The 115,343-nt window shown below is 54.7% G+C and carries 76 protein-coding genes (2 of these 76 cut by a window edge); 31 read left to right on the forward strand and 45 right to left on the reverse strand.

Annotation, left to right across the window (positions count from 1 at the left end):
• The 4 genes from P1X16_RS26370 to P1X16_RS26385 all read left to right on the forward strand — a co-directional run.
• Positions 1 to 2,861, forward strand: the 3' portion of a protein-coding gene (locus P1X16_RS26370) for a DUF5107 domain-containing protein (RefSeq protein WP_277235392.1). It extends 475 nt beyond the left edge of the window; the window shows 2,861 of its 3,336 coding nt (coding positions 476-3,336); the start codon falls outside the window, past its left edge; it ends in the stop codon at positions 2,859 to 2,861.
• Positions 2,862 to 2,871: 10 nt separating this feature from the next.
• Positions 2,872 to 5,394, forward strand: coding sequence for a beta-galactosidase (locus tag P1X16_RS26375; RefSeq protein WP_277235394.1), 2,523 nt, complete (start codon positions 2,872 to 2,874; stop codon positions 5,392 to 5,394).
• Between the two features lie 24 nt (positions 5,395 to 5,418).
• Entirely contained in the window at positions 5,419 to 8,319 is a 2,901-nt protein-coding gene (locus P1X16_RS26380) for a sugar-binding domain-containing protein (RefSeq protein ID WP_277235395.1), read from the forward strand.
• A gap of 101 nt (positions 8,320 to 8,420) precedes the next feature.
• Positions 8,421 to 9,293 carry an AraC family transcriptional regulator gene (locus P1X16_RS26385; protein ID WP_277235396.1) on the forward strand — a complete coding sequence of 291 codons (873 nt, stop codon included), beginning with the start codon at positions 8,421 to 8,423 and terminating at the stop codon, positions 9,291 to 9,293.
• Positions 9,294 to 9,539: 246 nt separating this feature from the next.
• Here the strand turns inward: P1X16_RS26385 and P1X16_RS26390 are convergent, their stop codons facing one another.
• The 5 genes from P1X16_RS26390 to P1X16_RS26410 all read right to left on the reverse strand — a co-directional run bounded on the left by P1X16_RS26390 (position 9,540) and on the right by P1X16_RS26410 (position 15,181).
• A complete protein-coding gene (locus tag P1X16_RS26390; protein WP_277235398.1) occupies positions 9,540 to 9,791 on the reverse strand; it encodes a hypothetical protein in 252 nt (83 codons plus the stop codon).
• Positions 9,763 to 10,035: a hypothetical protein gene (locus P1X16_RS26395; protein ID WP_277235400.1), complete on the reverse strand. Its 273-nt coding sequence runs from the start codon at positions 10,033 to 10,035 to the stop codon at positions 9,763 to 9,765. The genes P1X16_RS26390 and P1X16_RS26395 overlap by 29 nt, the downstream gene beginning before the upstream one ends.
• A 382-nt stretch (positions 10,036 to 10,417) precedes the next feature.
• Positions 10,418 to 12,835, reverse strand: a complete 2,418-nt coding sequence (locus P1X16_RS26400; RefSeq protein WP_277235402.1) for a T9SS type A sorting domain-containing protein — start codon at positions 12,833 to 12,835, stop codon at positions 10,418 to 10,420.
• Between the two features lie 459 nt (positions 12,836 to 13,294).
• Positions 13,295 to 14,815 carry a M4 family metallopeptidase gene (locus tag P1X16_RS26405; RefSeq protein ID WP_277235404.1) on the reverse strand — a complete coding sequence of 507 codons (1,521 nt, stop codon included), beginning with the start codon at positions 14,813 to 14,815 and terminating at the stop codon, positions 13,295 to 13,297.
• A gap of 51 nt (positions 14,816 to 14,866) precedes the next feature.
• The gene (locus P1X16_RS26410; RefSeq protein ID WP_277235406.1) at positions 14,867 to 15,181 is read right to left on the reverse strand and encodes a protealysin inhibitor emfourin; all 315 of its coding nucleotides are present in this window, start codon (positions 15,179 to 15,181) and stop codon (positions 14,867 to 14,869) included.
• A 1,259-nt stretch (positions 15,182 to 16,440) separates the two neighbouring features.
• On the opposite strand from P1X16_RS26410, the gene P1X16_RS26415 reads away from it, so the two are divergent.
• The 7 genes from P1X16_RS26415 (at position 16,441) to P1X16_RS26445 (ending at position 23,381) form a co-directional block, all read left to right on the forward strand.
• The gene (locus P1X16_RS26415) at positions 16,441 to 16,920 is read left to right on the forward strand and encodes a DUF892 family protein (protein WP_277235407.1); all 480 of its coding nucleotides are present in this window, start codon (positions 16,441 to 16,443) and stop codon (positions 16,918 to 16,920) included.
• A 262-nt stretch (positions 16,921 to 17,182) separates the two neighbouring features.
• Positions 17,183 to 18,211, forward strand: a complete 1,029-nt coding sequence (locus P1X16_RS26420; RefSeq protein WP_277235409.1) for a T9SS type A sorting domain-containing protein — start codon at positions 17,183 to 17,185, stop codon at positions 18,209 to 18,211.
• A 101-nt stretch (positions 18,212 to 18,312) separates the two neighbouring features.
• Complete coding sequence (locus P1X16_RS26425; protein ID WP_277235411.1) at positions 18,313 to 19,014, forward strand: porin family protein; 702 nt, start codon at positions 18,313 to 18,315, stop codon at positions 19,012 to 19,014.
• A gap of 363 nt (positions 19,015 to 19,377) precedes the next feature.
• Positions 19,378 to 19,983: a GrpB family protein gene (locus P1X16_RS26430; RefSeq protein WP_277235413.1), complete on the forward strand. Its 606-nt coding sequence runs from the start codon at positions 19,378 to 19,380 to the stop codon at positions 19,981 to 19,983.
• A gap of 876 nt (positions 19,984 to 20,859) precedes the next feature.
• Positions 20,860 to 21,246 carry a hypothetical protein gene (locus tag P1X16_RS26435; RefSeq protein ID WP_277235415.1) on the forward strand — a complete coding sequence of 129 codons (387 nt, stop codon included), beginning with the start codon at positions 20,860 to 20,862 and terminating at the stop codon, positions 21,244 to 21,246.
• A gap of 638 nt (positions 21,247 to 21,884) precedes the next feature.
• Positions 21,885 to 22,481: a phosphatase PAP2 family protein gene (locus P1X16_RS26440; protein ID WP_277235417.1), complete on the forward strand. Its 597-nt coding sequence runs from the start codon at positions 21,885 to 21,887 to the stop codon at positions 22,479 to 22,481.
• A gap of 267 nt (positions 22,482 to 22,748) precedes the next feature.
• Positions 22,749 to 23,381, forward strand: coding sequence for a sigma-70 family RNA polymerase sigma factor (locus P1X16_RS26445; protein WP_277235419.1), 633 nt, complete (start codon positions 22,749 to 22,751; stop codon positions 23,379 to 23,381).
• A 95-nt stretch (positions 23,382 to 23,476) separates the two neighbouring features.
• Here the strand turns inward: P1X16_RS26445 and P1X16_RS26450 are convergent, their stop codons facing one another.
• The 7 genes from P1X16_RS26450 to P1X16_RS26480 all read right to left on the reverse strand — a co-directional run bounded on the left by P1X16_RS26450 (position 23,477) and on the right by P1X16_RS26480 (position 32,764).
• Complete coding sequence (locus tag P1X16_RS26450) at positions 23,477 to 24,514, reverse strand: replication initiation protein (RefSeq protein ID WP_277235420.1); 1,038 nt, start codon at positions 24,512 to 24,514, stop codon at positions 23,477 to 23,479.
• Between the two features lie 1,054 nt (positions 24,515 to 25,568).
• Positions 25,569 to 25,955, reverse strand: coding sequence for a hypothetical protein (locus P1X16_RS26455; protein ID WP_277235422.1), 387 nt, complete (start codon positions 25,953 to 25,955; stop codon positions 25,569 to 25,571).
• Positions 25,952 to 26,716 (reverse strand): ParA family protein, encoded by a 765-nt coding sequence (locus P1X16_RS26460; protein WP_277235424.1) that lies wholly within the window; start codon positions 26,714 to 26,716, stop codon positions 25,952 to 25,954. Before P1X16_RS26460 ends, P1X16_RS26455 begins: the two co-directional genes overlap by 4 nt.
• Positions 26,717 to 28,389: 1,673 nt before the next feature.
• Positions 28,390 to 29,304, reverse strand: coding sequence for a bestrophin family ion channel (locus P1X16_RS26465; protein WP_277235426.1), 915 nt, complete (start codon positions 29,302 to 29,304; stop codon positions 28,390 to 28,392).
• 47 nt (positions 29,305 to 29,351) lie between these two features.
• Positions 29,352 to 30,158 carry a universal stress protein gene (locus P1X16_RS26470; protein ID WP_277235428.1) on the reverse strand — a complete coding sequence of 269 codons (807 nt, stop codon included), beginning with the start codon at positions 30,156 to 30,158 and terminating at the stop codon, positions 29,352 to 29,354.
• A 425-nt stretch (positions 30,159 to 30,583) separates the two neighbouring features.
• Complete coding sequence (locus P1X16_RS26475) at positions 30,584 to 31,585, reverse strand: ScyD/ScyE family protein (RefSeq protein WP_277235430.1); 1,002 nt, start codon at positions 31,583 to 31,585, stop codon at positions 30,584 to 30,586.
• A gap of 165 nt (positions 31,586 to 31,750) precedes the next feature.
• Complete coding sequence (locus P1X16_RS26480; protein ID WP_277235431.1) at positions 31,751 to 32,764, reverse strand: glycoside hydrolase family 43 protein; 1,014 nt, start codon at positions 32,762 to 32,764, stop codon at positions 31,751 to 31,753.
• 417 nt (positions 32,765 to 33,181) lie between these two features.
• Between P1X16_RS26480 and P1X16_RS26485 the strand changes: the two genes are divergently transcribed.
• Positions 33,182 to 33,592 (forward strand): hypothetical protein, encoded by a 411-nt coding sequence (locus P1X16_RS26485; RefSeq protein WP_277235432.1) that lies wholly within the window; start codon positions 33,182 to 33,184, stop codon positions 33,590 to 33,592.
• A 78-nt stretch (positions 33,593 to 33,670) separates the two neighbouring features.
• Here the strand turns inward: P1X16_RS26485 and P1X16_RS26490 are convergent, their stop codons facing one another.
• The 4 genes from P1X16_RS26490 to P1X16_RS26505 all read right to left on the reverse strand — a co-directional run bounded on the left by P1X16_RS26490 (position 33,671) and on the right by P1X16_RS26505 (position 37,253).
• Positions 33,671 to 33,913 (reverse strand): hypothetical protein, encoded by a 243-nt coding sequence (locus P1X16_RS26490; RefSeq protein ID WP_277235434.1) that lies wholly within the window; start codon positions 33,911 to 33,913, stop codon positions 33,671 to 33,673.
• Between the two features lie 171 nt (positions 33,914 to 34,084).
• Positions 34,085 to 35,203, reverse strand: a complete 1,119-nt coding sequence (locus tag P1X16_RS26495; RefSeq protein WP_277235436.1) for an alpha/beta hydrolase — start codon at positions 35,201 to 35,203, stop codon at positions 34,085 to 34,087.
• Between the two features lie 176 nt (positions 35,204 to 35,379).
• Positions 35,380 to 36,174 (reverse strand): LytTR family DNA-binding domain-containing protein, encoded by a 795-nt coding sequence (locus P1X16_RS26500; protein ID WP_277235438.1) that lies wholly within the window; start codon positions 36,172 to 36,174, stop codon positions 35,380 to 35,382.
• A gap of 17 nt (positions 36,175 to 36,191) precedes the next feature.
• Positions 36,192 to 37,253 carry a sensor histidine kinase gene (locus P1X16_RS26505; protein ID WP_277235440.1) on the reverse strand — a complete coding sequence of 354 codons (1,062 nt, stop codon included), beginning with the start codon at positions 37,251 to 37,253 and terminating at the stop codon, positions 36,192 to 36,194.
• An 84-nt stretch (positions 37,254 to 37,337) separates the two neighbouring features.
• Between P1X16_RS26505 and P1X16_RS26510 the strand changes: the two genes are divergently transcribed.
• Positions 37,338 to 37,472: a hypothetical protein gene (locus P1X16_RS26510; RefSeq protein ID WP_277235442.1), complete on the forward strand. Its 135-nt coding sequence runs from the start codon at positions 37,338 to 37,340 to the stop codon at positions 37,470 to 37,472.
• Positions 37,473 to 37,647: 175 nt separating this feature from the next.
• Here the strand turns inward: P1X16_RS26510 and P1X16_RS26515 are convergent, their stop codons facing one another.
• From P1X16_RS26515 to P1X16_RS26545, 7 genes are all read right to left on the reverse strand, one after another.
• The gene (locus P1X16_RS26515) at positions 37,648 to 39,321 is read right to left on the reverse strand and encodes a S41 family peptidase (RefSeq protein ID WP_277235444.1); all 1,674 of its coding nucleotides are present in this window, start codon (positions 39,319 to 39,321) and stop codon (positions 37,648 to 37,650) included.
• A gap of 447 nt (positions 39,322 to 39,768) precedes the next feature.
• The gene (locus P1X16_RS26520) at positions 39,769 to 41,967 is read right to left on the reverse strand and encodes a GH92 family glycosyl hydrolase (protein ID WP_277235446.1); all 2,199 of its coding nucleotides are present in this window, start codon (positions 41,965 to 41,967) and stop codon (positions 39,769 to 39,771) included.
• 127 nt (positions 41,968 to 42,094) lie between these two features.
• Positions 42,095 to 43,273 (reverse strand): glycoside hydrolase family 76 protein, encoded by a 1,179-nt coding sequence (locus tag P1X16_RS26525; RefSeq protein ID WP_277235448.1) that lies wholly within the window; start codon positions 43,271 to 43,273, stop codon positions 42,095 to 42,097.
• A gap of 1 nt (position 43,274) precedes the next feature.
• Positions 43,275 to 44,417, reverse strand: a complete 1,143-nt coding sequence (locus P1X16_RS26530; RefSeq protein WP_277235449.1) for a SusE domain-containing protein — start codon at positions 44,415 to 44,417, stop codon at positions 43,275 to 43,277.
• A gap of 50 nt (positions 44,418 to 44,467) precedes the next feature.
• The gene (locus P1X16_RS26535) at positions 44,468 to 46,078 is read right to left on the reverse strand and encodes a RagB/SusD family nutrient uptake outer membrane protein (RefSeq protein ID WP_277235451.1); all 1,611 of its coding nucleotides are present in this window, start codon (positions 46,076 to 46,078) and stop codon (positions 44,468 to 44,470) included.
• 18 nt (positions 46,079 to 46,096) lie between these two features.
• Entirely contained in the window at positions 46,097 to 49,522 is a 3,426-nt protein-coding gene (locus P1X16_RS26540; protein WP_277235452.1) for a TonB-dependent receptor, read from the reverse strand.
• Positions 49,519 to 50,553, reverse strand: coding sequence for a FecR domain-containing protein (locus tag P1X16_RS26545; RefSeq protein WP_277235454.1), 1,035 nt, complete (start codon positions 50,551 to 50,553; stop codon positions 49,519 to 49,521). Before P1X16_RS26545 ends, P1X16_RS26540 begins: the two co-directional genes overlap by 4 nt.
• Positions 50,554 to 50,852: 299 nt before the next feature.
• Between P1X16_RS26545 and P1X16_RS26550 the strand changes: the two genes are divergently transcribed.
• Positions 50,853 to 51,437 (forward strand): RNA polymerase sigma-70 factor, encoded by a 585-nt coding sequence (locus tag P1X16_RS26550; protein ID WP_277235456.1) that lies wholly within the window; start codon positions 50,853 to 50,855, stop codon positions 51,435 to 51,437.
• Between the two features lie 138 nt (positions 51,438 to 51,575).
• Here P1X16_RS26550 and P1X16_RS26555 read toward each other — a convergent pair whose 3' ends face one another.
• The 7 genes from P1X16_RS26555 to P1X16_RS26585 form a co-directional block, all read right to left on the reverse strand.
• The gene (locus P1X16_RS26555) at positions 51,576 to 52,244 is read right to left on the reverse strand and encodes a DUF1080 domain-containing protein (RefSeq protein ID WP_277235458.1); all 669 of its coding nucleotides are present in this window, start codon (positions 52,242 to 52,244) and stop codon (positions 51,576 to 51,578) included.
• A gap of 135 nt (positions 52,245 to 52,379) precedes the next feature.
• Positions 52,380 to 53,420: a glycoside hydrolase family 43 protein gene (locus P1X16_RS26560; protein WP_277235460.1), complete on the reverse strand. Its 1,041-nt coding sequence runs from the start codon at positions 53,418 to 53,420 to the stop codon at positions 52,380 to 52,382.
• A 98-nt stretch (positions 53,421 to 53,518) separates the two neighbouring features.
• Complete coding sequence (locus P1X16_RS26565) at positions 53,519 to 54,937, reverse strand: glycoside hydrolase family 125 protein (RefSeq protein ID WP_277235462.1); 1,419 nt, start codon at positions 54,935 to 54,937, stop codon at positions 53,519 to 53,521.
• Between the two features lie 90 nt (positions 54,938 to 55,027).
• Positions 55,028 to 57,319, reverse strand: coding sequence for a GH92 family glycosyl hydrolase (locus P1X16_RS26570; RefSeq protein WP_277235464.1), 2,292 nt, complete (start codon positions 57,317 to 57,319; stop codon positions 55,028 to 55,030).
• A gap of 165 nt (positions 57,320 to 57,484) precedes the next feature.
• On the reverse strand, positions 57,485 to 58,018 hold the full coding sequence (locus P1X16_RS26575) for a basic secretory protein-like protein (RefSeq protein WP_277235466.1): 534 nt from the start codon (positions 58,016 to 58,018) through the stop codon (positions 57,485 to 57,487).
• A 484-nt stretch (positions 58,019 to 58,502) separates the two neighbouring features.
• A complete protein-coding gene (locus tag P1X16_RS26580; RefSeq protein ID WP_277235468.1) occupies positions 58,503 to 60,026 on the reverse strand; it encodes a RagB/SusD family nutrient uptake outer membrane protein in 1,524 nt (507 codons plus the stop codon).
• 126 nt (positions 60,027 to 60,152) lie between these two features.
• On the reverse strand, positions 60,153 to 63,305 hold the full coding sequence (locus tag P1X16_RS26585) for a TonB-dependent receptor (RefSeq protein WP_277235470.1): 3,153 nt from the start codon (positions 63,303 to 63,305) through the stop codon (positions 60,153 to 60,155).
• A gap of 493 nt (positions 63,306 to 63,798) precedes the next feature.
• Here P1X16_RS26585 and P1X16_RS26590 point away from each other — a divergent pair, with 493 nt between their 5' ends.
• The 11 genes from P1X16_RS26590 (at position 63,799) to P1X16_RS26640 (ending at position 84,860) form a co-directional block, all read left to right on the forward strand.
• Positions 63,799 to 66,087: a GH92 family glycosyl hydrolase gene (locus P1X16_RS26590; RefSeq protein ID WP_277235472.1), complete on the forward strand. Its 2,289-nt coding sequence runs from the start codon at positions 63,799 to 63,801 to the stop codon at positions 66,085 to 66,087.
• A gap of 45 nt (positions 66,088 to 66,132) precedes the next feature.
• On the forward strand, positions 66,133 to 67,179 hold the full coding sequence (locus P1X16_RS26595) for a LacI family DNA-binding transcriptional regulator (protein ID WP_277235474.1): 1,047 nt from the start codon (positions 66,133 to 66,135) through the stop codon (positions 67,177 to 67,179).
• A 174-nt stretch (positions 67,180 to 67,353) separates the two neighbouring features.
• Positions 67,354 to 69,096, forward strand: coding sequence for a GMC family oxidoreductase (locus P1X16_RS26600; RefSeq protein WP_277235476.1), 1,743 nt, complete (start codon positions 67,354 to 67,356; stop codon positions 69,094 to 69,096).
• A 20-nt stretch (positions 69,097 to 69,116) separates the two neighbouring features.
• On the forward strand, positions 69,117 to 69,743 hold the full coding sequence (locus P1X16_RS26605; RefSeq protein WP_277235477.1) for a gluconate 2-dehydrogenase subunit 3 family protein: 627 nt from the start codon (positions 69,117 to 69,119) through the stop codon (positions 69,741 to 69,743).
• A 346-nt stretch (positions 69,744 to 70,089) separates the two neighbouring features.
• Positions 70,090 to 71,118 (forward strand): LacI family DNA-binding transcriptional regulator, encoded by a 1,029-nt coding sequence (locus P1X16_RS26610; RefSeq protein ID WP_277235479.1) that lies wholly within the window; start codon positions 70,090 to 70,092, stop codon positions 71,116 to 71,118.
• A gap of 735 nt (positions 71,119 to 71,853) precedes the next feature.
• Positions 71,854 to 75,099 carry a TonB-dependent receptor gene (locus P1X16_RS26615; protein ID WP_277235481.1) on the forward strand — a complete coding sequence of 1,082 codons (3,246 nt, stop codon included), beginning with the start codon at positions 71,854 to 71,856 and terminating at the stop codon, positions 75,097 to 75,099.
• Positions 75,100 to 75,114: 15 nt separating this feature from the next.
• A complete protein-coding gene (locus P1X16_RS26620; protein ID WP_277235483.1) occupies positions 75,115 to 76,983 on the forward strand; it encodes a RagB/SusD family nutrient uptake outer membrane protein in 1,869 nt (622 codons plus the stop codon).
• A 9-nt stretch (positions 76,984 to 76,992) separates the two neighbouring features.
• Positions 76,993 to 77,676 carry a DUF3823 domain-containing protein gene (locus tag P1X16_RS26625; protein WP_277235485.1) on the forward strand — a complete coding sequence of 228 codons (684 nt, stop codon included), beginning with the start codon at positions 76,993 to 76,995 and terminating at the stop codon, positions 77,674 to 77,676.
• Positions 77,677 to 77,986: 310 nt separating this feature from the next.
• Positions 77,987 to 79,927, forward strand: a complete 1,941-nt coding sequence (locus P1X16_RS26630) for a sugar-binding domain-containing protein (protein WP_277235487.1) — start codon at positions 77,987 to 77,989, stop codon at positions 79,925 to 79,927.
• A gap of 263 nt (positions 79,928 to 80,190) precedes the next feature.
• A complete protein-coding gene (locus P1X16_RS26635) occupies positions 80,191 to 82,662 on the forward strand; it encodes a glutaminase family protein (RefSeq protein ID WP_277235490.1) in 2,472 nt (823 codons plus the stop codon).
• Positions 82,663 to 82,844: 182 nt separating this feature from the next.
• Positions 82,845 to 84,860 carry a beta-L-arabinofuranosidase domain-containing protein gene (locus tag P1X16_RS26640; RefSeq protein ID WP_277235492.1) on the forward strand — a complete coding sequence of 672 codons (2,016 nt, stop codon included), beginning with the start codon at positions 82,845 to 82,847 and terminating at the stop codon, positions 84,858 to 84,860.
• Between the two features lie 247 nt (positions 84,861 to 85,107).
• Here P1X16_RS26640 and P1X16_RS26645 read toward each other — a convergent pair whose 3' ends face one another.
• From P1X16_RS26645 to P1X16_RS26665, 5 genes are all read right to left on the reverse strand, one after another.
• The gene (locus P1X16_RS26645) at positions 85,108 to 86,076 is read right to left on the reverse strand and encodes a type IX secretion system membrane protein PorP/SprF (RefSeq protein WP_277235494.1); all 969 of its coding nucleotides are present in this window, start codon (positions 86,074 to 86,076) and stop codon (positions 85,108 to 85,110) included.
• A gap of 72 nt (positions 86,077 to 86,148) precedes the next feature.
• Positions 86,149 to 90,027: a gliding motility-associated C-terminal domain-containing protein gene (locus P1X16_RS26650; protein WP_277235496.1), complete on the reverse strand. Its 3,879-nt coding sequence runs from the start codon at positions 90,025 to 90,027 to the stop codon at positions 86,149 to 86,151.
• A 697-nt stretch (positions 90,028 to 90,724) separates the two neighbouring features.
• On the reverse strand, positions 90,725 to 92,674 hold the full coding sequence (locus P1X16_RS26655; protein ID WP_277235498.1) for a glycoside hydrolase family 97 protein: 1,950 nt from the start codon (positions 92,672 to 92,674) through the stop codon (positions 90,725 to 90,727).
• Positions 92,675 to 92,820: 146 nt separating this feature from the next.
• A complete protein-coding gene (locus tag P1X16_RS26660; RefSeq protein WP_277235501.1) occupies positions 92,821 to 95,196 on the reverse strand; it encodes a GH92 family glycosyl hydrolase in 2,376 nt (791 codons plus the stop codon).
• Positions 95,197 to 95,254: 58 nt separating this feature from the next.
• Positions 95,255 to 97,336 carry a hypothetical protein gene (locus P1X16_RS26665; RefSeq protein WP_277235503.1) on the reverse strand — a complete coding sequence of 694 codons (2,082 nt, stop codon included), beginning with the start codon at positions 97,334 to 97,336 and terminating at the stop codon, positions 95,255 to 95,257.
• A 517-nt stretch (positions 97,337 to 97,853) separates the two neighbouring features.
• Between P1X16_RS26665 and P1X16_RS26670 the strand changes: the two genes are divergently transcribed.
• Both P1X16_RS26670 and P1X16_RS26675 read left to right on the forward strand, forming a co-directional pair.
• Entirely contained in the window at positions 97,854 to 98,744 is an 891-nt protein-coding gene (locus P1X16_RS26670) for a helix-turn-helix transcriptional regulator (protein WP_277235505.1), read from the forward strand.
• 76 nt (positions 98,745 to 98,820) lie between these two features.
• Entirely contained in the window at positions 98,821 to 99,558 is a 738-nt protein-coding gene (locus P1X16_RS26675; RefSeq protein ID WP_277235506.1) for an SDR family oxidoreductase, read from the forward strand.
• Positions 99,559 to 99,775: 217 nt separating this feature from the next.
• Here the strand turns inward: P1X16_RS26675 and P1X16_RS26680 are convergent, their stop codons facing one another.
• Positions 99,776 to 100,147: a helix-turn-helix domain-containing protein gene (locus tag P1X16_RS26680; RefSeq protein ID WP_277235507.1), complete on the reverse strand. Its 372-nt coding sequence runs from the start codon at positions 100,145 to 100,147 to the stop codon at positions 99,776 to 99,778.
• 182 nt (positions 100,148 to 100,329) lie between these two features.
• Between P1X16_RS26680 and P1X16_RS26685 the strand changes: the two genes are divergently transcribed.
• Positions 100,330 to 101,298, forward strand: coding sequence for an alpha/beta hydrolase (locus P1X16_RS26685; protein WP_277235509.1), 969 nt, complete (start codon positions 100,330 to 100,332; stop codon positions 101,296 to 101,298).
• Positions 101,299 to 101,400: 102 nt separating this feature from the next.
• On the opposite strand, the gene P1X16_RS26690 is transcribed toward P1X16_RS26685, so the two are convergent.
• A complete protein-coding gene (locus P1X16_RS26690) occupies positions 101,401 to 101,736 on the reverse strand; it encodes a Dabb family protein (RefSeq protein WP_277235510.1) in 336 nt (111 codons plus the stop codon).
• Positions 101,737 to 102,073: 337 nt separating this feature from the next.
• Between P1X16_RS26690 and P1X16_RS26695 the strand changes: the two genes are divergently transcribed.
• The gene (locus tag P1X16_RS26695; protein ID WP_277235512.1) at positions 102,074 to 102,355 is read left to right on the forward strand and encodes a barstar family protein; all 282 of its coding nucleotides are present in this window, start codon (positions 102,074 to 102,076) and stop codon (positions 102,353 to 102,355) included.
• 158 nt (positions 102,356 to 102,513) lie between these two features.
• Positions 102,514 to 103,758: a cysteine desulfurase-like protein gene (locus P1X16_RS26700; protein WP_277235514.1), complete on the forward strand. Its 1,245-nt coding sequence runs from the start codon at positions 102,514 to 102,516 to the stop codon at positions 103,756 to 103,758.
• A 353-nt stretch (positions 103,759 to 104,111) separates the two neighbouring features.
• Here the strand turns inward: P1X16_RS26700 and P1X16_RS26705 are convergent, their stop codons facing one another.
• Positions 104,112 to 106,160: a UvrD-helicase domain-containing protein gene (locus P1X16_RS26705; protein ID WP_277235516.1), complete on the reverse strand. Its 2,049-nt coding sequence runs from the start codon at positions 106,158 to 106,160 to the stop codon at positions 104,112 to 104,114.
• Positions 106,161 to 106,371: 211 nt separating this feature from the next.
• Here P1X16_RS26705 and P1X16_RS26710 point away from each other — a divergent pair, with 211 nt between their 5' ends.
• Complete coding sequence (locus P1X16_RS26710; RefSeq protein WP_277235518.1) at positions 106,372 to 107,340, forward strand: tyrosine-type recombinase/integrase; 969 nt, start codon at positions 106,372 to 106,374, stop codon at positions 107,338 to 107,340.
• A gap of 403 nt (positions 107,341 to 107,743) precedes the next feature.
• Here the strand turns inward: P1X16_RS26710 and P1X16_RS26715 are convergent, their stop codons facing one another.
• The 7 genes from P1X16_RS26715 to P1X16_RS26745 form a co-directional block, all read right to left on the reverse strand.
• Positions 107,744 to 108,277: a DinB family protein gene (locus P1X16_RS26715; RefSeq protein ID WP_277235520.1), complete on the reverse strand. Its 534-nt coding sequence runs from the start codon at positions 108,275 to 108,277 to the stop codon at positions 107,744 to 107,746.
• Between the two features lie 77 nt (positions 108,278 to 108,354).
• Positions 108,355 to 108,666, reverse strand: a complete 312-nt coding sequence (locus P1X16_RS26720) for a hypothetical protein (protein WP_277235522.1) — start codon at positions 108,664 to 108,666, stop codon at positions 108,355 to 108,357.
• Between the two features lie 249 nt (positions 108,667 to 108,915).
• Entirely contained in the window at positions 108,916 to 110,133 is a 1,218-nt protein-coding gene (locus tag P1X16_RS26725) for an FISUMP domain-containing protein (RefSeq protein WP_277235524.1), read from the reverse strand.
• 56 nt (positions 110,134 to 110,189) lie between these two features.
• On the reverse strand, positions 110,190 to 110,738 hold the full coding sequence (locus P1X16_RS26730) for a hypothetical protein (protein WP_277235526.1): 549 nt from the start codon (positions 110,736 to 110,738) through the stop codon (positions 110,190 to 110,192).
• 325 nt (positions 110,739 to 111,063) lie between these two features.
• Positions 111,064 to 112,059 (reverse strand): AraC family transcriptional regulator, encoded by a 996-nt coding sequence (locus P1X16_RS26735; RefSeq protein WP_277235527.1) that lies wholly within the window; start codon positions 112,057 to 112,059, stop codon positions 111,064 to 111,066.
• 203 nt (positions 112,060 to 112,262) lie between these two features.
• On the reverse strand, positions 112,263 to 112,916 hold the full coding sequence (locus tag P1X16_RS26740; RefSeq protein ID WP_277235528.1) for a response regulator transcription factor: 654 nt from the start codon (positions 112,914 to 112,916) through the stop codon (positions 112,263 to 112,265).
• A gap of 6 nt (positions 112,917 to 112,922) precedes the next feature.
• Positions 112,923 to 115,343 carry the 3' portion of a sensor histidine kinase gene (locus tag P1X16_RS26745; protein WP_277235530.1) on the reverse strand. 627 nt of this gene lie beyond the right edge of the window, so the window shows 2,421 of its 3,048 coding nt (coding positions 628-3,048); the start codon falls outside the window, past its right edge — the gene reads right to left on this strand; the stop codon is at positions 112,923 to 112,925.

The following is a 115,343-nucleotide window of genomic DNA, read 5'->3' on the forward strand; positions in this document are numbered from 1 at the left end:
AAGGGCTAGTGGGTTTTACGCTGCACCCAAACAAGGCCTACCTTGAAATCAAGGCTCAACTGTACAACCGCACGCCCCTGCCCCAAACGTTTCTGTGGTGGGCCAACCCGGCGGTGCACGTCAATGATGAGTACCAATCCGTGTTTCCGCCCGACGTGCACGCCGTGTTCGACCACGGCAAGCGCGACGTGTCGGCGTTTCCCATTGCCACCGGCACCTACTACAAGGTGAACTACGCGCCGGGCACCGACATTTCGCGCTACCGCAACATTCCGGTGCCCACGTCCTACATGGCCATTCAGTCGGCCTACGACTTTGTGGGCGGCTACGAGCACGACACGCAAGCCGGCTTGCTGCACGTGGCCGACCACCACGTGTCGCCGGGCAAAAAGCAGTGGACGTGGGGCCACGGCGACTTCGGCCGGGCGTGGGACCGAAACCTCACCGACGAGGATGGTCCCTACATCGAGCTAATGACGGGGGTATTCACCGATAACCAGCCCGATTTTACGTGGCTGATGCCCTACGAGGAAAAGACCTTCACCCAATATTTCCTGCCCTACCGCGAGGTGGGCGTGGTTAAGAACGCCACCAAAGACGTGCTGGTGGGAGTGGAAGTGCAAGATGCCGAGGTAGTTGTCAAGGCATTTGCCACTTCCGAGCTAGCCGACTGCCAGATTCAATTGCGGCTGGCCGGGCAGGTGCTCCTCCAAGAGGTGCGCACGTTGTCGCCCGAACAGGTTTTCGAGCGACACGTGCCGCTGCCGGTCGGCAACACAGCGGGTGACCTGCAATTGCGTATCTGCGACGCTCGGGGGCAAGAGCTGCTTCGCTACGAATCGGCAACCAAGCAGGCGGCTGATTTGCCCGAAGCGGCAAAGCCCGCCCTAGCGCCGGCTGAGGTCGAAAACAACGAACAGCTATTTCTGACGGGGCAGCACCTGGAGCAGTACCGCCATGCTACTTACAGTCCGGTACCCTACTACGAGGAAGCCCTGCGCCGCGACCCTAAGGATGCGCGCAGCAACAACGCCTTGGGGCTCTGGTGGCTGCGCCGGGGGCAGTTTGCTCGTAGCGAAGCGTATTTCCGCCGGGCCGTAGCTACCCTCACGCAGCGCAATCCTAATCCCTACGACGGCGAAGCATACTACAACCTAGGTCTGTGCTTGAGGTACCTAGGTCGGGTCGATGAAGCGTACGATGCCTTTGCCAAAGCCGCCTGGAGCAGCGCTTGGCAGGACAGTGCATACTTCTCAGTAGCGCAATTGGATATGCTGCGGGGCCAACCCGCCCGGGCCTTAGAACACCTAGGGTGGGCCATTGACCGCAACGCCCGCAACGGCAAAGCCTACGTGCTCAAAGCCGCTGCGCTGCGCCAGTTGGGGCAAGTGGATGAGGCGTTGGCCGTGTGCGCCACGGCGTTGCAGCGCGACGGGTTTAACCTAGGCGCATTAGCTGAACAAGCGGCCCTGTACCGCGCCGTTGGCCAACCAGAAGCTGCCGAACAGCGCCTAGCCCGTTTGCACGAGCTAGCCCGTGGTGATGCGCATAACTACTTAGAATACGCCCTCGACTACGCCGCCGCGGGCTTGTACGCGGAGGCTACCGACCTGCTCACGGCGGCGCTGCCCGTCGTGGCGCCTGACCCGCTGCTGCACTACTACCTAGCTTACTACGGACAGCAAACCGGCAACGAAACCAAGGCGCAGGAACACCTACACGCGGCCGCCACGGCACCGCTACCAACGTTCTTTCCAAACCGGCTGGAAGACCTAGCCATCTTGCAATTCGCCCAACAGCACAATCCCGCTGATGCACAGGCGTCTTACCTGCTCGGCAACGTATGGTACGACAAGCGGCAGTACGACGAAGCCATTACCGCTTGGGAAACGGCGGTAGCCCGCAATACGCAGCTACCCACGGCATGGCGCAACCTAGGTCTGGCGTACTTCAACAAACGCCACGAGCCGGACCGGGCACTGCGCTGCTTCGAAACCGCTTTCAACCTGAACCCCACCGACGCCCGCGTTTTTATGGAGCTAGACCAGCTCTACAAGCGCCTGAACCACAATCCGGCGGAGCGGCTGGCCCGGCTGGAAGCGCACTTGGACGTAGTGGAGTTCCGAGATGACGTGGCTTTGGAACGAGTGACCTTGTATAACCTGATAGGCCAGCCTGAGCGCGCCTACAAGTTGCTAATGGCCCGGCAGTTTCACCCGTGGGAAGGCGGCGAAGGCCGAGTTTCGGGGCAGTATGTGGCGAGCTTGTTGGCCTTGGCGAAGGTTGATCTTGAGCAGGAGCAATATGCCACGGCGCTTGGCCGGCTACTCGAAGCCGAGCACTATCCGATTAATTTGGGCGAGGGCAAGCTGCCTGGCATGCAGGAAAATGATCGGTACTATTTCCTTGGCTGCGCTTACCACGGGCTAGCCAACCATGAGTTGGCGCAACAGGCTTGGCAACAAGCTGCTAGTGGCAACGCAGAGCCCGCTACGGCCATCTTCTACAACGACCAGCAGCCTGACCAGATATTCTACCAAGGCCTAGCCTGCCAGAAGCTAGGTCAGTCGGAACGAGCCCAAGAGCTATTCGCCAAGCTACTCAACTTCGGCCAGCAGCACCTGCACGACGAGGTGAAGCTGGACTACTTCGCCGTTTCGCTGCCCGACCTGCTCATCTTCGACGACGACCTGAACAAGCGCAACACCCTGCTCTGCCGCTACCTGATGGGCCTTGGGTACCTAGGCCTAGGGCAGCTAACCCAAGCAGAAGAGGCGCTACGTGCCGTACTTGCGCAAGAGGCTACGCACCTAGGTGCTACCATTCACCTGCGCCTACTTGCCAAGGAGCGTATAGCGTAGCACTTCGTTTATGCACATCTTCAGTCGATTAGCGCGCAGTCAAACTTCTGCTTTTCACAACTTTAAGCCGTTTCTAATTACGGGCTTAGCGGCATTTCTCGGATCTTACGCGGGAGTCGCGCAATCGGTGCCGCTGGTGGTCGACGCCACCGACGCTAGTCCAACGCCCGAAACCGGCTACTTGCGTTTAGGCACGGCTACGTCGCCTACCGGGCACACGTTGGGCGCCAACAGTCAGTACCTGACCCGCGACGGCCAACCTTGGCTGCCGGTGATGGGCGAGTTTCACTTCACCCGTTTCCCGCGGGCCCGTTGGGAAGAGCAGTTGTTGAAGATGAAAGCGGCCGGCGTGCAGATTGTGGCCACGTACGTGTTCTGGATTTTCCACGAGGAGGAGCAGGGTAAATTCGACTTCCGCGGCGACCGGGATTTGCGCGCGTTCGTGCAGCTCTGCGCCAAACACAACCTGTACGTGGTAGCTCGCCTTGGCCCCTGGAACCACGCCGAACTGCGCAACGGCGGCCTTCCCGACTGGCTGGTACAGCAGATTCCGGCCGCCGCTCTCCGCAGCAACGACCCCGCCTACCTCGCCGCCGTGCGCCCCTACTGGCACCAGCTGCGCGAGCAAACCCGCGGGCTGCTCTGGAAGGAAGGCGGCCCGATCATCGGCATCCAGCTCGAAAACGAGTACAACCGCGGCAAAACTGGCCAAGGAGCTATCCACATTGCCGAGCTAAAGAAAATGGCGTTGGCGGAAGGCTTCGACGTGCCGCTGTACACCGTAACGGGATGGCAGGGTGCGCGCTACCCCGAGCAGGAGGTCATACCCGTGTTCGGGGGCTACCCCGACGAGCCGTGGGGCCGAAACCCGACGAAAATGCCGCCCGTCGAGGTGTATAATTTTCGTTTCCGCAGCCGCGAGGGGGGCAACCTAGGTATTCAGGGTGGCGAAACGGCAGCTCGCAATTCGCCCGCGCAGCTTGCGCATTATCCGTTTTTGAGCGCTGAGTTTGGGGGCGGCATCCCGGTGATGTACCGACGCCGTCCGCTGCTCACCCCCGACGATGTGGCCGCCATGCTGCCCGTGCAGCTCGGCTCGGGCGTGAACCTGTACGGCTACTACATGTTTCACGGCGGCCGCAACCCGCGCGGCAAACGTACTTTTTTGCAGGAATCAACGCGCACCAACAGCTACAACGACCTGCCTCGCTTCGGCTATGATTTTCAGGCCCCGCTCGGCGAAACGGGCGCGGAAAGTCCGCTGTTCGGCCGCCTGAAGCTGGTGCACTACTTCCTCAACGAATTCGGCCCGTTGCTGGCCCCCATGACGCCGCACGCGCCCACGGTGCAGCCCACTAGCGCCAGCGACCTAGGTCCGGCCCGTTGGGCGGTGCGCAGCCACGGCCGCAGCGGGTTTGTGTTCTTCAACAACTACGTGCGCACTTATCCCACGCCCGAACGGCCCGGCGTGCAGTTTACCGTTCAGTTGCCGGGTGAAACGCTCACCTTCCCCCAAGCACCTATCACAGTGCCCGCCGGCAGCTACTTCATCTGGCCGTTCAACCTCGACCTCGGTGGCGCGCAGCTGAAATACGCCACTGCGCAGCTATTTACGAAGCTGATGGTCAAACAGGAACCGTATTACGTGTTCTTTGCGCAGCCTGGTATTCCGGTCGAGCTAGCTTTTGATGCGGCTACGGTGCAAGCTGTTTCTACTCCGGCCGGAGCGGTTGCGGCCCACGACGGGCAGTTTCGGGTAGCCGATGTGCAGCCCGGCCCCAACGTCGCCCTGACGGTGCAGCCGCGCACGGGGCCGCCGGTGCGCGTGCTGGTGCTAAGCGAAGCGCAGGCTGCGCAAACGTGGAAAGCCACGCTGGCCGGCACCGAGCGACTGGTGCAAACCCCGAACGAAGTTTTCTTCGACCAAAACCAAATCTGCCTGCAAAGCGAGGGGCAGCCGACCTTCCAGCTCGGCATCTTCCCGGCTTTAGATAAACAGCCGCAGGGTAGCCTGAAGCTGCGGCAAGGCCCGGCTGATGACTTGTTCCAAACCTATTTCGCTACCGCGCCAACGCAGACCATCAACCTGACCGCCCAACCGATCAAGCCCGCCGGGGTGGTGCCACCCATCCGCCTAGGTGGTCCGGCGAAGGGAGCCGTGGAACCTAGCGACAGTACCTACGAGCAGTCGGCGCGGTGGCGGCTTTCCCTGTCGAATGCGAAGCTCAAGGGGCTGGACGATATTATTTTGCGCTTCACGTACGCTGGCGACGCCATCCGCCTCAACGCGGGCGACCAGCTACTTGACGATGACTTCTACAACGGCGCCCCATGGCGGGTTAGCTACCGCAACCTAGCTCCCGAGGTACAAGGCAAAGCTTTGGAGCTTAGCGTTCTGCCGTTGCGCAAGGATGCGCCCATCTACTTGGAAGAGGGGCGCTGGCCCACGTTTCCCGCCAATGGGCAAATAAGTGAACTGCGGCAAGCTGAGGCTATTCCGCGCTACCGACTGGTGGTAAAAACCGATAAATAAATTCACCCTATTCTGCACCTAATCATGCGTTTGCGGCTTCTTACCCGTCTTTTCCTGTTGCTGCTGTTGTGCGGATTTCAGCTGCCCGCGGTGGGAGCGGAGGTGCTGCCGCTCGCCGGAGAATGGCGCTTTCGCACTGATCCGCAGGATGCCGGCGTAACGGCCCGTTGGTTTGCTACCGCCTTGCCCGAAACGGTACGCCTACCTGGCTCCATGGCCGAGAACGGTAAAGGCGACCCGGTGTCGTTGCAAACCAAATGGACGGCTACCATCTACGACAGTTCGTGGTTTTTCAACCCGCGCATGGCCAAGTACCGGCAGCCTGACAACTACAAGGTGCCGTTCTGGCTGACACCTGCGGCCTACTACGTGGGCCCCGCCTGGTACCAGAAAACCGTAACCATTCCGCCCTCGTGGCGCGGTCAGCGGGTGGTGCTGTTGCTGGAGCGCGCCCACTACGAGACGCGGGTGTGGGTCGATGACAAGGAAGTAGGGCAACAGACCTCCTTCGTAGCCCCGCACGAATACGACCTTACGCCGCTGCTCGCCCCCGGCGCCCACACCCTGACGGTGCGCGTCGATAATCGCATCAAGGAGCTGAACGTCGGGCCCGATTCGCACAGTATCGCCGACCACATTCAGGGCAACTGGAACGGGTTGATTGGCCGCTTGGAGCTGCTAGCTAGGCCGCCCGTTTTCCTGCAAAGCCTACGGGTTTACCCCGATGTAGCGCACCGCACCGCTCGCGTGCAACTAGTGGTCAGCAATACTTCCGGCAAAACCGTGAAAGGCTCTGCGCGGGTGGCAGCGCAGGCGTTCAACACCGCTACGGCGCACCAAGTAGCCCCTAGCCAAGTGGCGTTTACGGCTAAGCCCGGCACTACTAATCTTGACCTGACCCTAGCGATGGGGGAGGCCGTGCAGCTCTGGGACGAGTTTCATCCGGCGCTCTACCAGCTCACGGCCACGCTGCAACCCAAGAAGGGCCCGGCCGATGAGCAACAAGCGTCGTTTGGGATGCGGGAAATCAAGGTAGCGGGGCGGCGGATTGTGGTGAACGGCCGGCCAGTGTTCTTGCGCGGCGACCTGCACAACGGCGAGTTTCCGCTCACTGGCTACCCCGCCATGGACGTGCCCGCCTGGACGCGCGTGCTACAGGTGCTCAAGGACCACGGCTTCAACCACATTCGCTTTCACTCCTGGTGCCCGCCGGAAGCCGCCTTTGCCGCCGCCGACCTGCTCGGGTTTTACTTGCAGCCCGAAGGACCTAGCTGGCCCAACCACGGCACCTCGCTCGGCGACGGCCGGCCCATCGATAAGTTCATCTACGACGAGACCGAGCGCATGGCCGCCGCCTACGGCAACCATGCGTCGTACTGCATGCTGGCCGCCGGCAACGAGCCGGCCGGCCGTAACCAAGCCAAGTACCTAGGTGAGTTTGTGAAATACTGGCAGGCCCGCGACGCCCGCCGAATCTACACCGGCGCTTCGGTGGCCATGAGTTGGCCGCTGGTGCCCGAAAACGAGTACATGATCAAGTCGGGGGCGCGGGGGCTGCCTTGGGACAAAGCGCAGCCCAACAGCACCTTCGATTACCGCGCCGCCATCGAGAAGTTTCCCATGCCCTACGTCACTCACGAAATGGGGCAGTGGTGCGTGTTTCCCGACTTCAAGGAAATCAGCCAGTACACCGGCGTGTACAAGGCGCGCAACCTGGAAATGTTCCAGCAAGATTTAATTGACCGCGGCATGGGCGAGCAGGCCGAAGCGTTTCTGCAAGCCTCGGGCAAGTTGCAGGCCTTGTGCTACAAAAACGAAATTGAAGCCACACTGCGCACGCCCGAGCTAGCCGGGTTTCAGCTGCTTGGTTTGCAAGATTTTCCCGGCCAGGGTACCGCCTTGGTCGGAGTACTTAACCCGTTCTTCCGCGAGAAAGGTTACCTCACGGCAGCGCAGTTTCGCCGGTTCTGCCAACCCATCGTTCCGTTGGCCCGGCTTCCTAAGTTCGTGTTTACCAACAATGAAACCTTCGAAGCTAGCGCTGAGCTCTACCACTACGGTTCTCAAAACCTACCCGCCACGAGCCTGACCTGGACGATTAAGAACGGCGCTTCGGTAGTGGCCCAAGGCAGCTTCGCGCCCGCCACCATTCCCACGGGTACGAACACGCCGCTCGGAACGGTGCGCTTGCCTTTAGCTGCTGTCACAAAGCCAACCAAGCTCACGCTCGAAATTGCGCTGCCCGGCACCGAAGTCGCCAACGACTGGAGCTTTTGGGTGTACCCGGCCCAACTGCCTACGCTGCCTGCCAGCGACGTGTACTACTGCACCAGCCTCGATGCCAAGGCACAGCAGGTGCTGGCGCGGGGCGGGCGGGTGTTGCTGAACGCGGCGGGCCATGTCGTGAAGGGTAAGGAAATCAGCATGAATTTCAAGCCAGTGTTTTGGAATACCTCGTGGTTTAAGATGAAGCCGCCGCACGTAACCGGCTTTGTGGTAAACGCTGCGCACCCGGCCCTAGCCGACTTCCCCACCGACACGCATAGCGACCTGCAATGGTGGGAAATCGTCAACCAAGCACAGGTAATGCACCTGGAAGATTTCCCGGCGGGCTTTCGGCCCATCGTGCAGCCCATCGACACGTGGTTTCTGAACCGTCGGCTCGCCTTGGTGCTGGAGGCGCGGGTAGGGAAGGGGCGCTTGCTGGTTTCGAGCGCCAACCTTTCGCCCAACGAAGACGCGCAACGCCCGGCGGCGCGGCAGCTGTTTTACAGCTTGCTCCGCTACGCCCAATCCGCACAGTTTCAGCCCGCCGCAGCCGTCGACCTAGCCGTGGTGCGCGACTTGTTTGAAACCCCTTCACGGGAGCAGTTCAGCACCTTCACCAAGAACAGCCCCGACGAGCTAAAGCCGCAGCAGAAGTAGCGACCTATGTTGGCGTTAGCTACCACGAGCCGGTGGTAGTTCCCTTTAAAAGAGATGAATAAACAGCCCTGTTTACTGCTATAACGTAATTCCCCGGCCAGATGAAAGAAGGATTTCAGGGGCAGCGTTCGTATAGCCTGCCAGTCCCCCTGATGCAGCAGGTGTTACAGCATCCGCTCTGCCAGGGCCTGTATATCACCGATATTGGCTTTTACCCCTATGCGCGCTTTCATCGGCGCAAACGCAGAGTGGGCTCGGCCCAATACATCCTGCTGTACTGCGTGCACGGGGAGGGCTGGTACCAGATTGGCTGCGGCACGCGCCGGGCACTAAAGGCCAATCAGTGGGTGATTCTGCCCGCGGAAGTAGCCCACAAATACGGCTCCCACGACGTCACGCCTTGGACTATCTATTGGCTGCACTTTGCGGGGCAGCAGGCCGCAGCCTTGTACGCCTACCTGAGCAAAGGCGCTGAGGATGAACCGTTGACCGTGCTCTTTACTGAGGAAAGAATTCGGCTGTTTGAAGCGCTATTCTCGCAACTTACGCTGCTGCCCACATCCGATGGCATCGTGCAGGCCTCGCTGAGTTTGCCGCATTTTCTGGCTACACTTTCCCTGAGCGAAGTTAGTCCGGTGCTCCAGCCCTCCACTACCAACGTGGTGGCTGCCTCCATCGACTACATGCGCGAACACCTGGAGCGTACCGTGACGGTGCAGGAGCTAGCGCAGCAAGCTAGGTTGTCGCCCTCACACTTCTCGGCCCTCTTCCGCACGCAAACCGGCCGGCCGCCTATCGTGTACTTCAACTCGCTGAAAGTACAAAGGGCCTGCCAGCAGCTCATCAATACGGCATTACCAATCAAAGAGATAGCCCGGCAGCTAGGTGCGGAAGATGCCTATTACTTCTCCCGGCTCTTCACCAAAGTAATGGGCGTTTCGCCCCGGCAATTCCGCAAACTCAACGCGACGTAACGCCTGCTACCGATGTGTGGTTGTGTCTGTGAATTTCAGCGGGCAACATAAAAGCGTTGGTTCACTAATACTTGCAAGGGGCCACCTCTCAAAGGAGTGAAGCGTTACGGTTCGTCTTCTTAGGGTGCCAGCTTAGCATTCTCCGGCGCACCGAATAGGGTAGCATACCGAAAAAACTTAGGCATACGTGCGGAGTAGAACGGTAAAGTGAGCAGCCTGCGAGGGGCTGGCTAGTAAGCTACATGGCTAGGGTTGACGGGGCTGCCTCGGGGGCCGGGGCGGCGAGTCATTGGCAATCACCGCTTCCAAGGTGTGCATCGGCGGCTCAACGGTGGCCGGAATGGGCATATGGCTAAATTGCTGGAAATAGAGCAAGCAAGCGTCTTTCCACAGCACGGCATTACCGCTTTGGGAGCGGAGCTTGTTCTGCACCGCCGCGAAGCGTTCGGCATCCACGTAGGGCTGCGCTTTATCCCACACCTGCTGAAATTGGCGCACCTGCTGCACGCCCAGGGTGCACCCGCGCAAGCAGCCCTGGCAACTCGTCGTTGACCTGCGCGCAGTGGCCGAGCAGCACCCGCTCGTAGGCCGGGTTGACATACGTGACCCGCAGCTCCGCCATGTGGTAGACAAAGAATATGTAGGGCGCAGCGTGCAGAAAGTCTTCGAGGAAAAGAACGGGAAAAGGCATTAGAACCAGCTTGATGGTGCAGGACAAGATAGTCAGAGTAGCGGTGGGCATACAAGCACGGCAGGTTTGCCACAACAGGTTCGCTGGCCTACGCTGCCGAGCAAGTTAAGCTAAGAGAAAAGAGGGCATCCTTAGTGGCAGAAAGTATCGAACAGAGTAGATAGGTAGCTATGCACCCCGTGCACCTACGTATAGCATGACTAATACCATGCTTGCTGAAAACCCATGAATAGGTTCGATAGACTTGCTATGCTCATTCAATTGTAAGCCTAGCGCGTAGTAAGCGGCCCGGCCTTGGCGCTGCAGTTTAAAGTGAGTTTGCACACGGCCTACCCTGACTTGCGCAGCCTGGAGATAGCTGGGGTCGAGCATGGATTCGGCAATTTCCTGCCACGAAAAAGCCCCGCTGTAGCGGGGCTTTTTTGTTGCGTAATTACTGGATGAGTATGCGCTCTGTTTTGGTTGTATCACCTTTAAAACGAAGTAAGTAAACGCCCGGTTTGAGCTTCTCGCTGGAAATACTAAGCGTGGCCTGCTTGCCTACGTTCACCTGCGACATCACTCTACCCACAACATCAACAACTTCGATGCTCGTTATATGCGACGGGTCAGCTCCTAACTTGATGTTGATTTGCTCTTGGGCAGGATTTGGATAAACTTCAATGCCATTATTTGCGGAGGCACTCGAATTGCTCGCAACAACGCCGCAATTGGTAGCGGGCGAGCCTAAGTTGCTGATGGAAGCCATAGAGGTGGCCAGCACAAGTTTATCGAGTTTTGCCCCGCCGCCTGCGTTATAGGCAATAGTTAAGGTATGCGGACCTACCGGTAAGACTATATCCCGTAGTTTCAACCACCCCCAACCGCCGCTGGTATTCACTTCCTTGACGCTCACATCATCAATGTAGTAGGTGTTGGCCACCTGCCCCATGTCGAACAAGAAGGTGGTGGAAGCCAGGGAGGCCGTTATGGTCCAGGAAACCTGCTGCCACTCCGTTCCGATGGTTTGATCTGCTTGGTACTGCGGGCTGCTAGGCCCGGTGGAAAGCCGGATGGAACCACCCGCTGCAGCGGCTCTTACCCAATAAGAAATCACGTATTGTTTGCTAACAGTAGTCGGGAATGCCGCACTCGACACTTGTACCCGCCACTGGTTGCCGGGCTGGGCAGTCGGGTTCACTACCTTTAGCGAGCCACTGCCCGTATGAGCTTCCGTAGCAACGGTATTGGCCGTGACAGTCGCACCGGTTGTGTTAACCGTCGTCCAGCCCGTTAGGCCGCTTTCAAATCCGTTGTTTGCGATTAGCTGACTGGCTGCCGTTTGAAAAGCACCGTTATCAACCTGCAGCCAGTACCCGTACTCTTCCCCGGCGGGGACGTTTTGCCGCACCACCAGGTTGTAAGTAGCGGCGCTGTCAATAGTGAAGGGCATTACCAGCTGGGACGCGGCCCCAGTAGGCGGAGCGGACGGGCTACTCAACCCGCTTTTCACCCGCACATACTTGCCATTGGAAGCTTCCGTATCGTTCACCATATCCCAGCTCGACCCTACGGTTGCGCATTCGGCTTCCAGCCATATGCGTTTGCCCAGCGGTTCAGCGGGTAACACGGGGTTTGCGGTTCCCCACCACTTATACCAGCGCTGATAATCCAGCGCCGGGTACGGGTGCGTAGTAATATTGGTGTTGACGCTGGTGTTGCCGAGCAGAAACTTATCCACGAAGGCTTCCATGGCAGGCTGCTGAGTAGCGGGCACGGCGCAGTGGTTGTGGGCTCCGTCTATATAGAAGCCGAATCGGTCGCCGATGCCCAGCGTCTTCCACACCTCGTGCGCGGCCCGCGCCGAGACATAGGCCGCAGGATTTGCTAGCCACTCGAAATCGGTGTTACCCGTGACTAGTAAGGCCCGTGGGGCAATCATGGCCATCAGTTCGTGGTGGTCGTGCGGCAGCTTGGCCACATTCGTACTCTCAAACCGTTTCATATCGTCCTTGAACCAGCGGTAATCCGTGGCACCTAGTTTTTCCACCGCGCCCAACGTTTCGGAAACGCGCCAAGCCGGGGCACCGCCGCCGCCCGATTCTTGGGCTATGGTCAGCGCAATACGCTCATCCAAGGCTCCCGAAAACAAGGCCATCTTGCCCGCGTACGAGCAACCCGTCACGCCGAGGTGCTTCAGGTCGATGGGTAAACTTGCTTGTACTAGTTCTAAGCCATCGATAAGGCGGCTCACTCCCCAGCTCCAGGCCGCGTACTGGCCCGAATTCTCGAGGTTTTGATCGGGATAGAGTTGGAAGTAAGGGTCCGTTAGTTGCGGGTTGCCGTACGTGGTGACGTTGTTGTGGTTATACTGAATGCGGGCAATGTTGCGGCTGGTGAATACGGCCGCTGGCACGCTCCCCGACAAACTATTCATGCCAATGATGGCCGGAAACGGCCCGGGGCCAGTTGGCAAGCTCACTTGCGAAGTCAGCGTCAGCGTTTTGCCGTTGACCGTGACGTTGACGGTGAGCGTTCCATTGCCTGTGCCCGTGCCAGGCGCGTAGCTGGCCGTGATGGTTTGCGGCCGCTCGGGCTTACGTCCTATTTCATAGTTCTCAATCTCGGCCTTGATTTCATTGCGGCGGCATTCCCAATCGCTGAAATTGGTGGAGCGTCCCCGGCCATCCGACCACATAAAAGGATCGGTTAACGGTTCTATAGCCGGCAGCTGATTGAACGCGGGTAATGGAGGAGCTACACAGCTTCCTCCCGTATTCTCAACTGTATACACGAGCGGCGGCGCTTGGGCAAATACTTCCAGACTCAGGAAGTACAGCAAGAGCATAAGCGAAGTAAGTTTTGCTTTCATTGTTGGGATTTTAATGGGTAGTGTGGATAGACTTCTAGAGGAAGATAAAAGCGATAAAAAAGAAAAGCCCTTCTTTATCTTAGAAGGGTGCAAAAAAAGGTACCGCAAACGCTTCTGCAAACGATTGCGGTTCTATAACAACCAAATGTTGTAATCCTAACTGTGTTAGTGATTCTCGCTGTTGTGGTTAATAACCAGCTCCTAGCTTATGCACAGCCTCGGTTAGTTACCTCCCACCTACTTAATGCAAAGCGTTCCGGCATGGCCACAACAGAGCCACACCGGAACGCTTTGCATTGGATAATAAATTGGTACAGCCAGCTGGGAGAGCTGCTGCCTTTCATATTGAATCACCGCTTTTTGCGGCCTTCAATTAATTTAAATGCTCCTGGAATTTAGCAATTTATGCTCTCCATCAACGTGGGGCAGCAAGCTTGGCGTCGGCACCCTTGGTCAAAATCAGCTGGTCATGGCTACCTCGTTTTTTACTTGTTCCAGGTTCTGCGGCTGGTTGAACGAGAGTCCAGCTGCGGAACTGCTAGCAACCACCTGGGGCTGCTTTTCCTTTGATATACCCTTGTTGGTTCCTGATGCTGGTTTGCCGAGTGTTTGCCAACTGCTCCAGTTGTCGGCGCCGGCCGCCTGTTGCCAGATACGGGAAAAGGCGCCCTCCTTTCCTATGCAGAACACTTCCAATCTGCCATCTTGGTTTTGCGAAACCGAGAATTGCTTTACCTCTCCTCCCAACGACTTCCAGCCGCTCCAATTGCCCCCTTCACCGGCAGCTATTTGGTAGGTATGCCATAGGGCCTTATCGGTCCCGATGCAAAACAGCTCCCACCGCCCGTCCTTGGTGCTTGCCACTGTGAAGGGGACGGTAGGTTGCTCGGGAATTACGATGTTGATGCCTACGGTCTTCCAAGCTTTCGCCACGGCAGCCTGGATGGTATCGCCGTATAGCTGGCCGGCTTTTTCAACGGTAAGTTCCGCGAAATCCTGAAACTGAGCCGTAGGGGAAAGCCTTGAATCAATCAGTGCCTGGTACCAGATGTGCCCGGCTTTCTCCCACGCTTTTCCGCCAATTGCCGTGGCGGCTAAATAAAAGGCCTTGTTGGGAATTCCCGAGTTGATGTGCACTCCGCCGTTGTCACTAGTGGTAGTGTCGTACTTGCTCATGTGATCGGGCTGCGGGTCTTTGCCTATCAACCAATCATCGTAGGCCGTGCCCGGGGCTTTCATCGAGCGTAAAGCCGTTCCCTTTATGCTAGAAGTAAACAAGCCCGCCCCAATCAACCAATCCGCCTGCTCTGCGGTCTGACCTAGGGCCCGTTGTTTGACCAAGGAGCCAAACACGTCGGAGAGGGACTCGTTAAGGGCCCCGGGCTGGTCGTGATACTCAAGGCCAGCTGTGTGTTCGGTTACCCCGTGCGCTAACTCATGGCCGATAACATCGATGGACAGCGTGAACCGGTTGAAAATGAACCCGTCGCCATCACCGAACACCATTTGCGTTCCGTCCCAAAACGCGTTGTTGTACCGGTAATCATAGTGAACGGTCGCACTCATGTCCATGCCTTTGGCGTCGATAGAATTGCGCTGGTAGATTTCCCAGAACAAATCGAAGGTGGCACCGAAACCGTCGTAGGCTTCATCGGTTGCAACATCGCCATTTGAATTCTGCCCTTCTTTGCGGACCAGGGTACCAGGCAACAAGGTGGAGTTCTCAGCGTTGTGAACCAAACGATTTTTACGCGGCGCTTCCAAGGCTGAGGAAGCAGAGGTTTCCCCTTCGGCCTTGGCACTTGTAGTTTGCAGCTGCGTTATTCGTTGGGCCCGAAGCAATGAGTCTTGCTGGAGGGTGCGGAGCGCGGTTTCGCGTTGCTCTTCATTGCCGTTCTTGGCAATGTTTTCCAATATGTGGGGTGGAATAACCTGGCAAACGCATTTGCCATTTGCACAGGCGGGTTGATGCTGGCTCATGGATTTTATGATTTAAGGTTAACGCTTAGATAAAAAGGGCTGCATTCTTGGTCATGGTGAAGGGTGGGCCATCAGGCGAAGGTGAGACACAAGCCGTTGAAGATTCGCGTCCGCAATGGGGTCGGTAAGTTGAATGGAGTGTACCTGAGGGCCATCTTCCACAGTGAGCGTGTAGGTTCTGTAGTCGGCAGCGCCTTTCGCTACGGTACCGGGTTGGGTGGGCTGGTCGAAAAAATGAGCCTCCCGCACATAAGATTCCACTTGTTGGGCCTGCTGCGGGCTGAGTTGAGTTGTGTCGAGAACAAAAGGTCGGCTTAAGGCAGGCAGAAAGGCGAAGCCTCCCTCCATTCGGAAATCTATTTTCATTCCTCGCTTGATTACCTCGTTTGCAGGTTGAAGCTCTAGTGAACCGGCTCGTAAAATCCTTGACCTTAGCAGCCTAACCGTCAACACCGGCTTTTAGAGGCCTGCTCGCCGGAGTACAAAGTGCAGGTTGAAAGTCGCCGTGCAGTTTTCTTAAGCGCTTTGATAGCAGCAAGCTCGTGCTAGCCGTCAGATGCAACGTGTGCAACCCGGCCAAGAAGCTCATGCTCCATGCGAAACACGGGCGGCATAAAATCCAACAACCGGACAAGACTGCAGTATCCTTGTTTCATACTACAAACGCTTAGTTAAGACAAACTCAATGCGCGCCAGATGCTTGCTCCTTAGGGCGCTGCTAGTGACGTAGCAGTACCTCATCCATGCTGTTGTTCTCCTCTTCTGCTGCTGCGCGATGCAAGTACCTTCCACGAAGGAAGATCGTTGTCGGGTGCATTGGGTCAGTGCTAGCACTGAATTTTCAAATGGCTTTGCCCTTGCTGTGCCTTGGGTGAAAATCAAGCAGCCTGCTTGCGTCAGCACAAGAGGCAAAACCAACTCGTGCTCATAAGTAAAAATCAACTTGTTCCCCTTATGGTTCGAAGCCGACACACGCCGAGCGCACAGTCCCTTATCAGGCGCCTGCTCTTCGAAACTGCTGCCCAGTGCACAACTAGATCTAAGGACTTGAAACAGATCAAGTTGATTGAGTTATCAGCTTTGTTGTTGGCTATAGCTGTAATGCGCCGTTTCGCACTTACCCATGCTTGACATAGAGCCGCCTATAACGTATAATATGTTGTCTTTTAGAGTAGTGCGAATAGCAGGAGCGTCCGCCAGCATCCTTGTTTTGCCAGTCAACAATAGCTATGCATCTACGTGATTTAGAGGACAGACCGAGGTGTCATTAAACCGAGTGGTAGTGCCTACAACCTGAACAGCTAGGGGTGTAAGGAATCCTTGATGTAGTGAAGTAAGATATACTTGATAATCAGGCTTATACTTCACTATCTAAAATTGAATTATAGCCACAGTGCTAAGCACTGCGCCAAAATTGAATTTATTCTGTAGCGGCAGAGCAACAGTTGTTAGAAATCGATTACTAAGACGACTTATATAATGGTGTAAAATATTGACAATTAGCTTATATCATTAAACATAATGCGTGTTGCTGTATGGCACTAGAGCATCAACAAATTGGATCAGGTGCCGTTGAGTCAGCAAAGCAAGAGGATCTTGCTCAGCACTCTATCGTTTATTTTGCCATGAACACCGACGACCTCAAACAACTCATTCAAGACGGCTTATCCGCGCAGCAGGCAGGCAGCCAAGTAGCGGCGCAAGCAACCGACGAAATTCTCAACGATGCCACGCATCCAGCTCTGAAGCAGGCCTTGGAACAAGGCAACGAAACAGCCAAGCAATGGGCGCAGCGCATCGAGCGGGCCCTGGCCGAAGTAGGCAGTGGAGAAAAGCAGAAAAATGAAATTCTGGAAGCCCATTATGAAGTGAGCAAACAGATTCGAGCGAAAGCCACCACTGACGCCGTACGTGACCTTGGCATTATTGCCAGCGGCCAGTTGGCTTTGCACTATTGGATTGCTTCTTTCGGCACGGTTGCATCATATGCGGCCTCCGCAGGCTTTACCCAAACCGAGCAAGAGTTGAAAGCCTCGGTGCAAGAAGCCAAGCAAGCCGACGAGCAACACACCGATATCGCGCAGCAGATCCTGGCTGAGCAATAAGTGTTGTGGCCCTTGTTCAACAAGTGGCTAAAAAGCCTAGTTGGTCGAATGGCTAACTAGGCTTTTTTCTTTAGGGACTCTAGACTGCATAATTGCCGAGCGCAGATTGTTTGATCTGTTTTCAGAGCATTTTCCGGCTTTTCCACTAATGAGCAAATCCGTTCTTTACGGCTAACACATTATTGTTCTATTATATTTTTTGCTTGCATATATAGCTAGCGTTCCTGTTATTACAGCTCACGCTGTTCACAACCAACAACTTATGAAAACACTCTTTACTCCTCTCATTTTCCTGTTCGGTGTCGTCGGCACCACCTCGCTCCAGGCGCAAACCTACCGCAACGGTGATTTCGCCACGGGCACTACTTCCAAAAGCGGCATAACCGCTCCTGCCGGTTACACATGGAGCGAGGTGCAAAATGATGCCGGCGTAACTACAGTTTCGAACACGAGCGCCGGTTATGCGGCCACCAAAGCATCGAACTTTACGTTGGCCGATGACTTCACGGTAGCCCCTGCTCAGTCGCTGACCGTGCGCGATGTTTCCGTGTTTGCCTACCAGAGTGGCTATTTAGGAACGACCTCGCCCTTCACGGAACTATACATTCGCATCTGGAGAGGCCGGCCTGGCGCAGCCGGCTCCACCATTGTGTTTGGTGATTTAACTACCAACCGTCTACTTACTTCCACCGATGCCAAGAGCTATCGGATCTTCAATTCTCTTTATCCCTCGCCTAGTGCACCGGGCACAACCCGTCGCATCTGGCAAGTGAAAGGAGCTGTCTCGCCGGCGCTGACCCTCGGTCCGGGTACTTACTGGGTGGAGTGGTCCTCAACTACCTCGGGTACGCTAGCGCACTTCTACGTCCCGGTTACCGTACCTGGGCTTCGGCAGACGCCAGGAGCCAACGCTTTGCAGTTCAATCCTACTTCAGATGCCTATGTGCCGGTAGTGGACGGTGGCAATCCGGATGCCGCCCCTGACGTGACAATTGACTTCGCCTTTACTCTCAATGATGGTGGCGTTCTAGCAGTTAAAAAGAACGCCGACCCAACCCTGAAAGTAGGCCCAGTGCCCACGACAGGCGCTGTTCGGGCCGAGTTTAGCGCTTTACGGGAGACAACTGCTCTTGAAGTCCGGGATGCGCTAGGCCGCTCGGTGTGGCAAGGACAAGCTAAAGCGGGTGCTACCTCGGCTACCGTTCCTATGGAAAAGTTGGCAGTAGGCAGCTACTTTTTCCTGATGATTTCGCCACAGGGCAGTAGCCGGGTACGCCTGCTGAAGCAGTAAACAGACCGTTTTTGGGACTTACGCCTTGTGGTAGCCGAAATACACTCTGCTTGCTAAGAAGGCCCTGTTGTTGCTGTTCTCCCGGTAAAGCTTCCTTGCAAATGCGTCGCTTCGTTGTCTTTTTCTCTATTGTTTTGCTGGCTACGGGCTCCGCCTCGGCGCAGCACCCGCGCCTAGGCATCAAGGCCGGCCTGAACGCCAGCACGTATACCGGCGCAGAACTCCCGCATTCCGACTACCGGTTTGGTGGCGCAGCAGGCCTGCTGCTACAACGGCCGCTGTTGCAGCATTTAGGTCTGCAATCCGAATTGCTTTACGAACAGCGGGGTTCTGAGCTGAAGTATACTAATAGTACCGAAGGCGTAACCTTCACCACCATTGATTACATCCGCACCGTGCGCAGCCGTTTGCACTACGGTAGTCTTGCGGTGCTTTTGCGGCCGCGTCAAGGGACCTGGTTTGCTGTGGCTGGTCCACAGTTTAGCTACCTACTTGCAGAGAAGCGCACAATACAAGATCAGGTCAACGTAATTGTTGGGCCGGTTGATCCTGTCTTGCCGGATGGATCAGCTAGAATCGTGCGCAACAAGCAAGAGTATAACCGTGGCGAAGTGGGCTATGTAGTCGGGATAGGCCGTGAAGTGGGTACCCATTGGCAGGTGGAAGGCCGCTATGCGGCAGGCTTTACCAAATTGCGTCAGCCAACTGTAGCAGTTGATGCCGTTTATGGGTCAGAGCGTGTACAGCATGCTCGCAGCCAGAGTCTGCAAGTGCAAATAAGTTACTTGCTTTCTTCCCAGTAGCTGCTAGTGCTTCTCTAAAACAAAAGCCCCGTCAAACGATGGGGCTTTTCTTATGTGCTGCATCTTCGGCTGGGCCTTAACTGCGGAATTAATGTTGTGGCCAAAGAATGGTTAAGGACCAAAATTTAAGCTTGGTAGAAGAAGTAAGCACCTAGCTATAAGCAGCCGAGCTTTACCTCCACGCCAGTACAGCCCCAGACTAAGTTCATAGGAAAGGTATGCATAAGGCTACCTCAAGCAGCCAGCGGTCAAGCAGTTACTGTTCTTTCCAATAGAGTTGTGCGTACGTGAGTGTTTTTAGTTGTACTTGTTATTGTGCTGGTTTCACGACTCGCTCTTTTGGTACCGTACTAACCTGCTCCTATGTCGAATACTCCTCTTTTTGCGCCTTCTCGACCAGTCGTGCTGTGGCCCTATCAAGCTCGGTGGGTGGAGGAATTTGCGGCCCTAGCCTTCCGGCTTGAGGCTCTGTTAGGGAACTACGTCTTGCGCGTCGACCACATCGGCTCCACGGCCGTGCCGGGCTTGCTGGCCAAGGACGTGCTGGATGTGCAACTCACCGTCACCGACCTCACCCAAACTGAAAACCTTACCCGCGTGCTGACGGAGGCTGGTTTTCAACTACGGGCCGGGTTTGTATACGACCAATTTCCCGACATACCGGAACACTCCGCCGATTTGCGCAAGCTGTACTTGCGCGAACCAGTAGGCGAGCGGCGCATACACCTCCACGTTCGAGAGGCCGAACGGTTCAACACGCGTTTTGCCCTGCTCATGCGGGACTACTTGCGGGCCCATTGGCCTGCATGCCAGGCCTACGGGCTACTCAAACAGCGAGCGGCGGCACTTTTTGCCAACAGCATCGAGGGCTACTTGTATATCAAAGAGCCGGTTTTTCACTTGCTCTGTCATGCAGCCGAAAGTTGGGCCGCGCAGTCAGGGTGGCAATTCACAGGGTCAATAGCATAAAGGTCTCTACCACTGAGGGTTCTTTCGTTAAAGATAAATTACTAGTGTCGCCGAACAGCACTAGGGTTGCTTAGAGTGGAGAATAAGTGACAAACAAGTATAGTGACACTATTTACGTTTCGTGCTGTTCGCATCGAGTCGTTTTGACCATTTCCCTGCTGCAAACTGGTTGCCTTTGGAAAATTTCGATTGAAGAATATAGTAGGCCAGCTCAAATACAGTAAAACAGCGCTTAACATCGATTTCTTATCAGAATTCTTTATAGGACGAATTCACATAGGCTTATTCTTACCTGGTTTGCTTGTTTTTACGCTAAGCACAAACTCCAATACTGATCTAGATGGAAACCTCTACAGCCAGATCGACGCCGCTTAGTTCTAAAACAATCGCTAGAAAATTCTCTCGGGCCACGACTTAGAGGGCTTTTCAGTTGATGTATGCTGACACTGTTTCTACGGGTGATGTATAACCTTTATATAAGTTTGAAACAGTTAGCGTCGGCAAAAGAAATACGGTTGGTAGCGTGGGATCTTTCATAATCCTACCAAACAACTGCTGACCTTATGACACCTCAACTACAGTTGCGTGTCTAGTACTTGAACCCTTCTGCTGACATGGCTAGCACTTGTTTTGTAAGACATGAATATACAAGCAGCCACACGCATATCTATGTCTTATAAGGCATAATAAGTATCTCAACAAACATGACAGCTTAGTGCCTCTGGTACAGTCAACTATCAATAACTTTCTCTCCTAAACAGAGCAGCTTCAAACTCCATTTATAACAAAAGAAGCAAGCCAGAAATCTAGCAGCAGAACACTACTCGATATTTATTGTGTTTTTTTTATTCAATTGTTGTTTATCAATAAAATTGCATGAATATTTACACTTATTCTTCTATTACTCTAACCAAGTCATCTTTTCATCTCCTTGCCAGTGTGCTTCTGGCTGAGGTGCTTTTCCGCTCTGCTGCTCTTTCTTACCTCACACTTTCTTGCAACTTTTTACAGATTATGTTTGCTACGCCCTTTTGGTTTACCACCATTGGTGAGACCAACTATTTCGCCTTTTTATTTCTACCACTAGTATTCCTAACAATTCTTCTGTTGCGCATGATACGCCAGAAGAAGAATACAAGAATGACGCTGTCTACGTCCTCTTGGAACGCTGAGGAAGGCGGCACTTGGTCCGGCCTACCAGACCAAGAAATTGTGACTATAGCAGAGTACAAAGCGCAGAAGCATCGCCTGTTACGGAGCTAATCAAGAATTGTGGCCTCTATGCCCGTGGACTTGCACAGTCTCGCGGGCATAGAGGCCAGCAGTTTTGATAGCTGAATGCTTGTTGCGGAACATAATTAACAAACGGTCGGGATTGAAAACGAGGACTTCCTATGCGCCATGTACAGCCTAGTTTCCAGTAGCAAGCTTAATAGCTCTGCTTACTATGCTAAGCTAGTAATTGGTGGGGTGCAAGTTCCTTATGTTCGTTAACAGGTATCACATAGCATTATCTGGTCGGCACTAGGTTGTGAGTAGATCCAGTTTTCGCCAGCTGCACTCTGTTCTGCATTACCCTCACTCTAGGGTTGGCTTTGCTGCTGCGCAGATATGCCAATTCTTTATAGGCAACTGCATTGCTTTATTAGCTGCAACAACAGGCTAGTTTCTGTCTTGACGATTCCACTGGCTGTATGTGGAGCAGTTGCTCAAGCACGGATGCGGGCATCAAAATGCCCTTAACAACCCGCCGCAAAGCTTGGTGTGTCAAACCCATTGACGCTGCTGCGTGACGCCAACTGCTCTGTTAGTCTCCGTTCTGCGGCCTGCTGGCGTGCCAATCATTTGCTTACCTGCCCTCGTCTTCCCACCCCGCGCTTACACGCCTTTTGCTGCTTGCCTTGTTGCACTTCCTTCGTTTTCTCGACCAACAGTTGGTGCTGGCGCTCAACCAACTGCACACCCCTCTACTGGACACCGTAATGCAAGCCGCCTCAAGCCGGCTGGCCTGGATACCGGTTCTGCTGCTGGCTTTGCGGCCTCTTTGGCGGACCTATGGCTCGTCTTGGTGGCGCGTTGTGCTGCCGCTGGCCTTAAGTGTGGCCACCACAAATTGGTTGGCTAGCGCGTGGATTAAACCTTGGGTGAGCCGCCCCCGGCCTTGTCAGGTCACTAGCCTGCTGCCTTTACTGCATCTGCCGGCGGGCTGTAGTACGAGCTACAGCTTTTTGTCTACTCACACCGCCGACCTAGTGACGCTAGTAGTTGGCTTGGTATGGGCGCTGCCGCGCACACCCTGGCCATTAAAAACACTCTGGCTGAGTTGGGCCTTGCTTGTAGCCATCAGCCGCGTCTACCTCGGCCAGCACTACCCGAGTGACGTGTTAGCCGGCACCCTGCTAGGGCTGCTGGCTGCGCTAGGCTGCCAGTGGCTGCGCCAGCAGTTGCCTTCTGTGCCACGAACACCGGTGCAAGTTGCCCGGAAAGAGTACTCCTAGGCTAGCGACGCACATGAAATGTAGCACTCTTCTACTCGCAAGCTAGAGGTTAGGCAACTTCAAAACAACAAGTAGCAACCTGCTCCTTGCTTCAAAGCGCTTAGTACTTCTTTATAAAATTTTGGCTTACAGTATTGCCTCTCCAGCTCCTGACAAAGAAAAACACCCCGTAACGATGCTATGTCAGCTGACTAGCTATTGGTCGCTGGCGTAAAGTTTGTACGGCAGCTGGATAGATGTTTTTTTCCTTGTTATCACTCCTCGCCTATGTCTTTGTCTGCTGCCCCTTCTGGCCCTGAGCAGGAGCGCGTGTTATCCCGTCGGGCCTACCAGGATTTAGCCCTCATTCAAGCGGCGCTGGCCGGCCAAGCCAAGGCCTATGAAGACCTATTGGCTCGCTACCGCAAGCCTGTGCACTACCTAGTGCTGCGCATGGTAAAAAACGCGACGGATGCCGAAGATTTAACGCAGGAAACTTTTGCCAAGGCGTTTCGCCACTTAGCTCGCTTCACTCCCGAATTTGCTTTCAGCACTTGGCTCTTCCGCATTGCCACCAACCATACCCTCGACTTCTTCCGGCGCAAAAAGCTACCGACTCACTCGCTCCAGGCAAGTATAGCGGGCGGCGACAGTGATCCGCTGTTTCTGGAAGTAGCGGACCGGAATCCAGATCCGCAGCAAGCACTAATCCGCACGCAACGGAAAGAGTTAATGCAGAAATTGGTGGACCAATTACCAGCCCGCTACGCGCGCGTGGTACGGCTCCGGTATTTCGATGAGTTGCAATACGAGGAGATTGCCGTGCTACTGGCTTTGCCACTCGGCACAGTGAAAGCCCAACTATTCCGGGCCCGTGAGTTGCTTTTGGATTCCCTTAAACACAGCCAGGCTGCGCTGTAAAAGAGCACCAATACCTGTTATGGGTTCATTGGATACAGATGGTCGTATGACCCATGTGAGAAACTGACGACTGAGCTCATCGTTCGACAACCGCCCTATTTCAGGGTTGGATACAAGCCTGGAAACTCGGTCTTGAGCAGATTAGTCGCCACGCCACCTAGGTTGTCGAAGACCTTGTTGCCGGCTTCGTAGTCGCGTAGCAACGGATGGCTGACTTTCATGAGCTTGGCAATTTTGGTTTCATCGTCTCCCATAAAGTCGAGCACGTGCTGAATCTGGCTTTCGGTCATCTTCAGCTTCTGCAACCGGGTCACGATGCGCTGTTGCAAAGTGGGCAGCTCAGACGGCAGTGCCAAGCTCATTTGCTTTTCCAGGGGGCGAGCTTTGCTCGTGGTTTTAACGGCTATCACCGGCGGAGCTGGCTCGTCGAGGTGCGCCAAGGGCTTGGGAATAGAAAACCGTACAGCATGCACTTTCTTGCCTGCTTTGATAGGGTCGTAAGCCACCATCCAGCCCAGCGAGTGCAGTTCGCGCAGGGCGGGTTCAAGCACGTATCGTTTGAAATCGTAAAAGAGCGTGTAGGTTACGTCGTTGTCGTCGCCAAGAATCTGCTTGCGCAAGGTGTCGAACTCCACTTCCCACCAGCCCACATCGTCCCAAGACTTGAGCAGCCAATACAAGCGGTGAGCATGGGCCGACTTGAGGGTTAGCAGTGTTTCAATCTCGACGTGAGTGTACTGCTCGGCCAATTGCAGCAGAAAAGGCTTGATCTCGGGGGCAAAGTTTCCTGTCAAAAAGCCTGTGCCCTCGTTTAAATCAATATAGCTGATGATAGAGTAGGCCGTGAAGCGCTTTTTGTTGCCAGTTTGCGACTCGATGGTGACGACCTTCGACATCAGGCTTTTGCAGGCATCCCGGATTGTCTCGTAAACGCTGCCACCTTTCTTCTGCGTCATCACCCGGCTCAGCGCAATGGAGATGCCGGGCAGTTCTGTTTGATCCTGGTGAATGCAACCCAAAGCCAAAGCGAAGATGCGGGCTTCCACGTGGGTGAGCTTGAGGGGAGCCCGCACGAGAGCATTGGCTTGGTAGGCCCGAGGATATAAGACGGGAGGGGCAGGCGTAGCGGACATAGCAACAGAGCTAAGAAGGAAGTCCCCTAATGTACGCATCAGCGTGAAAACGTATCGTCTTTCACGCAAAAGAGTTTGGAGTGCCATTTTTCACGCAGATCATCCGCGCTATTTCGCTGGTGCCATTTTTCACGTAGTTGCTTAGTGGGAAGGATGAAAGTGCCTTCTTTCACGTAGGAGTGCCATTTTTCACGTAGTGGTGCCGTTTCTCACGCAGCAGAGTGCCATTTTTCACGTAGATGGTGCCGTTTTTCACGTAGGTTGGTGCCGTTTTTCACGCAACAGAGTGCCGTTTTTCACGCAGTAAATGCTTATTACCATTTAAAAATCAGCTAGTTATGACCCCCTGAATAAAGAATATATAAAAGAATAGCTTTAGAAAACAGAAGAGGTTCAGTTTTTTTGAAAATGATAAAAAGTGAAGTCCATTTTCTCTAACAGCCAGGTAGCTCAAAAAGGCTTTAGCTGGTTGTAGAAGCGGTTTTTTAGGTTTGGTAAAAGCGTAAGCGGTCAGTGACACAGACGCTTAGAATCTCTCAGAGCATCTGCGTGAAAAATGGCACCCACAGCCGGCCTTCTTTTCAGACTCTCGCTGGTTTTCATCTGGCATCTACGTGAAAAATGGCACTGCTCGGTCTGGCTTACCGGATACTAGCTTTTGCTAAAACCAAGGTAAAATGCTCAGTTGACGCCGGAGCCACACGCCACATTACAGCTACGGTTAACGTGCCAGTTATTTTGCCTGGCATAGATGGCGTCTACTCTCACCTGCTTTTCCGGTACTAGAAAAGAGGTGAAGTGCATGAGGCAATGAATGCTGCGGATAGTTTCTGTCGACGGAATACTGCAAGCACGAAATAGTATCGGACGGGGAAGCGCTTTATTTCGTGCTTGCTGTTATAGGAAAGCCAGAGGTTCTTACTCCACACCAATCAGATTCGTGTGCTCAACGCATTAGCCGGCGTTCTGAGCAGCCTGCTTCTTGAACGTCTTTTGCTGTGCTGACTAGGGTGAAAACCTAGTGATGACTCGACCGCACGGTTTAAGACGGCAGCTATGGCTTCAGCTTCTTGTCTTTTTGCACCAGCTTGCGTAACTGTTCCTCGGGCAATGGCCGATTGGCATTTTCGAGCGTATCCAGTAGGTCACTCACTGCGCGCTCGATTTGCTGCCGGACTACAAAGCCAGGCTCCCAGTATTCGGCTTGCTTGAGCCGCAGATAAGTGTCGGGGTGCAAATAGGTACTGAACTTCACCCACTCTGGGCTCGCGGCTACCGGCTCAGCAACTGGTGAGGCGGATGGCAGCGGCTCAACTGTCTCTGAGGGGGTGGCTGATGCAGAGGGTATAGGAGGCACCTCATCCATTCCGTACAGCGAGGAAGTATCGAGAACAGGACGCGGGGTTTTGGCCGTGAAATTGCGTTTGGGGGTGCTGCTCATAACCGGGCTAAAATTTCGTCGGTGAGGGCTATGTAATCTAGAGCGCCATTGCTGCCAGGAGCGTACGCTAAGATAGCTTCTTGCACAGCCTGGGCTTCTCCTAATTTGGTGTTTTGACGGATGCTTACTCCCATAACCAGGGGCGCAAGCTGTTCGTCTTGGTTGATAAGCTCCACGTACTGGTGGTGCATGGAAACACGGTAAGAAGGCGAATACTTAGTGAAGAAGATGCCTCCCACTTTTAGTTTTTGGTTGTAGTGCTTGCGTACGCGCACGCACGCCTGCAGCAGTGAAGTGAGACCGTTGTAGCCAAAATACTCCGGTTGCATGGGAATGAACACAGCATCGGAGGCAATAAGAGCGGCGTAGGTGATGCCACCCAGAGAAGGCGGCGTATCGATCAAGCAATAGTCGAATTGCTCCTCTATTTCCTCTAGAGCTTCACGCAAGACAAACTCCAAGCCTGAGGTGCCAGCCATGAGTTTTTCGACCATCTGTAAACGAGGAGAAGCGGGCACCAAATGGAGCCCCTCTCCTACTGGCTCCATGACTGCCGCTAAGGAAACCTTGCCGTCACTTTCCAAGATTTCACCTAGGTGGCGGGTACCTTGCCGCTCAAATGACATGGAAAGATTAGTTTGCGAGTCACTGTCGATTAAGAGCACGCGCGAGCCCCGGCTAGCCAGCACTTGTCCGACATTTAATGTGGAGGTTGTCTTCCCCACTCCTCCTTTGTGGTTGGCAAAACAGATTGTTTTCATAAGCAACACATGCGTAGTGTGTGGCAATGTTACACATTAAACTTTGTATACCTGCAAGACAATCCTTGCAAACTCGACATGTCATGTCAGTAAGACATGTTATACATGCAATACATACATTACCTACAATGCTTACATTGAATGTATGGCATGTATAGAATATTTGACCTTAAGGCTAGATATCACATGAAGTTAAACTGCTTTATATGTTGTTTAATACATGCCATACATGTAATGCATGCAAATCTATAGTGTGTTATTAATCACTTATATAAGGATGGCTTGAATTTTTCAGAACACAACGCTACCAGTATCTATAGGTACTTTGTTAAGAATAAAATCTGCATGTACTAATTGCAATGCATGTACAACCTGCTATACTTTCATTACGTGTCATACTTGCCATACATGCTAAACGTGTAATACATTTATAGCCAGTTTTGCATGTATGACAAATATTATTCTTTGTTAATTAGCTTCCTTAGCCTCTATCCTAAGGCAAGTGATGTGACCAAGATGGATAATACAGCTCAGCGCCGGATAGTCTCGTCAACAGTCGCGAAGTTTTAGCGATAGCGCGAGTAAATGGGAAAGTTTTGGTGAGGTAAGCGCACCAAGTATCACTATGCTGATATGTTAGCCAGTGTCCACTTCATTAAGGAAACTAATAAGTGATACGTGCTCGAACTTCAGTGTCCATAAAGGCCGGCAAAGGTGCATATAGGTTTATGTCAGCATCCACTCCAGTTGCGTAGCTAAGTGAGACAGGAAGGGGGCAAGGCAATGTTTGTGGAATAGGGTAGGGGGGCGAAACCCCTAATTCAGAGCAAATGAGCGGATAAGTTTTGCGTGTAAAAGCAACTTTATAAGTGCCCGTAGTGGCTATCCCCTACCATCGCGAAATAGTAGCAAAGTTCAAGTAGCCGTTGTTGATGCGGGCTGGTACTAGGTCTGATCTTATGGATTGAAGCTCAATGCAATTAGATACTGAGAAGCAGCTAGGAATGCAAAGAAGTGACTTAACGATGAGCTATAATTGGCATGCTTTGGAACGGACGGAGAGAGCGTCGCTACTAAGTAGGTGTGGACTTGTTCAGTCAGGATTCTGCACGAAGCAAAGGTTGTCGTGCTGCATGTCGTAAGTCTCGTTGGAGCTGTGCGCTAGACCGTAGAGGCCTTGGCACCTGACTTTAGGCTTTACTGAGCGTAAGTGGAGTGGTAGCCTCTTGTGATAAATCCAATTTTCAGCTGAGTAGCACAGCTCTTATAGGTTGCTGTTGGTGACGTTGAGGTAGTTGTTAAACACCTCCAAGTTGATAGAAACGGGCTAGCAGTAAGCCAAAGGGAGAAGCCTATGTCGACACTTTAGTATTGAGGTGCCCTGATTGCAGCCGGAATGGTTGGTAGCAGGTTAACAGGTCAGCTGCTGGCTGTTCACAGCACCAACTCGTATATGACCAAGCTAGTGTATGAATAGTAATGGCTATGCATTTTAGCACAGATGCCGTTAGTCGAAGTAGCGCTATGCTCCTTGGTCTTGATTATCTAGAATGAAAAAGCCGCACGTACATCGGTTAACAACGTGCGTGCGGCTGCTATGTGAAGGACAATGCCTGTAATGCCAAAGAGTGGTATTAGAGTAACTCTCTGAAGGCAGGGATACTTCGGCGTTTTTACAGCACGAAGTAGGTGTTTTCTGCAGGGACCGTATCCTTGCTTACCCGGTTGTCGCCAATCATTTGCTTGAGATTTGTTTCTATGGTTTGAGCAATGGCCGTCACGGGAGTGTCCGTTGGTTTCCCCTCGAAAGGGTCTTGAAGGTGAATGGCCATTTTCTCGATCAGGAAGAAAGCAGAGGAAATAGCAACTACCATCAAGACTTCCAATATGCCAAACACTTCCAATAATGCGAAGGGCAACAGCAACACGAAAAAGAACAAGCAAAAGTGAATGTACAACGTGTAGGTAGCCGGAAACACTGTGTTTTTGATTCGTTCGCAGCGGCCCATCGAATCAGTCAGCTTTGTGAGTGTTTCTTCCATGGCTACTTGCTGGTAGGGATTAATCCACCCTTCCCGCAAGGCATACCGAAAGTCTTGCGCATGCAGTTGTAGCAGGGCGTTCGGAACATTGTCATGCCGGGCGGCGAAGGCCACCTCTTCGGGCGACAAGAACTTTCGAACTTTATCCAGATCCATTTGCTTGCGCAACGACAAGCCCAGACTGTAGTTCCAAGCAATCTGCCGGTTGGTTAGCCGCTGCACCCAGGTCCGGGCTTCTTCAGTGGCGTAGGGCGCTTCGGTAAAGCAGAGCACTTGCCGAATCAGGGACCGGGAATCGTTGACAATGGCACCCCAAGCAATCCGGGCTTCCCACCACCGATCATAGGCCTGGTTGGATTTGAACGCTAGCAGCAGCGACAAAATCGTGCCCAGGACCATGGGTACACTTAAGGGTAGGGTTACCTCCATTACGTGCAAGAACTTGTCTTCCAGCGCTATTATGGAAGCATACACAAACACAAACAGGATTTCCCGCTTGATCTTGCCGAACACGTAGGAAAGCGGAATTTTTGTTTTCAACAACATACAACAAGAGAAATAAGAACTAGGGATAGAAGATGAATCTGGACGGATTACGCGACTGACAGACAAGGCACCTTCGTGGTAATGGCGCGTTCCCGGCTGCGAGCTTGGCGGCCTAGGCGCAGGTAGTCGAGCATGCTTTTCTTTTTGCAGCTAACCACCAGATCCATTTCGTACTCATCGATGAATGAGATAATTCCTTCGGTTACGTCCTGCTGCTGCACCAAGTGAACGGCGTAGTTTACTTCTGCCAGCAAGGGTGAGGAATACAGGCTAGCTAAAGCTCGGGTTAACGTATCGGTGCTCGTGCCTGGCTTAAATACCAACAGAAACGTAACGCGGCACTCTTTCCGCCACAGCAAATCAACAAGCTCCTTGTCTGGCAAAGCGCTGTTTTTTACATCGGCATCCAGTACAAAGGCAATTTTACGGAAGCTGTTCGGAGCGAAGAATTCAGGGATATACAGGACAGGAAATGGAATGTCCTGAAGCAACTCATTGAAATAGCTCAACGCTTCCGTGTTGCGGCTGCGCGAGACGGTGCTCAACACAAGATCAATCTGCCTTTCCCGAACAAATTGCTTGAGGTCTGAGGAATTGGCGCAGTACTTATGAGCAACTTGAATATCCTGTATCTCAACACTATGCAACCGCCGCAGCCGCTCTAGCGCTTGGCTGAACTCCATTTCCGGCTTCTGCTGGCGGGGTAGAGTCAACAAGTCGGTAATAGAGTCTGAAACAGGGGTTAGATACAGGAGCGTAATGTGGCAGCTTTCGTTCTGTAGCAGGTTTAGCGCGTAGCGAATTAGCTGCAAAGAGTACAGCGTCAGGTCCGTCGGTATTAATACTTTCTTCATCTGCTGTACTCTGTTTTTTGCTATTTATGGCTTCTTTAATACCAACAAAACAAAGGCACAACCATTAAAGTGATATTAAGCTCAAATTATAATGTCGTTAAAAGCATAATTACTACGCGTTAGACCAATTGAATCATCTAGCTATACGGCCGAAATGAGAGAGTCATGCACAGCCAGATATTGTTTACACTAGACAACATGCTACTATGTTAACGACCTATAATAGAATAGAAAGGGGTATGACTTTCTTTCGAATGTCATACCCCTTTGCTACAAGTGGCAAACCAGCTTTTACAGAAGTTGCCCAGAACAGCTTTCGTCAACTGCCAAGGCTAAGACTCCTAACGATAGTCTTGTGCCGATGACTTGCGCACAAGCCTGTTGCTGGCCCTCAGACCGAAGCCAGCGGACGGGTAGGAAGTACGTTAATACGTGAGCTTTTGAATGGTGCCTTCGCCGTTGCTGAGTACATAATACGTCCGCACACCCGCGCGCTCAATATCGGTGGGCCTATCCAAGGTGCTTAAGAGCGTGGTGCCAGCAGCATTGGCAATGCGGCCACTACGCGGTACAAAGCCGGGCGGCGGTGGCGAGAAGGCAAACTGCCCGTACTCCGTGACAATGGGGTTGAGATTGATAGATAAAGCAATGTCAGTGAGCGTGGTAAACCCGCTCTTATACACGCTCACGTTACCCGATAGGTCGACTTGAAATATGTTGGCTGTGCCGGTCACAAAAGGGCCACCGCTGAGCGTACTCACCAAAAACCGGCGCCCGTCATACACAATACCCGTAGGCACAGCTTCTTGGGTAGCCGTCACGTTTGGGATCCGAGCAAACACGCTCAGGGCCTTGGTCCTGCTGTTGCGTTTGATAATGGCATTAGCCCCCGAGTCAACGATGTAGAGGTCACCGTCGGGCCCGATGGTAAGATTGTAGAGGTTGGTATTGACAGGATTAGTTAGCCGCTGCGCACGCACAAAAGAGCCAATATCCTCGCTCGCCAATGACTGGGCAGTTCGTGGCGTATCACCTGGTTGGAAGGAAGCTACATCAACGCTATAGAGCTTGCCCGTGCCTCCTTCAAGCACATAGAGCGTGCCCTTGTCGTAGAGCACGTGGCTAATGCCCTCGGCGGTACCATTGGCTAGCACGGAGGCAAACCCGGTCAGGGCCGGATACACTTGGCCTGTGGCGGTTACCACTGAGATGTGGGCATCGTTCTGGCCGGTGCCACTTTCACTCACCCAGAGCTGCCCTTGCGTGCCTACGCTCAAGCCTATCGGCTTGGTTAGGTTTTGGGCAACAGTCACGGCCGTAAAGGAGGTAGGCTCGGGAAAAAACTCGTAGTTGCCGTCGTCGTCCTGACAGCCAACAGTGAAGCCAAGCGCGAGCAGCGCCAGCCGGAAGTGGAATTTTGTTTTCATAGTAGGTAGGATAGTGAACTATGAATATAACAATTGAAACTATAAATATTAAACTTATCATATGTATTTTTTGCTTTCTAACTAGCTGCTGTCGAGCTCACTGCTAAGCAGTTAAGGTGGAGGTATATGCTCTATCCCGCTCCTAGAGCAGGCACTAACCACCCACTAAGGCCGATACGACTTGCCAACCACGAGCTTGTTGCCAGTCAGGTCAACTTCTAATAATTGTGGAATGCGCACGTATCGGCCGTTAATTTCCTTGTGGCTGTGCAGGGCCATCAAGGACTTTCCTGCCCAGGTGCGGAACAGCATACCGTGCCCGTAATTAGGGGGCGTAATGGGAACTGGCTCTTGCTGCCAAGGACCATTCAGGGTGCCACTGGTGGAATAAGCGACTCCCTGGGTGTACACATCGTATACCCAACTGGTCCAGAGCATGCCCAGCCGGCCGGTGCGTGTCCGAAACAAGTACGGCCCATCGGTAACCTTGTTTGGGCGGTCATGGCCCGCGGCGTCTTTTTCCCGGCTCCAGGGCGAATCACTGGCCCGGAACAAAATCTGGCTGGTCCCGACCGTACCAGTTAAATCTGGCTTCAAGGCAATCTTTTCAACGGTGCCATTTAGGTTTTGTAGCCATTCATGGCAATAAATCAGGTAGGGTTTGCCGTCGGGCTCCACCCAGAAAGTGCCGTCCAGAGTTGACTTATTGGCCGGCAAGTAAAGCTCCTGATTGAGGGTGACGTAGGGACCTAGAGGCTGGTTGCTAACCAGTATGTGGCTGGCCCGGCGCTCGAGCGGCTTGCCCTGAACGGTGTCAATCTTAAGCGCGGAGTTGGTGAAGGTGGCGAAATAAAAGTATTTGCCTTGATAGTAATGAATTTCGGCGGCCCAAATCATGGGTTTGGGGCCCATCCAGGAGGTTGGGTCAGGTTGGGCAACCGAATACGGCCCCTGCCAGCGCTTTAGGTCTTTGCTCTGCCACACCAAGCCGCCTGTGCCCGTCATGTAGTAAGTCTTGGTTTTGGGGTCGGCCAAGACAAAAGGGTCACTTAACCGAATAGAATCCAGCGGCACGTTGTCTCGGATAGGCCGGGACCCTTGGTTCTGAGCTACCCCGCCAAAGGGAAGCAGCAAGCCGCCGATTAAAAGTAACCATATCGTGTTCAGGAAGATCCGCATAGAGTAGGAAACGGGTACATGACGACCTAAGGTAGAAAGAAGCAGTATCTTGAAGTTAAAATCCAGCAGGCAGAGCCGGCTACTTGGTCGGCAACTAGGGTAGCGTGCGGTGTGCGGGCTGCGCAAGGTCATCTATGCTGATCAAAGCCAACCACGTTTTTCCGTACTTACCGCAGCCGGCTAGTCCGTATTCGTCACTTGTTGCGCGTTTGTAGGCAAAGCACCTTTGTGTAGCGACCCAAGGAAATATCTTATTTCTTTGGGCCGCTTAACGCTTGCCACTGCCGATGCGCCCGGATCTGTTCTATTCGACCTTGACGTAGCTTCGCCACGGAAAGCCTTACCACAATCAACGTGCGTGCCTCTTAAGGCAACGCATTTTACCACCCCGAATTCTACCGCAAGGACCATCCACGCATGCTGCTTCATTCCTTATCCGATGCCGACGGGAGTCGGTGCACACTCATTTACGAAGAGCAAAACAACTGGCTGCGAGCCATATGGAGTGGGTACGTGGACCCACTCGAAGCCATGCGCGGAGCCGAACACTACTTGCACAGCGTACAGCCGCTGCATTGCCCCTATTTGCTCAACGACAACCTTGCCTTGCGCGGTCCTTGGTTTGACTCGGTGGAATGGCTGCAGCGGGCCTGGGTGCCCCACGCTTTTCGCATGGGGTTGCGCTATATTGCCCACGTAGTGCAGGCCGATACCCGCACCGACAGCCTGACATTACGCTTTCCTACCCCCGTGGTTGGACCCCTGGAATTGCAGATCTTTCACTCCGTTGTCGAAGCCGAACAATGGCTACGCAACTGCCAGCGCTGATAGCAGGAAGGCCCTACTTGTTCTCTTGGGATAACTGATTAACTGGTAGCGTAAGGCTATAATGTACTGGACGTAAGCCTAGAGAGAAGGTAGGTGCACTAGTTCGGCGTAAGGCAGCAGTTTAGTATTGCTGTTGAAAGGGCGCAATAGTCGTAGCTCGTTTTGAGTTTGGCAAACCCACTCTTCGCAGAAGAAGCTGCCCAAGTGGTAGAGGTGCACGTCAAAGCCGGCGGTGAGGCGCCGTGCCAAATAGGTACCGTGTGCTGTGAAGTAAGCGGCTTGCTCGCCGTACGAAAGGTCACGAAATTGTGCGAGGCTCAAGAGCATAGCCTTACAAGATTTAAGCCCCGGTTGGGAGACAACCGGGGCTTGAGAAACGAGGTCCGTGTTACGTAGCCTTCTGTGTACTCGTGATGCGTGTAGCTGAAATCCAGCGAGAAAATGAGCTCAGCAGGCCGGAGATGCCCAATAGCTCTGTTTCACTTCGTGCGTTTACTGAAAGCTTTTCTTTAGCTCGGTAGCGGCCAGAGCCTGTGCGTCCTTGGCTTCGGGTACGACGGTAGCCATACCAAAGAACTCGTGGGTTACGCCCTCATACACTTTGGTGGTCACCGCTACGCCTGCGGCTTTAAGTTTGGCGGCATACTCCTGGCCTTCACTTTGCAGCGGGTCAATTTCGGCGTTGATAACCGTAGCCGGGGGAAGTCCCTGCAGGTTGGTGGCATTTGTTAGCGAGATGAGCGGACTAGCGCCTTCGGTTGGTGTGTTCAGGTACTTATCGAAGAACCATTGCATCAGCGGCTTGCTCAGTGGCTTGGCAGCGGCGTACTGCGTGTAGGAAGGCGTGTTCATGTCGTAGCGGGCTATGGGGTACACCAGCAACTGATGCACGGGCAGCGGCACGCTAGCCGTCTTGGCCATCATACAAACGGTAGCCGCCAAGTTGCCCCCAGCGCTTTCGCCGGCCACTGCAATGCGCTGAGCATTTATTTTCAGTGTGGTTGCATTGTCGCGCACCCAGCGGTAGGCGGCAAAGGCGTCGTTGTGAGCGGTAGGAAACTTAAATTCTGGCGCCTTGCGGTACTGCACGGAAACCACTACGGCTCCCGTCTGCTCTGCTAAGGCCCGGGCCGAAGGGTCATACGTGTTGAGGTTGGCAATCACCCAGCCGCCCCCCTGGTAGTACACAATGCCGGGCATGGAAGCAGTGGCATTTTTGGGCGTATAGATCCGCACCCGGATGGTGCCACCCGCCACAGGAATGCGTTGGCCCGTCGTGTCCACTTGGGGCGTGGGTGCCGGGATTCGGAAGTTTTTCATGACGGCCATTGCGGCATCCGTGGCCGAAGGAGCAAGGCGCGCTTGTTGGGGCGTGAGCGAAGTCAAAGAAACGCCTTTGCTGAGGCTGTCGAGGGCCTCAATGACGGTTTGCATTTCTGGCTTAATGGTTGGTCCCCACTCGGGCTTAGGACCTTTCGGACGAATAACGGTGGGAGAGCTAGCGCTGTCGTCGTCATCGCAGGCCGTGAATGGGAGCACCAGCAGCAGGGCCAAGCAGCGCAAAAGGTGCCTGCCCGGCAACGTAGGCAGCGTAAAAAATGAGGTTTTCATAGCAGGTAGGTTAGAAAACAAAATGGACGTTCAGAGTAAACTACCCGGGCATACGGCCAGCACGCTTCCAATCAGCGGCGCATGGGACGAACCGGCTGATTGGCGGGATGAGTTGCTCTTATTGTCGTCTTGTTTTGCTCGTAACCTAACTGCATGTACTCTTACCTCCCCAAAGCTTACTGGGTGAAACGCTGAAGAAAACGCTGCACGCTTTCGTTGTAGCTCCGGGAGGAGGCTAGATGAGTGTCGTCGTGTAGTGTAATCAAAAACTCGCCGTGGGCCCACGGACGCAGTTCCTTGATGAAGGTGCAATTCACAATCAGGGAGCGGTGAATGCGAATGAACTGGTTTGAATCCAGCTGGGTCGCTAGCTGAGTTAAAGTAGAGCGCAAAGAATGTTCCTGGCCTTGGGCATGCACTACCACGTAGTTGCCCCGGGCTTCCAGATACCGCACATCGCCGGCGTTGACGAAGTAGAGGCGCCCGTTGTTTTTGATTAGAAATTGATTGGTTGAGGTAATGGGGGGGCTAGGCAGCGCAGGCGGTGCCATTTCGCGCAGCAGCGCTTGCAGTTGCTGATGGAGCGGCGGGCTACGCTGCAGCAGCAGGTGTTGCACGTGCGTTAAACAGCGGTGAAAGCGGTCCGGATCGATGGGCTTGAGCAGGTAGTCGATGGCGTGCGCTTCGAAAGCTTGCAGGGTGTAGCGCTCGTAGGCCGTCACGAATACGACGAGCGGCAGTTGCTGCGCGGGTAATTGCTGGAGCACCTGTAGCCCGGTTAGGTCGGGCATTTGCACATCCAGAAACACCAGATCGACCGTTGGCTGGGAGGGGGTGAGCTGCGCTAAAGCTTCGGTACCGTTGCGGCATTCCCCGGTAAGCTCGAACGCTGGAGCCTGCTTTAGTAGCTGCACAATGCGGCGGCGAGCCAGGGGTTCATCATCAACAATGAGAGTACGAATAGGCGCCACAGCGAGTCGTCGGAAACTTAAGATTGGGGGGTGAAGGGCATTTCAATTCGTACGGCAAATCCCTGCTGGGGGGCCGTATGGATAGCCAGAGCATAATGGGAGCCGTAAAGGGCACGGAGCCGTTCTTCGCTATTGCGCAAGCCAATACCGCGAGAGTTTGCCGGGTCGGCCCCGCGGCCATTGTCGCGCACTTGCAGCACCAACTGCCCGTCTTGTTGATCTGCTTGGATGTGGATGGCCCCAATCCCGGAGTCAGCAGCCAGGCCGTGCTTGACGGCGTTTTCAATAAACGGTTGCAGCAGCAGATTGGGCACCAGCGCTGGCAGCGTATCGGGCGCGAGCTGGTAGGTGATGGAAAGGCGGTCGGAAAAGCGGATCTGCTCTATTTCCAGGTACAGTTGGGCAAAATGCAGCTCCTGAGCCAGCGTCACCTGGTGTTCATCGGTGTTGTCGAGCACGAGGCGCAGAAACTCACCTAGTTTAGCCGTCATGCGCTGGGCCATGCGGGGCTCGTCGTCGATGAGGGTGGCAATGGCATTGAGCGTGTTGAATAAGAAATGAGGTTGTAGTTGCATTTTCAGAGCCTGCAACTGCGCCTGTATCAATTGCATTTCTAGCTGCGCCGCATCCAGGGTACGCCGATGATACCGCTCGTAAAAGTCGAGGGCGTACGCCACAAAAAGCAGCATCCAGTAGGCGGGAATCCAGATGTTGATGCTGGAAAGAATGGTAGGCCACGAGACAACGATGCCCGGAGCTCCCATCAGAAAAAGCAGCGATACATGCAGCACCCGAAACAGCACCGTTAGGAGCATGCTCGCTCCGGCGTGTACAAGCGCAGAGGAAATCCAGCCGCGCCGGCCGGCCGTCAAATCGAAGCGAGCCGCCAGCCAAAACACTAAAGGGGTGAACAGCATCCAAATCAGGCCGTAGAGCAGTGGGCCTAGCACAGCCGTACGCCAGGACACCGCCCCCGCGCCGGAGAGTGCCTGCACGTACACCACCACAATCATAAAGACGGTGAACATCCCCCAGGCCAGGGCAATGCGCAACCAATTAATTTTTTCGAGCTTAAGCATGCCGTGTGGCCTCGGGTAGACCCCCTCCAACGGAAACGCAGCCTAAGATGTTGGTATGGACTAGATGTCGTAAGCCCGAGCTTGGTGGAAGATAGCCAGGAGCGGTATGGCACGCTGTTCCCGGGTTACAACTTAGTGCCCATGGGCAAACTGGTGAATGCCTATCTGCTCAGCGTGGAGGGAGCTGTGAACGGGCGCATTCTTAAGGTCTACTCCTAACTTTCAGTGGAGGCAGCATTGGGCATGGTGGTGCTTGAAAACTAGATACCGTATGCACTGGACTAGTTGAATCTTGCTGCTTGAGGACAGCCACCGCGCCGGTGCGGCCAACAGAAAGAGACCTACGATAGGCTTTTCAAAAACATAAGCACCACCGGTTGGCAACTGAGCCTTACTAGGGAGTTGTCATTGGCGCTTTGGTGATAAGGTCGACGGCTTTTTCCATTAATTCATCTCGCCCTTGACGCAGCCCCGCTATTGTCGGCCGCACGGGCACATCGATCTTGACACCAACACGCTGGGTTTCACTGCCATCAGGATAATACACTCCGATGCCCGTCATCAAAGTCTTTAGACCGCCAGGTAGAGTAATAGGAGTTGTATTACCGTCGGCGCCTGCCGTCTGGCTGCCTAGTATGGTCGCGTGGGGAGTGGCTTGAAAGCCCATAGCCATAAACTCGGCTAGGCTCCGACTCACCTCATTGACCAGCACCACAACCTGCCCCGGGTAGGGCGTCGTACCCACTGGCTTGAGCGTGTCGGCCGGGTCCCAGAGGAAACGCCCCGGGTAGGTAGGATCGTAACGCGTGAATCGGCCGTACACCGCCGGCTTGGCTAGGAAAAACCCCTGCAGATACATGCCGATAAAGGCGCCGGGGTAATTGCGTTGGTCGACCACAATGCCTTTGGTGTGGGAAAAGGTCTGCATAATGGTGCGCACCTTGTCGCCTTTAATCCGGGCCATGTCGATGTAGCCCACCTCGGGAGTCAGGAAGCGGTACATGCTGTCGGCCACGGGCGGCTGCACAGGGGGCACCGTTCCCACCTTAATGGCGGGCGCAAGCAGGCGCTGCGGCTGGCCATCGCGCACCACCTGCAGTTCTACCTCAGGGGTGGCGCAGTAGAGCAGGTTTAGAGCAATAGTATTGAGCTGGGCTGCGCGGTTGGAGGCGCCCGTCTCGGGCAGGCGCTGCTTCACTAAGTCGGGTACTGCCGTGCCTGCCACGTGGGTCAGCACATCGCCCGGCTTGAGTGGTGAAGTGGGTACGCGCCCATCGTGGCGCACGCGCAACACAACGGCCTGCCCTTCGAGAAACTGCACGTCGGCTGCTACCTGGTAGGCTCCACGTTCGGCTTCGAGCAGCGGGTCGGGTGGGTAGAAGCGTGCGTGCCCGTCGTGCACGCGGGCAAACAAGGCCAGTGCTGTGTGCCGGTACTCTAAGGGCGTACTGGCCTGGGCAAAGCGCGGCAGCATCTCGGGTAGTACCTGCGCCCAGTCCTCGTCGAGAGCGTACTTGTAGGGGTAGTAGTACTGAAACATATTCCAGTAGCGGCACAGACCCAGCAAGCGCAAACCTTGGGCTGGCAGGGCTGGCTCGATGTAAGCTTCCTCGTGGGGAAAGTTGGTCGTGGACCCCGTTCTCGTGACATAGTAGAGCGTGCCCTGGTAGCGGTTGGCTTCGATAAAAGCCAACTGTTGACGCAGCGGCGCGCTGAAGCGTTTGGCATTGCGGGCCCAGCGCAGGTCCGCGGCAAAGCGTACGGGCTGCGTAGGCGGGTTGGCGCAAGTCGAGCAAGCCGGCACCGGGCCCAGACTCGTAATCCAAGCACTGAGTTGGCGGCTACGCGCGGCTACTGAGCGGCAGGCAAGCACGGCCGGCAATTGGCGCAGCAACTCGGCGTCCCAGTCGCGCTGGCCGCTGGCAACGGCAGGGTGGAAGTACTTAAGAAAGCCCCAGACCTGGCCGAGCGCGGCAATGTTGTCGACCTGCCGAGGCGTTAGGGTTTCTATAGGAGCCGCTGCTGCTAATCCGGGTGCAGCAGATGGAGTTGTGGGTGCCGGCGCCACTTGAGCATGTAATTGCTCTGCATATTCGAGGCTCCCTAACACCAGCAATAGAAGGCATAGAAAGAATTGAGGGAGTGAACAGACCGGACGCTGTATCATATGCTATACCGAATAGAAGGAGTTGTTAAATTATCGATTCAACCAGTGGTAACCTAGTCCTAATCTCCAGTATAGAATGCTGTCAAAAACGCCAGTGCGAAGTAGCAGAACCGAGCTAGATGGACGCCGAGAGGTTAGGTTAACATTATTTCTCTTGTCATACATCACCTAAACATGTTAGCCTGCTTTTTCAGCTACTGGCTTGACACAAGAAGCTGGAGCTAGGTACTAATGAGCTTGTTTGCCAGTCTGCCAAAAACGCGAAAGAGCAAGCCCTTACCGGCTTGCTCTTTCAATTTAACTGTATGCACTGCAATGGCTACCAAGTATCAGCAGCACCACCCTGGTTTACTTGGTGGTAATTTCCAGCTGGCCACCCTCGCGGAAGAGGGTATGGTCGACAAAGTAGCCCTCGTTGGTCTTCCCGTTCACTTTGATTATGCTCAGTGACCTGCCCTTGCCGAGTTTTTTGATGGTCACTACCTTGCCATTGTCCATTTTCCACTTAACCTCGTCAAAAAGGGGCACGCTCACAAGGTACTTAGCATCGGCGGCGGAATACGGATACAGGCCCGTAGAGCTGAACACGTACCACGCCGACATTTCGCCTGCGTCGTCCATGCCGGAATAGCCCAGGCCGTCTTTGCCCATACCGTAGAACTTCTCCATAATCTCATCGAGCCGGCGCTGTGACTTTTCCGGCTTCCCTATGAAGTAGTAGGAGAACGGTGTTTCGTGGTCGGGCTGATTGCCGTGGCAGTACTGCCCAATAAAGCCCGACACGTTGCGTGCAATATGGTTGGGATTCCAGGGCACCGTGAACAGCGAATCCAGCTTGGCCTCAAAGGGTTGCGGCCCGCCGTACAAGGCAATTAGGCCAGGCATGTCGTGGGGCGCGAAAAAGGAAACCTGCCAGGCATTGGCCTCCCGGTACATATACTCGTAGTAAGGATACTTCGGATCGAAAGGCTTCACCCAAGAGCCATCGGCGAGGCGGCCACGCATAAACTTGGTGCCGGGGTCGAACAAGTTCTTATAGTTCTTCGACCGCGCCATCATGATCCGGTAGGTGGCCGTGTCGTTCAGAATCTTCGCGACCTGGGCCACGGCATAGTCATCAAAGGCATACTCCAGCGTTTTCGACACGCCAGCTTTGTCTTTGGTTTCCACTTCCGGATTCGATACTTGAGTGGTATTGATGTAGCCCTTCTGGATGTACTCGGCAATATGAGGCCGCGCGCCGCCTTCCAAGTTGGCGTTGCGCAGCATCAGCCGGTACACGTCTTTCAAGTCGAAGTTGGTGATGCCCCGCTGGTAAGAGCCGGAAACCAACGCCGAAGCATGGTCGCCGTGAAAGAAGGTGGGCAGGAAACCGGTTTTATTGCCCACGTCCTGCATGGACTTGATAACGTCGGTGGTGACCTGAGGCGTGAGCATGCCTATCAGCAAGTCCTTGTTGCGGTACGTATCCCACAGCGAAGGCTCAGTATAATAGTTGAAGTCGGCTTTGACCACGTTGCCTTTCGCGTCGCGGTATTCGCCGTTCAGGTCGCTGCGCAAAGCCGGCCACAAAAACGAACGGTACAGGCAGCTGTAGAACAGTTGCTTTTGCTTAGGTGTACCGCCTTTCACTTCCACTTTCGAGAGCAAGCCTTCCCAGGTTTTCTCGGCCTGCTGCCGCACCTGCTCGAACGAGCGGCTGCCGATTTCCTGCTCTAGGTTCTGTTTGGCATTCTGCACGCTTACAAACGATATTCCAATCCTGAGCTCTACCGGCTTGCTGCCGGCGGGCAGGCGCAGCACGGCCAGGCCGTCTTTGGTGCCTTTGCCTTGCACCTCCAGGTCTTGCAGGTTCTCGCTTAGTGCCCCATAGAAGTACACAGTCTGGCGGCCGGTTTCCTGAAAGCCCTGCACGGCGGCTTCCCCTGCTTTTTCGATGTCCCAGTTGGTTACCCGCTCATTGGATTGGGCGAGCTTAAACACAACGCGGCGGTTGTTGGGCTGGTTGTAGCGGTAGCGGTGAAACCCACAGCGCAGGGTGGACGTGAGCTGTACCTGCACGCCGTAATCTTGCAGCGTTACGCCATAGAAGCCGGGCGAGGCCTTTTCAGTTGCCTTCTTGAAGCGAGAAGAGTAGGTGCCCGAAGTAGTAGCTGCTCCCGAAACCGGCAAAACCGGTAAGTGGCACAAGTTCCAATGGCCCTTGTTGGTGTGGGCAAAGGCGTAAATCACCGAATCTTCGTAGTCGTAGCCGGCACCCGTATGAAACTCGGTGATGGGGCTCAGCTGCACCATGGCGTTGGGCAACGAGCTGCCCGGAAACACCAGCCCGGCCCATACTCCCCGCCAATCTTTGGGAGGTGCATACCCAATGGTTTTCGGGTCGTTGAACGGGGCCGTGCCCATAAAGGGGTTAGCGTATTGCAGGTGGCCGCCCGGGGTAGGGCTGCTATCTGCCCGGGCGTTGCCGCTCTGAGGCGTGGTCTTGGCGCAGGAAAAAGCGCACCAGGCCAGTAGCAAGATCAAATAGCTGTTCGGCTTTGTCATCGGGATGAAATACAGTTAGGTAGGAGACACGTCCTACACCAGTTCAGTAGCAGGAAAAGCGGGCATAGCAAGGGCGACATCACGCGCGACGTCGCCCTTGCTATGCCCGCGGCGTAGGACTTCCGGATTACAGCACGTTGCGGGCCTGCAAATCAGCCAGAGCTTCCAGCATCATTATGCCACTCATCTGGGTGGAGGACTCCACGGAGCTACCCGGGAGGGCAGTCCAGTTGGTGTTGAAAAGGAACTGAGGCCGGCGGGTCCCGCGCTTGTACAGGCTCTCCCCATTGAACTTCAAGAAGGAAACATAGCTTGCCCGGTTGGCGGCGCTAACGGCGGGTTCGGTGGCCAGCCCGGTCAGATAGCGCACCAAAATACCCTTGAACAAGCCGCCGTCGCCGTTGCCTTCGTCCTTGAGAATGCCGCCCGGTGCCAGTTGGCTGTCGTTGAGCACGTAGTTGGCGGTGCGGATGGCATCGTCGAGGTAGGCGCTTTGCTGAGTGGCGCGGTACAAGGCTACGCCTGCCCCAATAAAGGTGCCCTGGTTGTAAGTGAAGCGCCAGTCTTTATCGGTCTGGCCGTCACCGAGCCGGTTAACACCGTCCCATACTAGGCCCGAGGCGGGGTCTACCAGTTTGGCTTTCTCCCAAGCGTAAATCTTCTGCGCCCAAGCTAGGTCATCGGGGTTGCGGTCGAGGACGTAGAGGCGCGCGGCCAGGATGGCGGCCGGGGCATTGGCGGGCGTGTTCTTGTAGCTGCGCTGCGATTTGCGCCAGGCAATGCCGCCGCCCTGCTGCTCGTTCCAGCCCAGCTTGATATCGGTCCAAAGCAAGGTGGCCGTGGCTTTGTAGTCGGGGTCCTGCGTTAGCTCGAAAGCGCGCAAGCAAGCCAGCGCCTGCCACTCCATATCGTCGTAGAAGTCGTTGAGGTAGGAGTTGCCGTTTTTGGCTTTCATGCCCTGCTGCAACTGCCGCATGCGGGTCAGGTAGTCGGCGCTTTTGGTGCGCTGATAACCGTCGGTGAGTACGTCGAGGCCATGGGCCTGCCACCAGTAATTGAAATCTGCATTGCCGGCGTTGTTTTCCAGATAATACTGGCCAGCCGGCGACCAAAAGCCCAAACTCAGGGCCGCCTGCGCCGAATCGGCGCGGGCGGCCCAGTTGACGGGGGCCGTGGTGGGCGGCACTACCGGCGGGGCAACATCATCGTCCACGGGGTCTTTGCAGGCAACTACCAGCAAGCTTAGTAAGCCGAAACCAACCCGCAGCGCGGCCAACGGGTGTATCGAAAACAAGGATCTGCTCATACTAGCGCACCACTATCTGGTGAGTGTAAGGGCCGTCGGGCTGCATCTTCACCGTGACATCGACTCTCTTCTTATCAGCTTCGGTTTGAAACTTAAACGAGTAGTCGTACTGCGAATCGGGGCCTGGCACTAAGAAGAAGTAGGAAGCCGGCGAAGAAGCCGTGGCGCGCTGGTTGTCGGCGTTGGTGCTGCCGTAATACAGCCTGCTGCTCACGCCGGCCGCGTTTTTCTGCGTAAACAAGAACTTGTACCGCTCGTCGCGGCCCCAGCTTTCCTGGAAGAACTCGATAGGCGTGTTCTCTATTTTCCAAACACCTTTGCCAACGTAGGGTAGCGTAACCAATACCTTGTTCTGAGGCGCAAACCACAGCCCTACGGATTCAATTTCTGTCATGGTGGCGGCGGCGTTGTTGAAGTCCACTTTCAGCATGTACACCTTGGGCGTAGACGTTGGGCTGGTGCCTTGATTGCCTTCCATCAGCTTGGCGCCGTCGATGTAGTAGGTGGTTGGGGTGCCGGTGGTTTGGTCGATCAGCTTTACTTCGCCAGCACTCAGGCGAGTGTAAATTTCAAACACGCCAGATGATATACTCTTGAAGGGCACGGCTTGGCTTATGTTGGTACCGCCTTCGGTACCCGAACCCGTGATGTAGAGGGTGGGAGGAGCAGTAGCAAAACCTGCCGGGCGCTGCAGCGTCATAACGCGCGACTCGGTGGCTGGCTCCACAGTCAGGCCTTTCGAGGCGTTGACCGTCCACTTCAGCTTGCCCTGCGCCGACGACTTGATGCCGGCCAGGCTGGCAATGCGGTTGAGGTCGCCGTGGCTAAGCACGAGCTTGGTTTCGAGGCCGTTGGTGCCCGACGTGGTGCTGTACAGAGGCTTAGAGAAGTCGCCGTTCTCTTGGTCGAACAGTACTTCGTACAACACCACGGTGCCGTCGGCGGCCCGGGCTTGGCCCCACTCGAAGGTTACGGCCGCGTTGGAAGGAGGATCGAGCCGCACATACGTATCGGCGGCGGGTGCTATCAGGTTGGCTACCGGCGTAATCGTTTCGTTTAGTTCATCGTCGTCTTTGTCGCAGCCGGTTGCCAGCAGACCCATAACGAACAACAGCATCAAAAGAGGCCAAGAAAACTTTTTCATGATTCAGGAAAATAGAAGCAGGGAGTGGGAAAAAAGGGAAGCAACTGGGCCTACCAGCCCGGGTTCTGAGTTAGGTTGGCGTTGATGTCTCGCTCGCGCTGGGGCACGGGCCACAGGTAGTGCTTGGCCGGATCGAACGTGCGCTGGTCGACGCGGAGGTAGCCATTATCGACGTTGGGGTCCCCGATTTTAATGCCGTGGGCATAACCGTTGAGCACGGTTTCGGCTGTGCGCCACCGGCGAATGTCGAAGATGCGCAGGCCTTCCATGGCCAGCTCGGTTCGGCGCTCCCGGCGCACAATGGCGCGCAGGCTGGCTTGGTCGCCACCGGGGAACGTAAGGGCGGCTTGATCGGTAAAGCCGGCCCGGCGGCGCAACGCGGCTATGGTGGTGTTCCAGTCGGCGGCGGTAAGCTTGTTTTGCTCAACCAGTGCTTCGGCGTGCATAAGCAGCACGTCGGCGTAGCGGATCAGCATCAGGTTCAAGCCCGAGTTTAGGTTGGCGTCGGCCGTGGGGTCGAAGTACTTGGCTGTGTAGTAGCCGGTTGGGCTGGCGTCGGCGCGGTCCACGGAGTTGTCGCCGGTGCCGGGGAAAGTGCGAATGACGATAGTGGAATTGTCGGGGCGCCTCCAGGAGTACCCGTCGTAAACCAGCGTGGCAGCAAAACGCGGGTCGCGGCCTGCATACGGTGTGGCCTCGTTGTAGCCCGAGCCGGCTTCGTTGATGGCTTTGCCGTTGGCCATCACGTAGTCGTTAACCAGTTCCTGCGTCGGGGCAATCGAGCAAACCAGCTTGCCTTCAGTGCGTGGGATAAATTGGCGCTGCACCGAGTACGTCCGCAAGGGGAAGACATATTGCAGATCGAGCACGTCCTCGCTGTTGTTCTCATTGGCCGGCGAAAACACGCCGGCGTAGCTGGAAAACAAGCTATAGGTACCTGCTTGGCCGCCAATCAACTGGGTGGTAACAGCCGATACATCAGCCCACCGGCCTTCGTAAAGCAGCACACGAGCTTTGAGGGCCAAGGCGGCGCCTTTCGTGAATCGGCCTTTGTCTTCGGTGGCGTAAGCGGTGTTCAGGGGTAGCACGGCTGCGGCTGCATCCAACTCGCTGAGGACAAAAGCCAGCACCTCGGTGCGTGGGGCGCGGGGCACGGCGTTGGCCTCCGTCACGCTTAGCTCTGTCGTGATGAGGGGCACGTCGCCGTACCAAGTCATCAGCTGAAAATAATGGAACGCGCGGATGGCTTGGGCCTCGGCAATGTAGCGCGCCTTCAGGTTGGCATCCAGGCTCACAATCTTGTCGATGTTGTTCAACACCCGGTTGCAGGCACGAATACCGCCGTAGTGGTAGCCCCACTCATTGGTGATGCGCGCCTGGTTGGTGCCATAGGCGCCCTCGGCAATGTTGCGGGCGTTGGAGCCGTCCACGTCGCTCTTGTTGAAGGCGTTGTCGGAAAGCGTTTCGTTGAAGAAGAAGTACTCGCTGGGGTAGAGACCCGCGTAGCAGGAATTCAGCACGTTCGACGCGTCGGCAGGCTGAGTCCAGAAGGTGTCGTCGGTGGGGCGGTCGGTGGGAGGTAAGTCAAGCTCTTGGCAGCCGGACAGGCCCATGCCAAGTCCGAGGCCCAGTAGCAGCGTATAGCGGAGGTGACGATTCATGGAAGTGCAGATAGGGAATTAGAAAGAAACATTAAGACCTAGGGTCACCAGGCGCACGCTCGGATACACGCGGCCACTACTGCCCGTGCCACCACCTAGGCCCACGCTCTCGCTGAACTCCGAGATTTCAGGGTCAAACCCAATTTTGCGCAAGTGGCTGATGGTCAATAAATCTTGTCCCGAAACGAAGATGCGTAGCTGCTCGATACCGGCTTTGCTGGTGAGCGTAGTTGGCAGTGTATAGCCGAGCTGCACGTTTTTGAGGCGGGCATACGCGCCGTTGCGCAGCCAGTAGTCCGAACCTTGGTTGTTGTTGGTTGAAGCCGTACCAATGGTCAAGCGTGGGTACGAAGCATCGGTGTTGGTTGGGGTCCAACGGTCGAGGTGTTGGGCATACACGTTTTCCCAGTTGTTGTGGAAGGCTTCCACCCCCTCACCGCGGATGTACAGGTTGCGCTTGCCCACGCCCTGCACAAATACTACCAGGTCAAACCCTTTGTAGTCAGCTGTGTAAGTGGCGCCGAAGGTGTAACGCGGGAATGGGTTGCCGAGCACGTAGCGGTCGTCTTGGTTGATGACGCCGTCGCCGTTGCGGTCCACGTAGCGGATGTCGCCGGGGCGCAGGGCACCAGGTGCCACAAAGGCAGGCTTAGGACCAGCATTGGCTTCCTCTAGCGTCTGGTAGATACCGGCCGTGCGGTAGCCGTAGTACGAGTTGATGGGGTAACCCTCGCGAATGATGTTGGTGGCGTCACCGCCCCTGATGGTTTCTACGCCCTTGGTATCGGTCACCAGGTTGCGGGTGTCGGCGGCATTCAGAGTCAGGCTTTGGTTGAAGCCACGCTCGGTACGCAAGCGGTAGGTAGCCGAAACTTCCCATCCTTGGTTACGGACACTAGCCGCGTTCTGGGTTGGAGCGCCGGCCCCGAAGGCACCGGCTACCGGCAGGTCAATCAGGATGTCGCTGGTGCGCTTGTCGAAATAGTCGAAACTAACCGATAAGGCATTCTTAAAGAAAGCGGCGTCCACGCCGATGTTGCCCATCGTGGCCGTTTCCCAGGTGATGTCGCGGTTAGCCGTGCCAAAGTTGGCTCCCGGCACGGCCTGCTCGCCAAACGAATAAGCGCCCGGCGCGGTGCTGATCGTGCTCAGGTAGCGGTACAAGCCAATGTTCTGGTTGCCGAGCTGCCCAATCGAGCCCCGCACTTTCAGGTCGCTGAAGCTTGGCTGCAAGAAGCTTAAAAAGTTCTCTTCCAGTGGCCGCCAGCCCGCCGACACCGACGGGAAAAAGCCCCAACGCTTGTTACTAGCAAACCGCGACGAGCCATCGTACCGGAAGCTACCCTCGATGAGGTACTTGCCAGCAAAGGCGTAGTTGAGGCGGCCAAACACCGAGTTCAGCGCCCATTGCTCGTTGTTGCCGTAGGTACCATTGGCGTGATTGCCGCCACTAGGGTCGGTGATGTTGCCGTACGTGGTGCCGTTGCTGATAACTCCGAAGTTGTTGCCCGGCACATTAAGAACGCGAATCCCTGCGCGGTCGTCGTTGTAGTGCTCACTTGAATAGCCTACCAAGGCCTTCACCTCGTGCTTCTGCCCCAAGGCGCGCTCGTAGTTGATGGTTGCTTGGTAGTTGGTGAGCAGGGTGCGCTGGGTGCGGTCGGTAACCGAGTTGTTGCCGTCGCCGCCTGAGGTAGGTGAGCCGTCGAGCGTCACGTATCGCAGGCTGCGTGTAAACTCGTTCATGCGGTAGTTCCATAGGTCGCCGCCCACGAGGCCGCGCAGCTTTAAGCCCTTCACCACTTCAAACTCGGCGTTGAGGTTGCCGTAGCCGTTGTCGTTGGAGTTGGTGCGCAAGCCTCCATTGCGCAACCGGTTGATGGGGTTGCTGCTCGAGGTAGCAGGCGTCACATAGTTGCCCAGCGAGTCTTGGATGGGGTAGATGACCGGAATGCGCACCGCATCGCTGATAATCCACTCGGTGCTGTACGCGTGCTCCCGGGTGCTCACGCGGGCATAAGAGAGAATAGCACCTACCGACAGCTTTTCAGTAACTTGCGTGTTCAGATTCAAGCGGGCATTGAGGCGCTTAAACCCGAAGTTGTCGCCTACCAGCAGGTTATTTTGATCTACATAGCCCAGCGACACTAAGTAGCGCGTTTTGCCCGAGCCGCCGCTGAGGCTGAGGTTGTGGTTTTGTTGCATGGCACGCTCTTTCAGCACCCCATCCAAGTACCACTCATAGTCGCCACGAGCCGCAAAGTCGCGCATCTGCTGGGGTGAAAACTGCGGGCTCTGTCCCGAGTTGACCAGCGCCTCGTTCTTGAGTTGCATGAACTCAAGGCCGGTAACGGGCTTGCGCAAAAAGCTCGGGGACTGCCATCCCACCAGCGTGTTGTAATTCAGTACGGGCTTCTGGTTGAGCGCCCCTTTTTTGGTGGTGACAAGCAGAACTCCGTTGGCTCCCCGCGACCCGTAGATGGCGGCCGACGCGGCATCTTTCAGCACCGTGATGCTTTCAATGTCGTTGGGATTAAGCGAATTCAGCGAACCAGCAATCCCGTCTACCACTACCAGCGGCGAGGCATTGCCGAGGGTACCCACGCCCCGGATGTTGATGTTGAGGCCCGCTCCCGGTTCGGCGCTGCTTTGCTGAATCGTGAGGTTGGGGGCCGTGCCTTGCAGCGCTTGCGCCACGTTGGTTACCGGCCGGTTTTCCAGGGCGGGTGCCGCTACCGTGCTGATAGCCCCGGTTACTTCGGCCTTTTGCTGGGTACCGTAGCCGATTACTACCACTTCGCTCAACGCCTTAGCATCTTCCGCTAAAGTCACTGTGAGGCTGCTGGTCGCACCCTGAACAGCTACTTCTTGACGCGCAAAGCCGACAAAGCTGAAAACTAAGGTGCTGTTTTCCGGAGCGAGCAAGGAGAAGCTGCCATCGGGGCCGGTGCTGGTGCCTTGGGTTGTACCCTTCACCACTACCGTCACGCCGGGCAGCCCGGCTCCCTTGGCGTCAACTACTTTGCCCGCAACGGTGATGTCCTGCTGTTCGGAATCGTTTGCACCTGCATGGAGGCGTTCAACAGCGACAGGCGTGATGACGTAATCGTTTGCATGCAGTTTTCTAAACCCTAAGCCAACTTGGGGCAGTACGCTCGCTAAGCGTGCATCAAGCGTAGTTACCTCGCTCGGAGCAACGACGCGCTTGTCGCCGACGAGTTCGGTGTCGTAGGCAATAATGCTCTTGTACTGCTTTTCCCACTGCTTGAGCAGGTGCTTGAGGGAAACAGCCTCGGCCGCTGGCCGGGCATGCGGGCGCTGCGTTGAAGCCAATAATTGGGCCGATGCTGCCGGGCTAAATGCATTTAGCAACAACAAACTTGTTGTGGAAAGCAATAAGCGAGAACCGGATCTGCCAAGTAGTACAGTAGGAGGTAGGTTCATGGGGTAGGGTGGGATGAAGGGTGATTGGACAGGATAACTTGATTTTGCCGACGGACGATTTGCAAGTTGAAGGTGGCCGCTAGGTTCTCGCAGAGCAGGTCCAGGTTATTGCTCGGGAAAGTGCCCGTAAACTTGCGCTGCTTTAAAGCGGGACTAGCTACCACCACCTCTACTCCGTAAGTGTCTTGCAGGCGAGTGGCGATGTCGGCAATGGTAGTGGCGTCAAAAACTAGCTTGCCGTCTGCCCAGGCCGCGTAGGGGGCCGACTGCACAGCTTGGTGCACCACTTTGCCAGGATTTTGATCGGAGGTTTCCAGTAATTCGCCGGGCTTGAGAATGACTTTTGGTCGAGTAGTATCGGCAAACGCCACCTGCACTTTGCCCGAGAGGAGGACCACGCGAGCCTGCTCGTGGCGCCGGTACACCGTAAACTTGGTGCCGAGTACCTCTACGTTGAGACCAGCCGTAGTATGGACCACAAATGGTTGGTGATTAGGCAAGTGCTTCACCGAGAAGTAAGCCTCCCCATCCAACCATACCTCGCGAGGACGCTCGGAGCCAGGTGTAGCGGCGTAGCGTACCGTGGAGTGCGCGTTCAAGGTCACCTCCGACCCGTCGGGCAATTGCACAACCCGCGTTTGTCCGTAAGGAGTATCATAGCTAGCTACGGTGGGCTCCACTACTTGGCTACGCTCATGCACAAGCCAGCCGCTGCCCGCCACTACGCCCGCTACGGCGGCCGCCGCGGCCCAGCGCCGCCACGCTGCCGGGCGAGTTACACTCGTTGTTGGAACGCTTTCCAGTTGCATACGCGCGTAGATGTTTTCCCGCATGCTGGCGTAGTCGTACGGATCGTTGCCGTCGGCTTGGCGCACTGGCTCTAACTCCAGGGTTTGCTGGCTCATCCAATAGTGAGCCAGCAACTCGTTGGCCGGATCTGCAAGCCAAGCGCGAACAGCTTGCGCTTCCTCTAGCGAGGATTCGCCGCGTACATAGCGCTGGCAGGCTTCATAGTCGATTTCTCTATACATAGGCAGGTTTGCTAGATCTCTCTGAGTGGTAAAAGCCACGAAGTGCCCCTCCCCCCAAAGCACCTTGAAAATATTTTTTTGCGCAGCTTGCTACCGCATTTCTTTAGCCTGCCTGCGGCAGCAAAACGCCCTCAAATACGTCAATAAGAGCACCTAGCAGCAGGGCAATTGGAACTTACTTGGGTGGCGCTACACTTGAGCCTGGAATAAGTTTTTTAATGTTGCACTGACTTGCTTGAGGTTTTTTATATTTAAGTATTCAGGCACATGCGCAAGCTTTTACTACTGCCTACTTTCCCTTGAAAGTCGTAAGAGAATTCTCGGACCACACCTGCTTAGAACGCCTCCAGAAAAACGACACGGCGGCCTTCGACCTGCTGTTCGATCAGCACGCACCTGCCTTGTGCCGCTTTGTGCACGGCTACTTGAAGAGCCATGCCGATGCCGAAGAGGTGGTACAGGATTGCTTTCTCAAGCTGTGGGAGCGTCGACATGAATTCGATAAGGGCATCGTTTTCAAAACCTACCTCTATACCTCTGCTTACCGGGCTATCCTGAAGCAGCTGCGCCGTCAGCGGTACTGGGTGTTCGAGGATTGCGATGGCGAAATGCTCATCGAAGAAGGCAACCCGGGCAAACTAGTGGAGTATCAGGAGTTGGAACAGCTTTATCAGCTAGCAGTAGCTCAGCTGCCTTCCCGCCGTCGGCAGATATTTTCGTTGAGCCGGCAAAACGGCCTTTCTCACGCCATGATTGCCAACGAGTTGAACATTTCAGTTAAGTGCGTGGAAAACCAAATGACGCACGCCCTGAAGTTTATGAAGCTTTACTTTCAGGCGCACGGCGTATCCTTGGGGCTTGCTTTTTTAGTGCTGTCATTGTAGCGTCAACTCACTTGTTGAAGGCAACCCGATAGAGTTTGTATGCGGGAATCCGTGTTGCTATAAATTGCAAGAGGGGCGCAGCAATACGGCATTTGCTATGCCGTATTGCTGCGCCCCTCTTATGTAGTGGGCGTACTCTTAAAGCGTACGAATCTTGATGTTCTTATACCATACTTTGTCGCCGTGGTCCTGCAAGGCAATGTGGCCCTTCTGCGTACGGCCATAACCAGGCATGGAATTGAACTTGCTGTCCTTCACCATGGCTTCCCATTCAGGGCTTAGCAACTGGTATTCCACCACTTTTTTGCGGTTAAGCCAGTGCTCTACGTGGCCTTTGTTAACTACCAGTTTAACGGTGTTCCACTGCCCAGCAGGTTTAACGGCTGGCGTTGACAACGGAATCAAATCGTACAAAGAACCGGCTTGGCGGTTGTTGTTTTTGCCCATCTTAGCGTCGGGGTGCCGCTCATCATCTAGCACTTGCATTTCGGGGCCGGTGCTATAGGTTGCCGAGTACTGGGGGTCTTCCGACACATTGTAGATAATGCCGCTGTTTCCTCCTTCCGAAATCTTCCAGTCCAGTACGAGCTCATAGTTTTCGTATTGATTTTTGGTAAGAATATCGCCTCCACCTTTACCGGTGAGCGCAATAGCATTGTCCTCAATCTGCCAGGAAGAGGGTACGGCGTCCTTTTTAAAGCCCTTGAAGTTGCCCAGCGATTTACCATCGAACAACAGCACCCAACCAGCTTTCGCTTCTGCTTTGGTCAGGGTGTTATCTATTGGTTTAGGAGCGCTTGCCCGCATTCTGAAAGCGCCCGCAACAAGCAAAACAAGAGCAGTAGCAAGGAGAAGAACGGTACTTGATTTTCTTGAGTGGGTCATAGCCAAAAAGTTAAGTTGGGTTGAACTGTCACGTAAGCCGTTGCAAAAAAGCTGCCCCTATTTCAAGCGGTGTGCTTCGACGCCCTCGTTCGTGATTTTTATGGGTTTGATGTTGCCTTGCGCGTCGAAGAAAAGCTGATCGATGCAGGTGACGCGGTGGTTGCCGTCGGTTTCGCCTAGCGGCCGGCGGTGATACACGACGTACCACCGGTCGGTGCCGGGTGCCTGTAGCACCGAGTGGTGCCCGGCGCCGGTGGCTACCTGTGGGTCTTGCTGCAAGACTTTACCGATGCGCTGAAAGGGGCCCATCGGGGAGTCGGCCACGGCGTAGGCCACTGAGTAGTTAGGTCCAGTCCAGCCGCCCTCCGACCACATGAAGTAGTACTTACCGTCTTTGCGGAACATAAAAGGACCCTCTACATAGCCCTGCGGCGTGATTTCCTTGTAAAGCGTGCCGTCGGCTTGTGGCACAAAGCCCGTGAAGTCGTCTTTGAGCCGGGCAATGTTGCAGTGCGACCAACCCCCGTAGATCATGTAGTAGGCCCCGTCCTTGTCCTGAAATACAAACTGATCGATGGGCTGCGCCCCGTTGTGAATCTGCCCGATCAGTGGCTTGCCTAAGTAATCTTTGAAGGGGCCTTCTGGCCGGTCGGCCACGGCCACCCCAATGCCGCCAATTTCGCCTTCGTGCACGTCGTTGGCGCCGAAGAAAAGAAAGTACTTGTTGCCTTTCTTCACAATGGAGGGGGCCCACATAGCTTTGCGGGCCCATTTCACGCTAGCCGTATCGATGATGCGCGGGTGCTTGGTCCAAGTCACCAGGTCGGGCGAGGAAAAAGCGTCGAGAAACACTTGCTGCTCGTAACGGGCCGAGTAGGTAGGGTAGATCCAATACTGACCGTTGAAGATGGTGGCTTCCGGGTCGGCGTACCAGCCTGGAAACACCGGATTGCCAGATTTTTTGGGGGCAGTAGTAGACGAGGATGAGGCTTTAGCTGGCTTACGCGAAGCAAGACTCGTTTGGCTGAACGCTGGCGAAACGGCCATAAGGCCAAACAATAACCCAAGCACGGGCAGGCTCTTACGGAAGTTGTACATGGTTTTCACGTTTGGTTTTCGCTCGCCCATAGAGGTTTCAACGTTTATCTGTTCGTATTCAAGGCGCACTTAGTACGCCGACCCTGCATACTGCTGGCTTAGGCCAGCAACTGGGGTTTTTCCTGGTATACTTTCCACAGGAACTCTCCGAAGATAGTATTGGCCCACGCAAACCAGGAGCGCGTAAACTTGGCCGGGTCATCCTTGTGAAAAGACTCGTGCATGTAGCCGGTTCCGGCGTGGGTGCTCTTAAGGCTTTGCACGCAGGCGCGGATTTCGGCGTCGTTTGTGCTCGTTAGTCCGCGGGTGACAATGGCAATTGGCCAGATCATGTCTTGGCCTACGTGCGGGCCGCCAATGCCCTCGGCCGCTTTGCCTTTGAAGAAAAACGGATTGTCCTGCGAAAGCAAAAACTTGCGGGTGTTCTGGTAAACCGGGTCCGTGATGGGCACCGCGCCTAAGTAGGGCAACGAAACCAAACTCGGCACGTTGGCGTCGTCCATGAGCACCTGGCTGCCGAACCCATCAACTTCATAGGCGTAGATCTGGCCGTGTTGGGGGTGGTTGACTACAGCGTGCTTACGTAAAGCTGCTTCCACCTCGTTGGCCAGTGCGGTCAGTTCCTGAGCCGTGGCCGTGTCCTTGGCCAAGCTGGTCATCATCTCGCTGGCTTGCCGCAAGCTCACGACGGCGAAGAAATTGCTGGGCACCAGAAACGAATACAGCGTGGCGTCGTCGCTGGGGCGGAAGGCCGAACAGATCAGGCCCACCGGCTGCACGGGGTAGCCGTAGCCGCTCATGGGCTGGGTGTCGGTAGCGGTAGCCGTTTGGCGCTGAAATTTGTAGGGGCCTAGGCTCTCCTTGCGCTGCTGCTCCCGGAAGGTCTGCAACGTCTTTTTAACGGCCTGCTGCCACTGCGCGTCAAATGGTTTCGGGTCGTTGGTTTTCTTCCAGTAATGATACGCCAGCCGGATGGGGTAGCACAGCGAGTCGATTTCCCACTTCCGCTCGTGCACGCCCGCCTGCATCTTGGTCATGTCCGTTTTCCACTCGCCAACCTTGGTGTCATCGCCGTAGAAAGCATTAGCGTATGGGTCTTTGATGACGCAGCGCGTCTGCCGGTTGATAACGCCGGCCACCAACTGCCGCAACTCGGTGTCTTTGTCGATGAATTGCAAATAGGGCCATACCTGCGCCGAGCTGTCGCGCAGCCACATAGCGTCGATGTCGCCGGTGATGACGTAGGTGTCGGGCCGACCCTGCGGTGAGGTGTACGTTACGGTGGTGTCGAGAGTGCTAGGGAAGCAGTTGGCAAACAGCCAGCCTAGCTCCTTGTCTTTCACGTTCTTATTGAACTCGGCAATGGCTGCTTCTACCGAGCGGCTGCGAAAGCGTCGTTTGTCGGCGGCGGGCCGCACCACAGGGAAAGTGGGCGCTGCACCTGCAAAAGAGTATTGCTTGAGAAATACGCTGGCCGTGAGTAGAGAAAAACCTTGAACGAAGTTTCTGCGGTTCATGCGGGGGAGGTGTGGGGGAAAGGAAGGCTTGAACGACTAGGCCAATGCCCCGGCTTGCGTGCCGAAACAGAAGCCTAGCCGTTGGCACAGTTATTTAGAGTTCGATACCGAAAAAGGAGCCGCGTCGGGCTTGGTGCCACGCGTCTTGTTGGGCGTTGCGGCCATATCGAAATCGAGCGTAGCGCCTTTAAGCAGCTCTTCGTGGGTGAGATAGTTTTTGTCGTACACTTTGCCGTTCACCGTTAGCTGGTTCACGTAGCGGTTCTCACTGGAGTTGTTGCTGGCATTCAGCACAATATCCTTGCCAGAGGGTAGGTGCAAGGTGGCCTTAGGGAAAAGGGGCGCACCCAGTACGTACTGGTCGGTGCCGGGGCACACGGGGTAGAAACCAAGAGCCGAGAAAACATACCACGCCGAGGTCTGGCCGTTGTCTTCGTCGCCGCAGTAGCCATCGGAGGTGGGTAAGTATAGGCGGTTCATTACCTCGCGCACCCAATACTGCGTTTTCCACGGCTGCCCCGCGTAGTTGTAGAGATAAGGCATGTGCTGGATAGGCTGGTTGCCGTGGGCGTAGTTACCCATGTTGGCAATCTGCATCTCCCGGATTTCGTGAATGGTACCGCCGTAGTAGGAATCGTCGAATACAGGCGGCAGCTTGAATACGGTGTCCAGGGTAGCCACAAACTTCTTTTTGCCACCCATCAGGTTCATCAGCCCCTGGATGTCGTGGAATACCGACCACGTGTAGTGCAGGCTGTTGCCTTCGGTGAAGGCGTCGCCCCACTTGAAAGGGCTAAACGGCTTCTGGAACTTGCCGTCCTGGTTTTTGCCACGCATCAACCCCGATTCCTTGTCGAACAGGTTGCGGTAGTTTTGGCTGCGCTTGGCGTACAGGTCGATTTCCTTCTTTGGCTTGTTGAGCGCCTTGGCCAGCTGGTAGATCGTGAAGTCGTCGTAGGCGTACTCAAGAGTGCGCGCCGCGTTTTCATTGATCTTCACATCGTAAGGCACGTAGCCGAGCTTGTTATAGTACTCCACCCCGGCCCGGCCCACGGCGGTCAGCGGACCAGCGTTGTTGGCGCCGTGGGTTAGAGCTTCGTAGAGCACGTTCATATCCTGGCCACGGATGCCTTTGAGGTAGGCGTCGGCCACTACCGAAGCCGAGTTGTTGCCCACCATCACGTTGCGCAAGCCCGGGCTACCCCACTCCGGCAGCCAACCACTTTCCTTGTAGTCGTTGGCTAGGCCCTGCTGAATTTCAGTGTTAATGTCGGGGTAAACCAGGTTCAGGAAAGGGAACAGCGCCCGGAACGTATCCCAGAAGCCGGTGTCGGTGTACATGAAGCCGGGCAATACCTCACCGTTGAAAGGGCTGTAGTGCATCACTTTGTTGTTGGCATCCAGCTCATACAACTTGCGCGGGAACAGCAGGGAGCGGTAAAGGCAAGAGTAGAAGGTGCGCCGCTGATCGTCGGTACCGCCGTTTATTTCAATGCGGCCCAGTGCTTTGTTCCAGGCTACGCGGCCTTGCTGACGAACCGCCTCGAAGTCGTTGTTGCCGATTTCGCGCAGGTTGAGCTCGGCTTGCTCTGGGCTGATAAACGAAGAAGTTACCCGGGCATTCACTTGCTCGCCCTTGCGCGTTTTGAAGCCGACCACAGCGCCCGCATGGTTGGCAGTGGCTTCCAGCTCGCCCGCAGCCAGAACCTTGTCTTTGTAGACGGCTGTGCTGGTAAACGCGTGGTCGAACTCGATAACGAAGAAGTTCTTGAAGTTTTTGGGTACGCCGCCACTATTGCGGGTGGTGTAGCCGATGATTTTGCGCTGCTCGGGCAGCACTTTCACGTAGGAGCCTTTATCTAGCGCGTCGAGCACCACATAAGCGCTGTCCGTTTGGGGAAAGGTGAAGCGGAAGCGCGCCGCCCGTTCGGTGGGCGTAATTTCCGTCACGATGTCGTGGTCGGCCAGATACACGCGGTAGTAGTTGGGCTCGGCCACTTCAGCTTTGTGCGAGTACCAACTCGCCCGCTCGTTTTCATCGAACACGCGCTTGCCCTTGATGGGCATGATGGCAAACTGGCCATAGTCGTTCATCCAGGGCGAGGGCTGGTGCGTTTGCTTGAAGCCCTTGATTTTGTCGGCCGCGTAGGTGTAGGCCCACCCGTCGCCCATTTTGCCGGTTTGCGGCATCCAGAAGTTCATCCCCCACGGCAAGGCTATTGCCGGGTACGTGTTGCCGTTAGACAAACTTGGTTTGGAGTCAGTGCCAATCAGCGGGTTCACCCACTGCATAGGATCTTGAGCAGTTGTTGCGACTTGCGCGATGCTAGGACAAGCCTCTAACAGCAGCAATGCCGCGAGAGCAGGAAGAAGTTTAGTCATTCGGTTGCCGAAAATGAAAACGCAAAAATTGCCGCGGGTAAGTCGAGTAGCGTGCTGTAAGATTACACCTTACAGCACTGAAAAAATTAGTGGAATTAACTGAAAGCTAAATAACCGAAATGGATATTTCGGAAAATGCCAGTTGAGTCAAGACTGTATTTTCAATTAATGGTACGCAAGTTCGAGAGCTGGATTTTGGGTGTAGCTAAGCCAGAGTTCGTCGAGCGTTTTACCGGTTTTTTGCTTCCACAAATCAGCTGAATAAGTGCGCGTACGGGCAGCATCGTCCATTTCGTTTACAATGGATTTGCGCACGTTTTTCTCGAGCCAGACCAAGAAACGGGCTGTAATTCGGTAGCTGTTGGTGTAGCTCTGACCAGCTTTATATTCCGGTAAAGCCCACTGAGCCTTTATGTTATTTACGCCATATACGTACCGGACGTAATCGGCAATGCCTTCGGTAAGCCAGCCAGGGGAGCCACCGGGATACGCCTGCACAACGTGCATCACCTCGTGCGTTACCACATCAATGTCTTCCGGGTGCTCTCTCATCCACTTGGGGCTGTACCGGGCCACGCCGTTGCCGGTTGCCGCCACCCCTACATAGTCAGGGTCGATAATGAACGTGACTTTTTTGAGCGTTTTGCTATTAAACCGTTTTGCTTGCTTGGGATAAACTGTAAAAAAAGCGTCTATCATTTTCTGCTTGGTAACGGCAGAAAATGCGGAATCTTTTGAAATAAATAGAAGGGTATAACCACCCTTCGTAATAGAGTCTTTGGCATAATAGGCTCGCTCCATTTTTTCGAAAGAAGTAGCCTGGGTTATTTCCGATTTCAGTATGCCTATTAAAGTTGCAACCAGGAGAAATAGCAAGGTCTTGTTTGCCATGCGTGTGCGCTTTGCTGCTTAATTAATTTAGAAAATGAAAATCTCTTATTCTGGATAATTGAGCTGCAATCTGTCGTGCAGTTTCTGTAGCCGCGTACAGAAGTCCCCTTTACACCTGCTCTTGATTGAAGTTCACGGCATGCAAATCTTGAACTAAGCGCTGAGGCAATTTTCAGCAGGTATGAGTTTCAAGCAAAAAAAGAGCGTCAGGCCGAGTGGAGCCAGCAAACGGCAGAAATTCCCAGAACTCCCGCTTGCACACGCTTCCCACCCGACCATGACGCTCAGTTGCCTACCACCCAGGGTTCTGGGTCAGCTGCTTGTTATTGTTGATTTCCGCCGATGGAATACCCCACAGCAGGTATTTCTCTTGGAACGCGGGGCCTACTTCGCCCTTGAAACCTACCACGTCCACGAAGCGGTTGTTGACCACGTCGTAAGTTTTGCGGGTACGCTGAATGTCGAAGTACGCCTTGTTTTCGTAGGCTAGTTCGTGGTAACGCTCCTTCCACACCGCTTCGCGGAAGGCATCTTTACTTAAACCGCTGAGTGCAGGTAGCTTAGCTCGGCTGCGGATGGCATTGATCTGGGCATAAGCCTTGGGTGTGGCAGCACTAGCTTCGTTGATGGCTTCGGCGTAAATCAACATTACCTCTGGCATCCGGATCAGCGTCCAGTTCTCATCGCACGAGAAGTTGCGGTTCAAGGCACTTTCCAGGTGAAAGTACTTATAAAGCGCGTGCCGATTGAATTGAACATTGTTTGGCTTTGCACTATTAGATGTTCTGTCAAACCCCTGAGCTCCAGAGAAATAAAACTGTTTTTCTTGGGCCCGTAGGTCGCCCGGCTCGTAGGAATTATAAAATTCCTCCGTCGGAATCAAGGCCCCAAACTCGTCATTGTAAGCCGAAACGCCCGCGAAATAAGGGACTACCAGCGGACTGATGGCGTTGGTAGCAATGCCGTTAGCGTACTGCGCCTGTAGAATTAATTCGCCCTGGTTTTTGGTGGCGTTGCTGTGAAGCGATAGGTAATCGGTGAACAACGGATAGTTGCCGGCGTCGATTACTTCAGCGGCCTTATCAGCAGCTTTCTGGTAGTTCTCTCTTTTCTGCATGGGGTAGCCCGCTGTGGTCAGGTACACATCAGCCAGCAGAGCCTTCACGGCCGACTGCGAGATACGCCCGGTGCGGTCTACTACCGGCAAGCCTGCCGCCTCTGCCGTTTGTAGGTCACTTATAATCAATGCGTACACGTCGGCCGCAGAGTTACGGGTCGGGTAAAGATTTGGACCGGGGCCAGAAATGGGTTCCGTTAGCAGAGGCACGTCGCCGTAAAGCCGTACTAACAGATTGTATAGGTAGGCCCGGATAAAATATGCCTGACCAAGCAATGCCTGCTTCTGACTATCAGGCATATTAATGGCCGGGATGCGCGTAATGGCCAAATTGGCTGCTCCAATGCCGTTGTAGGCACTGTTCCAGACACTAGAGAAGAAGGGGTTGGCCGGGTCGATGCTCTGGTTGATAATCTGGTTGTTGTTGAAGCTTTGACCTAGCGAGGTGGCGTGCATAGTCATCAGTTCCAGTGTCACCCAGATGGCCTCACCGTAGCCCGTACCGTTTTGCACGATGCGCAGGTTATTATAAAGGCCGTCGACGGCCGCTTGGGCTTGACCAACTGAGCTGTAGTAGTCGTCAGGCCGAATGCGGGAGCGGCTGTCTACCTCCAGAAAATCATCGCAACTGGTCGCAACCAGTAGCAGTCCTGCGCTCAGGGCTGCAGTTCGAGAAAAGCGTTGTATAGTCGAAAACATAGAAAAGACGTTGAAAAACTGTTTGTTGAATGGTAGGTGTTGGGGTTCCCTGTTTGTCTGCGTCTTGAAATTGCGCGAGCAATCAAAGCAGGGAAGTCAACCGATCCTCAACAGCTAAAAATCAGTTTAAAATGACACGTTCAAACCAGCCGTGAACGTGCGGGCTTTGGGATAGTCGAAGAACTGAATACCCTGTGCAAAAGCATCGTTGAACGTCCTCGTTTCGGGATCGTAGCCGAAGTAGTCGGTGATCAGGAAAAAGTTCTGGGCCGACACATAGGCTCGCAGGCGGGTCAAGCCTAGCTTCTTGTTCACGTTATCGGAAAAGTTGTACCCCAAGACTGCGTTGCGCCCCCGAAGGAAGGAAGCGTCTTTCACCTTGTAAGAATCGATGCGCGAGTCGTAGGCTAAGTAGGAGGGCCGCACTTGGGCGATGCTGGTGTTCTGATTCTCGGGCGTCCAGGCGTCGTAAAGAGCTTTGGAGTACGCGTTAGCCTGCCCGGTGCGGTCCAGGCCCGAGTGCTCAGTTAAGTTCATCACGTCATTGCCGTAGGTGAACTGTAAATCCAGCAGCAGATCGAAGCCCCGGTAGCGGAAGTTGTTGATAAATGAGCCGAAGCCAGTAGGAATATTCTTACCTATAATCACCCGGTCTTGGTCGTTGATCCGCCCGTCGTCGTTCTGGTCGCGCCACTTTAGGTTGCCGGGTAGGCTACCGTAGCGCCGGGCCTCATCGGCCTCATCTGTTCCCCAAGTACCCAGGCGCTCCAAGCCGAACAGTGCACCCACCGTGGAGCCGACCCGCAGCACGTTGGTTTGGTTGAGAAAGTTTGGGCCAGGGAAAATGTCGTCGTTGGCCGCGCCCAAGGCCAGAATGCGGTTTTGCAGGAAGGAGATGTTGAACGTCGTGTTCCAAGTGAAATCAGTGCCCTGCACGTTTACTGTGTTCAAAGCCAATTCTAAGCCCCGGTTGCGCACGCTGCCAATGTTGGTTGGGTAGCTGCCATAACCGCTACTACGTGGCACCGGAGCCTGAAGCAAGAGGTCCTTGGTGGTGCGCTGGTAGAGGTCGCCTTCAAACGTGATGCGATTTTCCAATATGCCTACGTTCAGGCCCAGGTCAAACTGGTCGGCCGTTTCCCACTTTAACTGTGGATTGCCAAGAGAGCCGAGGGTAATACCGTTAGTGCGGTTGCCACCAAAAACATAGCCGTTAGTGCCTAGGAAAGTCTGCGACACGTAGTTGCCGAAGTCAGGGCCACTGTTGCCGGTGCGGCCATAGCCAAAGCGCAGCTTTAGGTCTGAAAACAAGCTGTTCTCGCGCAGAAATCCTTCTTCCGAAATACGCCAAGCTAAGGCTGCAGATGGGAAAATAGCATTCTTCGTGCTTACCCCAAAGCGGGAAGAGCCGTCGCGGCGCGTGGTTAGAGTCAGCAGGTAGCGGTTCTTGTAGCCGTAGTTTACCCGCCCGAAGACGGAAAAGAACTGATCGGCCTGGTAGTCAGAGCCAGGAGGGCTCGGTACCGAACCTGTACCGAGGTTGTAAAAGCTGAATGCATTATCAACTAGCAACGTGGTACTACTGCCATTCGATAGGCTTCGGAAGCGACGGGTATCGACGCCCGCCACAACGTTCAGAGAATGGTCTTCGCCGAACTGCTTATTATAGGTAGCATAGTTCTGCCATTGCAGGCTGGTAGCATTGTAATCGTTTATGCTGGCATAGCCCTGTGCCCCGCGCAATTGAATCAGCGTGGTAGCATAAGAAGGGTCGTTCCAGGTCTGAATGGTAGCCCCCAGCACGCTGCGGAAGCTTAAATTCGGCGTAATGGTAAAATCCAAGTAGCTGTTGCCCGAAAACACCTGTCGGCGGCGTAGTTCCTCGTCCTCTTGAGCAATGGCCACTGGGTTGTCGCCGCTTTCCATATCGGGGTATTGCTGGCGGCTGGCGTAGGTGCCGTCGGGGTACTTGACAGGCATGATGGGGATCATCTCAATCATCATGCGCGGGATATTGTTGCCTCCCACGAAGTCGTTGCCGATGCGCTCGTTGATATTACTGTAGTTAATGGTCGCCCCAACTTTCACCCATTTCTTGATTTGGTTGTCAACAACCAAACGGGCATTGTAGCGCTTCTGGAAGGTATTGAGGATGGTGCCCTGAGCGTTGGTATAGTTCAGAAACAGCCCATAAGTGAGCTGGTCGGCGCCACCCGAAAAGGATAAGTTATGGCTTTGGGTGACCCCCGTCTGGGTGGTCGCATCTTGCCAGTCGGTGTCATAGAGAGGGTTTAGGTCCTCGTCGAACAGCGGGCGGGTACTGTTGCTGGGAGTCAACGCACGCCGTTTGATATTGGGGTCGCGGTTGGTGTAGCGGCCGGCGGCCCACCCGGTTGGATCAAACTTTTGGATATTCTGGTAGGCCAGATCCTCGGCAGCCAGGAACTCCCGAGAGTTCAACACATCCAGCTTACGAGCAATCTGGCTTACGCTCACGAAGGCGTCGTAGCTTATTTGGGTGCCTTTCTTCCCCCGCTTCGTGGTGATGAGAATAACGCCATTGGAGCCTTGCGCGCCATAGATAGCGGTGGCCGAAGCATCTTTCAGGACTTCAATACTGGCAATGTCGTTTGGGTTCAGCGAAGTAATGCCGGCGTCCCAGAATACGCCGTCTACGACGTACAATGGGTTGTTGCCGGCGTTAATAGAGCCATAACCCCGCACTCGTATAGTAGGGCTGCTGCCTGGCTGCCCCGAATTCAGCGACACATCGACACCCGCAACCCGGCCTTGTAGGCCTTGTGCCACGTTTACCACAGGCCGCTCCACCAACTCCTTGCTGCTCACGCTTCCAACAGCTCCAGTCACATCGGAGCGCCGTTGGGTACCGTAACCAACTACCACCACCTCGTCCAAGGCTTTGGTGTCGGTAACCAGCTTCACTGTCAGTGTTGTGCGACCACCAATTGGTAGTTCCTGAGCTACATAGCCAATGGCCGAAACGACTAAGGTTTCATTGCCAGTAGGCACAGTAAGCGAGAATTTGCCTTCCGCATCAGTGCTAGTGCCGAGGCCAGTAGACCCCTTCACCACCACCGTTGTACCCGGTAGGGGGCTGCCTTTGTCGTCGGTTACCGATCCTTGGATAGTTACCGCAACGCGCCGAAAAGTTGAAATATCACTATTTGCAGAAGCCGGCGTCAGCGGTAGCACAGCCATCGTGCCAAAGGCAAGTAGCGGAATGCTGCGTAAGTTCCTAACAGATAAAGAGTTTCGCATGTGAAGGAGTTGGTGAAAAGAAAGGTGAGAGGGCAAAGGGTAAAAAGAGGAGAACTTTAACTGCAAGTTGAAACCGCGAAAAAGCCCACAGAAATCGTTTGCAATTAAAGGCCTAAACGTTTTGGCATGAATCGTTGAAATCAGAATGAGAAAGCAAGGAAACGTGAAGGCAAACCGGTAAGAAACCAATGAGGCAGGGAATTGCCACGCAGTATTGGTGTAAGGCGCAGAACAGGATAGTTGCTAAAGGTGTGGTTAGCAGCTATTCAGAGCGGTACCCATCTAGCTTGGAAAAACCTAGTCAGATGGTTCATTGAGGTGATTATGGCGAAAATATCTAGGTTTTATTTCGATCTACCAAAATATGCTAAAGCCTTTTAGCATATTTGCTCAGCTCGTTCGGATGCTTGCCGCGCTTCAAAGCCCAAGTGTTTATAGGGTTAATCCTATTTTTTGCAGCTGTTCCCCTCTTTTATCTTTCTAAAGTACTGGCATGCGTATAGTTCTTCCTCGTACCAAACAGATACTCGGCCGCTCGCGCCACTGGTTGCTTACTTGTTGGCTCCTGCTCGGTTGTTCAGCGCTAGTCGAAGCGCAAAATGGTAAGCTCACTACCCACGTTGATCCTATGATTGGCACGGGTGGCCACGGACACGTCTTTCTGGGGGCCAATGTGCCTTTCGGAGCCGTGCAGGTTGGGCCACAGAATATCTTTAAAGGCTGGGACTGGTGCTCTGGCTATCATTACTCCGACAGCTTAATCACTGGCTTTTCGCATACGCACTTGAGTGGCACCGGTGCATCCGACCTGGGCGACGTACTGATAATGCCTTACACTGGCCCTATCAAAACCGACAAAGGCCAGCAGAAAGTCCCGCACCAAGGCTACTTATCGCGTTTCTCGCATGCGCGTGAAACCGCCCGTCCGGGGTACTATGCCGTCACACTGGACGATTATAACATTCGGGCCGAGCTAACCAGCAGCGCACGGGTAGGCTTCCACCGCTATACGTTTCCGGCAAATAGCCAGGAAGCCCACGTCATTGTTGATCTAAAAGAAGGCATTGATGATAAAGCTACCGACAGCTATATAGAACAGGTTGATCCGCAAACGTTTGTTGGCTACCGTTTCTCTAAGGGCTGGGCTAAAGATCAGCGAGTATATTTTGCCATTAAGACTTCGGCACCGGTGCCGCAATTCGCCGTCTACAATGAGGCGCAGCAACTCACGGGCAAGTCGGGCAAGGGCGTGGCCATAAAGGGGGTATTCAGCTTCTCTAAAACGCCCGGCACATTGCAAATGAAAGTGGGTATTTCACCGGTGAGCACGGAAAATGCGCTTGCTAACATCCAAGCGGAAATACCTGGGTGGGATTTCGCCAAAGTGCAGCAGGCTGCTGATGCGCAGTGGAACAAAGAGCTAAGCAAAGTGACGATTGAAACCAAGGACCCAACGGCCCAGCGCATTTTCTATACGTCTATGTACCATGCGCTATTTGCGCCCGCGCTCTTCAACGATGCCAATGGTGACTACCGCGGCACCGATAGGCAGGTATACCCCAAAGCGCCGTTCGTTAACTATACCACGTTTTCGCTCTGGGACACCTACCGTACCGAGCACTCCCTGTTTACATTGGTGCAGCCGGAACGCGTCAACGACATGATGCAGTCCATGCTGGCTATTCATAAGCAGCAAGGCAAACTGCCCATCTGGCACCTGATGGGCAGCGAAACCAATACCATGGTGGGCTACAGCGCTGTGCCAGCCCTTGCCGAAGCCTACCTGAAAGGCACGCCCGGCCTCGACGGCAACCAGGTGCTAGCCGCTATGATAGCTTCCAGCACCCGCGACGACCAGGGAGTTAAATACCTCACGTCGATGGGCTTCATTCCCGCCGATAAGGAGAGCGAGTCGGTGGCGAAGGCGCTGGAATACGCCATTGATGATTGGAGTATCGCGCAAGTAGCCAAGAAGCTCGGCAAGATGGACGACTATAAAACGTATAGCGCCCGCGCCAAATACTACCAGAAGTACTTCGACCCGCGCACCCGCTTTATGCGCGGCCTTACCACCGACGGCAAGTTTCAGTTGCCCTTCGACCCTATCCAATCTATTCACCGCCAAAACAACTACACCGAAGGCAATGCCTGGCAATACACTTGGCTGGTGCCCCACGATGTACCCGGCTTAATCAAGTTGTTCGGCAGCGAGGCCGCTTTCACGCAGAAACTCGACAGCCTCTTCCTCGTGCAAGGTAGCTTGGGCGAAAGCGCTTCGCCGGATATTTCGGGTCTGATTGGGATGTATGCGCACGGCAACGAGCCGAGCCACGCCACAGTGTACTTGTACCCATATGCCGGCCAGCAATGGAAAACCGCCGAAAAAGTGCGGCAAGTATTGCGGGAAATGTACCTGGACAAGCCCGATGGCATCAGCGGCAACGAAGACTGTGGGCAAATGTCGGCCTGGTACATCTTGTCGGCGATGGGGTTCTACCCCGTTTCTCCAAGCAGTGGGGCCTATGTGTTAGGCAGCCCTATCGTCGATAAGGCAACTATCCAGGTGGGCAAGGGAAAAACATTTATCGTGGACGTTAAAAACAATGGCCCGCAAAACCCTTATATTCAGTCGGCCACCCTCAACGGTAAATCCTATCCGAACAGTTACTTGCTACACAAAGACATTGTAGCCGGGGGCACCCTGCAATTGACTATGGGGCCACAGCCAAACCGCGCGTTTGGTGCTAACATTGCTAACCGGCCCCGCGAGACATATAACTAAGGGAACTGGAAGACACGAGTCTGCCCACTGCAAAAAAGATTGGAGTTGAAAAAGCGAATACTAATTCACGACATTGCCAAACACTTAGACGTGTCCATTGCGACCGTATCGCTGGTGCTGAACGGCAGAGCGAAAGAGAAGCGCATCAGTGATGTGCTAGCCGAACGGGTGTTGAATTACGTGAACGAAGTAGGCTACAAGCCCAATCAACTGGCCAAAAGTCTGCGCTCAGGTAAAACGCACGTTTTGGGCTTGGTTGTGGAAGACATTGCCAATCCATTTTTTGCCACGGTTGCTAGGCTAATCGAGCGAAAGGCCCTCGAAAACGGCTACCACATTATCTATTGTAGCACCAACAGGGATACGGCCATGACCAAGGACATCCTCACGATGTTTGAGGAGCGGCATGTGGATGGCTACGTTCTGGCCTTGCCCGAAGGTCTTGAAAGCGAAGTGAGTGCCCTCGTGCGGAGCGGCAAACCCCTGGTTATGTTCGACCGAGTGCTTTCGGGGGTGCCGGCCAATGCGGTAGTAGTGGATGGGGCAACAGGCATGTACGAAGCTGCTCAGCATCTGCTGGCGCAAGGTTATAAGTCTATTGCCCTGATTACGATTATGCACGGGCAGACGCAGATGATAACCCGCCGGCAGGGGTATGCACAAGCCCTGCGGGAGCACAACCTGCCTGAATTGGTGAGCGAAATTGAGTTGGATCAAGAGCCTGCGCAAATAGTCGGGCAGATGGAGTCTTTCTTTCAGGCCCATCCGCACTGCGAAGCGGTATTGTTTACAACCAATTACCTGGGCTTGTATGGTTTAGAGGCACTAAACCGCTTGGGGTGGTCGGTTCCAAACCGTATTGCCGTTATTTCCTTCGATGACAACGCCTTATTTCGGCTCTATTCTCCACCTATTACGGTAGTAGCCCAGCCGCTAGAAGTAATGGCGGAGGAAATTATAAAGGTGCTGCTAACGGCACTAAAGGGCGCCAAACCAACCAACGGAATGGTGCTGCTGCAGCTAACTCCCAAGTTGCTGATTCGGCAGTCTTCCATTCGCCCCTCCGAATCTACTCGCGCCAATTTGAAATAGAGAGAGTAACCGGAATTGCTTTATCGGGAGTGGTACCTCTGCAACCTGACTTGGGCTAAACATGCCCAAGAAAGGAGCAGGAACATCCCTTGTGTAAGCATTTGCTCATAGAAAATTACGCCTTCCAGGCTAACCTGTTTTTTAACTCCCTACCCATATTAGTTTCATTAACCTATGAGCACGTTTCAGATCAAGAAATCGGGCACCGTCTACGATGCCATCATTGTTGGTTCAGGCGCAGGAGGCGGGATGGCCGGCTACGTGTTAGCGCACGCCGGCTTAAAAGTATTGATGTTGGAAGCCGGATCGTATTTCGACCCCGCTATTGATGCCCAGCAACTGAAATTCCCATACGAGTCGCCGCGCCGGGGGGCTTCTACCACCAGGCCCTTCGGGGATTTCGACGCCGCTTATGGCGGGTGGGAATTGGAAGGAGAGCCCTATACCACCAAAGACAAAACTGAATTCAACTGGTTTCGGGCGCGCATGCTAGGTGGCCGCACCAACCACTGGGGGCGCATCTCGTTGCGCATGGGTCCCAAAGATTTCAAGAGCCACCACATCGACGGCCTCACCGACGACTGGCCCATCACCTACGAGGAAGTGAAACCCTTCTACGACAAGGTTGACCGCCTTATTGGCATATATGGCACCGTTGAAGGCCTAGAAGACGAACCCGATGGTATTTTCATGGCGCCGCCCAAGCCGCGCCTCAACGAGCTGTTCATTAAGCGTGGGGCCGAAAAAGCAGGGGTAAAAGTGATACCCGGCCGTGGTTCGGTACTGACCGAAAGCTTGCCCAACAACAAAGACCGGGGTGCCTGTTTTTACTGCGGACAGTGCGGCCGCGGTTGCAAGGTGTACGGAGACTTTTCGGCTTCCTCGTGCTTGGTGATTCCCGCCGTGAAAACCGGCAACTTGAAAGTCCTCACCAATGCCATGGTGCGCGAGGTGCTGACCGGGCCCAACGGACTAGCCACCGGCGTGTCTTACGTAGATAAGAACGACTTGCAAGAATATCAGGTCCTGGGCAAGATGGTTATCCTGGGTGCCAGTGCCGCAGAGTCGGCTAGGCTATTGCTCAACTCTGTTTCCAGCAACCACCCAAACGGACTAGCCAACAGCAGCGGGGTAGTAGGGAAATACCTACACGACTCCACGGGAGCTAGCCTCAGCGGCTTTTTACCACAGCTGATGGACCGAAAACGCTACAACGAAGACGGGGTAGGTAGCGTCCATATCTACACGCCTTGGTGGCTGGACAACAAAAAGCTGGATTTCCCCCGCGGCTACCACATCGAATATGGCGGCGGCATGCGCATGCCTTCCTACGGCTTCGCCAACAACATCCAAAACATCAACGGGCTGGTGCCCGGCCGCGACGGCAAAATGAAAGAAGCCGGGGGCTTCGGAGCATCATTGAAAGACGACTACCGCCGCTTCTATGGCTCGCAAGTCGGAATGGCTGGCCGGGGCACTGCCATTGCCCGCGCCGACAATTACTGCGAAATCGACCACGACGTGGTGGATAAATACGGCATCCCCGTGCTCAAATTCCATTACAACTGGACCGACGCCGAAATTAAGCAGGCCAAGCACATGCAGGAAACTTTCCAGTCTATCATGCATGAAATGGGTGCCATCATCACGTCGAAAATTCCAGGTCCCGAAACGAACTATGGCCTAGAGGCGCCCGGAAAAATCATCCACGAAGTGGGTACGGTACGGATGGGCGACGACCCGAAAAAATCGGCCCTCAACAAATGGTGCCAGGCGCACGACTGCAAAAACCTGTTCGTGGTGGATGCAGCTCCATTCGTGCAACAAGGCGACAAAAATGCCACATGGACCATTTTGGCGCTGTCCATGCGCACGAGTGAGTACATATTGGAGCAGCGGAAAAAACTATCTGTGTAAAGCCCTATACCCAACTTCCAATGAAAAGACGTGATTCGCTGAAAGCCATAGGCTTAACTGCCCTCTCGACGGGGTTGTTGCTCGATGCTTGCAAAACCGATGTCAGTAAGACCACTGAGAAAGCCGCCGCCCCTGCCCCCGCTGCCGATACAGCCGGTAAGCAGGCGTTTGAGATAGAGCGGGACAAAAAATTACATGCGGAAACGTTCTTTACTCCGCACGAAATGGCCACGATTACCGTATTGACTGATATTATTATTCCCAAAGACGAGAAATCGGGCAGTGCCTCCGAAGCCAAAGTGCCCGAGTTTATAGAGTTTATTGCAAAGGATATTCCCGAGCACCAAGTACCGTTGCGCGGCGGTTTGCGCTGGCTGGATGTGCAGTGCTCGAACCGTTACCAGCACGCGTTTGTGGACTGTACCCCGCAGCAGCAAATCGAAATGGTCAGTGAAATAGCGTATCCGCTCAAAGCCAAGCGCGAAATGAAGCAAGGAGTGACTTTCTTCAACCGTATGCGTGATTTGACAGCAAGCGGATTCTTCACCAGCAAAATGGGAATTGCGGATATAGGGTATGTCGGCAACAAGCCCAACCGGTGGGAAGGAGTGCCGGAAGACGTGCTCAAGCAATACGGAATGGCGTAGGTGTGCCACTGGGCGTCTGCCAATAGTTACTTACTCTATTGGCGTTAGCCAACCTGCCTCTTAGTATAATTCGGCGTAGGTATTTAAAGCAGAGTTAGTTACCAACCAACCCGAGCACGCAGTGCCCGGGTTGGTTTTGCTGCTGTGCCTACGAGAAGATGTGCATACTACAGCGTAAGTAATAGCGCTTAACTGAAAGCTGCTTATGCAGTTACAAACTGTCTGATTTGACTGCTTATACCGTTCTTTTTGTAAATAGAAGCTGGCCTGGGACCAAGTAAATTCCTGCCAGGTACGGACATTTGTGTACTTTAAATTGAGCAGGAACTGCTTCAACTGTAATCCATTGAGCAAAAAACGCATTTCAATAACCGACATTGCGGAGCAGTTAAGCCTTTCTATTTCAACTGTCTCCCGAGCCTTAAGTGACCATCCTGGCATCAGCGACGCAACCAAAAAGCGCGTCATAAAGCTGGCCAAAGCGCAGAACTACCAGCCAAACTATATGGCGGCCGCCTTGCGCAAAGGGCGCAGCAACCTGCTAGGTATTATAGTACCCCATATTGACGGGCACTTTTTCACGATGGTAGTGAAAGGGATAGAGGCCGTGGCTAGCAAGGCCGGGTTCAACGTACTGATTTGCCAATCAAACGAAGACGTGGCCCACGAGAGCACCAACGTCGACACGCTGATAAATGCGCAAGTAGATGGCATTTTGGTTTCTTTGGCCCGCACCACCCGCGACTCTGCGCACTTCGATAAGGTGCTCAAACAGGGCATCCCACTGGTATTTTTCGACCGTATTCTAGAAGGAAAGCAAGTAAACGCCGTCGTACTCGACGACCGGGAAGGGGGCTACCTTTCCACCAAGCACCTGCTTCAGCAAGGGTATCGGCGCATTGCGCATTTCGGCGGACCGCAGCATCTCAACATCTATAAGTACCGGCGCTTAGGTTACGAAGATGCGCTCCGCGAAGCTAATCTTCCTATTGAGCCAGCTTATACAGTTATCAACGACATGACGTTGGACGATGGTATCGAAGGCATGAAGCAGCTTCTGGATTTGCCTGTTCCTCCTGATGCCGTCTTTTCAGCTAGTGATTTTTCGGCAGTAGGAGCCCTCCAGTTGCTGAAAAGCAGGCACATCCAGGTGCCACAGGAAATTGCTATATCAGGCTTCAGCAACGAAACCTTCACCGCCCTCACCGAGCCCATGATTACTTCCGTGGATCAGCGTTGTGAGCAGATGGGCCAGTCGGCCGTTGAGCTTTTCCTTCAAATTTTAAGAGAAAAGGACGACAACTTTTCTCCTCGGCGCATAGTGCTACAACCTGATTTGGTTATTCGCAATTCGACTGCACGTAGCGCTTCTTAGGTACGTCAAAGGCTAACAGTGACAAACAGCTGCATCAACAAACTCTTGTTTTATATATAATTTTTATAATTCTTATACATACAGCGGATAAGACGAACCTAAGATCTGATGTTGACAAGTTGTGAAATCATATGCATGTGTTGCTACCCTAACAATTCTCTTATGTGTCCACACTATGCAAACCTTTGTGTAAAAAAAGTTAACCCATTTTACAATGCACTGCTCAAGCCATTGAGTGTAAGTTTTACCGTTATAAGATCTCACTAAGGAAACAGTTAAATCAATTATTGAATAAGAATAGTTATAATAAATATTGATTTAACCTTGAGTATAAAGGTATGCGCAATGGTAAATTGCAATATTAAATGTTTGTAGTGTCGTTTAGTTAATAGTAGTTATTGACTGCTTATATATATAATCACTGATCTACCTTAGGCCAGTAAATAAGAGTTTCTAAAGTTTTTATTTGGTTTTAAGACAAAGGTTTGCATACTTATCGGCTACTAACTCATCCACTCTATTTCGGGCCGTTTCATTTTAGCACAGCAAGCAGGTATTACCTGTACTAAATGATGTGTAATAACGGAGTTGTTCAGCACTTGCTAAAACGTATTAGCAGGCAAATATAATATTGACTTTTTGCTAATACGTTTTAGCAAAGTAGCTGATTCAGGTAGCTAAGCTTGCTGTGCTTTCGCTTATAGTTCCATTTCTATTATCAACACCCACACGCTTATGAAAAACCGAGTACCAATTAGGAAGGTCCGTCACCTCACGCGGGTCTCGCTTACACCGCTTGCTCTGTGTGCTTCAGTGGGAGCTGCCTTTGGCTCTTCTGATGAGAGCAACTATACAGTGCCCAATCGGGATGTAGCGGCTATTACTGCTAATAGCAAAGTGGTCGACATCACCGTGACGGGCACCGTGACCGACACGAAAGGCGAAGGTCTGCCAGGCGTTAACGTGGTAGTGAAAGGCACCACTAACGGCACGCAAACCGATGCGCAAGGTAACTTTAGCATTACTGTACCTGACCAAGGTGCTGTGCTAGCCTTCTCATTCATTGGCTACAAACCGCAGGAAGTTGCGGCCAACTCCGCTGCTAAGCTTTCCGTGAAGCTGCTCTCCGACGACCAAGCGCTGGAGGAAGTAGTAGTAGTAGGCTACGGCACCCAGTCGCGCGCTACCGTAACGGGGGCTATCAGTAGCACCAATTCCGCGGCCATCACCCGCACACCTGCTGGCTCTACTTCTGAGGCCCTTGTGGGCCGCATACCAGGCGTTTCGGCCCGGCAAGCTGATGCCCGGCCAGGCGGGAGTGCCAGCATTCAAATCCGTAACCTAGGCGACCCGCTCTATGTTATTGACGGGGTGGTATCCGATGCGGGTCAGTTCAACAACTTAGGTATCAATGACATCGAGAACATTTCGATTCTCAAAGATGCTTCTGCCGCTATTTACGGGCTCCGGGCTGCCAACGGGGTAGTGCTGGTAACAACCAAGCGGGGCGAAAAAGGCAAGCCGGTCATCAATGTATCCGGCTACTACGGCCTGCAAAACTTCACGCGCTTTCCGCACCCGGCTAATGCGTACCAGCACGTGCGGGCGCTAGCCGAGGCTGGTCAGAACCAAGGTAGAACGCCAGTGAACGAGCCGGTAAAAGGTGAGAACATTACGCCTGATGTGCTGGAAAAGTGGCGGACAGGTGCACCCGGTTATGAGAGCTTCGATTACTACAAATTTGTGTTTCGTCCTGATGTGCCGCGCTACTACGTGAATGGCAGTATATCTGGTGGCTCCGACAACGTCCGATTCTACGTATCGGGCAGTCACTTTGGACAAGAGGCAATTATCAAGGATTTTAAATTCAGTCGCACCAACCTTCAGGCCAACGTAGAGGCTAACATAACGCAACGACTGAAAATCGGTACGCAAATCTCGGGGCGCATCGAAGACCGTTTTACGCTCGGCGTACCAGGCGGCGACGATTACTTCAACCCCCTGTTGAGCGTATTTAGCATGTGGCCCACCGAGCGGCCGTATGCCAACGACAATCCCAACTACATCAACCAGACGCACAACGTCAATGTAAACCCTGCTACCTATACGGAGGCAATAACGGGTTATTATACAGACTATTATCGTGCTGCTAAAGGCAACTTTACAGCAGAGTACAACTTCGATTTCGGATTAAGCGCCAAGGCTATTGGCTCTTACAACTATACCAACCGTCTCGCGAACGGCTTCGAGTACACCTACAACGCTTACCGCTATAACCCCGTCACCGACGTCTACGAAACCAGCCCTGCTTTCGGCAACCAGAACCCCTATCGGGAACGGCGTACCCGAAACATTATTGACCGCTACGGGCAGTTGCAACTCAACTACAACAAGACATTTGGCGACCATGGCGTGTCGGCCGTAGCCGCGTATGAGCGCTACGATACTGATGACCGGGAATATGGCCTCAACACTGTGCCGCCTAACAATACCATCCCGTTGCTCCTGTTTGCCAACGCCCGTAATCTGGACGATAGGATAAGCGAACGAGCCCGAGCAGGCTATATTGGTCGGGTAAATTATAACTATAAACAGAAATACCTGCTGGAGGTGCTTGGGCGCTACGATGGCTCATGGTTGTTCCGGGAGGATAGCCGCTACGGTTTTTTCCCCGGCGCCTCGGTGGGCTGGCGTATCAGTGAAGAGCCATTCATCAAAGAGAGCATTGGTAATGTGCTGAGCGAACTGAAGCTGCGTGGTAGCTACGGGCGTACCGGCGCAGATGACTTAGATAACCCAGACAACCAAGACTATTTAGTTGCCCCTTACAGCTACATAGGTGGCTACCAGTTTCCGGCTCGTAGCTCGATCTTCAATGGTAGCTACGTTATCGGCGTTGATCCGCGCAACCCGCCGATTACCACGCTGTCTTGGATAACCAACCAGTCATCTAACATAGGTGTAGATTTTGGCTTCTTAGAAGGCAAGATAACTGGTCAATTTGATGTGTTTGAGCGTCGGCGCAAAGGCCTGCTTGCCCCACGCTACGATGTGCTGCTGCCTAGTGAAGTAGGGTATCCATTGCCACAAGAAAACCTTAACTCCGACGCCGTACGGGGTATGGAAGGGCTGGTGACCTATTCGGGCAAGGCCGGTGAGTTAGGATATTCCGTGGGTCTTCATGCCACGCTGGCTCGTAACCGTGACCTGTCGCAGTACAAGCCCCGGTTCGGTAACTCGTGGGAAGAGTATCGCAATGCTATTTCAGACCGCTGGGCCTATATCAACTGGGGCTACCAGGTGGTTGGCGTCTTTCAGTCGCAAGAGGAAATCGAAAACTACCCCATCAACAACGATGGGCAAGGCAATCGTAACCAGCTGCCCGGCGACCATAAATACAAGGACGTAAACGGCGACGGGGCCATCAACTACCTCGACGAGCGGCCGATCGGTTACGCTGAGGGCGCAACGCCTTACCTTACCTATGCCGTCAACTCCACTTTCGACTACAAGGGCTTCACCCTCAAGTTTGACTTAGTTGGCGCCGGCTTACAGACCTATCGCCGGGAGGTAGAGCAGAAAATTCCGTTTCAGAACAACGGCACGTCGCCAGACTACATCTTCGAGGACCGCTGGCACCGGGAGGACCCATTCAACAACGATAGTCCGTGGATTTCGGGCAAATACCCGGCAATCCGGCGCGACGATGGAGGGCACCCGAACTACAACCGCCGCAGTGACTTCTGGATTACCAACGTGCGCTACCTGCGCGTGCGCAACCTGGAGCTAGGCTACAACATTCCGAAACCCTTCCTGGATCGGTTTGGCATTGGCTCCATGCGGGTGTACGTCAACGGAACCAACCTGTACTCTTTCGACAACATGAAGGAGTTTGATCTGGACCCAGAAATTGTCAACAACGGGGGACTGGTTTACCCGCAGCAACGCCTCTACAACGCCGGCTTTTCTATCGGCTTCTAATATTCCCACAGCAATATGAGATTTTCCTATAAAACCCTAGCTCTGAGTGCCGGGCTAGTCCTAAGCCTTTCGGCGTGCGAGAAGGACTTCCTGGAACGGGAGGCTCCTAACATCGTACTGGATGAACAAATCTGGAACGACGCTAACCTTATTACCAGCCTACTGGCTAATAACTACGACCGGCTGCCTTTCCATACGCAGATTGACGACGGCTGGCCCGACTTTGCTGCCTACGACGAAGCCATTTGGTCGGGCAACGGCGACGGCTCCAACAACCTGAATGACTACAGCTTCAACCGTTGGGGAAACTGGGACTACGGCTTGATCCGGGACATTAATCTGGCCCTCGAGAACATCGACAAATTCAGCACCACGCTGCCAGAGGCGCAAAAAAACCAGTTCAAGGCCGAGTTTCGCTTTCTGCGGGCTTTCGTGTACTTCGAGCTAGTGAAGCGTCATGGGGGAGTGCCCATCGTGACGCAGCAGCTGATCTACGACTACAGCGGCAACCCCACGCCGCTACAAAGCCCACGCAATACGGAGGCCGCAGTGTACGACTTTGTAGCGAGCGAGCTGGATGCCATCAAGAACGACCTCGGCAACGACGGTAGTTCCGCCAGCAGCCCCCGCAGCAACACCCGCGCCAACAAGTACGCCGCTATGGCGCTCAAGTCGCGGGCCATGCTCTACGCGGGCTCTATTGCCAAGTACAACGCGCTGTCGGGTTTGAATATTCAAACTGCTGGCGGGGAAGTAGGCATTCCGGCTAGCCGGGCCAACGAATACTACCGGAAGGCCTTAGACGCGGCCAAAGAAGTAATTGCGGGCCCTTATTCCTTGTACCGGACCAACCCAGACCGCGGAGAGAACTTCTACGATGCCATCACTCGGAAAGCATCCAACCCCGAAGTGATTTTGGCTAAAGACTTTCTGGTTGCGCGGGACCGGCGGCACGGCTTTACTTACGACAATATTGCGCGTGGCATCCGGGAAGATAACTTGTCGTCGTCGAACGTCACGCCGACCCTGAACTTGGTGGAAAGCTACGAGTACTTAGATGGTACTTCGGGGGAAATAAGAACCCGTAACGCGGCCAACACCGATTACATCTACTACGACAATTTGAGCGGCCCTTTCGCCAATAAAGACGCTCGCCTGTACGGCACCGTTATTTATCCGGGTAGTTCTTTCGCTGGCCAACAAGTGCAGATTCAGGCGGGCGTACTGGTGTGGAATGCGACCAGCAACACCTATGAAACGGTGGAAGGTGGATTGGCCTCCAACTACACCGATGGCAAGCTGCTGACTGGTAGTTCGGGCCCGCAACGCTCGCAAACCGAAGTTTCGAACACCGGCTTCTACATGCGGAAGTACATAGATTCCACTCCGAAAGCCAGTACCCGCGGGGTGCTGAGTGACACGTGGTGGGTGCGGTTCCGCTTGGGAGAAGTGCTGCTCAACGCTTCCGAAGCCGCCTTTGAGCTCGGGCAAACGGCAGAGGCACTGACGTATGTAAACCAAGTGCGGGAGCGGGCTGGTTTCCCGGCCAATAGCCTGACCACCTTAAGCCGGCAGAGGCTGGAAAATGAGCGTCGGGTGGAGCTGGCTTTTGAAGACCACCGGTTATGGGATTTGAAGCGCTGGCGCCGTGCCCATGTGCTTTGGGATGGCAGCAACTCCAACCCAAATGCGGTGATGTATGCGCTGTACCCGTACCGCGTGGTGCGGCCCGGAGATCCGCGGGATGGCAAGTACGTGTTTGTGAAGTTGGTAGCACCGCGCTTCCGGGCTCCGCGCAACTTCCGCTTAGGCAACTACTACACTTTTATTGATCAGGGGGTTCTCAACAACAACCCGCTGCTGGTTCGCAACCCTTTCCAATAAGCTGCACTCATGAAAGCATTTCTTTATAGCCTGCTCGCGGGCACTGCATTGTTGATGGGCTGCGCCAAAGACAACGTGGAGCCGCCAAGCTCCACGCTTACCGGCCGCATTGTGTACCAGGATCAGGTGCTGGGCCTTCGGTCGAACGGGTCCACCGACTTGGGAAATCAAACCACCATGCTGGAGTTGTGGCAGCGCGGCTATCAGCTCTTCACAAAGATTCCGGTGTTTGTCAACCAAGACGGCACGTTCCAGGCCAAGCTTTTCGATGGTAACTACAAGCTGGTTCGCTCACGCGGAAACGGCCCGTGGGTAGACAACACAGACAGTATTGATGTGCAGGTGCGCGGCAATACTGTAGTAGATGTACCGGTAACGCCATATTTCACCGTAACGGACGCTGCTTTTCAGCGCAGTGGCAACACCCTAACGGCTACGTGCCGCGTCAATCGGATTGTGGCAGGCAGAGACATCGACCGGGTGGTGTTGCTGATAAGCCGCACGCAGTTTGTGGATGACAGCAACGCGCTGGAGCGCAACGAAAAAGTTGGTGCTGCGGCCGTGAACCTGAGCCAGGTGCAAAACCTTTCGGTGACGATTCCCTCCTCTATTACGGGGGCAGTTTTTGCTCGCATCGGGGTGAAAGCGGCAGGTGTTGGGCAATACGTATATTCCCCAGTACAAAAGTTTTAACGATGAGTGCTAGCGCGGCAAGCAGCAACGAACAGAGCGCCTCAGACGGCACTTGTTCCTTGACCTAGCTGATGCGCTATAAACTTGGCAGCTATGTTCCTTGGGTTGGAGCTTCAGACCCAAGGAACAAGCATGCCGCTTTCTAAGGGCTAGCGCAAAGCTGAAAATCACGGCGGCGCGAAAGCCAAATCTTGCTCGTGGTACAGCGCCTAAGTAGGTAGGACATGTCAAAGGTCTAGATCCTGCATCATTACTACTCGCTTAGGCAGCTCACTCACTACCTGTCTTCGCCCTTTCCCACCCCTTACCTATGAATTCAATCAGGCGATTCGCTTCTGCTGCCTGGCTTAGCGCCAGCTTATTTGGTGCCGGGGTTGCGGCCCATGCGCAGACAACTGCTCCGGCTCCCGTACCCCCGGTCAGGCCGGCGCCCATCCTGAGCCGCTGGGAAAAGCAGGTGACGGCCGCCAATGCGTGGCGCGAGTACCCCCGACCACAGATGGTGCGTGCGCAATGGCAAAACCTGAACGGAATGTGGGATTACGCCATAACTCCCCGAACCGCTCCCGCGCCTACCACCTTCAACGGGCAGATTCTGGTGCCTTTCTGCGTGGAATCGACCTTGTCGAAGGTGAACAAGGCGCTCATGCCAGACCAGCGGCTCTGGTACCGGCGCAGCGTAACTGTGCCGCAGGAATGGCAAAACCAACGGGTGCTCCTGCACTTCGGAGCCGTAGACTACGAGTGCAGCCTGTGGGTGAACGGTGGGTTGGTGGGCTCACACCAGGGTGGTTCCGACGCGTTTAGCTTCGATGTAACCGACTACCTAAAGGCCGGTGATAACCAGCTGCTCCTCGGTGTGCTCGACCCAACCTCAACCGGGGAGCAGCCCCGAGGCAAGCAGTTGCTGAACCCCAACGGTATTTGGTACACGCCGGTATCGGGTATCTGGCAGACCGTGTGGATGGAGCCGGTGCCCAAACAAGCCTACATCGAAGAAGTGCGCCTTACTCCCGAACTCGATTCCAGTCGCGTACGAGTGGAAGTGGTGCTCAACGAGCCCGCCAATAATGCTACTACGGCCATCCGCCTGACGGCGCTCGATGGCAAACGCACGGTGGCTACCACGCTGGTCCGGTCGGGCATGACGGCTTACCTGAACCTGAAAGACCCCAAGCTTTGGGCGCCGGATACGCCCTTTCTATATGACCTCAAAACCGAACTGGTAACCGTTCAGGACCCGTTTGGCTCCACGCCCCGCAACCAGCGGCCACGCCAGCCCGCTGCCGTACGGGCCGCCTACGCCAAAGCCACCGTGACCGGAACTGCGCTCGACGCAGTGAACGGCTATTTTGCCATGCGTAAAATCTCGGTGGGGCCTGGGCCGATAGCAGGGCAGCCCACGCTGCTGCTCAACAACAAGGTGGTGTTTCACAACGGCCCGCTCGACCAGGGCTGGTGGCCGGGAGGGCTCCTTACGCCGCCTTCCGACGAAGCCATGATTTTCGAGATTGACTTTCTAAAGAAAGCAGGCTTCAACATGCTGCGCAAGCACATTAAAGTGGAGCCGGACCGCTATTACTACCAGTGCGACCGGCTCGGGATTTTGGTGTGGCAAGACATGCCATCAGGCTTTTTGGAAGGCCAGAACGTGGCGCCGGGTGCCCAAATCGAACCTCTGCGCCGTTCGTTGGGCATGGAGCAATTCGAGCTGGAGTTTCGGCGGATGATAGACCGGCTCTATAGCCACCCCAGCATCGTGACCTGGGTGGTGCACAACGAAGGCTGGGGCCAGTATGATAATCCACGACTCGCCGCCTGGGTGAAAGGCCTCGATCCTAGTCGGGTAATCAACGCCGTAACCGGCTGGAACGACCAAGGCGCCGGCGACTTCTACGACATTCATACCTACGAGGAGGAGCCCAACCTGCCAGCGGCTAAAAGCAACCGCGTCATTGCCATCGGCGAGTTTGGAGGCATAGGCTGGCCCATCGAAGGCCACTTGTGGAACCCTTCCATGCGCAACTGGGGCTACCAAACCTACCATTCGGCCGACGACGTGCTGAAGGCGTACCGAAAGAAATACGCCAAGATTGTGGAGTACTACCAGCAGAAAGGCTTGTCATCGGCTGTGTACACCCAAACCACCGATGTGGAAGGGGAAGTGAACGGCTTGCTGACTTACGACCGGGAGGTTATCAAAATCCCCATCAAGACGCTCCGCCAGATTCATGCCCCGCTGCTTAAGTAGGGCTTTTTCACAGAAAGCCGAATCAAAAGTCTAGGATACGTCAACAACTGCCTTGCACTAACAAACGAAACAAGCGCCACTATTCCGGTCCCTTGCGCTAGCCAACACTACCTGATCGGCAAAGGCATACAAAGCCGGGGTGAAAAGAAGGATAGGAGCAAGGGGACTGAACTACAAATGGCTGCTCTATTCCTGATTTTTAGCGCCTTCCAACCTTGCTAGATGAGAAGCTGCTTTACTTAAATTTTCCTAATTCCATACGAATGAAAAAGAGTTTTGCTTTCCTATTCGCGGTGACGCTCAGCCTGGGTAGCCTGCTGGCCCAGACGCTCCGCCCACCGGCTTACCCGCTCATCACCCACGACCCCTACTTTAGCCTGTGGACGTTCAATGATACGCTGACGGCTTCTTCTACCCGGCACTGGACCGGCGTGGCCCAGGCGCTGGAGGGTGTGGTACGCGTAGACGGCAAAGCATATCAGTTTCTAGGCCAAGCAGCTCCGCAGTATCGGGCCATCATCCCTACTGCCATGGAGCAGGGATACACGGCCCAGTACACCCTGTCCAAGCCGGCCGCGGGTTGGGAAAAACCGACTTACGCAGCAACCGGCTGGAAAACCGGCCCCGCGCCCTTCACCGATCAAAAAGACCAGAAAGGCACCACCTGGACCGAGGGCGACGTGTGGGTGCGGCGGCGCGTAACCGTGGCCAACCCCCAGGTAACAGGCAAGCTGCGCCTATACATGTGGCACGACGACGCAGTAGAAGTGTACCTGAACGGGGTAGAGCTCGTGCGTTTGCCCCGCTGGAATAGCAGCTACGAGTATTTCGACGTGCCTGAATCGGCGCGGAAGGCGCTACGCAAAGGTGAAAACGTGCTGGCCATGCATTGCAACAGCCCGATGGGCGGCGAGTACCTCGACGCCGGGTTGTATGAACTGCTGCCCCTGCCCGTTACCCCCACCGCCCGCCAAACCAGCGTAGCCGTAACGGCCACCCAAACCACTTATCAGTTTGCGGCCGGACCGGTGCAATTGACAGTGAACTTTCTCTCGCCGCTGCTGCTCGACGAGCTGGAAACTGTGGCCCGGCCCGTTAGCTACGTCACGTTCGGAGCTACTTCAACGGATGGAAAAGCCCACCCGGTGCAGGTTATGCTAACCGAAAGCGGCGGCCTAGCTGCCAACACGCCGTACCAGCCCGTTACGACCCAAGCAGGTAAAGCGGGCACCTTGACTTGGCAGGCAGTTGGCACCACTGCACAACCGGTGTTGGCCAAAGCCGGCGACAACATTCGCATCGATTGGGGCCAAGCGTACTTGGCGGCGCCAGGGTCGGCCCAGCAGGCTGCCGGCGAGCCTCAAGCCCTGAAAAATACGTTCACGAAAAGTGGCACCCTTACCGCTAATGCCAAGCCCGTGAGTGGGCAGTCCCAGCGTGTAGCGCTGGCTACCGTGCTGGACCTAGGCTCTGTAAAGACGGAACCAACCGAGCGACACGTGCTGCTAGGCTACGACGACCAGTATTCAGTGCAGTATTTCGGGAAGAACCTACGCGGCTGGTGGCGGCGCGACCCCGCTACCACCATGCCCAAAGTTTTGCAAGCCGCCGAAGCAGATTATGCCCGTCTGCGGCAGAAATGCACCACGTTCGACAAGCAACTTTATGCCGAAGCGCAAGCAGCTGGTGGGCAGCAGTACGCCGATTTGTGTCAGCTAGCGTATCGCCAGGCCATTGCCGCCCACAAAATTGTGGCCGGCCCCAAAGGCGAGGTGTTTATGTTTTCCAAGGAAAACTTCTCGAACGGTTCCATTGGCACCGTGGACGTGACGTATCCTTCTGCTCCGCTATTCTTGCGCTACAACAATGAGCTAGCGAAGGGCATGTTGCGCTTCATTTTTGAATACAGCGAATCGGGCCAGTGGAAAAAAGACTTCCCGGCCCACGATGTAGGCACGTACCCACGGGCCAACGGGCAGACGTACGGCGAGGATATGCCCGTGGAAGAAGCTGGCAACATGCTTATCCTGACGGCAGCCTCGGTAAAGATGGACGGCAAGCCTGACTTTGCGCGTGAGCACTGGCCCACCATCACCAAGTGGGTAGGTTTCCTGAAGCGCGACGGTTTGGACCCCGCCACCCAGCTCAGCACCGACGATTTCGCCGGCCACTTGGCTCGTAACTCCAACTTGTCGGTGAAAGCTATTATGGGCATTGCTTGCTATGGGCAAATGGCGCAGCAGCTCGGCGACCAGAAAACGGCCGACGAGTACATGGCCCTAGCCCGCGACTATGCCAAGCGCTGGGTAGCTATGTCGGCCACTGGCGACCACTACGCCCTGACTTTCGATAAGCCTGCCGGTTCGTGGAGCCAGAAGTACAATCTGGTATGGGACAAAATGCTCGGTCTGAACATCTTTCCTAAGGAAGTGGCCCAGCAAGAACTGGCCTATTACCTAACCAAGCAGCAACGCTACGGCCTGCCCCTAGACAGCCGCAAAACCTATACGAAATCGGACTGGATTATGTGGACGGCCACCATGGCCGAGCGCGACGCCGACTTCCAGGCGCTGGTAAAACCCGTTTGGCAATTTGCCAACGACTCGCCGACCCGGGTACCACTCACCGATTGGCACGAAACCACCGATGCCAAACAGGTAGGCTTTCAAGCCCGCTCGGTAGTAGGCGGCTACTTTATCAAGGTGCTCGATAAGCACATAGCGGCCAAGCCGTAACGCAACTAACTAGCAATATCTGCAGCGGCCCTAGGCGCACTGCGGCATCAGCCGCGTGTAGTTGGGGTTGCTGCAGATATTTCTGTTAAGGTGCGTAGAGCAAGCGCTTTTTTACTAGCCTACATAAGGCGAAGGCACCCCACTTTTCCACCAAGTATTCCCACTTTTTGGCCCATTTTCTTATGCTTTCCATTCCTCGTTGTAGCGGGCTGCTGATTGGAATTCTGCTCGCTTTGCAAGCCCAGGCGCAACAAGCCCGTCCCGCAGCGCCCGCGTCGGCCACCGTGCCGGGCGCTAAGTCGGCGGCCTTTCGGCCGGGGGCGTTTCAGGCGCTGCCCTTGGGCGCTATTCGGCCGGAGGGTTGGCTCCGGCGCCAACTCGAAATTCAGGCGCAAGGGTTGAGCGGGCACCTCGAAGAGTTCTGGCCCGACCTGAGCGCCAACAGCGCCTGGCTAGGCGGCACGGGCGAAGGGTGGGAGCGGGGCCCCTACTACCTCGACGGCTTGTTGCCGTTGGCCTACGGGCTCGACGACGCGGCGTTGAAAACCAAGGCGCAGAAGTGGGTGGATTGGGCCTTGCAAAGCCAACGCCCCGACGGTAGCATCGGCCCGGTGAAAAACCAGGACTGGTGGCCCAATATGCTCGTGCTCAAAAGCCTGATGCAGTACCAGGAAGCCACCGGCGACAAACGCGTGGTGCCGTTCATGGAAAAGTACTTCACGTACCAGAGCAGCCAGCTCGACAAGCTGCCGCTCAAAGAGTGGGCGGTGTTCCGCTGGGCCGAAGAGCTGTTGCCCATTCGCTGGACCTACCAGAAAACCAAGAACCCGCTGCTCCTGAAGCTGGCTGGCCAACTCGCCCAGCAAGGCTTTAACTGGCAACAGGGCTTTGCCAACTTTCCGTTTGCCCAGCCCACTACTGTCTCCAGCCTGAAGCTAAATGCAGGCAACAATAACCTAGCGCTTCAGGCCCACGGCGTCAACAATGCCATGGCTTTGAAAATGCCCGTGCTCTGGGGCATGACCGGCGGCACAGAAGCGGACCGCAAGGCTATCTACCAGCAGCTAGCGACACTCGACCAGTACCACGGCCTACCCAATGGCATGTTCAGCAGCGACGAGCACTTCGCCGGGTCTAGTCCGTCGCAGGGCACGGAGCTGTGCACGGTGGTGGAAGCGCAATACTCCTATGAAGAGCTGCTGGCGCTGCTCGGCGACCCCCTATTCGGCGACCGATTAGAGAAAATAACCTTCAACGCGTTGCCTGCCACCTTCGACCCCACCATGTGGGCCCACCAGTACGACCAGCAACCCAACCAGGTGCTCGTGAGCAAGGCCAAGCGGCAGTGGTCGACCAACGGCGACGAAGCCAACCTGTTTGGGCTTGAGCCTCACTTCGGCTGCTGCACGGCCAATCTGCACCAAGGCTGGCCCAAGTTTGCCAGCCACCTCTGGATGGCCTCGCCCGACGGCGGATTAGTGGCCGCGGCCTACGCGCCCAGTAAGCTTACAACCACCGTGCGAGGCAACGAGCAGGTGGTTGTTCGGGAAGAAACCGAGTATCCGTTTCGGGAAACCATCCGCTTTGTGGTGGAAAAAGCGGGCAAGCAGGCCTTCCCGCTGCGGCTGCGCATTCCGGCTTGGGCAACCAGGAGCGTGGTAACTGTAAACGGCAAAGCCCTAGCGAAAGCGCCCCAGGCCGGTACGTTCTACGAACTCAAGCAAGCGTGGAAAGCGGGCGACGTTGTGGAGTTGCGTTTGCCGATGGCCGTGCGGGTAGTACCCGGCTACCAGAAGTCCGTCTCGGTGGAGCGGGGGCCGCTGGTGTATGGCTTGAAGCTCGGTGAGCAATGGACCAAGCTGCGCGACCGTCCGAACGCCGCAGACGACTACGAGGTGCAGGCTACTACGCCCTGGAACTATGGGCTGCTTTTGCCTAAAGGCCAATCCACGGCGGCGTTTCAAGTGAAAGAGCGCCCCACAACCGGCGTGCTGTTTTCGCCGGAAGGGGCCCCTGTTGAATTGCAGGTGCAAGGCATACGTCTGCCCGAATGGCAACTAGCTGAAAACTCGGCCGCGGCGCCACCCCTAAGCCCAGTAGCCGCGCCCGCCGGAGCTAAATCCGAAACACTGACCCTGATTCCCTATGGCTCGGCCAAGCTGCGCATCACGTCTTTTCCGGTGGTAAGCGCCAACTAACCTGCCTAGAATTCAAATGCGTCAGATTAGCTAGTCACAACTTTCAACCTTACTTCTCACTTAGCCAGCAAAAGCTGATTGGTTTAAGTTGTTTCATGCAAGCATTCTTGTTAGCGGCTTTGCCACTGAACCTGGAAGCAAAAAGTGGCCGCACGTTGGGTCCGCACCTCCTAGGTGCAGATCCTACGTGCGGCCACTTTTTGACCTAGCCTGAAACAAGGTAATCGTAGAAGCCTCGATTAGTCGCCTACCAGAACCGGTTGGTGCACACCACTTGCGCTTTCTTCTTCAGCCGCAAGCCTAGGAGCACTTCGTGGCTGCCGCCGTGGTAACCGGCCAGCTCTGAAACGCCGGCATCATACGAGTAGCCCAGCGTGAACTGCTCGTAGCTGAGGCCCACCATGCCCACAAACGAATCGAAGGCGCGCCAGGACACGCCCGCCCACAACAGGTCTTGGTACTTGAGCTTGGCATTGAGGTCGAGCGAAAGCGGAGCCGGATTGACCGCCTTGAGCAGCACCGACGGCACCAGCGACCAGTCCTCGGTGAGTGGCACCCGCACCCCAGCCGTAGCGAAATAGTGCCGTTTCAAGGTGTTGCCTGCGCCCGCATTGAGCGAGTTGGGGCCGTACGAAAAGTCGAGCTTATTGGCAAAGAGCTGCGCGCCCGACACTCCAACATAGAAGTCGGAGCTGTATACCCACAACCCTACCGAGGCGTCAAACACCCGCGAGGCGTCGCTGGCGGCAACCGTGGTGGGGTCGAAGAACTGCAACTGCTGCCCATCCACGGCAAACTGCTGCATGCCCGCCGACACGCCCAGCGCTGCGCGCAGGTTGGGCGCTAGAACCATGTTGTAGGCGTAGGAAGCGTAAGCACCCTTCCGGCTTGTGGGACCGGTTACGTCGTTGTACACGAGTGCCCCCAGCGCGTGAAACGGCCGGCGCCGGTCGCGCAGGGTGCGCTTGGTGGTGGTGCGCCACTTGCCTAGTGAGGAGCTGATGCTGCCATAGTAGGTTTTGGGCGCTCCTTCCAGCCCCGTCCACTGCGTGCGGTAGCTGAACTTAACGTCGATATAGTCTTCTACACCCGTGGCACCAGGGTTCAGGATGTAGTTATTGTTCATGTACTGGCTGTACTGCGCCTGCTGCTGGGCCAGGGCCGGCGCGGCGGCCAGCAGCAGCGGGAGCAGCAGTAGAGTTAGAACTCTTTTCATAACAGAATTGCCCTGAGGTCTATCGAAGAAGAAAATGGTTCTGCCGCGCTGGTTGCAGCAGAACGTTAATTGTTAGTACAGAATCGTAATCGATCCACTGTAGGACTTACCTAGCGGCCCCTTCGTGACGACAACGTAGTAGTAGGTGCCTACCGGAGCGGGCTGCCCGTTGATGTCGCCGCGCCACTCATTGGCCCGGCTGTAGTTGTTGGCCGAGAAAATCTTGTTGCCCCAGCGGTTGAACACGGTGACGGTGTTGTCGGGGAACTGCTCGATGAACTCGATCTGCCACGTATCGTCGCGGCCGTCGCCGTTGGGCGTGAAGGCGTTGGGAATACGGATGGGCGGACGCACAACCACTGTCACTTGGTCGGAGTCAGCACAGCCGCCTTCCCCGCCCGTGAGGGTATAGGTAGTGGTTACCGTAGGCGAAACCACGGGCCGTAGCGGGTTGTTGCCCGGGAAAGTCAGGCCGGTCGTGGGCGTCCACGTGACGGGGTATATACCATTGGCGCGGCCTTCCAGCGTCACGGACGTACCGGCCAGAATCTCTTTATCAGGACCGGCATCTACGTCAACCGGCCCTTGAATCCGTACGGCTATACCGTTGGAAGCGGCCGTTGCAGTTTGTCCGCAAACATTGGCGGTGCGCAAACGTGCCGTCACGGTTTGGCCTTCTCGCAGGGTAGTGCTGGTGAACGTCGGACCTGTGGCCCCGGCCACGTCAGTACCGTTGACCTGCCACTGGTATTCGGGGGCAGGTCCAGCTTCGGTTACACTGGACACATTGAAGGTAAGCGGCGCGCCTAAGCAAACGGTCCCGCTAGGCTGCACGGTAATAGTGAGCGTGGGCGCAAGCGCCGGCGTGCGCGCAACGGTAACCGTGGCCACGGCCAGACCCGTGCTGCACAGCCCTACTGTGGGCGTTACTTCTACACTTACCTGGTCGCCGGTAGCTAACGTACTGCTGGTAAAAGTAGGTCCAGTAGCAACGGCCACATTATTGACGAGCCAGCGGAAAGATGGCGCGGCGCCTGCGTTAGCAGGCGCGGCCGTGAAGGTAAGCGGCGTGCCCGGGCATGATACGGGCGGGGTCGCTAGGCTTACGGTAGGCGTCACGAGAGGCAATATTTGTGCTGCCACACCATTGGAGACAGCCGTTACAGGCTGCCCACAAGTATTGGCTGTACGCAGGCGCAGCGTCACGACCTGGCCTTGGAGCAGGGTAATGCTAGTGAACGTAGAACCCGTGGCACCGGCCACGTCAGCGCCATTAATCTGCCACTGGTACTCGGGAGTTGGGCCGGCCTCCGTCACGCTGGCGATAGTGAAGGAGAGCGGCGCACCCGGACAAACGGGGCCATTGGGTTGCACGGCAATGGTGAGTGTAGGCTGCGGCGACGGAACGGTGCGCGTAACCGTGGTGGTAGTCGTGGCTATACCCGTACTGCACAGCCCCGCCGTGGGTGTCACCTCCACCCGCACCTGGTCACCTGTCACAACTGTGCTGCTGGTGAACGTAGGCCCAGTAGCCGCGACAGCCACGTTGTTGACGAACCACTGGAACGTAGGCGTAGCACCAGCATCTGTGGGCACGGCTGTGAAGGTGAGGGGAGTACCGGGGCACTGCGCGGGCGGAGCTGCCAAAGCTACAGTAGGAGTTACGGGTGCTTGAATCTGCACCGGTATGCCATTGGAAACGACCGCAGCAGGCTGGCCGCACACGTCTGTCGTGCGCAGGCGTGCCGTCACGGTTTGCCCTTGGAGCAGGGTGGTACTAGTGAACGTCGGACCCGTGGCGCCTGGCACGTCAGTACCGTCGACCTGCCATTGATAGTCGGAAACTGGCCCGGCATCTGTTACACTGGCCACGTTGAACGTAATTGAAGCACCCAAACAAACCGGCCCAGCTGGCTGTGCGGCGATAGTGAGCGTGGGGGCTGGCGCCACGGTACGCGTTACCGTAACCGTGGCCGTAGCCGTACCAGTGCTACATACCCCCGCCGCGGGCGTTACCACAACCCGCACTTGGTCACCGGTCACAACCGTGCTGCTGGTGAAGGTAGGCCCAGTAGCCGCGACAGCCACGTTGTTAACAAACCACTGGAACGTAGGAATGGCACCGGCATCCGTAGGCACGGCCGTGAACGTAAGTGGCGTGCCAGGGCATTGCGCGGGCGGAGCTGCCAAAGCTACAGTGGGTGTTACTGTTGGGAGGAAGATAACCTGGACAGAATTGGAAGGTGTACGCGGGCCGCAAAAACCCGAGGTTACCAACCGCCGGAAGTAGGTATTGGTGGTGACGGTGGGTGTATAGGATGCGCCAGTAGCGCCAGGAATGTCAGTCCAATTGCTATCATCAGGGGAGGACTGCCACTGGTAAGCATAACTGTCTGGACCGAGGCCCCCACCAGCTGAAGTGCCGGTGATCGGCGCAGGTGTGCCGCCAACGCAAAGGTTTTGATTAGGGCCTAAGCTGCCGGGCGTGGGTGGGCCAGGTACCCGAATTAAGCCTTGGCTCTCGCGACAAAAGCAGCTAGTGGTGACGCGCAACGTCACTACGTAGTCGCCGGGTGCGGGGAAGGCGAACACGGGGTTTTGCAACGTTGAGGTTCCCAAGGTGGCCCCTGTAGTTGTCGCATACGTCCAGGCGTATTTCGGATCCTCGAAGTTGACGGATGGGGCCTCAAAGGTAATTTCCAAGCAGGCCGTGGACCTGTAATTGGGGCCGAACTGTAGCAGCGAGCTTTGGTTGAAATTAACTAGGCCCAGTCCGCTGAGGCGCCCGCCTAGCTGCAGGCTATCATCGGCGTAGCCAACCTTGGCCCCCAGCGAGTCCGGGAAAGGGATGAAGCCCAATGCGGGTTGGTTGTCGCGGGCTACGTAAATCTTGCCATCGGGCGCGGCCTGCATCGAACCCAGGTCGGCCGGGGCCTTCTGCTTAAGCGGAATGTCCTGCTTGGTAATCGGTCCGGGGTCGCTGATATCAAATTGCAGCAGCTTGGCTGGGTTGCGTACCGTGGCGTAGAGGTAGCTGCCGGGCGAAAAACTTACCCCATAGTATTTTCCTGCACCGCTATCCACGATGTACGGAACCCCCATGTTGACGCTAACATTGCCCGTGTTATTATCAAACCCAAATAGCTCGACGGTGCTGCTGCTGTCGCCTACTGCTTCGCTGTAGCGGGCCAGGGCTAGCCGCTGACCATCGGGAGTCACCTTCATCTGGCCTTTGTAGCCCTGGGCCGCTACGTTCGGTGCGTGCAGGCTGCCTACGGTGGAGAGAATCGGAGCGTCGATGACGACCGGACCTACATAGCCGGCTGCTTGCCGCACGCGGTAGGCCAGAAAGGCGTTGCCCCGGTTGTTGTTGCCGGCCTTGGCAGCTCCCCAGCCGTGCGTAATAACCCAGATATCGCAGCCGTTTTTATGGAATACGCCCGTTATCTTTTCTGCCGTGCCACGGGCCAGAGGCGTGTTTTTGGTGGCGGCTATGACGGTGCCCGGCCCACCACCCGCGGGAATCTCTATCTCCGAGTAGCTTAGGCCCACGGTGTCCTTCAGGGTGAAGAGCAAGTAGCGCGTCGGTTGGCCCGCCGGAGGTATGCCCGGCATCCTAATGGGCAGGGGACCGTCGGTGGTGAAGCGGCTGCCCGCCAGCCCCGTGCCGTTGGTCATCACGGTGCCGTCGCCATTCCAAACGGTTTCGCCATTGCTGTAAAAGAGGATTTTGCCGTTTCTATCCGACATCACGCCCGAGCCGGCAGGAGCATCCATCGCTCCATTAGTAAGCACCTTCGGAAGGGAGTCGGCCGAGGCCTGATTGAAGTCCAGCCCCGCCTTAAAGCCGAAGTACCACGTGTTAGCAAACTTCTCGTCTGCACTACACTCTGGGGGCGGGGTTCCTTGCGCAAGCACTGTGGCGGCGGCGCCACTCAGTAGTAAGAGCAACAGTGTCAGCAGCCAACTAAAAATGGGCTGTACCTGCCTGGCCAAGCGCCGACTGCCGACACGAGGTGTCTGCTTAAGCTTGGAAACAGGCAGGAGGGATATTCGAGTATCGGAAAAGGCAGGGAACGGTAGCTCTGCAGGCATAGCGGGGCAGGTAAGTGGGCGGATAGGTAAGTGGGTACCTAGAAAGGAGTGTACCACTCGCCGCCCTTAGAGAACGGAGCTTCATAGTCGGTTGCCGCTATAGATGGCGTTACCAACCAGGTTCAGTAAAGCTACGCACTGCCAGCCAGGTTTGTACAAGTCATTATCCGAATAGTGATGAATTCCCGTAATAGTTATCTATTAAGGATCAGCATAGCTAAATCACTATTTTAAGCAGCTCTTATTGCTGCTAATCTCAATCACAATACAAACTACCCTTTCTTCGCTCCCATTGGGGAGGAAGCGCATCAAGTGAGCGTTTTACTTCACGTATACCTTAACGCTTTACAGGGTTTCCGAATTGTGCAGCGCCTGATGAAATCCAATCTCACTGCAAAGTAGCGAGCCAGTTAACTTTGAGTTCGGAAGGGAGGTTATAGCTATGTCCAAATAAAATGTACTAAGTGAAGCGCATTTAGCTCCGACGATAGCACCTAACGCACTCGTTTTTAGACAAGCCCGTTAGTTGCGTATCTACTATCAGAGAAGCCGGCTATTGTACAAGCTCGATTCTGGCCGCAAATCCTCCGTCGGGCACCATGGTTAAGGTGACGACTTCGCCGGGCTGAATCGGTTGGACGATGCGCTTGAAGTCCATCGCCTGCACGTCGGCATTTACTCCATCCTTCAGCAAAGTGAGTTGGTAGCGGGCCCCTTTGGTCAGGAAATCAGTACGCAACGTTACTTCGTGGGTCTTCTCGGCGGTCATTCCCCCCACAAACCACGTTGAGCCTTTCCGTTTAGCCGTGACTATGTGTTCCCCAACGGCGGCTTCCAAGATGCGCGTTTCGTCCCAGGTTACCGGCACCGACGTGATAAACGACGTGGTTTCGGGTTCGCGCAGGTAGTTGAAGGGGTTGTCGGCGAGCATTTGCAAGCCGCTTGAGAAGACAATGTACATGGCCAGTTGGTGCGCCCGGGTGCCAATGCTCATGGTATTCACCCAGTTGGGGCGGTAGTCCTTGGGGTGACCCGAGCGCATAGCTCCGGGCGTGTAGTCCATGGGGCCTACTGCATTGCGCAAAAACGGCAAGAATAGGTTGTTTTTAGGCGTAGCCAGGCCCCCGCCAATATTCTGCTCCATCCCAATGACCCCCTCGTAAGACAACACGTTTGGGTAGGCTATTTCTAAGCCAGCCGGTTTGAAAGCGCCGTGAAAGTCAACAAGCAGGTGGTACTTGGCTGCTTTTTTGGCAACGCGGGTGTAGTAGTTGACCATCCACTGGTCACTGCGGTCCATAAAGTCGATCTTCATGCCTGCAATACCCCACTTCTCCAAAGTTTCAAACACGTTGAAGTTGTTTTCCACGGCCAGCCAAGTAAACCACAAGATAATCTTGACGTTCTTGGTTTTGCCGTAGGCAATTAGCTCCTGTAGGTTAATGGTGGGGTTGGGCTCAAAGGGATTGAGCGTGGTTTTGGCCCATCCCTCGTCCATGATGATGTAGGGAATACCGAACTTGGAGGCAAAATCGATGTAATACTTGTAGGTGTCCTGGTTGTAGCCGGACTTGAAATCCACCCCGTAGACGTAGGCATTGTGCCACCACTCCCAAGTCACTTGGCCGGGCTTAATCCATTGGGTTTCTTTGAGTTGATTGGGAGTACTCAGCTTGCTAACCATCTGATTGGCGACTAATTGCGCGTCCTGATCCGTTACGACGAAAAAGCGCCAGGGGAAAGAACGTTTCCCGGCTGTTTTGGCGATGTAAGGCGCCTCGGTCACAATCTTCATGCTCCGGTCCCCATCGGGGCCAAATGTTAACGGGGCTTTCGGAAACGTAGCGCTGACCGTTCGCTCGTCAACGGCTTTAACGAACAAGCCAGGGTAATCGTAGAGGTCGGCTTCCGAGAACAGCAGTTTGTACTTCCCGGTATCGAACAGAACCGGCAGCACACTCATTTTCTCCCGGTTCACCCGTTTCAGCATCTGGCGCTGGTACAGGATTTCGTAGGAGGTTTTGAAGCTGCCCGTTTCCAGGTAAGACGTTTCCACCGCATCGGCGAAATGCAGGTGCACGTCTTCGTTGTTCACCACCACCGAATCCGCTTTATCGGTGATGAACCGATAGGCCACCCCATCGTTATACGCCCGAAACTCCACGCTGAAATCATTTTTGAAGTCCAGCCTGAGTTGGTTATAGCTGTTTGGTACGGTGCTGTTGATGAGGGGCACCACCGGCTGCAAAGCGGTGTTTACCGTCGTAATTGATTTTTTACGTAGCTGTGGCCGCTCGCCTAGGGGTTGGTTTGCCAGATTAAGCTGCAAGTAAGAATTCTGCAGTAGCGTTGTGCCACTCATCGAAACCGAGTAACTGATTTTCCCTTGCAAATCAACCGAGACTTTGATACGCTTATCGGGCGAGAGCAGCGTGATGGGCGCACTGAGCAGGCGAACCGCAACAAGCAAAAACCAGGTAGTGAGGCAGAGTTTTCTTTGCATTAGATCAGCTTCGTAGAGTAGAGCACCACGTGGTGCGAAGGAAAAACTAATTACATGTTCTGGCGCGCCTGCCCATCAGCGTGGAGGAGCCAGATCTGGCGCTCTTGCGCCAGTAAGCCAAGCAGTCGAGCTGCTACAGCATAAGGCTACTGTTTCGACAAGGAAAATGGCTTGTCATCAGGGGCAGTGCCCCGGTTTAAAGCAGGCGTGTTGGCCATGATAAAGCTCAGCCTGCCGCCCTTACTAATATCTTGGTAGGTTAGCCAATTATGGCTGTAGGGCTTGTCATTCAGCGAGGCAGACTGAATGTATAGGTTGTCCTTGCTATTATTTTGAGCGTCAATAATAAATTTCTTTCCGTCTTCCAGCGTGATGGTTATTTTATTGAACACTGGGCTCCCAAGTACATATTGATCGGTGCCCGGACAAACACTATACATGCCTAGTGCGCTTAATACATACCAAGACGAGGTTTGGCCTTGGTCTTCGTCGCCGGGGTAGCCATCTTCGGTTGCGTTATACAACTTGCGCATCACCTCCCGTGCGTGCAGCTGCGCTTTCCAAGGCTCGCCGCCATAATTGTATAAATAAATCATGTGCTGAATAGGCTGGTTGCCATGAGCATACTGCCCCATGTTGGCCATCACCATTTCCGTCATTTCATGAATCATACCGCCGTACGTACCCACCTTAACGGTGTTGGAAACTGAAAAAACGGAATCAAGTCGATTATTGAAATTTTTGGTGCCTCCCATTAAATTAATCAGACCCTGAACATCATGAAAAACCGACCATTGCCAATGCCAAGCATTTCCTTCGGTAAATGGGCCGCCCCATTCTACCGGGTCGAAATTCGGCGTCCATTCCCCATCGATTTTTCTGCCCCGCATAAATCCTGATGCAGGATCGTAGACGTTTTTGTAATTAAACATCTGCCGAGCAAATATATTTTTATAATGCTCGTTGCCGATAGACGTAGCTAATTGATAAGCACAAAAATCATCGTACGCATATTCCAACGTTTTGGCAGTTGCCTCCCCGTATTCAGGATACGGTACATAGCCTAACTGATAATATTCCTTGAAGCCGTGCCGACCGTTGGATGGCCCCCAGGGGCCCTTGTTGGTTGCTTCGTGTAGGTAGGCTTTCAGCGCCTCTTCCGGATTGAAAGTCCGTATTCCTTTCGCCCAGGCATCGGCCAGCAAGGATATGGCATGGTTGCCAATCATACTGCCCCCTTCGCCGGGAAATGACCACGACGGCAGCCAGCCGCACTGCTGCTGGGCGGCCAACAAGGCTTGCATGTACCGCCCGTGCATGGTTGGGTACATGAGGGCGTTTAGTGGAAACTGGGCTCTAAACGTGTCCCAAAAACCCGTATCAGTGAACATGTAGCCCTCGTGTACCTTGTTGTCGTAGGGGCTGAAATAGTAGGGTTTACTGGCCTTATCGTATTCGTAGAACTGCCGGGAGAAAAGACTTGCTCGGAAAAAGCAGGAATAGAACGTGGCTTTATCTTCTTCGCTACCGCCTTCCACGGCTATTCTTCCGAGGTGTTTATTCCAAATATCAGCGGCCGCAGCTTTGGTGGCTGCTAGGCTTTTATACTTGCCCAGTTCCGCTTTCAGCGTCACGTTGGCTTGCTCCTGGCTGATGTAGGAAGAAGCTACTTTGGCCTGTACAGCTTCGCCTTCCTGAAATTCGAGATACACGCCTATCCCTTCACCGGCGCCTTCCGATTTGCCTTGTTGCACGGTGTTCTTGCGGTTTTCCCACGTGCCGTAGCTTTTAAAAGGCTTATCAAAAACGACTTCCAGATAACTCTTAAGTAGATTTCCTTTATTGTTTTTATTGTTGCTCACATAGCCAGTTATCTTTCTCTCAGCTGGCCATATTTTGAGCTCACTAATTCCCGTGTATCCATCTAATACCAAATAGCTGGCTGCCTTTTTCGGGAAAACAAAACGCAGATGCGCGCCACGTTCAGTGGGCGCAATTTCGGTTGTTATGTTATTATCTAATTTGACTTTATAATAATGGGGTTTTGCAATTTCATTTGCGTGGCTGAAGCCGGTGGCCCGCTCGTCCTCGTTTACCACAAGCTTACCCGTGACAGGCATAAAGGAAAACACGCAGTAGTCCGTCGTCCACGAACTGCATTGGTGCGCCTGTTGAAAACCCCGAATTGTTTTTTGGAAATACTGGTATTTCCAGCCGTCCCCATTTTTGCCAGTTTGCGGCGTCCAGGTGTGCATCCCAAAGGGTAAGGCCGTAGTTGGATAAGTATTGCCTCTGGTAAGCTTGAAGCTGGAATTAGTGCCTTGAAGCGTGTTGACGTATTCTACCAGCCCTTTTTCTTTTGCCGCCAAGGCCACATTCGCAAGTTGCAGGAACAGGCAAAAACACAGGATGCTCTTAGTCATACCATAAGGGATTTTGAATCGCAGTTTTATCTTCTGCAGAATGTATGTGCAAGATTCACCTTCATGCTTCGTTGCTGTTGCTGCGCTTGGTTGCGGCAATTGGCTCCGGGTTTCTCTAGGTGGCACAATCTAGCAAAAACGTTTTAGCATATCAACCCTATTTGTGCAGGTAAATCGTTTGCGTATAAGCGCCGTTGGCAGCTACGTCCCAGGCTTCCAAGCGTACCCATTTACGGTTGGCGAGGTCGGCCGGAATCCGGAAGGTCTGTTGACTAAACGACGTGGTGGAGTTCAACTCTATCCGCTGCCGGTACACTTTCTGGCCGTCGCCCGAAATGATTTCAGCGAAGGCCATCGGGAAGGTCCAGCGCAACTCGAAGGCTACGTCGGCCTTAGTGGGGTTCGGTAGGGTGGCCGTTTGGCCCGAGCCGGTGCCGTTGACGGTGAACGAGGGTATAAGTACTTCCCCGGTGGAAGAGAAAAATTTGCCGTGCTGCATAGCATCTAGCACGGGCTGCCAGCCGTCGGCGAATTTCGGTAGGGTGGGTAGCTGCAAGTAGTTTACGTTCAGGTGGGCGTACATCTCGTTTTCGGAGGTGACAGTGAACAAGTCGGCTTCCGAAATCATGGTCTTTTTCAAGCCCCAATTGTTCATGTCGTCCAGTAGGTCTAGGGCTCGTTTGCCAAGGCGCGGCTGCGACAGGTCGGCCGGAATGGGTTTCCAAGCTGCGCCCATAAACCGGTCGGATTGGAAAAACGCCTCGTCTCGGTACTTGTCCGGAAAACCAACCGACCCTTTGGTGCGGGCGTGTGCCGTCCACGCCAAGCCTTTTTCAGCCTGCAACAAGGCCAGCATGTCGTTTTTGTCGCCCACGTGGTAAACTTTGCCATACTTGGCATCGGGGCGCACAAAAGGCACTTCAGGGTCTCGGGCCATTACCCAATACACGGGCTTAGAGAAAAGCTCCAGCCAGTGCCCGCCCAGAAACTCGTTGGGCTCTTCGCCCGGCAGCAACAGAAAGCTCTCATTGGATGAGGTGCGACACAGCTCAAACAAAGCCTCTAACTCCTTCAGGCGTTGCTCGTCGGGCCCCTTTGGGTGTGCCGTGTAGTGAAACTCGCCGAGGTGCACGATGTCGAGGCCCAAGCCCCGAAACACCCGCACGAATTCCGGCACGCCGCTTTCTGCCTTGCCCGCTAGCATAGCTTTCATCACATACTCGTTGTGGAAGTGGCTGGACATGGTTTTGTAACCCGGCAGACGCACATAGGTGTCTTGGTGGGTGTACTGCTTAACGCTTTCCAGCAGCGGTGCGGCAGATTCTGAGCCTAGGAGGCAATAGAAGTTGAGCCGTTGCGCTGTGTTGGGCGGCGCGTTGAACCACGGCACGTACCGACGGTCGCCATACAGGTCTTGGCGGATGCCTAGGCCGTAGCCCGGTACCAAGCGGCGGTAGTTGTTGCCGAACCAAGTGAACTTAAGGTTGAATGCCTCGTCCAGAGGATAAAAATACTGGTGGGGAGCCGGAAAGATTGCCAAGCTGCCGCCGGTGGTTTCGCCTACCAGCGCCCGGCATTTCACGGCTAGGTTACGGCTACTATCGGCGGCACCGATGGCTGCACTCTGAAAGCTGTTATCGGTGGCGGCCCAGCTGATTTTGCTCCACACCGGCTTTTGACTGACCAGCCCAGCATCGTAGATAATGGCTGTCGAATCGACGGGGGTAGTCATTACCGCCGCTATGTTAAACAAGGGGCTGCCGTGGTAGAAGGTCACCTCCAAGCTGCCACTAAAGTTAGGCGCTTCGAGTTCACCAATCCGCACGATGGTGCGGGCCCCCTGGCTGCTCACGGCGGCGCGGCGCTTGCTCATGCTCACCCTGTGCGCCTGGAAGGGCTTGTTGGGCACTTTGTCGAAGAAGATGTTCCACCCGTTCTGGGAGCGTAAGTCGCGCTTGCCAACGGTTAGCACAAACTCCGGTTGCAGGCCTGTTCCCACTACCTGGTACTTTCCGCCTTTGCTGACTTGAATGCTAGTCAACAGCGGACCATTCTGCGCCAGGTTGAAAATCATTTTGCCTTTGTTTGACTTCCCAGTTGGCCAGTTTACTTCCAGCGCATCACCTTTCACGAGCACTGTGGCCCCTCCTTTTTTATCGAAGGCTTTGGCATCCACTGGTATCTGACAGTGGGCGGCAAAGCCGCAAACAAGCAATAAGAGAAGGAGGCTGCTCTTCATATGGAGGAATGGGGAAAGCTCGGCGAGGCTGCCGGTTCAGGTGGTGGGAGTTATGATTCGATAGTCGAGTTGTTGGAAAGCCAATTTTCGGTTATGCCAGCGTGTAGCATTCTTTTCCTTAAAGAGAGAATCGCTAATCATACACCGATGTTGTGGTGAGAGAAATAAGGATGGAAGCCAAGCTGCCTTGTTGCCTGACTTGTTCCTGCTAGTTCTCGGATAATATGGTATCAGGACTTTGTGCTCGTGTGACGTACTGACGACGGCTGTGCTATAGTAAGCTAAGTAATTGCCTTGCATGCCATGCAAGTACACGTTTAGAACTGCCTCTTAATAAGTATTATGATTGAACATAGCACTTATTTATTGGACATACATCGGGCAGGGCTTTCCTAGTGTCTGGCACCAGGTTGTATACCTGCCTCGTTTGATTAAAGTAAATGTCGATGAAAGGCGAGAAGTCACTAAGTGGTTAGGAGAGTGGTTGTGCTCCTCGCAAAAGCAGTAATTTTAGATTATGCACGTGCTCAACAGTAATCAGCAAGTACCCGTCTATACTTCCGAACGCAACCAAGAAAGCAAGAGCAAGCTGTTCACCATAGTGCGCTCAGAAGGCGCCTTGGTTTACGAAGAGGATTTGCTGATACCCCACCGCAAAGCGCATCATCTGCTGGTTTTCGTGAAGCATAACCCCGGGCGTCATTGGGTGGATATGACGGCCTATGAGCGCAAAGACAACACGCTGTACTTTACGGCCCCGCATCAAATTCTAGTAAAAGAAGCTCCGACTCCCTTTTGGGGCACCTACCTAACAGTCAATGACGAGTTCTTGGCTCTGGAGCAGAACGCCTCCTTACGGGAACTGCCGCTCATTCAAAACCCTCAGAACGGACATGAATTGCTGCTTACGGCGGCGGATGCGGCCTTTGTTGAGGAGATGCTAATCAGGCTTCATGATGAATATCAACGTCCCGGCGAGTGGCAGCACAGGATGCTGACTGCTTGCCTAACGGTGCTGCTCACGTATCTGAGCCGTTTGTACAACGAGCAGTTTACGGGCGCCGAGCCTTCGGCTGATAAGTTGTTGCTAAAGACCTATCAGGCCAAGATCGAGGAATGTTTCCGCGAACTGCATGAAGTGGGACAGTATGCAGCGCTGTTGAATATTTCACCAGGGCATTTAAGTGAGGTGGTGAAAGCCCAGAGTGGTAAACCTGCCATCAAGCACCTGCATGTGCGGCTGGTGCTCGAAGCCCGGCGTCTGCTGTTTTATACCCATCATTCGCTCAAGGAAATTGCCTTCGACCTTGGGTTTTCCGATGCGTCTTATTTCAACCGCTTCTTCAAACGCGAAACTGGCCTCACCCCAGCCGAGTACCGAACCGGCATCCGTAAAATGTACCAGTAATACCGCGGAATGGGTGCCAGCCACGCCCTTAGCGCCCGATAATTTTGTGCTGTTAATCAAGCAATCATCATTGATCATGAAGACAGCACTCATCACCGGCGCCAACAAAAGCATAGGCTTCGAAACGGCCCGGCAGTTACTCGAAAACGGCTTTCATGTGTACCTCGGCAGCCGCGATTTGCAAAAAGGCCAACAAGCCGCTGACCAGTTGAAATCGGAAGGCCTGACGGAAGTGGAGCCCCTCCAGATTGATGTAGCGGATGGCGCCTCCATCGCCGCTGCACGGGAGGCTCTGGGTCAGAAAACTCAGGTGCTGGATGTGCTCATCAACAATGCCGGCATTCTCGGGGATCCCTCGCAACCGGCGCTTACCAGCCCCGTCAGCATGATCAAAGAGGTGTTTGAGACGAACGTATTCGGGGTAATTGAAGTAACGCAGGCCTTTGTTGACCTGATGCGCCAGTCGCCGGAGCCCCGGATTGTCAACGTAACGTCGGGGTTAGGCTCGCTCACGTTGCACAACGATCCTTCTTGGAGGTATTACGCGGTGAAGGGCGCGGCCTATCAACCGTCTAAAGCGGCTCTGAACGCCTATACCATCATGCTGGCCTACGAACTGCGCGATACGCCTTTCAAGGTAAACGCGGTGGACCCCGGGTATACCGCGACCGATTTCAACCACCACAGCGGCCACGGCAGCGTGCAGGATGCCGCCGCTCGCGTTGTAAAAGCCGCCCTGTTGGGTCCGAACGGGCCAACAAGTCAGTTTTTCAGTGATGATAATGCGCCGGAAACCGGCATCAGCCCCTGGTAAACCAATCTGCCAGAGTAGCAGCATTCCATAACGCCGTAGAGCCACGACTACCGCACCTAATTAAAGTGCGGTAGTCGTGGCTCTACGGCGTTATGGCGTTTAAAAAAGGACAGGGGAGTAGCTAAAGCGGGCTAGACTATGCTCAGCGTTAGGGCATGCAGTTGTATTAGTGCTTGCCCAAAATGTAGAGCTAACCTCGCTTACTCAATCTTGCTGACTAGTGTTGAGGTTGATCTTGCATGTAGGCATTACCGAAAGCTACTACGCTGTCAAGCACCGGTAGGGCGTGCTGGCCGTTGGCTGTTAACGAATATTCCACCCGGGGCGGAATTTCAGGGTAAACCCGTTTGGCGACCAGTCCAGACGCAACTAGTTCTTTCAGCTCTTGAATGAGCATTTTCTCGCTTATATCCGGCAGCAGCCGTTTCAACTCCCCGTAGCGCTTCATACCGCTCCCTAGGTTTTGCAGCAACAGCATTTTCCATTTGCTGCCAATTAGGTTCATCGCCTTGCGCACCGGGCAGGTCCGCATATCACCGGCTGGTTGCCCTACTACAGAGCGGGTGGAATTATTTTCTTCGGAAACCATATTTTTTGCTACTGAAAATCAATGATTCTAACGCAGGGGTGGGTATCCTACTGCAGGGTAAGTACTTGCCAAAAGTACAGTACATGCGCAATTTTGGCAAGTAGCCAGATGAGATTGAGGAGCTGACGCTTCAACGCTGGTAAGCACTATGCCTGTTTTCGCAGTATTTGTCCCCGTTTGTTATGAATTTCCCCATTGAACCTACCGAATTTCAGGCGCTTACGCCCGCAGACCGCGTGGTCGTTTCTCAGATGCGCCAAAATCTTAATCAGTACAAAGGCTTATTGGGCGGCCCCGCCATGCGGGAGCAGTTTGATGCGCTCATAGCTGCTGCCCCTGCACCAGCGGAGGTAACCTACGACGCCGCCACCGTGGGTGGGGTTGCAGGCTGGTGGTGCCGCCCAGTGACCCAGCGTGCTACGGATAGCGCAGTTCTTTATCTACACGGCGGGGCCTATGTAGCCGGCTCGGCCACCGCTTACCGCCACTTTGTAGGACAGCTAGCTGCCCGCGTCGGAGCTGATATTTTCGTGCCCGACTACCGTCTAGCGCCCGAACATCCCTTCCCAGCCGCCGTTGAGGATGCCCAAGCCGCGTACCAGGGCCTGCTTACTGCTGGCCGCCAGCACATTGCTATCTGCGGCGACTCAGCGGGTGGCGGACTTGCCCTGACTACACTGGCTTTGGTTACGGCGGAAGCAGCCCGTACGCCGGGTGCCCAGCTACCACGCGCTGGCGTAGTATTCTCGCCCTGGACCGACCTAGCCCTCGCTTCGCCAAGCATGCAGACCAAAGCCGAGGCTGATTTTCTGGTGACCAAGGACTGGCTAGCCCAGCAGGCTACCTACTATCTGCAAAGCCATGCACCTCACGACCCCAATGCCTCACCAGTATACGGACGCTTGGCTGGCCTCCCGCCCCTGCAAGTGCACGTCGGCACCGACGAGGTACTGCGCGACGATTCTTTGCGCTACGTAGCGCAAGCTCGTGCTGCGGGCGTATCTGTCGAGCTTTACATGTGGGAAGAAATGCCCCATGTCTTTGCCGTCAACATAGGCATACTGCAGGCCGCTGAACAGGCGTTGCTGCGCGTCAGTGCCTTCCTGTCTAAGAACTTAATGCATGCAGCAACCACTCATGTTTTAAGCTAGTCTAGCTCAGCCTCTGCAAACAAGACGAGAAGCATACCTCTCCAATAAAGGGAGATATGCTTCTCGTCTTGTTTGCAGAGGCTATTTGCTACAGTTCGCTCTTTATTGGACCACCGGGCCAATCGAGTCGTAGATAACTACCTTATCCCAGTAGGGAGAATACTGGTTCCGGAACTCGTCGTGGATAGGATGCTGCTGATAGTCTTCCTCGTCCGCAGCACTTTCAAACAAACACAGCCAGGAGTAGGCATACGTCCGCTCAATCACGTCGCGGCTGGTGTTGGCCGGGGTTCCGATGTGCGCCATTTTAATGGAAGGAACACCTGATAGCTTTTGCAGCCCTTCCAGAAGCTTGGCTTTATCGGCCTCGCTGGCAGTGGCTTTCATATAAAATAGCACATGGTGAACGAAGAGTTCTGGTTGTGAGGGCGAGTTCATGAGTTGAGTTACAGTTGCGGCAGGAAACAATCAAGTGCCAATATGAGTGAAATAAGTCAGGATTATCTTATCTGGGCATAGGCCAGGTTAAAACATAAGTAGTTAAGGTGGACCGTATGCCGTTCCTTACTTAATAAGCCATAGGATGCTGTGAAATAAGACACGCGCAACTACTCTTTTCGCTGCTACGGTGCATAGAGAGTGATTGGGTGAGATATAAGATTTGCACAAAGGTGGATAAGCTGCCAAGCCTACTCAATCCGATTCTTGCGGACCTGAAGGCTGGTTTGCAAAGCATAATCCCTTGCAGACGCTTTTCTAGTGCTAGCTTGCGCCTATGACTCTCGACCTGGCTGGCATCACTACAAAACAAGCTCTACACGAGCTATTCAAAGTGCAGCTTGGCTTTCCCGAATGGTACGGCCCAAGTTGGGATGGCTTCTGGGATTGCCTCTTGAGTGTGGAGGAGGTACCCAATGAGATTGTATTAGTCAACTGGCAGGCATTTGCGCAAGCTTGCCCCAAGGATATGGCCATTCTGCGGCAGGTAATTCAAGACTTCGAAGCCTACCAACCCATCAAGCGTATTATCTTCTCCGAAACCCAAGCTAACTCATGAGGGCACGCATGATCGGTCAACTTGCACCTTGCGCTGGGGGCTAACTATGCCACCAAACCTGAAAAAGAGCGTCTGTACTTTAATCCACAAGGTTTAGGACGTCGTCGGAAAGACGCACCACCCTCATCATCCTATTGTTTTGTAATCTAAATCCCTGCATGTCGTCTTTTTCCATCGAGTCAGTTCGGGCCAACTTCCCCGCCTTACAAGAGCGTCCAGACCGTAAACCCTATATTTTCTTTGATGGCCCGGGGGGTACTCAGATGGCTCAACAGACCATCGACGGTATGCTCGGCTACATTAGCGGCGGCATGGCCAATCTGCACGGTACATTCGCTACCAGCCGCGCAACCGATGCGTTGTTGGATGCCGGCCGGCAAGGGGTAGCTGACTTGTTGAATTGCCAGCCGCAAGAAGTTGCGTTTGGCCAGAACATGACCTCGCTTGCCTTCGCCATTGCGCGTAGTCTGGCTACGTTTCTTCGCGCCGGCGATGAAGTCGTCGTGACTGAGCTTGACCACCGCGCCAATGTAGACCCGTGGGTAACCCTGGCCAAGGACTGCGGCGCGGAGGTGAAATTCATTCCCGTCAACCCCGAAACCTACACGCTCGAACTCGCTCAGCTCGACGAGCTAATTACCACAAACACCAAATTGGTGGCCGTTACCATGTCGTCGAACGTGGTGGGCACCGTGCCGCCAATCGAACAAATTATTGCGCGCGCCAAAGCCGTTGGGGCCTGGGTGGTATTGGATGCAGTGCATGCCACGCCGCATTACCCAATTGACTTTCAAAAGCTTGGAGCCGACGTGCTGTTTTGTTCGGCATATAAATTCTTTGGGCCACACCTCGGTATTGCGGTCGTGTCAGCGGGGCTCTTCGAACAGTTGCCAGTGTACAAACTCGCGCCTGCACCCGGCTATATCCCCGACAAGCTGGAAACCGGCACCCAAAACCACGAGGGAATTGCAGGATTACTGGGGGCTCTGGCCTTTATCGAAACTCTAGGTGAAGGCTCTACTCGCCCACAAAGACTGCGCACCGCCATGCACGCTATTGAGGTGCACGAGCAAGCGCAAGCAAACCGGCTGGAAACCTTTCTGCGTGGCTTGCCACAGGTGCACGTGTACCGCGCTCCGGCCGACACGCGCAAAACGCCGACTGTCGCCTTTATTATTGAAAACGTGAATTCACGGGAAGCCTGCGCCTGGTTTGCCGAGCACTACAATATGGCCATTGCCGACGGCCATTTTTATGCTTCCACCTTAGCCGAAAAGCTCGGTATCATGGCCCAGGGAGGTTGGATTCGGCTTGGATTAGCGCCCTACAACACGGATCAGGAAATCGAGCTGTTTCAAACCGCACTGCTGGCCTTCCTTAGAGAAGTCAGGAAAAGCGAGTAGAGAGATTGTTTCTCTTTGTTCCCCAACTTGTTAGTAAGCTATAGCTTTTATCCTCTAGTATAAAAACAAGATGGTCAACAGGGCATGCTTATATACTTCAGGGCGTTATTACCTGAATGCAAAAAGTCTTAAAAAGTACAAAAACACAACAGGAATGTACTTTTTTGGACTTTAATAAAGCTTTGATTATCCGGAAAAGTGTACCGAAGTAGGCGACTTAATTTTTGTACTCTTACATGATGTAAAAAATTAGCTTCATTATCAGACTAAGGCGTCTTGCTTAATCTGATAATGAAGCTAATTCCTTTACAATGGATTCATACAGAACATAGCAACCAGAGAAGTGCTGCTATTTAAGGAGCTAAGAAGGTGGAAACAGCACCAGTATACGTTACCGTTAGTTGGTGCATAGCACGCGTACAGGCCACGTAGAGCATACTTTTATCTATATCAGTTTTATAATTTTGGTCAGAGACAAAGGGCACAATAACTTCATCGAACTCCAAGCCTTTCGCCAGATGCGCAGTGGTTATAACCGCTCCCTCTTTAAAGGCAGTCGACTCGGCCGTAAGCAAGTAAACATCTGGTGCTTGTAATGCCTGGTACGCCTGCTCGGCTTGCCGCAAGGTTTTGCAGATAATACCCAAGGAGTGATTTTCAGAGCTTTTGAAGGCTGTAATCATTTGGGCAATGGCCTTCAGTTCCTCGTCTTTATTGCCAAAGCTCACCACAGCAGGCTGTTTTCCGTGTCTTTCCAACGCAATGATGTTAGGATTGGGCCTGATTCGTTGCGTGAAGGCTGTAATTTCAACTGTGGAGCGGTAGCTCCGATACAATTCAACCACATCGGCTTGCGGGAACACGCGTTCGATGGTTTCGGCGGAGGAAGCGCTGTACGGGTTGACTGTCTGGTTTACATCGCCTAGGATGGTTTTTCGACACTCAAACAAGCGGGACAGCACTGCATATTGCACCGGGGTGTAATCTTGCATCTCGTCCACCAGCAAGTGCTTTATATGATCGTACGCAGCGATACCTTCTAATCGTATACGGAGGTAGATCAAGGCGAATACATCCGCATACTCCAAGTTCATAGTGTGGTCGATCTTGAACAGCGCGGGTTTGTTGATCCAGCGATAAAAATCCCGGTACAGGTCCAGCACATTGTTGAACTTGAACATACGCGGAATAGCTTCCCCAATTGTTGCTTTCTCCTGACCGGTAAGCTTCCGGTGAACGGTGTCACGCACGTAGGCCCGAACAGCTTCTGCCACTAGCGCAAATCGTTTGAGGAGCGGAACCCGGTGGAAGGACTTGAACTTCTCTTGAATAAACGGCCCAGGGACAACCGTTCTACCGACTCGTAACTCCTTTACGCTGAAATAATTATTCTCGATATGAAGGAGATACTGATTCAGCTTGGCGAGAAAATCAAACGATGATTTGAATTGAATGCGTTCGATAAAAGCCGGATCGTGGTTTTCCAGCAATGCGGAGACCTGGTCGAAAAAGGTCTGGAACTGGTACTTATTTTCCAGCAGGTCAGCCGCTAGTTCTTCCATGCCCATCTCGGGAATGTATTCTTCTCCTAACTCAGGCAACACATTCGAGATATAATCGGCAAAGACTTTATTAGGCGAAATAATAAGAATGTCTTTGGCTGCAATGGTCTCCCGGTAGCGGTACAACAGAAAAGCAATCCGGTGCAAGGCAATAGAAGTTTTGCCCGAACCGGCTACTCCCTGAATGACCATCACCCGAGCTGTCTCGTTGCGAATCACCGCATTCTGGTCGCGCTGAATGGTCGCGACAATATTCTTCATTTTGTCGTCGGAGACCTTGGCTAGCTCGCGCTGCAAAACCTCGTCGTGGATGTTCACATCGTTTTCAATCATGAACTCCATGCGGCCGTCGCGGATTTTGTACTGCCGTTTCAGCTCGATACGGCCCTGAATTGTTCCGGAGGGCGTGGTATAAGAAGCTTCTCCTAGCTCAAAGTCATAGAACATAGAAGAAATGGGTGCCCGCCAATCGTAGATCAAGTTTTGACGCTGCCGCTCGTCCACGAAGGAATGCACGCCGATATATACCGGTGAGGTTACCTGATTGGGGGTAACAAAATCAATACGCCCAAAGTAGGGAGACTGCCCAAGCCGGATGAGTTTGCGCTTCCGGGACACGGCCGCTTCGCCCGTAAACGCCATACGGTTGATAGATTGGCCGGCGGCAACCATATCGGCGTCGTCCATGCCGGACTGGTGCTCATGGATGTATTGCTTTTTCTGCCGAAGCTCGTCGGAAAACTGCTTAACAGCGTCATCTACCCGTCTGACAGCCAACGCCAGTTTTTCCTTAATCTCTTCCAGGTATTCTCTTTCTTCTTGTTCAGTTGCGTTCTTCACTGGCGGCGCTTTTAAAAAAGACTTTAAAGGTGACACCAAAATCTGGCTAGTAGCAATGGTTGGTTTATTTTATTGCTGTTAATGATTCATGATGACTCGACAACAAATTATTTTCTTGCCAACATGTAAGGACTGATAAGGTTTACTTATCGTTCCTTAACTTGGTAGGCTTCAAAGCGCCTACTTTTAGGCGCGCTACTCCTTATTATATATGGCTACCGAAAGTCAACTGCCTGCCGCTCCGTCTGTACCTACCACTCAAGTGCCAGCGCACCTGGTGGAATCTACTTCGCGCTACGTCGAGTCGGGCTTGCGCGGCGCGGCCAACACCGTGCGCGCCTACGCGGGTGACTGGAAACGATTCACTGCTTGGTGTCAGCTGCATCAACTCGAGGCGTTGCCGGCATCGGTTGAAGCACTAGCAGGCTTCTTGACGGAGCTAGCCGACACCGGGAAAAAGTTTGCGACCATCGAACGGCATGCGGCGGCCATCAAGAAGGCGCACGAGCTAGCAGGCCTAGACTCGCCTACTACCAACCAGAAAACTAAGGTGCTGCTCAAGGGCATTGCCCGCGAAATAAAGACGCGGCAAAAACAGGCACCCGCATTTACCATCGACAACTTCAAGCGGACCATCAAAAGCATTGACGTAAGCGTGCCTGCTGGCCTGCGCAACCGGGCTTTGCTACTGCTGGGCTTCACCGGAGCTTTTCGGCGCTCAGAGTTGGAGGCACTCAACATCGAAGATTTGGCGTTTGATGAAGACGGATTGGTGGTTACACTTCAGCAAAGCAAAACCAACCAACTAGGGCAAGCAGAAGAAAAAGCCATCTTCTACTCTCCCGACTCAGCATTGTGCCCGATTCGGTCGTTGCAGGCTTGGCTGCGAGTTCTGGGCCGTACGGAGGGCCCAGTGTTCGTGTCGCTGCGGAAGAACAACCAGCTCACTACCCGGCGCATGACCACCAAGTACACCAATCTAATTGTGCAACAGTATTTAGGTAGTCACTATACAGCACACTCACTGCGGGCGTCCTTCGTGACAGTCTCCAAGCTCAATGGCGCCGACGACAGCAAAGTGATGAACCAGACCAAGCACAAGACCTCGGCCATGATCCGCCGCTATACCCGTCTGGATAATGTGCGTCAGCACAATTCGGCCAAAGAATTAGGGTTATAATAGCAACGCTATCCTCGTTTGCTGCTATCAATTCAAGGTTTAACCTGAGCTATTAGCTGCATCAGTGCCGTCAACACAGAATCGTGGCGGTGCGCACATCAAACGGTGGGATGCACCGTCATCTGCGGCTGGACACTGACGCAGACACATTCATTCCCGTCTGGGTAGCTGTCAAGTAGCGCTTCACCATTGCGATGACGACGATAAAGTCCGAGGCGTCAGGTAGAGTACCATAATAGGTCCAGTTCCTAGGCCACCAGAAAGGAACCTGCTTAAAAACTAACCTTGTGAAAAAGCAAGCTGTGAGTTCTGGCTCAGACAAGAAGATGAAATACAAGAACACTATAGCTAGCATATCGGGGTCGTCAGTTACTGGCAGGCAGTAGCCGACGACCCCGATATGCTAGCCATAGTGTTCTTTGTAGAGCTTACGGATCATGCTTATCTGTCCTCGATGATAGATTTCGTCTTCTATCATATGAAATAAGACCCAGGCCAGATTGCACCCTGAATCTGCATCGTATCCTTCTATTCGCTTAGTGAAGTCTTCGAATGTTAGATTCTTCAACGACTGTACTAGCAACTGCCTTGAGGCCGCCAGGGAAGCTTGGTACGTGCTAATTGGGTGGCCGGCAATTAGCTGAGGGATATACTTGCCCATGTCTAAGGCGGGCTCCCACTGCTGGTTTTCCGCTTCGGTCAGCTTTCTGCCTTCTACAAATTCAATGCGGAAATAATGCTCCAGCGCCGTGATGTGCGACAACAGGGCCCCAATCGTATTCCAGCCCGCTTTGTATTGCCAATCCAATTCCTCAACCTGTAGGTTTTGCACGGTTAGCCAGGTGGTAACTCGTACATCCTCCAGCATACCAAGAAGATAGTCCAAGGAGTGGTCAGCGGAATTGCCGAAGGAGATGTGAAAAGCTCTTTTTGCCATGGATGACAGCTATTGTATGACTTTGGCAACTCTTACTTCTGCAGGAAATTACTAGCAAGAAACTGCCTCAACAACGCTTACCGAACACTAAATGAGCGTTGAAACCGCCGCTTCGCGGTAAAATGTTGAGCCAGTATTGTACCCGATGTATCAATGGGTTGTTCACGCAACACGTGTTGCAGGGCGCTGGTGAGCTCCCGCGATGCGCGCCGTCCTTTACGCAAATCGAGGTACACATCGTTGAGGCGCTCTTCGTAGACCAGCTGGTCTTGGTTGTTGTAGAAGCGCACGATAGTATAGTCGCGGGTTTTACTGTTCGTTTCTATGTTCCAATAGCCTGGAAGGCTAGAGTTGGTGGTGTGTTCTTGAGCCCAGCTTGAAGTGGACATAAACGTAACGAGCAACACTAGGAAAAGGAAAAATGTAGGTCGCATAGCTTGGAAAGGGTAAGGGATAAAATGAAATCGAGTAAGTCCTACAAAGGGGGCACGACAAGCCAGCTGCCACCAGCGCCTTCCCACCGAAAGCGTGCGAGGCGCCCGATAGGAAGGCCTGGCACCAGTCCTCAGCAAGCCAACAACTCGCTAAAGCAGAAATGATTATCTATTGAAAGCAGAGCTAGCGAAGAAGCGGCTACCTTATTTGTCTCGCACCAAGCGCACAGGCAAGTGGGGCGGGTTGAAGCCCACCGGATAAGCCCGGATGGAAGCGTAGGTGTCACTAGGCATTTGAATGATCTGGAAGGCCAACGGGTTGTCGCTGGCGTCTTTTTCCGAGGTCCAGAGCAGGCAGTTCGTGCCCTCGCCGTTGGGGCTGCCGTTGGTGACGCGCAGGTTGGCGGGTACGGCCGTGAAGCCCGAACTATTGGTGGCGTAGCCGTCTTGCTTGAGCCAGCCCGTAGTAGCCATCAGCCGGCCCAGGCGCCGCTTGGATTCCAGGTCTTCCCCGTTGGTAGTGCCCCACTGATCTAGCGCCAGTCCTTGCGAAGCCAGCAGTTGCACGTAGTCTTGCCGGGTTGGGATGCGCCAGCCGGCGGGCACGGGAATCGCCTGCAAATCCACAAACTTCAGGAAGGCACCGTAGTGGGGCTTGCCGTCGTCCTTGATGCCGCCGTTGCCGGCGTAGTTGACGCTCATCCACTCTTGGCTGCCGATGCTCACCGTTGGGTAATACAGGTTGCCCACCTGCACGTAGGTACCCGTGGTAGGTGGTTTGGTGTACAACCCGCCGGGGTTGGTAGGCACGGTGCCGCCGTCCACTTTGCGGTATTTCACCGAGACGAGGTTGGCGCCATCCACGCGTTTGGCAGTAAGGTAATTGGTGGCAGAAGTGAAGGTAGTGGCTTCCGGTCCGCGCAAGACGCTTGCGTACGCCAGCATATCTTTCTGCACAATAGGCGCTTCCTTGTAGCCCGAATACTTGTTGCTAAATACACGCACAATGCCCGATTGCGCGTGAAAAGTAAGCGTGGCGGGGCTGGCAGGCTGGTACTCCAACGTGCCCGTGACTTTGTAGAGCCGCTGCTGCACTTCGTCGCTGCCGTTGAATACTTCGGAAGTGTACTCCACGGCGTTTTTGCCGTCTTTGGTGAACACCATGGTGCGGTATTCCTTGAAGCCTTGCTCGCCCTGGAAAGTGCCGTTGGTCCAGTTGATGGTGAGCGGGCCGGTATTCATGTCAGCAAACCAAGTGCCTACCAGCTCGTCGGGAATGGACGTGGCGGGCGTGTTAATGACTTCATCGTCGTTGCCGCCGGTCGTAGTGGGTTCGGGGTCTTTCTTGTGGCAGCTGCCGAGGGTGCCGCCCAGCGTTAAGAGAAGCAAGGCGGTGGAAAGGAAGGTACGCGTGCGTTTCATGGCAATAAGGGACAGGCGCGCCGCTAGGCGCCGCCGGTGTTGGTATTGGTAAGAAGTTAGTTTTCAACTACAGAGAATTCGCCGCTGAACGACTTGCCGATTTTCGAGCACATGTCCTCGTCGTTCTGGTCGAGCAGGGCACCACTGAAAGTGCCCTTGGCAACCTTGCCGGCCACATACTGGGTCACGTTCACGGCCCCGTCGGTGGAGTAGTAGCCCGATTCGGTGGGGCAAACCACGGCTTTGTAATTGGTGAATTGGGTGCCTTGGGTCTGGTAATCCACTTGGCTGACCTGCGCGTAGGAGTTTATGTCCTTGCGGTAAGGATAGGTACCGGCCTTGGTACCGTACACGAAGAGAGTCAGGTGGTTGTCGCCCGACGCGCCCGTGCAGATCTGCCAGCCTTTGATGGAACCCATTTGGGCTTCGCTGAGGCGGACATCGGGGTACAACGTGGTTTTGCCATCGAACGTGACTTTCAGGTAGTTCTGGCTGGAAGCAGGGCTAGCATGTTTGGATTCCGCTTTGGCTTCGGAATGGAACTGGCAAGCCGGCAGCGTACTCACCAGCAGGCTGGTGGCAGCAATCAGAGTCAGCAGGCGCATGACGAGTAAGGGTTTGGTGGAGAAAAGAAGGCAGCCAAAACAGCCAGCGCAGCCTAGCTCTGAAACGTCCATACCTCTCCTGCTCCCCTTGTATAAGGGAGTGCAGTTGCCCGAAGCGGGCAGCAATCAGAAGAATAGGGGCCGCTCACGGAGCGGGGTTTTAGCGCAGTACGCACCAGTTGGCTACCACCCTTGGGTGATGCAGCGCGGGGGCGCACCAACTGGCTTCGCTGTTTGACTGATACAAAACTAGCGGGTGCGGTGCCCGCCGGCTTTTGTCAGACGGACTTCTACTTTTCTCTGCCGGATTCTTACCGGAGCGCTTTCACTGAAAGTTTACTAGGTCGGTGTAGTGCAGCTGCGGGGTGCGGCGCATCTGGGAAGGCGTGTGCCCGAACTTGCGGCGGAAGGCCGTGGCGAAATGCGCCGCATTGGTAAAGCCCACCACTTCGGCCACTTCCTGCACGGGCTGGTCGGTGAGGGTGAGGAGCTGATGGGCCACGGTAAGGCGGCGCTCGGCGATATAGCCGAACACGGTGGTGCCGAACAGCTCGCGGAACCCCTTTTTCAGCTTGAAATCGTTGGTGCCAAACTGCCGAGCCAGCGCCAGCAAGCTCGGCGGCTCGGCGTAGTGGGTGTCAAGAAAGTCGCGGACGGCGTACATGATGTCCCGGTCACGGGACGTAGCGCGGGTGCGCAGTTGCACAAGCTGCGTCTGCTGCTCGATAAACAAATCTAAAAAGCGTGCTTCCAGAAACACTTTTTTAAGCGCTCCGCCATAGGGGCAGGCGGCAATCTGCTGCACCAGGGCCCGCTGCGTGGGCGACATGGCTGCGCCGGGCGGCATCATCACAAAGGGCTGGTGCTGAGCCAAACGCGTTTGATGCAACGAAAGCCATTCTTCGTTGCCATTCACGAGCTGGGCAAAAAAGGCAGGCTCTACGTGCGCCGTGCAGCAGTCGTAATGCTGGCCCTGGAAAGTGTAGTAGTTGGTTTCCATCTCGTCGCCCACCATGTTCTGGTGACCCTGCCCCATGTGCAGGGGGCGCGAGGCGCAAGATTTGGAACTAAGTTCTCCATCAAGCTGATAGAGCATGGCCGTCCAGGGGCGCTCCACGGCCAGCTCCAGCTGCAAGGCCTGCGTAAGGTGGCCCTTCAGAACGGTTAGCTGAAATCCTTCCAGGAAATAGTCGTTGAAGAGTAATTGGCCTTTCGCACTCTGCCATGCCGACTCGGCATGCAATAAGCCTCCCTGCTGGTGTACAGTGGTCTGGCAGTTGTCGGTGAACTCGGCGGTGCGAAATTGAAAGAACGGCTCCATAAGATTCTATAGTATTCTATAATACGCTTCAACACATTAGCCGTCAGAATATAAAGCTGTCTGACCTCGGCGGCGCTACTCCCAAAACGTGCCGTGCAAAGGTGAGAGTATAGGCTGCGCACAGCAATAGCATAAAGATGCTAGGAGTAATTGAGTGCAATATTATCTTGGATCAGCAAAATTAGCAACTGATAATATACAACTCACACCAACTTCTCCCGCATAGCCTTCAAAATAGCTTCCGTTTTAGAATTCACTTGCAGCTTGTCATAGATGCTGCGAATGTGTGAGCGCACCGTATCGATGCTGATGCCTAAGTCGGCGCCGATCAGTTTGTAACTGTAGCCAGCTACCAGGCCCTTGACTATATCTAGCTCTCTGGTTGATAAGCGGTAGTCTTCGGTGGGGAGCTGCTGGGTTGCGGGCACGGGGGCGCTTTGAAAGTGCAGCAGCACCTTGCGGGCGATGCTGGCTGTCATAGGAGAACCGCCACGGTGCAAATCGAAGATAGCTGCGAGCAGCTCGCTGGGCGAGGTATGCTTGAGCAGGTAGCCGCTGGCGCCGTTGCGAATAGCTTGAAACAGCTTGTCTTCGTCGTCAAACACGGTTAGCATCAGCACCTGAATAGCCGGCGACACGGCCTTAACCAACGGTACCGCCTCGATGCCGCTAATGCCAGGCAAGTCGATATCCATCAGCACGACGTCAGGGCGCAGCGTGCGTATTTCCTCGGGCAGGTTGTGGCAGTTGCCGAACGCGCCGAGCAGCTTCAGCCCCGGGGTAGCTTCCACCAGGAAAGCTAGCCCTTCGCGCAATTCGCGGTTGTCTTCGTAGTAAACCAGGTTGATGTCGGGCATAATATCTTAAGCAAGGAGGGCAATAAGGGCCACGGCCGTACCTGCGCCGGGAGCCGTGGTGAACGTAATTTGGCCGCGAATGTCGCGGGCCCGGGTTTCGAGGTTGGATAGGCCGTTGCCGGTGCGGGCGGTGGTCAGGTCGAAGCCGCAACCGTCGTCTTCGATCAACAATTGCAGCTGACGGCCGCTCACGATCAGTTGCACTTGCAGGTGAGTGCAGTCGGCGTACTTCACCGCGTTGTTGACGCTTTCCTTGAAAATCAGGTACAGGTTGCGCCGCTGCTCTACGCTCAAACGCAGGGCCGGAAAAGGCTCGGTTACCTGCATGGTAAAGCGGATACTCTTGGCCTCGGTTAGACGCAAGCCGAATTCGCGCATGCGGGTCACCACGTCGGGCAGCCCGTCGTGGTTGGTTTTGATGGTCCAGATAATATCCTGCATTGATTCGGCCAGGGTGGAGGCGTTGGTGCTGATGCGCTGCAGCAGCGACACCGTGGCCGGGTGCGCGTCGGCGAGCTGCACCTGGGCCACCTCGCTGAAAATGCGGATGCTACTGAGCGTGGAGCCGATGTCGTCGTGCAAGTCCTTGGCTATCCGGTCGCGCACACCAGCCAGTTGCAGCTGCTGCACTTGCCGGTAGCGGTAAATACCCCACAGGGCTACCATCCCGGTTGCCGCCAGCAGAATTTTAAACCAAAGCGTTTGATAGTAAGCGGGCTGCACGCGCACCGTTAGCGTCTGCCCGGTCAGGTTCCAAACACCATCGTTGTTGGCTGCCCGAATGTGCAGGGAGTAGTGGCCGGGCGCCAAGTTGGTGTACGTAACGGTGCGGGCGTCGGTACTCGTCCAGCCCGAGTCGAAGCCTTCCAGGCGGTAGGCGTACCGGTTTTTCTGGGCCTGGCTGAAGTTGAGGGCCGCAAAAGCTACCGTTAGGGTTTGCTCGCCGGGTTGCAATTCCACCCGGTCGCTCACCGGCCGCGGACGGTTGTTGACGCGTATTTCCGTCAGGGCCACCGGTGGAGGCACTTGGTTGCGGCGCAGCTGAACGGGCTGGAAATAATTGAAGCCTCCACGCGCCCCAATAAACAGCTCGCCCTGGCGGTTTGCCGTGAAAGTCTGGTACATGCTATTTACCAGAAGGCCACTCGACCGGCCGTAGTACCGGAATTGGTGCGTAGTCGGGTCTAGTTCGTGCAGCTGCTCGTCGGTAGCCAGCCAAATGTGGCCGCGCTGGTCTTCGGCCAGCCCGTAGGTGTAGTCGGCGCGCAGGCCATTGGCCATCGTGTAGGTGTGCCGCACCCGGCCGTTGGTATCAGCCTGCACAACGAGACCCAAGCTCGACAGCCACAGGTTGTCGTGTTGGTCGAGCAGGAACGTGCTTTGCACCCGGTCAGATTGGTGCACGGTGGGCGTACTAGCTTGCAGGCGAATACGCTGCACTTGCTTCCGGTCGGCCGACAAACGAAACAAGCCTAAGCTGGTCAGCACCCACAACCGCCCCCGGCGGTCTTCCTGCAAGCGGTGCACCTGGCAGGCCTCTCCCGCCTCCACGGGCAGTGGGTAAACCGTAGTTTGATTTCGTTTGGGGTCATAAAGCAACAAGCCGTGCGCTGCTGAGCCTAGCCACAGCTGCTCCTGGCGGTCCAGCAACAGGTGCTCTATGGCCACCTTGCCGGGAACAGCCAGCGTCTTGGCCTTCAGCCAGATTGGGCGTTGCTGCCAGCGCCTAGTGGCGGGACTATAAACAGCCAGGCCACCGTCATGGCCAACCCATACCTGGCCCTGTTTGTCCTGCACCAAATCGTACAAATAGCCGGGCGGTGGGTCTAATACGGGCGTAAGCTGTTGGTGCTGTCGTTGCCAGCGCATCAGGCCGGGCTGGTTGGTAAGCACCCAGTACAGCGAATCGTGCTTACGGTCTTGGTGCACCACGCGCACATCTTCCAGATAACGCTTAGGGTCAGGGCTGCGCACAAACTGGCGCTTGAATTTGTTGGAAAGCGGATCGATGACGGCTAGCCCGCGCGTAGTGCCCACCCACAACATGCCCGTGCGCTCGTCGTTGAGCAAGGCCAGAGTGATGCCGCCGGGGTAGCTGTGCATGTCATCGGGCGAGTGCACCAGGTCGGTGTAGCGTTTGCTCACCGGGTTGTAGTACGTGAGTCGACCCGAGGTGCCAATCCAGCAGGCGGGTTGGCCCTGAGGGCCGCGCGTTTCCACCATTGCTTGCACATTGAAGTTGCGCGCACCCTCGGCCACAAAGCGTTGCTGGGCGGCATCGTACTGAAATACACCTTGCTGCGCTACCGCATACCAGCGTTGCTGGCGACCCGGCACCAGTCGCTGAAAATACTCGGGCGCATTCGGATGCGTTAGGTCCTGCCCTTGCACGTACTGGTAGCGGCGACGGACGGGGTCAAACAAATA

This window comes from Hymenobacter sp. YC55 (assembly GCF_029433095.1).
Taxonomy (GTDB): Bacteria; Bacteroidota; Bacteroidia; order Cytophagales; family Hymenobacteraceae; genus Hymenobacter.

Excerpts from the sequence above, each read along its gene's own strand:
- P1X16_RS26575 (WP_277235466.1), bottom strand. The coding sequence starts at position 58,018 with ATGATAGACGCTTTTTTTACAGTTTATCCCAAGCAAGCAAAACGGTTT.
- P1X16_RS26580 (WP_277235468.1), bottom strand. The coding sequence starts at position 60,026 with ATGTTTTCGACTATACAACGCTTTTCTCGAACTGCAGCCCTGAGCGCA.
- P1X16_RS26395 (WP_277235400.1), bottom strand. The coding sequence starts at position 10,035 with ATGCCCACCGCTACTCTGACTATCTTGTCCTGCACCATCAAGCTGGTT.
- P1X16_RS26565 (WP_277235462.1), bottom strand. The coding sequence starts at position 54,937 with ATGAACCGCAGAAACTTCGTTCAAGGTTTTTCTCTACTCACGGCCAGC.
- P1X16_RS26700 (WP_277235514.1), top strand. The coding sequence starts at position 102,514 with ATGTCGTCTTTTTCCATCGAGTCAGTTCGGGCCAACTTCCCCGCCTTA.
- P1X16_RS26695 (WP_277235512.1), top strand. The coding sequence starts at position 102,074 with ATGACTCTCGACCTGGCTGGCATCACTACAAAACAAGCTCTACACGAG.
- P1X16_RS26585 (WP_277235470.1), bottom strand. The coding sequence starts at position 63,305 with ATGCGAAACTCTTTATCTGTTAGGAACTTACGCAGCATTCCGCTACTT.
- P1X16_RS26495 (WP_277235436.1), bottom strand. The coding sequence starts at position 35,203 with ATGAAAACCTCATTTTTTACGCTGCCTACGTTGCCGGGCAGGCACCTT.
- P1X16_RS26505 (WP_277235440.1), bottom strand. The coding sequence starts at position 37,253 with ATGCTTAAGCTCGAAAAAATTAATTGGTTGCGCATTGCCCTGGCCTGG.
- P1X16_RS26635 (WP_277235490.1), top strand. The coding sequence starts at position 80,191 with ATGAAAAAGAGTTTTGCTTTCCTATTCGCGGTGACGCTCAGCCTGGGT.
- P1X16_RS26590 (WP_277235472.1), top strand. The coding sequence starts at position 63,799 with ATGCGTATAGTTCTTCCTCGTACCAAACAGATACTCGGCCGCTCGCGC.
- P1X16_RS26385 (WP_277235396.1), top strand. The coding sequence starts at position 8,421 with ATGAAAGAAGGATTTCAGGGGCAGCGTTCGTATAGCCTGCCAGTCCCC.
- P1X16_RS26735 (WP_277235527.1), bottom strand. The coding sequence starts at position 112,059 with ATGGAGCCGTTCTTTCAATTTCGCACCGCCGAGTTCACCGACAACTGC.
- P1X16_RS26435 (WP_277235415.1), top strand. The coding sequence starts at position 20,860 with ATGAATATTTACACTTATTCTTCTATTACTCTAACCAAGTCATCTTTT.
- P1X16_RS26475 (WP_277235430.1), bottom strand. The coding sequence starts at position 31,585 with ATGAAAACAAAATTCCACTTCCGGCTGGCGCTGCTCGCGCTTGGCTTC.
- P1X16_RS26520 (WP_277235446.1), bottom strand. The coding sequence starts at position 41,967 with ATGACAAAGCCGAACAGCTATTTGATCTTGCTACTGGCCTGGTGCGCT.
- P1X16_RS26730 (WP_277235526.1), bottom strand. The coding sequence starts at position 110,738 with ATGCGCCTGCTGACTCTGATTGCTGCCACCAGCCTGCTGGTGAGTACG.
- P1X16_RS26655 (WP_277235498.1), bottom strand. The coding sequence starts at position 92,674 with ATGCAAAGAAAACTCTGCCTCACTACCTGGTTTTTGCTTGTTGCGGTT.
- P1X16_RS26405 (WP_277235404.1), bottom strand. The coding sequence starts at position 14,815 with ATGAGCCAGCATCAACCCGCCTGTGCAAATGGCAAATGCGTTTGCCAG.
- P1X16_RS26415 (WP_277235407.1), top strand. The coding sequence starts at position 16,441 with ATGAACACCGACGACCTCAAACAACTCATTCAAGACGGCTTATCCGCG.
- P1X16_RS26720 (WP_277235522.1), bottom strand. The coding sequence starts at position 108,666 with ATGTCCACTTCAAGCTGGGCTCAAGAACACACCACCAACTCTAGCCTT.
- P1X16_RS26540 (WP_277235452.1), bottom strand. The coding sequence starts at position 49,522 with ATGAACCTACCTCCTACTGTACTACTTGGCAGATCCGGTTCTCGCTTA.
- P1X16_RS26625 (WP_277235485.1), top strand. The coding sequence starts at position 76,993 with ATGAAAGCATTTCTTTATAGCCTGCTCGCGGGCACTGCATTGTTGATG.
- P1X16_RS26375 (WP_277235394.1), top strand. The coding sequence starts at position 2,872 with ATGCACATCTTCAGTCGATTAGCGCGCAGTCAAACTTCTGCTTTTCAC.
- P1X16_RS26605 (WP_277235477.1), top strand. The coding sequence starts at position 69,117 with ATGAAAAGACGTGATTCGCTGAAAGCCATAGGCTTAACTGCCCTCTCG.
- P1X16_RS26450 (WP_277235420.1), bottom strand. The coding sequence starts at position 24,514 with ATGTCCGCTACGCCTGCCCCTCCCGTCTTATATCCTCGGGCCTACCAA.
- P1X16_RS26600 (WP_277235476.1), top strand. The coding sequence starts at position 67,354 with ATGAGCACGTTTCAGATCAAGAAATCGGGCACCGTCTACGATGCCATC.
- P1X16_RS26560 (WP_277235460.1), bottom strand. The coding sequence starts at position 53,420 with ATGTACAACTTCCGTAAGAGCCTGCCCGTGCTTGGGTTATTGTTTGGC.
- P1X16_RS26535 (WP_277235451.1), bottom strand. The coding sequence starts at position 46,078 with ATGAATCGTCACCTCCGCTATACGCTGCTACTGGGCCTCGGACTTGGC.
- P1X16_RS26645 (WP_277235494.1), bottom strand. The coding sequence starts at position 86,076 with ATGAAAAGAGTTCTAACTCTACTGCTGCTCCCGCTGCTGCTGGCCGCC.
- P1X16_RS26725 (WP_277235524.1), bottom strand. The coding sequence starts at position 110,133 with ATGAAACGCACGCGTACCTTCCTTTCCACCGCCTTGCTTCTCTTAACG.
- P1X16_RS26425 (WP_277235411.1), top strand. The coding sequence starts at position 18,313 with ATGCGTCGCTTCGTTGTCTTTTTCTCTATTGTTTTGCTGGCTACGGGC.
- P1X16_RS26445 (WP_277235419.1), top strand. The coding sequence starts at position 22,749 with ATGTCTTTGTCTGCTGCCCCTTCTGGCCCTGAGCAGGAGCGCGTGTTA.
- P1X16_RS26620 (WP_277235483.1), top strand. The coding sequence starts at position 75,115 with ATGAGATTTTCCTATAAAACCCTAGCTCTGAGTGCCGGGCTAGTCCTA.
- P1X16_RS26680 (WP_277235507.1), bottom strand. The coding sequence starts at position 100,147 with ATGGTTTCCGAAGAAAATAATTCCACCCGCTCTGTAGTAGGGCAACCA.
- P1X16_RS26420 (WP_277235409.1), top strand. The coding sequence starts at position 17,183 with ATGAAAACACTCTTTACTCCTCTCATTTTCCTGTTCGGTGTCGTCGGC.
- P1X16_RS26485 (WP_277235432.1), top strand. The coding sequence starts at position 33,182 with ATGCTGCTTCATTCCTTATCCGATGCCGACGGGAGTCGGTGCACACTC.
- P1X16_RS26710 (WP_277235518.1), top strand. The coding sequence starts at position 106,372 with ATGGCTACCGAAAGTCAACTGCCTGCCGCTCCGTCTGTACCTACCACT.
- P1X16_RS26715 (WP_277235520.1), bottom strand. The coding sequence starts at position 108,277 with ATGGCAAAAAGAGCTTTTCACATCTCCTTCGGCAATTCCGCTGACCAC.
- P1X16_RS26665 (WP_277235503.1), bottom strand. The coding sequence starts at position 97,336 with ATGAAGAGCAGCCTCCTTCTCTTATTGCTTGTTTGCGGCTTTGCCGCC.
- P1X16_RS26380 (WP_277235395.1), top strand. The coding sequence starts at position 5,419 with ATGCGTTTGCGGCTTCTTACCCGTCTTTTCCTGTTGCTGCTGTTGTGC.
- P1X16_RS26460 (WP_277235424.1), bottom strand. The coding sequence starts at position 26,716 with ATGAAAACAATCTGTTTTGCCAACCACAAAGGAGGAGTGGGGAAGACA.
- P1X16_RS26555 (WP_277235458.1), bottom strand. The coding sequence starts at position 52,244 with ATGCGGGCAAGCGCTCCTAAACCAATAGATAACACCCTGACCAAAGCA.
- P1X16_RS26690 (WP_277235510.1), bottom strand. The coding sequence starts at position 101,736 with ATGAACTCGCCCTCACAACCAGAACTCTTCGTTCACCATGTGCTATTT.
- P1X16_RS26740 (WP_277235528.1), bottom strand. The coding sequence starts at position 112,916 with ATGCCCGACATCAACCTGGTTTACTACGAAGACAACCGCGAATTGCGC.
- P1X16_RS26400 (WP_277235402.1), bottom strand. The coding sequence starts at position 12,835 with ATGAAAGCAAAACTTACTTCGCTTATGCTCTTGCTGTACTTCCTGAGT.
- P1X16_RS26480 (WP_277235431.1), bottom strand. The coding sequence starts at position 32,764 with ATGCGGATCTTCCTGAACACGATATGGTTACTTTTAATCGGCGGCTTG.
- P1X16_RS26685 (WP_277235509.1), top strand. The coding sequence starts at position 100,330 with ATGAATTTCCCCATTGAACCTACCGAATTTCAGGCGCTTACGCCCGCA.
- P1X16_RS26525 (WP_277235448.1), bottom strand. The coding sequence starts at position 43,273 with ATGAGCAGATCCTTGTTTTCGATACACCCGTTGGCCGCGCTGCGGGTT.
- P1X16_RS26570 (WP_277235464.1), bottom strand. The coding sequence starts at position 57,319 with ATGACTAAACTTCTTCCTGCTCTCGCGGCATTGCTGCTGTTAGAGGCT.
- P1X16_RS26455 (WP_277235422.1), bottom strand. The coding sequence starts at position 25,955 with ATGAGCAGCACCCCCAAACGCAATTTCACGGCCAAAACCCCGCGTCCT.
- P1X16_RS26640 (WP_277235492.1), top strand. The coding sequence starts at position 82,845 with ATGCTTTCCATTCCTCGTTGTAGCGGGCTGCTGATTGGAATTCTGCTC.
- P1X16_RS26465 (WP_277235426.1), bottom strand. The coding sequence starts at position 29,304 with ATGTTGTTGAAAACAAAAATTCCGCTTTCCTACGTGTTCGGCAAGATC.
- P1X16_RS26545 (WP_277235454.1), bottom strand. The coding sequence starts at position 50,553 with ATGTATAGAGAAATCGACTATGAAGCCTGCCAGCGCTATGTACGCGGC.
- P1X16_RS26530 (WP_277235449.1), bottom strand. The coding sequence starts at position 44,417 with ATGAAAAAGTTTTCTTGGCCTCTTTTGATGCTGTTGTTCGTTATGGGT.
- P1X16_RS26675 (WP_277235506.1), top strand. The coding sequence starts at position 98,821 with ATGAAGACAGCACTCATCACCGGCGCCAACAAAAGCATAGGCTTCGAA.
- P1X16_RS26630 (WP_277235487.1), top strand. The coding sequence starts at position 77,987 with ATGAATTCAATCAGGCGATTCGCTTCTGCTGCCTGGCTTAGCGCCAGC.
- P1X16_RS26470 (WP_277235428.1), bottom strand. The coding sequence starts at position 30,158 with ATGAAGAAAGTATTAATACCGACGGACCTGACGCTGTACTCTTTGCAG.
- P1X16_RS26615 (WP_277235481.1), top strand. The coding sequence starts at position 71,854 with ATGAAAAACCGAGTACCAATTAGGAAGGTCCGTCACCTCACGCGGGTC.
- P1X16_RS26430 (WP_277235413.1), top strand. The coding sequence starts at position 19,378 with ATGTCGAATACTCCTCTTTTTGCGCCTTCTCGACCAGTCGTGCTGTGG.
- P1X16_RS26670 (WP_277235505.1), top strand. The coding sequence starts at position 97,854 with ATGCACGTGCTCAACAGTAATCAGCAAGTACCCGTCTATACTTCCGAA.
- P1X16_RS26410 (WP_277235406.1), bottom strand. The coding sequence starts at position 15,181 with ATGAAAATAGATTTCCGAATGGAGGGAGGCTTCGCCTTTCTGCCTGCC.